This window comes from Methylobacterium sp. Leaf113 (genome assembly GCF_001423325.1).
Lineage (GTDB): Bacteria > Pseudomonadota > Alphaproteobacteria > Rhizobiales > Beijerinckiaceae > Methylobacterium.
In genome coordinates, this window is the sequence record NZ_LMNJ01000007.1 from 1 (window position 1) to 114,188 (window position 114,188).

The window sequence follows — 114,188 nt, forward strand, 5'->3', positions numbered from 1 at the left end:
GCCAGAACAGGTCCGCCATCGCCGCCTCCGTGCTGCAAACGGCGGCTCTGAATCACAAAACCAGAATTCTCGCAACGTCTTGGTTCGGTTCACACCCTAGGACTTCGTGTTACTTGATGGGTGAAGGATTTCTGCTGGCGTCAAGCAGGTTTTGAAGGCGGGTCACAACCCGGATGATAGCTTTCAACCGGCTGGAGATGTAATTCGGAGCGGCGCCGATTTCTCTAATCTCGCCTACTCCCGTGCACGATGGGACGCGCCGCTTGGCTTGCGCTCGTATGATGCAAGCCGTCCGAGTACCGTCGCCGAGACGTATATCGAAGGCATCTTCCACGCCCCGATGTGGCCCTTTTGCGCCGCGACAGGCTTCCCTGCGCAGTGTGTACGCACGCTAGGCTGCTAAGTTATTGTAGGGATTGGCGGCACTTAGCATGCGGGAGCGTCGGATCCTCCACCTTCGGAGGGCAACCCTCTATCCAGCTGAGCTATGGGTGCTGACCGTGTCGCTTTGGTAGCCCATGCGAGGGCTCCGCGCAACGGGGGTGTGGAGGCCTTCGCGCACCATGGGATGGGTGCGAGGGAGCCTCAGGCACAGGTCACGGGGTCGGGCGCGCGGGCGGTGATCGTGAAGCACCGGTGGGATGCTCGGCGGCGGCAGGCCTGGCGGACCTCGCTGGTCGGGTAAGCCTCCATGAACTTCGATACGCACCTTCGAAGATTTTCGACAAGCACCTTCGCCCGCTGAATGGACCCCTCAAGTAGCGGATAGCGTCCGCTTCAAGATGTTCGAAAGCGCTCGAAGGCCAGCTTCGGCACCGGCGCTGTCAATGATCTTTTAAGCGCAGGCATTTAAGCACCCGACGACTATCGCATAGGATACGCCGGTGCCTGGACGTCTCAGAGTTGCAGCAACGATCGTCGGGCTCTGCTCGATCTTGACCATCACCCGGGCGCAGGCCGAGGAGCGCGTTCTGCGGCTCGGCTTCCTCTTCGCCCAGACTTCGCAACTCGGGGCGGGGGCGGAGCGCTTTGCCAAGGACGTCGCCCAGCGCACCGGCGGCACCACCCGCGTCGAGCTGTATCCGAACGGCACCATCGGTGGCGAGGTCGAGATGGCGGAGGAGCTCCGCCTGGGGCACCTCGACATCGCCTTCATCACCAGTGCGCCCTTCTCCAGCATCATCCCCGAATTCGGGATCTTCGACATCCCGTTCCTGTTCCGCGATGCCAGCCATGCCCACGCCGTCTTCGACGGCCCCGTCGGGCAGGATTACCTGAAGAAGTTCCAGCAGAAGGGCATGGTCGCGCTCGCCTGGGGCGAGAACGGCATGCGCCACATCACCAATTCGAAGCATCCGGTCATGAACCCGGAGGACCTGAAGGGCCTCTCGATGCGGGTGCCGCAATCGGACATCATGCTCACGGGCTTTCGCAGCCTCGGGGTGAAGGCGGAGCCGCTGGCCTTCCCGGCACTCTACGGCGCGCTGCAATCCGGGCAGTTCGACGGGCAGGAAAACCCGATCGCGGTCATCTCGGCCTCGCGCTTCGAGAAGGTCCAGAAGCACCTGACCCTCAGTGGTCACGTCTATTCCTGGGCCGTCATCGTCATGTCGAAGACGGCCTGGGACGCCCTCGGCCCTGCCGAGCAGAAGGCCTTCACCGAGGCTGCCCGGGCTGCGGGCCAGGTCTCCCGCGAGGCGGCCGGGCGCGCGGAGCGGGAGGGGGTGGACGAACTGCGCAAGGCCGGGATGAACGTGGTCGCCTCCGTCGATCGCGCCGCCTTCGAACAGAGCCTGCAATCCGCGACCGCCGGATTCAGCGCCAGGTTCGGCGCCGAAACGATCCGCCAGATCAAGTCCGTCCGCTAACGCTTTCGAGGCTCCCGCCCATGTCCCTTCTCCGTCCGGACTCCCTTCTCCGCCTCGACTCCCTCCTCCGCCTCGACCGCCTCTCGGTCTCCCAGCGCATTCTCGCGGGTTTCGGCGTGGTGCTGCTGCTCCTCACCGTGTCCGCGCTCATGACCTTCCGCAGCGTCAGCGTGCTCAACGCCGAAATCGAGGCCACCGGCGCCCGCATGCAGGCGGCCGAGGAGGCGAGCGCGTTCGAGCTGCGCCTCAACGGGGCGCGGCGCCTGGTGCTCAACTACATGCGCACGGAACAGGGCGAGATGTTGAGCGACCTCAAGACCGGTCTCGCCGCCCTCAAGGCGGAGATTGCCGGCCAACAGGCGGACGGCCGGGACGCGGCGGTCCGGAACCGGGCTCTCGACTACGTCACCGGCGCCGATGCCCTGGTGAGCGTGATGCAGAAGCGGAAAGCCGCCCTCGGCGACCTGGTGAAGCTCGGTGCCACGCTCTCGAACGCCGGTTACGCGATGGCGCAGCGCGCCGCGCCAGAGCCGGGTCTTGCCGCCGCGACCTTTCGCGCCGATCGGGCGCTCCAGGCCAGCATGAGCGCCGTCTATCTGTTCCGCTCCAGCAACAACCCGGCGGATGCCAGCACCGCCACGGTCGAGTTCGGGCGCTACACCCGGGAGCTGCAGGCGTTGTCCCAGCTCGACGAGGCCGGACTGCTCCAGACCTCCCTCAAGGTGGCGAATGCAAGGGTCGCAGCCTTCAAGGCAGCTCTGGACGGCGTCCTGCAGGGGGCCAATGACGTCGAGGTCGCTTATCAGGCCCTGAAGCAGACCGGCGACGGGCTGATCGGCCTCGGCCGGGAGACCCGGGAACGGGCAGTCCAGGAGCAGCGCCAGATCATGACGGTGATGACCGAGGATGCGAGCCAGTTGAGCCAGCGGGTGATCGGGATCGGAGCCGTCGCCCTGGTCATCGGGGGGCTGCTCGCCTGGCGCGTCGGCCGCGGCGTGTCCGGGCCGGTGACGGCCATGACCGGCGCGATGCAGCGCCTCGCCGCAGGGGATCACGGCGTGATCGTGCCGGGTGCCCGCCGCGCCGACGAGCTCGGCGCCATGGCGCGGGCGGTGCAGGTCTTCAAGGACGCACTCATCGCCAAGGAGCAGGCCGACGCTGCGGCCGCCGAGGAGGCGGACGCGAAGACGCGGCGTGCCGACCAGCTCGACGCCCTGACGAAGGCGTTCGAATCGAATGTCTCCGTTCTCACGCAGGGTCTGGCCGGCGCCGCCACGGAGATGGAGGCCACGGCCCAGGGCATGGCAGGCACCGCGGAGCAGACGACCCGGCAATCCACCGGCGCGATGCGGGCGGCCGAACAGACCTCGGCGAATGTCCAGACCGTCGCCGCGGCCACCGAGGAGATGTCCGCGTCGATCCAGGAGATCACGCAGCAGGCCGGTCAGTCGGCCCGCATCGCCCAGCAGGCGGCCGACGAGGCGCGCCGGACGGATGGGCTGGTCCGGCAGCTCGCCAGTGCGGCCGAACGGATCGAGACCGTCGTCGCGATGATCAACAAGATCGCCGGACATACGAATCTCCTGGCGCTGAATGCCACCATCGAGGCGGCCCGGGCGGGTGAGGCCGGACGGGGCTTCGCCGTCGTCGCCTCCGAGGTGAAGGAGCTCGCCGGTCAGACCACGCGCGCGACGGAGGAGATCGCCGGGCAGATCGCGTCCATCCAGGCCGTCACGCAGGATTCCGTCGCGGCCATCCAGGCCATCGGCAGCACGATCGGGCAAATGGCGGCGGCCTCCAACGCCATCGCGGCCGCGATGGAGCAGCAGGGGGCGGCGACCCAGGAGATCGCCCGAAACGTGCAGCAGGCGGCCAACGGGACCGGACAGGTCGTCGGCAGCATCGACGACGTGCGCCTCGGCGCCGATTCGACGGGCACGGCGGCGACTCAGGTGCTCGGCGCGGCACAGGCGCTCTCGCACCATTCGGAAAGCCTCCGCCAGGAGGTGGGCACGTTCCTGACGGCGGTGAAGGCTGCCTGAGGCGGCCGGACGGCGTCGAACAGGCGGGAGACCGGGATCGAACCGGTCTCCCCGGCTCGACGAGGGCGTTCCGCATTCCGCGCGCGGCGTCGCCGTCATCGGACGATCACGGCGGGACGTGGTGGCGGCCGAGCGAAGCGCAGCAATGCGGGTTCCGCCATCGCAGCCGGATTAAAGTGCGCTCTGTAACGTGCCTAGATGTCCTGAAATCAAACCTTGAAATCGAGCGTATGCGTAGACGCCGGCCCTTGTGGAGACTTCGCGTTACGGCATAGATTCTGGACAACAATCATTTTCGACGACCCCGATCCGACAGGGCGCATCGTCCTGTGTGAACGGAAGCGCTGGCTGCCGAGGCCATCCTCGAGCCGGCCTTCCGTCAGTACGAACGGGAACGCGCATATCGCCGTGCCATACGCCCGAGAAACGAAGGCGGGGCGCGCAGGGGAGGAACGATGAGCGACGCATCCGACGCCGTGCGGCGGACGAGGTCCGTGGTGCGCGCGCCACAGAGCTTCGTGGCCGGCCTCGGGCTGGTCCTGCTCGGGATGTTCGGCCTCTGGGCCGCGAGCGATCTGCCGCGGGGCACCCTCGGCGCCATGGGACCCGGCATGCTGCCGCATTGGGTGGCGATCGGCGTCGCCGCCTGCGGAAGCGTTCTCGCCGTGACGGGCCTCGCCCGCGAAGGGGCAGGCCTGCAGACCACAGGCCTGCGCGGCCCCCTCACCGTCGTGCTGGCCATCCTGGCCTTCGCGATCACGATCCGGCCCTTCGCCCTCGGCTCCGTTGCCAGTCCGGGCCTCGGTCTCATCGTTGCGGGACCGCTCGCGGTGATCATCGGAGGCTATGCGACTCCCGAGGCGCGCTTTCGCGAACTTCTCATCCTGGCCCTGCTCCTCACCGCCGGATGCATGCTGCTGTTCGGCGACCTGCTCAACCTGCCCATTCCCATCTTCCCCACCGCCCTCATCGAGGCGGCGAGCGGGACGATTCCGTCGCGCGTCATGCTGCGGCTCGCGGCCGGTGCGCTCGCCCTGGCGGGACTGGGCCTGCTCGCCCTGGAGCGCCGCTCCACCCGCCGGAGCCGGACCGACGTCGCCCCGCACGCGATGACGACCTGATCGGGAGCGCGGCACGTGACGGATCTCCTCGCCAATCTCGGCCTCGGTTTCGCCGTCGCGCTGAGCCTTCAGAACGTGACGCTCTGCTTCCTGGGTTGCCTCGTCGGCACGCTGATCGGGGTGCTGCCCGGCGTCGGGCCGATCGCCACCATCGCCATGCTCCTGCCGATCACCTTCGGGCTTGATCCCGTCGGCGCCCTGATCATGCTCGCAGGGATCTATTACGGGGCGCAGTACGGCGGCTCCACCACCGCGATCCTCGTCAACATCCCGGGTGAGGCGACTTCGGTCGTCACCACCCTCGACGGGCACCAGATGGCGCGCCAGGGCCGGGCCGGCGTGGCGCTCGGCATCGCCGCCATCGGCTCGTTCTTCGCCGGCACCGTCGCCACCCTGCTGATCGCGGCCCTCGGCGCACCGCTGACCCGCCTCGCGCTGATCTTCGGACCGGCGGAGTATTTCGCCCTGATGGTGATGGGGCTCGCCTTCGCGGTCGTCCTCGCGCACGGCTCCGTGCTCAAGGCCGTGGCCATGATCCTGGTCGGCATCCTGTTCGCCACGGTGGGCACCGACCTCGAGACCGGCCAGGAGCGGATGACCTTCGGCTTCGGCTTCCTGACCGACGGCGTCGACTTCTCGGTGCTGGCGATGGGCCTGTTCGGGGTCGCCGAAATCCTGCGCAACCTCGACCAGACCGAGACCCGAGAGATCGCCCGGGCGCGGATCGGCCGCCTGCTGCCGAGCTGGGCGGACCTGCGGCAGGCGGCCCCCTCGGCGCTGCGCGGAACTGCGATCGGGTCGATCCTCGGCATCCTGCCCGGCAACGGCGCCGTGCTCGGCCCCTTCGCGGCCTACACGATCGAGAAGCGGCTCGCCCGCGATCCGGGCCGGTTCGGGCGCGGGGCCATCGAGGGCGTCGCCGGCCCGGAGAGCGCCAACAACGCCGGCGCGCAGACGGCCTTCATTCCACTCCTCACGCTGGGCATTCCGCCGAACGCCGTGATGGCGCTGATGGTCGGCGCGATGACGATCCACGGCATCGTTCCGGGTCCCGGCGTGATGACCAAGAACCCCAACCTGTTCTGGGGCATGATCGCGTCGATGTGGATCGGCAACCTCATGCTGCTCGTCATCAACCTGCCGCTCGTCGGCATCTGGGTGCGCCTGCTGAAGGTGCCCTACAGGCTGATGTTCCCCGCGATCCTGATGTTCTGCTCCATCGGCATCTACTCCATCAATGCGCAGCCGACCGACGTGATGCTGATCGCGGCCTTCGGGGTGTTCGGATACGGGCTGATCAAGTTCGGCTTCGAGCCCGCGCCGCTCCTGCTGGGCTTCGTCCTGGGCAAGCTGATGGAGGAATACCTGCGCCGCGCCCTCACCCTGTCGCGCGGCGACGCCCTGGTGTTCCTCGAGCGCCCGGTCAGCGCAGTGCTGTTCCTCGTCACCTTCACCATCCTGGCGGCGGCGCTGCTGCCGTCGCTGCGACGAAGCCGCGACGCGGTGTTCACGGAGGCCTGACGGCGTGGACGCCTCGGCGTCTTGCGGCAACGGGTTCGACAACCAGAAACCAGAAGGATGAGGAACATGAGACGGGCACTCGCCATCGGCCTCCTGTCGGCACTCGCTGCGTTCGGTGCGGCCGCCGACACCTATCCCCAGCGCCCGATCACCATGGTGGTGCCCTTCGCGGCCGGCGGACCGACCGACGTGGTGGCGCGGATCGTCGCCGAACCGATGTCGCGCGCGTTGGGCCAGCAGGTCGTCATCGAGAACGTCACCGGGGCCGGCGGCACCACCGGCATCACCCGCGCCGCGCAGGCCGCGCCCGACGGCTACACCATCATGATGGGCCACATGGGCACGCACGGCGCCGCGCCGGCCCTGTTCAAGGGCTTGAAATACGATCCGGCCAAGAGCTTCGATCCGATCGGCCTCGCCGCCGGCACGCCGATCGTCATCGTCGCCAAGAAGAGCTTCCCGGCCCAGGACCTGAAGGGCTTCATCGAGGTGCTGAAGGCCCGCGGCCCGACGATCAACCAGGCTCATGCGGGCGTCGGCTCCGTCTCGCATTCGACGGGCGTGCTGTTCAACTCCCTCGCCGGCGCCAAGCCCACGCTCGTGGTCTATCGCGGCACGGGGCCTGCGCTGAACGATCTGATGGCGGACCAGGTCGACTTCATGACCGATCAGATCGTCAACGTCGCGCCTCAGATCGCCGGCGGGACGATCAAGGCCTACGCCATCGCCACGCCCGAGCGCTCCCCGAGCCTGCCCGACGTGCCGACGACAAAGGAGGCGGGCCTGCCCGGCTACGAGGTCAGCGCCTGGAACGCCGTGTTCGCGCCGAAGGGCCTGCCGGCGGATGTCAGGGCCAAGCTCACCGCCGCCCTCGACACCGCGCTCAAGGACCCGGCCACGACCAAGCGCATCCTCGATCTCGGCGGAACCGTGCCGAAGGAGGCCGAAGCGGGTCCCGCCGCCCTGCAGGCACTGGTCGAGCGCGAGGTGGCGCGGTGGACGCCCGTGCTCCGCTCCGCCGTCGAAGCCAATCCCTGACACGACTTCGGGGCCGGCCTCCCGTCCGGGGGGCCGGCTCTTTCAACACGTCGGTTGCCCTTCTTCGCACGGGCGTCCAGGACAACGGGCGCCGGCACGGGACACCACCGCTTCACCGGGCCGGAGCATCAGAGGCGCCTGATCGTGGATTCCTACCTTACCTCCTCCTTCCTGCTGTCGCTCCTCCAGATCGTCTGGATCGACATCATCCTGTCGGGCGACAATGCGGTGGTCATCGCCATGGCCTGCCGAGGCCTGCCCGAGCGGCAGCGGCGGATCGGCGTCTTCGCGGGCGCCTTCGCGGCGGCCCTGCTGCGGATCTTCTTCGCCGTCATCATCTCGCAGTTGCTGGCGGTGCCGCTGCTGAAGGTCCTGGGCGGACTCATCCTGCTGCACATCGCCGTCAAGCTGGTGCGCGGCGAGGAAGAGGACGAGAGCGCCGTCAAAGAGCATTCCAGCCTGCCCAAGGCGATCTGGACCATCGTGGTGGCGGATGCCGTGATGAGCTTCGACAACGTCGTGGCGGTGGCGGGCGCAGCCAAGGGGCACGACGAGCTCTTCATCATCGGCCTCGCCTTGTCGGTGCCGCTCCTCGTGGTCGGCGCCAGCCTGATCACCCGGCTGATCGACCGGTTCCCGATCCTGATCTGGTTCGGCGGCGGATTGCTCGGCTGGGTGGCCGGCGAGATGATCGCCACGGATCGGCTCGTTCAGCAGCAGATGGTCGCGGTGCTGCCCGCAGGCCTGCAGGGGGCCGTCCCGCACGCGATGGGCGTCCTCGGGGCCGCGCTGGTGGTCGGCATCGGCCTCCTTCTCAAGCGCAAGTCCGACAGGGCCATCGCGCAGCAGCAGGCCGCAGCGGTGGGCCGGGCAGAGGCGGACGTGCTCGGCAGCTGATCGATCGAGACTTATGTTCCGATCGAGGTTTGCGTTCCGATCAAGACTCGCGCTCCGATCAAGACTCGCGTTGTTTCGGCGGGCCTTGCCCGGCTCGGCGCGGCGACAGGTGACGGGTCAAAAAAAAGCCCCGCCTTCGAGGGGCGGGGCCGATCGGTTCGGTCGCGTGGGTCCGCTGATACGGGCCGGGGGACGGTCCGTCAGGCCGCCAGCTTCACCGCGGAGGCCGGAACGTTGTCGTTCACGATCGCCAGTTCGCCGGCCGAGATGACGGACGCAGTGCTCTTCGGGGTCAACCGATCGGCCACGAAGGCCACGAGCGCGATGTTGGCGGTACCGGCGGCGACGACGAGAAGCAGGGTGAGCATGAAGGTTGTCCCGAGAAGCGATTGCGTTGACGCTGATATGACGCTTCCCGCCCAAGACTGGTATGCCAGATGCGTTATGCCAGATATACCAGTCCTGCATGGATGAGGATACGAACCGGTCAGGTCGAAGTATCTTGCATTATGGTTCTTAGACTTCATGTTCGAGACAGCAATATTATGCCGCGCGCCGTCACCGCGTCATCGGACCTCCGAAGCCTGCCTCAACGGCCGTTCGCGTGCCCGACGAACACGTGATGGGCGAACAGAGCGCGGTATGGCACCCGAGGCGGACCTGACGCGTTTTCCTGCCGGTCTTGGACGAAGGCGGTGCCGTGCCGGATTGGATTGAACACACGATCTGGTGGCAGGTCTTCCCGCTCGGCTTCGTCGGCGCCGAGCCCGAGACCGCAGCGGGTGCTCCCGTCGTGCATCGCCTGGATCACCTGCAGGCCTGGCTCGATTATGCCGTCGAGCTCGGCGCCACGGGACTTGCGCTCGGGCCCGTCTTCGCCGCCTCCACCCACGGCTACGACACGGTCGATCCCTTCCGGGTCGATCCCCGCCTCGGCGACGAGGCCGATCTCGTTGCCCTGATCGAGGCCGCCCATGCGCGGGGCCTGCGCGTGCTCCTCGACGGCGTCTTCAACCATGTCGGACGCGCGCATCCCGCCTTCCAGGAGGTTCTGCAGCAGGGCGAGCAAGCACCCAGGGCCGGGTGGTTCAAGCTGTCCTGGCCGCATGGCGGTCATCCGGGCGCGGAGCCGGACTACGCCTGCTTCGAAGGGCACCGGCAACTCGTGACGCTGAATCACGACGCGCCCCCAGTGGCCGATTACGTCGTCTCCGTCATGACGCACTGGCTCGCCCGCGGCGTGGATGGCTGGCGCCTCGATGCGGCCTACGCCGTGCCGCGGCGATTCTGGGCCGATGTCCTGGGCCGCGTGCGGTCGGCCCACCCGGACGCCTACCTGCTCGGCGAGGTGATCCACGGCGATTACGCCGCCCTCGTGCGCGACACCGGCCTGGATGCGGTGACCCAGTACGAGCTTTGGAAGGCCATCTGGAGCGCGCTCAACGACCGTAACCTGTTCGAACTCGCCCACGCGCTCGACCGCCACAACGCCTTTCTCGATACGTTCGTGCCGCTCACCTTCGTGGGCAACCACGACGTTACGCGGATCGCCAGCCGCCTCGTGGATGAGCGCCACCTTCCCCATGCCCTCGCGATCCTGCTCGTCTGCGGCGGCACGCCTTCGATCTATGCAGGTGACGAGCAGGCCTTCCGCGGCCTGAAGGAAGATCGCATCGGCGGGGACGATGCGATCCGGCCGGTTTTTCCAGACACGCCGGCCGATCTCGCCCCCTTCGGCTGGCCGATCTACCGGCTGCACCAGACGCTGATCGCCCTGCGCCGCCGCCATGCCTGGCTGCACCGCGCCCGCACGCGGACGCTTCACCTGACGAACACCCAGCTCGTGCTGTCGGTCGGCGACGGAACGCGACGCCTTCTCCTCGCCCTGAACCTCGCCGAGGACGCGGCGGTCGTTCCGGCGCCGGACGCCCGCTCGGTGGAAGCCGGAGAGGCTGTCGTGACGGACGCCGGAACACGGGATGCGCGGGCAAGTCTCGGACCCCATCGCTGGGCCGTGCTGGCCGTCTGACACGCTCGCGAACGGCCTGCGCGGGACAGAACGCTCGGCGCGAGACGGCGCGGATGCGTGCGTGGTTTGCGAACCGGCCGCGGTCCCGTATCCACGGTGTCGGTATCGGAACCCCGGGGCGGCTGTGGAAGAGGCGTTTCATCGGTGGATCGCGGCGTCCGGGTCGATCCGATCCAACGTCCTGATGGGGATCGGTCTGGCGTCGGCGCTTCTGCTGACGATCCACGTGCTTCTGCACAAGCGCGAGGTCGGCACGGCCATCGGGTGGATCGGACTGGCTTGGCTCGCGCCCCTCTCCGGGTCCGCGCTGTACCTGCTGTTCGGCATCAACCGCGTCACCCGCCGCGCACGACAGCTCGCGGTGCCCCCCTCGGAGCCGGCGCAGACGGAGCCGCCGCAGGCACCCGCGATCGCCCCGGCCTTTCGGGCGCTCGACCACGCTGTTCGACACATCACGCGCCTGCCGCTGGTGGCGGGCAACGCCGTCCGCCTGCTGCGGAACGGCGACGAGGCCTATCCGGCGATGCTCGACGCCATCGGCCGCGCGCAGCGGTCCGTGGCCCTGTCGAGTTACATCTTTCGCAATGACCGGACCGGTGCGGCCTTCTTCGACGCCCTCGTCGCCGCGAAGGCCCGGGGCGCCGAGGTCCGCGTGCTGATCGACGGCATCGGCGGCGGCTACTTCCGGCACCCGATCTACCGGCGCCTGCGGGGGGCCGGCGTGCCGGCCGCCCTGTTCATGCACTCGGCCCTGCCCTGGCGCATGCCGTTCCTGAACCTGCGGACGCACACCAAGCTCCTCATCGTCGACGGCGCGACCGCCTTCACCGGCGGGATCAACATCGCGGACGAGAACCGCGTCGGCTGGCATCCTCCGAACCCGGTCCGCGACACCCACTTCCGCATCGAAGGGCCGGTCGTCCGGCAGCTCGCGGGCGCCTTCGCCCGAAGCTGGATGTTCGCCGCGGGCGAGGATCTCCACGGCGACCGCTGGCAACCCGCCCCGGCCAGCGACAGCACGGCCTTGGCCGGCGGCACGGCGGCTTTGGCCGGCGGCACGGCGGCTTTGGCCGGCGGCACGATGGCCCGGGTCGTGACCTCCGGGCCGGATGCCGACATCGAGAAGATCGAGCACGTGGTGCTGCATGCCCTCAACGGGGCACAGCGCAGCATCCGGCTCGTCACCCCCTACTTCCTGCCGAGCGAAGTGCTGACGATCGCGCTCCTGCTCGCGGCGACCCGGGGCGTCGGCGTGGACGTCATCATTCCGCGTGCCAGCAACCACCGGTTCGTGGATTGGGCCACCCGTGCCCATGTCGGCCTGCTGCTGGATCACGGCGTCCGGATCTGGCTGAACGATCCGCCCTTCGAGCATTCCAAGATGCTCGTCGTCGACGAAACCTGGTGCTTCGTCGGCAGTGCGAACTGGGACATGCGGAGCTTCCGCCTGAACTTCGAACTCAACCTGGAGCTCTACGACCCGGCTCTGGCAACCGAGCTCGGCCGGTCCATGCAGGCGAAGATGACGACCCGCCTGGAATGCGCCGAGCTGACCGGTCGCAGCCTACCGGTCCGGCTCCGGGACGCGAGCGTGCGGCTGTTGCTGCCCTATCTCTAACCCCCCGATCTCTTATCTCTGCCCCGCCCCGGGATCGGATCGTGTCTGGGGAGCGCGGTTCGACGGCGCACGAATCCGCAGCTCGCCCGGGCAGGGGTGACGTCGAAGCGCGGAATCGGTCGCCCCCGCCGTGCCGCCCGCTCGGGCGGGCATCACGAGGGCTGTGCCGCCGCGTGCTCTGCCAAGGGACGCGCATGGAACCAGGCGCCGCCGAGATGGGGGGCCGACGACACCACGCCGCGGGTGTTGACCAGGTAGGCGAGCTCGGTCCGGTTCTTGGCCTGAAGCTTCTTCATGATGTTGCGCACGTGAACCTTCACTGTGTTGGTGCACATGTTGAGTTCATAGGCGATCACCTTGTTCGGCTTGCCGATCTGCAGGCCGCCGAGCACGGCCGCCTCGCGCTCCGTGAGCCGGACCGCATCGGCTCCGCGCGGCTCCGGTACCTGCGGTGCCGGGATTGCGCACAGGATTTCGGAAGGTACGAAGCGCCCCCCCGCCAGCACGAGCGCGATGGCGCTCTGGGCCACCTTCAGCGAACTCGTCATCGGAATGAAGCCGCGCAAGCCCCGGCGCATCGCCTCGGTGACCTGATGATCGTCCTCGATCTCGGACAACAGAATCACGGGGACGCCCGGGCTGATGATGGCCAGGGTGTCCAACTCGCTCCGCATCTGGGCGACGCGGCGGTGGGTCGCCGCGATGACGATGACGGAGGCGCCCGGATGCGCCGGCGCCACCTGCTGCCAATGCGTGACCGTGCAGACTCCAAGGACGTTCGGCGCGTCGCCCTTCATCTGGATCTGGCAGAGCAGACTTTCCCGGAACAAAATTCGAGGATCGATGATGACGATAGTCGAAGTCTCGACCTTCTCGTGGGGAAGGACGGATTCGATCATGATACCGGACATCATCGGAACTCCCATCGCGATCCTTGAAGGATGCCTTCCGGCGGCATCCCGACGCGGACCGGTGATGAATTCCGCGACAATTTTTTCAGTTATCGCGTTAGAATTTTAATGACAAGCGATTACTTTATAATCATCGCCGGATTGATATTTGATAATGTCATAATACCACTCGGACTGGAGACGAATGAGGATACTCAGTCGATCCGCCGCGACGACGCAAGACCACGGTCCAGTGACGCTCATTCTATTGCCGGGCGGTCCTCTCAAGCACTTTCGCCGGCCTCGCCCGTTGTGCCGGAATCTCCTGTCCGTCGGGCCCCTGCCGAGAGCAAGCGCGCCCCATGACCAGTCGGATGGCGGCTAGACCGGCCGCACGTCCCGCAGCACGAGCCCGCTACGCGGGCGGGCGGGGATGTTCGCGAGGTCGAGGGTCAGGTCCTGCGGTGGGATCGTGTACGTCATCCCGTTGGCCAGTTGATCGGTCAGGGTTTCGACCAGAATCTGGGTGATGCCCTCGCCCGGGCAGCGATGGCCGGTCGCGGCCGAGCCGGCGCCGTGGGAGACGAGGTCGAAGGCGCCGGGCGGCGCGTCGCGGAAGCGCTCGGGATCGAACCGGTCCGGCTCGGGCCACAGGCGGGGATCGTGGTTGGTGCCGTAGAGGTCCATCAGCACCCAGGCTCCGGCCTGGAACGCATGGCCGCGCCAGGTGAACGGCTCCCGCACCCGGCCGCCGATGAACGGGATGAAGGGGTAGACGCGGCGGACCTCGAAGGTGAAGCGCGCCAGGGCGCCCGGATCGGCTCCGCGCAGGGCCTCGCGACAGGCAGGGTTGTCCCGGAGCGCCATGGCGGCGAACACGACGTAGCGGGCATTGGCCACGGTCGGCCGCAGCACGTTGATCAGCTCGACCCCGGCGGTCTTCACGTCGAGGAGGCGGCCCTGGAGGTCGCGATGCTCGGCGATGGTGCGGGCCGCACCCTCCGGCACCGCCCGCCGCCCGTCGCGGATCTCGGCGATGACCCGGCGCGCCCATCGCTCGGTACGGGCGCGGTAGAGATGACCGCGCCAGTTGCGGGGGCCGACCGCCCCCGTGCCGGCGATCATGGCGGCGAACTCGGTCGCCCGGTCGCGGGTCTCGCCCGAATCCAGGGGGAGGCCGACCCATTCGCTGATCGCCGCCGTCAGCACGGCATGCGCCTCGTCGAGGAGGATCACCGCGTCCTGCCGCGCCCAGCGGGCAGCGGCCGCCCGCCAATGCCCCACCGTCAGGTCGGCGAGGCGGCGCAGCGCCTCGGGGCCGACGAGCGAGAGGAACATCGCCTTGCGCCGGCGGTGGGCCTCCCCGTCCATCACCATCACGCTGCCGTGGTCCTGGATCAGCGCGAACGCGGTCGGCGGAAGGGCGTGTCGTCGGGTGAAGCGGTGATCGTCGTAGAAGTGGCGCGCGGCCTCGGCACCGGACATGCAGAGCACCGGGCTCAGCATCAGGCGGGTCGCGAACAGGTCGGTGCCGAGGGCCCGGCAGCGGTTCGGGATGAAGGCGTAGCCCTCGGCCAGCAGCGCCAGGGTGCTGTCGAAGCCGGACGCGCGCGGCAGGGGGGTGGCGTCGCGGCTCTGGTCCAGCATGGCGGGGTTCGCGGTCATCGGGGCTCCCTGGGGTCGAACCGTTCAAGCCCGTCGAACCGTTCGGGGTGGGGTCCAACGTCGACTCTCGGGGTCCAACCCGCGGGCCGCAGGGGATGTTCAGCCGCGCGCCGGGCGGCCCCCTGCGGTCACAGTCGCAGCAGGGGCAGGGCCTTGAGACTGCCAGGCGCGTGGAGATCGAGCCCGTGCTCGGCGATCTCCTCGGGGCTCAGTTCCCGCAGGGTTTCGGCCTGGGCACCCGAGCCCGCCGCCTCGGCGGCCACGAGCGCCGCGTCCTGTTCGTCGCGGGCGACGACGATCACCGGCGCCACGGTCGCTTCCCCCGCACCCGCCGGAATCACCGTCACCTGCACACCATAGGCCTTGTTCATCACGCCTTCTCCGTCCGCCAACGATCCGGCCTCCCCTGCGCGCTACGGGCCGCCGCGTCCCCCCACGGCGCCGAAGACCTGCCCCGTCGAGTAGCTCGCCTCATGGGAGGCGAGGAGGACGTAGATGCCCGCCAGCTCCGCCGGCTGGCCCGGGCGCCCCATCGGCGTATCCTTGCCGAAACCCGGCAGTTTCTCGGGCGGCTGGCCGCCACAGACCTGGAGCGGGGTCCAGAACGGTCCGGGGGCGACGGCATTCACCCGGATGCCGCTCTGCGCCAGCTGCTTGGCGAGCGCCTTGGAGAAGTTCACGATCACCGCCTTGGTGGCGGCGTAGTCGAGCAGGGTCTCGGAGGGCTCGTAGGCGTTCACCGACGCGGTGTTGATGATCGCCGCCCCGAGGCCCAGATGGGCGAGCGCCGCCTTGGTGATCCAGAACATCGCGTAGACGTTGGTCTTGAAGGTCTGGTCGAACTGCTCGGTGGTGATGTCCAGGATCGAAACCTGCGATTTCTGGTACACGGCGTTGTTGACCAGGATGTCGAGGCCGCCGAGGGACCGGGCCGCATCGGCCACGAGGCGTTGGCAGAAGGCTTCGTCGCGGATGTCGCCGGGCAGCGCCACCGCCTTGCGTCCCGCCTGGCCGATGAGCGCCACCACCTCGGCCGCATCCGACTCCTCGGCCGGCAGGTAGTTGATGGCCACATCCGCACCCTCGCGGGCATACGCGATGGCGGCGGCGCGGCCGATTCCGGAATCGCCGCCGGTGATCAGGGCCTTGCGGCCGGCGAGCCGGCCGGAGCCCTTGTAGGTCGTCTCGCCGTGGTCCGGGCGCGGCACCATCCGGCTCGCGAGGCCCGGCCAATCCTGCTGTTGCCGCTCGAAGGGCGGCCGCGGATAGCTCCGGGGCGGATTGGGGGACGTATCGGTCTGGGCCACCTGCTCCTGGGCACCGGCCGCACTCCCGAGGGCGGCCACCATGCCGGCGGAGAGGCCGCCGACGAGGGCACGCCGCGAAGGATCGGTCTTCGTCTCGGTCATGAAGACTTTCGCTGCTCGATGAACGGGGCACCGGCGGAACCGCCGTACCCGTCGGGTCAACCCGAACCAGCCGCGTTCGTTCGCGGCCGGGCGAGAGGCGGACGATCGCCCAGGCCGCTACTGGGTCTGGCTGGCGCCGCTGACCCGCCAGATGGTCTTACCGACATCGTCCGAGACCAGCAGTGCCCCGGTCTTGTCCAGGATGACGCCCACCGGACGCCCCTGCGCCTTCTCGTCGGCATTGAGGAAGCCGGTGAGCACGTCGACCGGCGTCCCGGCGGGCTTGCCGTCCCGGAAGGGCACGTAGATCACCTTGTAGCCGCTCTTCGGCCGGCGGTTCCACGAGCCGTGCTGGGCCACGAACAGACCGGTTTTCCAAGCCTCCGGCAGGCTGCTCTTCGAAGCCTCCGGCAGACCATTTTTCGATGCCTCCGGCAGGCTGCTCGCCTGCGAGAAGGCGAGGCCGAGGGAGGCCGTGTGGGTGCCGACCGCGTAGTCCGGCGCGATCGCCTTGGCGACGAGGTCGGGCTTCTGCGGCTGCACACGCTCATCCACGTGGTTGCCCCAGTAGCTGTAGGGCCAGCCGTAGAACCCGCCCTCGCGCACGGAGGTGATATAGTCCGGCACGAGGTCGCTGCCGATCTCGTCCCGCTCGTTCACGACCGTCCACAGGGTGCCGGTCGTGGGTTCGAAGCCGAGGCCGTTGGGGTTGCGCAGGCCGGTCGCGTATTCACGCATCTGTTTCGTCGCGATCGTGTATTCCCAGATCGCCGCCCGGCCCGTCTCCTTGTCGAGGCCGTTCTCACCGACATTGCTGTTCGAGCCGACGGTGACGTACAGCCGCTGGCCGTCCGGGCTGGCGATGACGTTCTTGGTCCAGTGGTGATTGATGCCGGACGGCAGGTCGACGACCGTCTCGGGAGTCGCGGTGATCTCGGTCTGGCCCGGCTGATAGGGCACCTTCACCAGGGCGTCCGCATTGGCGACGTAGAGATCGTTGCCGACCAGCGCCATGCCGAAGGGCGAGTGCAGGCCTTTCAGGAAGACGTGGCGCTCCTCGGCGACGCCGTCGCCGTTTGCGTCGCGCAGCAGGACGATGCGGTCGGGGCTCTTCACCCCCGCCCCGGCCAGGCTCTTGACCTTGTCGGCCACCCAATCGGCGATCCCGGTCGAGGGATCGTCGGTCTGGGGCTTGTTCGCTTCCGCCACCAGCACGTCGCCGTTGGGCAGCAGGGCCATCCAGCGCGGATGGTCGAACCCTTCCGCATAGGCCGCGACCTGAAGTCCGGCGGCGGCCTGCGGCTTGGCGCCGTTCTCCCAGCGTGCCACGCGGGCGATGTTCACCGTCGGCATCAGGGTCGGGTTGGGGGCGGGCAGGGTCGGGCTCGCCCCCTGCCCCGCCGAGGCTTCGAGCGTCGCCTGTTCGGGGAAGACGATGAAGCGCACGAAGGCAGCGCCGCCGAGGAGGACGACGGCCAGGGCCGCGAGGCCGATTTTCGATCGGGTCCGCATGACATTCACTTCGGTTCGCGTGGGCGAGGTGTCGCGTCGGCGAAGCCTCGCTTGAGGGAGAGGGCGCTCGCCGACAGGGCGTTCGCCGCATGCGGCCCGCCGGATCGCACCGCATAGACGTCAAGCGTGCGAGACCGGTTTTGGCTCCCTTCCGTTCGCCCTCGGCGCAACGGTACCCCAGGGGGTGAGCCGGGTCGTCAGCCCGTCATTGCGCGGGGCGCCGTCACCTCCCGGCCGTAGACCTGAATCTGGTTGCGCCCGTTCGCCTTGGCGCCATAGAGCGCCTGGTCGGCCGCCTCGACGAAGCCCGCGGGGTCGGCGGCACGCGTTTCCGGGATCTGCGCCACGCCGATGCTGACCGTGAGCACGCCGTTCGGACTCCCCGCATGGGGCACCTTCCAGCCCAGAACGGCCTCGCGGATGCGGTTCGCGACGACTTCGGCGCCCGCCGCATCGGTCTCGGGCAGAAGGACGGCGAACTCCTCACCGCCGATCCGGCAGGCCGTGTCCGCCTGGCTGCCGATGCTGGCCTCGATCGAGCGGGCGATCAGCCTCAGGGCCTCGTCGCCCCTCTGGTGGCCGTAGCGATCGTTGAAGCCCTTGAAGTTGTCGGCATCCATCACGAGCAGCGCGAGGGGCACCTGGTTACGAATGGCGCGGCGCCACTCGCGGCCGAGCACGTCGTCGAACCGTCGCCGGTTGGCCAGACCCGTCAGGGCATCGGTGGTGGCGAGCTTCTCCAGTTGGATGTTGAGTTCGTGGGCGGCCCGCTCCGCAGCCCTGCGCTGGCGCAATTCGCGACGGAGGAGGCCCGTGAGCACCACGGTGGTGGCGCACAGGCTGAGGACCACGGCGCCGAGGCCCAGGGCACGGTGCCACCAGTCCGCGTAGACCTGCGCCGGAGTCACGGCGATGCTGAGATGGAGCGGCAGGTCCCCGACCTTCGTGAAGACGAAGTCGCGGGTGCCCTCCCCCACCATCGCAGGTCCGCTGAAGCTGTCCCGGTCCGTATCGAAGAATTTCCGGTAGCTGTCCGTCGCCGAAACGCTCTGGCCGATCACGGTCTCGTCGTACGGCTCGCGCATGATGATGGCGCCGCCCGGTCCGTAGAGGGTCACGGTCCCGGCGTGATCGGCGCCGACGGCCGCGAACAGCTGGCGGAAATAATCGAGGTAGATCGAGCCGAGGACCACGCCCGCGAAGGTGCCGTCCGGGTCCGACAGGCGCCGGCTGATGATCAGCACGCGCCGTCCCGTCAGACGCGAGACCAGGGGCTGGCTGATGTGCAGGCCGTTGCCCGGATGGGTGGCGTGGTACTGGAAATATTCGCGGTCGGCGTAGTTCAGCGGCTCCGGATTGAGAGAGCGCGAGCTGATGATGAGCTTGCCGGTCCGGTCGAACACGAGGGTGTGGCCGAAATTCTCGGCGGTGGCCGCCCGGTCGAACAGGATCATCTGCCGGAGTTCGGGGTCGGCCTGTGCCAGTTCGGGCAACTTGAGGCCGTCGACGACGGAGCGGAGCGAAAGATCGTAGAGTTCGATGTTGCGGGCGATGTCGCGCCCCAGAACCTGGACCAGGCTGCGCGAGGTGACCTCCGAGCGCCGCGCCGCATCGAGGCGCATCTGCCAGAGCATGAAAGCGGACACGGCACAGAGCCCGATCACCGAAAGCAAATTGATCGTACTCAGCCATCGGGCCGAGTGGGTCCACCGAAATCGCCGCGTCAGGATAGGTCGCTTTGGCATCGTCAGGACCCTGACATCCATCGTTGATCCAGCAGGGAGCGCCTTTGACGGAAGAATGACATCCGTCGACAGGGCTCTTTCATCGCTCGACGGCGGTTAATTCTTCCTCCGCCCACCGGGGTGCCATGCGGTTACGAACTTTCGCGGGCCGTTTGCTCCACGGATCAAGCGGCCGCTCGGCCGCGTTGCCCAGTCGACGCAGACCGAGCCGGACGGAAGGACCCTTCATGGCATCTCGACAGAGCCTGCTGCTGCTCCTCGCCCTCGGGTTGGCGACGCCGGCTGCGGGTCAAGCCTCGCCAGCATCCGACCGAGCGCCGGCGGCCTCCAGCCAACCGCCAGCGGCCTCGACCAATGCGGCGCGCGGCGAGGCGGTCTGCGCGACGCAAGCCGACAAGAACGGGCTCACGGGAGCGGGCCGCGACACCTTCCTGCGGGAATGCGTGGCAGGCGAGAGGCTGGATCAGCCGAAACCGGCTGGGGCGAAGCCCTAAGCGTCCCGGCCATGGCGGGCGACGCTCAGAGCACCGCCGTCAGCTTGTCCGCCATGGACTGCACCTTGTCGCGCCGCGACGAGAACGCCATCGTGAAGAAGACCCGCTGGACGCCGAGTTCGCTGAGCCGGGCCTCGCAGGCCTCGATCAGCGCACAGATGTCACCGAGTTCGCCCTCGATATTGGTGCCGTTGGCATGCATCTCCGCCTGAAGGGGACTGGCGTCGATGACCGCCTTGATCTCCTTCACGTAGGGCGAAACCGAGGGGCCGACGCCCATCGGGACGATGCACAGATCCGCGACGACCTTCATGATGTTTCTCCCTGCGCCCGACGGCTCTGCCAGAGGTCGCACGCATCCCGGCCTGTCAATCACATCGCGGGGCCGCCTGCGCACATCGATTCCGCCCCGAATGGGTAAGCCGCGCCTGGGCCGTCGACGTGATGGCGTGCCAGCCCCCGGATCGGCCGCCACCAGGGCAGCAGGCCCGGAACCGGACGCCCAATATCGGAACGGCCGGATCGCAGCGGTCGGGATCAACCCGGTCTCAGATGTGGATCGCGCGCTTGCCCACCGCCAACGCCGCTTCCTTGACCGCCTCGGTCAGGGTCGGATGGGCGTGGCAGGTGCGGGCCACATCCTCGGCGGAGGCGCCGAACTCCATCGCCACCGCGACCTCCGCGATGAGGTTGCCCGCATCGGCGCCGACGATGTGCACGCCGAGAACCCGGTCGGTGGTGGCGTCGGCCAGGATCTTCACGAAGCCGTCCGTGGTGTGGTTGACCTTGGCGCGACCGTTGGCGGTGAAGGGGAATTTTCCGCTGTTGTAGGCGATGCCGTCCTTCTTCAGCTCCTCCTCGGTCTTCCCGACCGAGGCGACCTCCGGATAGGTGTAGACCACGTTCGGGATCACGCCGTAATTCACGTGGCCCGACTGGCCGGCCAGCAGCTCGGCCACCGCCACGCCCTCGTCCTCGGCCTTGTGCGCCAGCATCGGCCCGGCGATGACGTCGCCGATGGCGTAGATGCCCGTGACGTTGGTGGCGTAGTGGCTGTCGGTCTGGATGCGACCCTTGTTGTCGAGGCCGACCCCCACCGTCTCGAGGCCGAGGCCCTCGGTGTAGGGCACGCGGCCGATGGCGACGAGCACCACGTCGGCCTGCAGCGTCTCGGCCTCGCCGCCGGCGGCGGGCTCCACCGTGACGGTGGCGGCCCCGTCCGCGACCGCGACGCCCGTCACCTTCGAGGACAGCTTGAACTGGATGCCCTGCTTGCCGAGGATGCGCTGGAACTGCTTTCCGACCTCGCCGTCCATGCCGGGCAGGATGCGGTCGAGATACTCGACCACGGTGACCTCCGAGCCGAGGCGGCGCCAGACCGAGCCGAGTTCGAGGCCAATGACGCCGGCGCCGATGATCAGCATCTTGCCCGGCACCTTGTCCAGGGCGAGCGCCCCCGTGGAGGTGACCACGACCGTCTCGTCGATGGTGACGCCGGGGAGCTTGGTAACGTCCGAGCCCGTGGCGATGACGACGTTCTTCGTCTCGAGAAGCTGATTGCCGCCGTCCTCGGACAGCACCTCGACGCGACCGGCGCCGGCCAGACGGGCGGTGCCCCGGTAGGCATCGATGCCGTTCTTCTTGAGCAGGAACTCGACACCCTTGGTGTTGCCGTCGACGCCGTCCTGCTTGAACGTCATCATCTTGGCGAGGTCGAGTTCGGGCGTGCTAACCATGACGCCCATGTCGGCGAAGTGCTTGGAGGCCTCTTCGAAGGCCTCCGAAGCGTGCAGCAGCGCCTTCGAGGGGATGCAGCCGACATTGAGGCAGGTGCCGCCGTGGGTGGCCCGCTTCTCGACCACCGCGGTCTTGAGACCGAGCTGGGCCGCCCGGATGGCGCAGACATAGCCGCCGGGGCCGGTGCCGATGACGACGAGATCGTAGGACATGGAGTTCTGACTCGCTGGATTGGGCGGCGGGTCATGCCCCACCATCGATGGACGAAGCGCGCGGAAGCGTCCGGCCGCGCGGGGGCGCGGCCGGCGGACGGCAGCTGCCGGGCCTTAGAGGTCGAGCACGAGGCGTGCCGGATCCTCCAGCGCCTCCTTGACGCGCACGAGGAAGGTCACGGCCTCCTTCCCGTCAACGATGCGGTGATCGTAGGACAGGGCGAGGTACATCATCGGCCGCGCCTCGATTTTTCCGCCCCGCACGACAGGGCGTTCTTCGATGCGGTGCATGCCGAGGATGCCCGATTGCGGCGCGTTGAGGATCGGGGTCGACATCAGCGACCCGTAGATGCCCCCGTTGGTGATCGTGAAGGTGCCGCCCTGCATCTCGTCGATCGAGAGCTTGCCGTCGCGGGCCTTCTTGCCGAAGCCCGCAATGGTCTTCTCGATGCCGGCGATCGACAGGTCGTCGGCGTTGCGCACCACCGGGACCACGAGGCCCTTATCGGTGCCGACGGCGATGCCGATGTGATAGTAGTTCTTGTAGACGAGGTCCTGCCCGTCGATCTCGGCATTGACCGCCGGTACGTCCTTGAGGGCGCCGATCACCGCCTTGGTGAAGAAGCCCATGAAGCCGAGCTTGGTGCCGTGCTTCTTCTCGAAGATGTCCTTGTACTGGCTCCGCATCGCCATCACGGCCGACATGTCGACGTCGTTGAACGTCGTCAGCATCGCGGCGGTGTCCTGCGCGTCCTTGAGACGGCGGGCGATGGTCTGGCGCAGCTTGGTCATGCGCACGCGCTCCTCGCGCGCCGCATCGTCGGGCTTCGAGGGTGCGCGCGGAGCGGCCGGCCTGGCCTCCTTGGCGGGAGCGGCCGCCGGGAGGGCGGAGGGCCCGGCGGAGGGCCCCTTGGCGGTGGCCTCCAGCATGTCGCCCTTGGTCACGCGGCCGTCCTTGCCGGTTCCATTAAGGGTCGACGGATCGATGCCGGATTCGCGCGCCATCTTGGCGACCGCCGGGCCATGATCGCCGGATTCGCGGGCCGCCGGGGGCGCGGCGTCGCCGTGATTGCCGTAGCCGGCGGAAGATTCCTGGGCCGGCGCCTCGGCCTTCTTGCTCTCCTGAGCCGGCGCCTCGGCCTTCTTGGGGGCCGCCTTGGCGCCGCCGGTGGCCTCGACGATCGAGCCGAGGAGCGCGCCGGGCTCCACCGTCTCGCCGTCCTTGGCCAGGATCTCGCCGAGTTCGCCCGCCGCCGGCGCGTTGACCTCGAGGGTGACCTTGTCGGTCTCGAGTTCCACCAGCGGCTCGTCGGCCGCCACGGTGTCGCCCGGCTTCTTGAACCAGCGACCGATGGTGGCCTCGCTCACGGATTCGCCCAGGGTCGGGACGACGATATCGGTTGCCATGGTTCAGTGTCCGTCCGGAGAGTTGGGGCGCCTCGACGCGGCGCCTTCGGATCGAGAAACGGTGCGGGATGCGCCGGCGGTCAGACCGCCAGCGCCTCGTTGAGGAAGGCCTGGAGCTGGGCCTGGTGCTTCGAGAGCAGGCCCACCGCCGTGGAGGCGGAGGCGGGGCGACCGACGTAGCGCGCACGCTTCACCGGCGACTGGGCCTGGCCCAGCACCCATTCGAGGTAGGGTTCGACGAAGGCCCAGGAGCCCATGTTCTTGGGCTCCTCCTGGCACCACACCACCTCGGCGTTGCGGAAGCGCCCCATCTCGCCCGCGAGCGCCTTGAGGGGGAAGGGATAGAGCTGCTCGACCCGCATCAGGTAGACGTCGTTGACGCCGCGCTTCTCACGCTCGTCGTAGAGGTCGTAATAGACCTTGCCCGAGCACAGCACGACGCGCCGGACCTTGTCGTCCTTGACCAGCTTGATGCCGTCCTCGTCGCGCTCGGCATCGTCCCAGAGCACGCGGTGGAAGCTCGATCCGTCCGCCATCGCCTCGATCGGAGAGACCGCCTTCTTGTGCCGCAGCAGCGACTTCGGCGTCATCAGGATCAGCGGCTTGCGGAATTCGCGGTGCAGCTGTCGGCGCAGGATGTGGAAGTAGTTCGACGGCGTGGTGCAGTTGGCGACCTGCATGTTGTCCTCGGCGCACATCTGCAGGAAGCGCTCCAGGCGGGCGGAGGAATGCTCCGGCCCCTGGCCCTCGTAGCCGTGCGGCAGCAGCAGGGTCAGGCCCGACATGCGCAGCCACTTGCGCTCGCCCGACGAGATGAACTGGTCGATCACCACCTGGGCGCCGTTGGCGAAGTCGCCGAACTGCGCCTCCCACAGCACCAGGGCGTTGGGTTCGGCCGCGGAGTAGCCGTATTCGAAGCCGAGCACCGCCTCCTCGGAGAGCATCGAGTTGATGACCTCCAGGCTCGCCTGGCCCTCACGGATCGAGTTCAGCGAGGTGTAGCGCTGCTCGTTCTCCTGGTCGATCACCACGGCGTGGCGCTGCGAGAAGGTGCCGCGCTCGACATCCTGGCCCGACAGGCGGACGCGATGGCCCTCGATGAGCAGCGAGCCGAAGGCCAGGGCCTCGGCGGTCGCCCAATCGATGCCCTTGCCCAACTCGACCGCCTTGGCGCGATTGTCGAAGAAGCGCTGGATCGTGCGGTGCAGGTGGAAGCCGGGCGGCGGCGTGGTGATGCGCTGGGCGATCTCCCGCAGGGTCTCGGCCGGCACGCCGGTCTTGCCGCGACGGGGATCGTCCACGTCCTCGCGCACGGCCTTGAAGCCGGCCCAGCGTCCGTCGAGCCAATCGGCCTTGTTGGCCTTGTAGTTGGTGGCGACCTCAAGCTCGGCGTCCAGGATGGCGCGGAACTCGGCCTTGCGCGTGTCGAGCTGCTCCTGGCTCAGGACGCCCTCGGCCACGAGCTTCTTGCCGTAGGTCTCCAGCGCGGTCGGGTGCTTGCGGATGCGTTGGTACATCTTCGGCTGGGTGAAGGCCGGCTCGTCGCCCTCGTTGTGACCGAAGCGGCGGTAGCACAGCATGTCGATGACGACGGGCTTGCCGAACTTCTGGCGGTACTCGATCGCGATCTTGGCCGCGAAGGTGACGGCCTCCGGGTCGTCGCCGTTGCAGTGGAAGATCGGCGCCTCCACCATCTTGGCGACGTCCGACGGATAGGGCGAGGAGCGCGAGAAGCGCGGATCGGTGGTGAAGCCGATCTGATTGTTGATGATGAAGTGGATCGAGCCGCCGGTGCGATGGCCCTTCAGCCCGGACAGGCCGAGGCACTCGGCCACCACGCCCTGCCCCGCGAAGGCGGCGTCGCCGTGGATCAGAAGCGGCACCACCCGGGTGCGCTCCACCGTGGGCTTGGCCCGCTGGTCCTGCTTCGCCCGCACCTTGCCGAGCACCACCGGATCGACGATCTCGAGGTGCGACGGGTTGGCGGTGAGCGAGAGGTGGACGTTGTTGCCGTCGAAGGCGCGGTCCGACGAGGCACCGAGATGGTACTTCACGTCGCCGGAGCCCTCGACCTCGGCCGGATTGGCCGAGCCGCCCTTGAACTCGTTGAACACCGCCCGGAACGGCTTGGCCATCACGTTGGTGAGCACGTTGAGGCGGCCGCGATGGGCCATGCCCACCACGATCTCCTCGGCGCCGAGGGCGCCGCCGCGCTTGATGATCTGCTCCAAGGCCGGGATCATCGCCTCAGAGCCGTCGAGGCCGAAGCGCTTGGTGCCGGTGTACTTGAGGTCGAGGAACTTCTCGAAGCCTTCCGCCTCGATCAGCTTGTTCAGGATCGCGCGCCGTCCCTCGGGGGTGAAGGTGATCTCCTTGCCCTTGCCCTCGATGCGCTCCTGGATCCACGCCTTCTCCTCCGGGTTGGAGATGTGCATGAATTCGACGCCGAGCGTCTGGCAGTAGGTGCGCTCCAGGATCTCGACGATCTCGCGGATGGTCGAGAATTCGAGGCCGAGCACGTTGTCGAGGAAGATCGGGCGGTCCCAGTCCTTCTCCTCGAAGCCGTAATGCTGCGGGTGAAGCTCCTCGTGGTCGCCGCGCGGCGCGAGGCCGAGGGGATCGAGCTTGGCGTGCAGGTGGCCGCGCATGCGGTAGGCACGGATCAGCATGATCGCGCGCACCGAGTCCTTGGTGGCCTGCTCCACCGAGATGCCGGGAGCGGAGGCGACGACGACGCCCTTCGCGGGGGCCGAGGCGGTGTCGCTCTTGGCGCGGATCTTGTCGCCGATGGCCTTCTCGACGGTGGCCCAGTTGCCGTCCAGCGCCGAGACGATCTCGCCATTGGCGTGGATGGGCCAGTTCGGCCGCTCCCAAGAGGCGCCGGCGGCGTTCTTCTCCGCCAGGCCCTTGTCCTCGTTCAGGGAGCGGAAGAACGCCTGCCACTCGGGATCGACCGAGTTCGGATCACGGGCGTAAGCCGCCTGCAGTTCCTCGATGTAGGCGGCGTTGCCGCCGTAGAGGAACGAGGTTTCGAGCGCGTCCTGGCGTGCCATCGTTCGGGTCATCCTGCCGCTTCGCGGAGCCTGCCGTCGGGGCGAGGCCCTGCCCGATCCGTTCCGCCGGGATCGCGGTCGGGAATCGGAAGTGTGGGGAAAGACGCGGGACCCTGTCCCGCGTCGCTCGTTCCTAGATGGGGTCTCGGACCTGAACGCCGGAGCAATGCAGGCCTGCGATCCCGGAGTGTCAGCCGCGCAGGACGTCGACCAGCGTGCTGCCGAGGCGGGCCGGCGAGGGCGAGACCCGGATGCCGGCCGCTTCCATGGCGGCGATCTTGTCCTCGGCGCCGCCCTTGCCGCCCGAGATGATCGCGCCCGCATGGCCCATGCGGCGGCCCGGAGGCGCCGTGCGGCCGGCGATGAAGCCGACCATGGGCTTCTTGCGGCCGCGCTTGGCCTCGTCGGCCAGGAACTGCGCCGCCTCTTCCTCGGCCGAGCCGCCGATCTCGCCGATCATCACGATCGACTCGGTCTTGTCGTCGGCCAGGAACAGCTCGAGCATGGAGATGAATTCCGTGCCCTTCACCGGGTCGCCGCCGATGCCCACCGCCGTGGTCTGGCCGAGTCCCGCATTGGTGGTCTGGAACACGGCCTCGTAGGTCAGCGTGCCGGAGCGCGAGACGATGCCCACCGAGCCGGGCTTGAAGATGTTGGCCGGCATGATGCCGATCTTGCACTGGCCGGCGGTGACGATGCCGGGGCAGTTCGGGCCGACGAGGCGGGACTTCGAACCTTCCAGGGCGCGCTTGACCCGCACCATGTCGAGCACCGGAATGCCCTCGGTGATGCAGACGATGAGCGGGATCTCGGCCTGGATCGCCTCGCAGATCGCGTCGGCCGCGCCCGGCGGCGGCACGTAGACCACGGAAGCGTCGGCGCCCGTGGCCTCGCGCGCCTCCGCCACGGTGTCGAAGACCGGCAGGTTGAGGTGCTTCGAGCCGCCCTTACCGGGCGAGGTGCCACCGACCATCTTGGTGCCGTAGGCGATGGCCTGCTCGGAGTGGAAGGTCCCGTTCTTGCCGGTGAAGCCCTGGCAGATGACCTTGGTGTTCGCGTCGATCAGGATGGACATGGGTACTCTCAGCCCTTCTTCACGGCGGCGACGATCTTCTGCGCGGCATCGTCCAGGTCGTCGGCGGGGATCACGTTCAGGCCGGAATTCCGGATGATCTCCTTGCCCTTCTCGACGTTGGTGCCCTCCAGGCGCACCACCAGGGGCACCTGCAGGCCGACCGCCTTCACCGCCGCGATCACGCCGTTGGCGATCACGTCGCACTTCATGATCCCGCCGAAGATGTTGACCAGGATGCCCTTCACCTGCGGATCGGCGGTGATGATCTTGAAGGCCGCCGTGACCTTCTCCTCGGACGCGCCGCCGCCGACATCGAGGAAGTTCGCCGGCTCCTCGCCGTAGAGCTTGATGATGTCGAGGGTCGCCATAGCGAGGCCGGCGCCGTTGACCATGCAGCCGATGGTGCCGTCCAGCGCGATGTAGGCCAGATCGTACTTGGAGGCCTCGATCTCCTTGGCGTCCTCCTCGGTCTCGTCGCGCAGGGCCACGATGTCGGGGTGGCGGTAGAGGGCGTTCGAGTCGAAGGAGATCTTGGCATCGAGGCACTTGAGATGGCCGTCGCCGGTGAGCACCAGCGGGTTGATCTCCAGCATGCTCATGTCCTTGGCGGTGAACGCCTCGTAGAGCCGGGTGGTGAGGTCGCCCGCTTCCTTGGCCTGGGCGCCCGAGAGGCCGAGGGTCTTGGCGACGAGGCGGCCGTGATGGGGCATCACGCCGGTGGCCGGGTCGACCGAGAAGGTGACGATCTTCTCGGGCGTGTCGTGGGCGACCGTCTCGATGTCCATGCCGCCTTCCGTCGAGACGACGTACGCGACCTTGCCGGTATCGCGATCCACCAGCATCGAGAGGTAGAACTCCGCCTCGATCTGGGCGCCCTCCTCGATGTAGAGACGGTTGACCTGCTTGCCGGCCTCGCCGGTCTGGATCGTGACGAGGGTCTGGCCCAGCATTTCGCCGGCGAACTGCTTGACCTCGTCGAGGGACTTGGTGACGCGCACGCCGCCCTTCGCGCCGGCGGGAGCGCCCTTGAAGGTCCCCTTGCCGCGGCCGCCCGCGTGGATCTGGGACTTCACCACCCAGACCGGGCCGCCGAGTTCCTTGGCGGCCGCCTCGGCCTCCTCGGGCTTGAAGATCGGCACGCCGCGCGAGACGGGCAGGCCGAATTCCTTCAGCACCGCCTTGGCCTGGTACTCGTGAATGTTCATGGATTCAGACCCTCAACGTCATCCCGGGGCCGCGACGCGGAGCCCGGGATCCAGAAACACAGGTTGCGATCCAGCCTGCCGCGACGGCGGCCCTGGATTCCGGGCGCGCCGGCGGGCGCCCCGGAACGACGGCCGGCGATCAGGCCAGCGCGGGGTTCACGCTCTTGCAGGCCTCGATCAGGGTCTTCACGGCGCCGACCGACTTGTCGAACATCGCCTTCTCGTCATCGTTGAAGGCGACCTCGAGCACGCGCTCGACACCGTTGGCCCCGATCACGATCGGCACGCCGACATACATGTCGGTGATGCCGTACTCGCCGTTGAGATAGGCGGCGCAGGGGAGCACACGGCGCTTGTCGCGCAGGTAGCTCTCGGCCATGGCGATGGCCGACGCCGCGGGGGCGTAGAAGGCCGAGCCGGTCTTGAGCAGGTTGACGATCTCGCCGCCGCCCTTGCGGGTGCGCTCGACCATGGCGTCGAGCTTCTCCTGGCTGGTCCAGCCGAGCTTGACCAGGTCGGGCAGCGGCACGCCGGCCACCGTGGAGTAGCGCACCAGCGGGACCATGTCGTCGCCGTGGCCGCCGAGCACGAAGGCGGTGACGTCCTCCACCGAGACCTTGAACTCGTCGGCGAGGAAGTGGCGGAAGCGGGCGGAATCGAGCACGCCGGCCATGCCCACCACCTTGTGCGTGGGAAGACCCGAGAACTTCTGCAGGGCCCAGACCATGGCGTCGAGGGGATTCGTGATGCAGATCACGAAGGCGTCGGGCGCGTGCTGCTTGATGCCGGTGCCGACCGCTTCCATGACCTTGAGGTTGATGCCGATCAGGTCGTCGCGGCTCATGCCGGGCTTGCGCGGCACGCCGGCGGTGACGATCACCACGTCGGCGCCGGCAATCGCCGCATAATCGCTGGCACCCGTGTAGGTCGCATCGAACCCGTCGACGGGCGCGGACTCGGCGATGTCAAGGCCTTTGCCCTGGGGCACGCCGTCGGCGATGTCGAACAGGACGACGTCGCCGAGTTCCTTCAGGCCCGCCAGGTGCGCGAGGGTTCCACCGATCTGTCCGGCGCCGATGAGCGCGATCTTGCTGCGTGCCATGGGGGAAACCAACCTCCGGTCCTTGAGTCGCGGGTCGCGGCGCGCGGAGGGGTCTCGACCACCGGCGCAGTGCTGCCGCGGTGTGTGGCCGAAAAGGCCCAGGGCTTCAACCGAGGCACGAACGGCAAAGCAGGGTTCGGGCCAGGGCGGCTCTCAGGCGGGCACCGGCCACCGCCGAAAAAGCGCAGATCTCTCAGTCAGTTGGCAGAATAGGCATCGACTTGGTTCGGCGGCGAAGCTCAGGTGACAGATCAAAAACTCTGTCACGGAGGCTCAGAGCGTCCCGGTCCGCAGCACCTTCTGGATCGCCAGAATCACCGCGCCCAGACGGGCTTCGACGAGGTCGCGCGGCAGGTCGGCATCGTGCTGAATCGCCAGCGGATGGGTGAAGCGGTAGCTGGCATCGAAGATGTGCGCGATGGCCCGCTCGCGGTCCCGGGCGACGAAGGCGCCGGCCCCGATGCCCTCCTCCACCACGCGCTCCACGAGACTGCGCAGCCGGACCCGGTGGCGCCGGGCGATGGGGCGCGCGCCCACGGTGGCGTCGAGGTGGACGGCGAACAGGTTCGGCTCATGCACCAGCGTCTCGCGCTGGACGCTCGCCAGGGCGGTGAGCAGGCGCTCGATCTTGTCGTCGGCCGGGTCCGGCGCATCGGCGATGCGGGCGAGTTCCGCCTCGACGTCGCGCAGCCAGCGCCCCGCCACCGCATCGAGGAGCGCGTCCTTCGAGGGGAAGTAGCGGTAGACATTGGCGTGGGTCATGCCCGCCTCGGCGGCGACGGCCACCACGGTCACGCGCTTGGGTCCGAGGCGGCGCAGATGTTCCGTGGCGACGGCGAGCAGGCGCGCATCGACGGCCAATGGCGCGGTCGGCCGGGGCGCCGGACGCCCCAGGCGCGGCACCGTGAGGCGGACACCGATGTCCTTGGCGCCGGCCTCGTTGGCCGCACCCTCCCCCGATGAGTCGAAGTCGCGCGACCCGGAATCGCGTGACCCGGAATCTTCCGACTTGAAATCTTCCGACTTGAAATCTTCCGACTTGAAATCGTGCGACTCGGAATCCTGCGACTCGGAACTCTGGCCGTGTCCGAGGTTGATCGCGTGATCGAAGGCGAAAGGCGGGCCGGGCGGCTGCATCAATGGGACACCGGGGCTCGTGGAAGGGATCGGCAAGCAGGAGATAGGCAGGCAGGAGATAGGCAAGACAGGGGTGCGCAAGGCTCCCATTGGGTCCGTCTTGCCAGAACGGATCTCACCCACCGGAACGTCCAGATGACGGGAACCAATGACAGCACCCGCCCTTCTGTAATGCCCCCTTTAGCGAGTTAGAACCGGTTCTTCCAGGCCCTTAGTGCAGTAAAGACAACCGAGGGCTGGGTTCCGGGGGTCAGACCCACGGCCTGCGCGAGGGCCGCCTCACCGGCGCGCAGGAACGGATTGGTCGCCCGCTCCGCGCCGATCGTGCTCGGAATCAGGAAGCGTCCCTCGGCCTTCGCGCGCTCCGCCTCCGCCGCCCGTTCGGCCAGAACCGCGTTGCCGGGCTCGGCCGCCAGCGCGAAACGCGCGTTCGATAGGACGTAGTCGTGGCCGCTGTAGACCGCCGTCGCATCGGGCAGCGGCAGGAAGCGCGCCAGCGAATGCCACAGGGTGGCGGGCTCGTCCTCCATCACCCGCCCGCAGCCCAGGGTGAACAGGGTGTCGCCCGCGAACACCACGCCGGCCTCGGCAAACCAGTAGGTGACGTGGTCGGCGCAATGCCCCGGCGTTTCCCAGACCTCGGCGGCGAGATCGCCGACCCGGACCCCATCGCCCTCCGCCACGGTGACGTCGACCTCCGGGACGGCGGCGCCCGCCTTGAGGGGCGCCGTCACCCGCGCGCCGGTGCGACGTTTCACCTCCGGGATGCCCTCCACATGGTCGCCGTGCCGATGCGTCACGAGGATGTCGGTGAGGGTCCAGCCGGTCTCCGCCAGGGCGGCCAGGACCGCGTCGGCCTCCGGCACGTCGATGGCCGCGCAGGCGCCGGTGGCGGGGTCGCGGATCAGGACTCCGATGTTGTCGGAGCGGCACAGGAAGGTGTGAATCTCGGGCTTTGCGGCAGTCATGGCAGCGTCCTCGGGGATGGCGGCGTCGAGCAGGACATCGTTGCGTCGAGCAGGACATGGGACCCGCGGACGCCGGGTCCAGGTGGTTTTTCCCCGGTCCCCGCCCCCCTCGGGCCGATCCGGGCTTGTCGGGCGGGGTGCCGGCCCCCATTGATGCCCCTGCACCTGTTTTTTCGCGCCCCGCCCCGTGGCCGCTCGAAACCTGTCCCATGCGCCTCGACGTCACCGATCTGCGCGCCTTCTATGCGAGCCCCCTGGGGGGCGTGACGCACCGCATCGTCGCGCGCGCGATCCACAGCTTTCTGGGCTCGGTGTCGGGCCTGCGCGTGCTCGGGCTCGGCTACGCCACGCCGTATCTCGGCCCCGTCCACGTCATCGCCGAACGGACCCTGGCCTTCATGCCGGCGACCCAGGGGGTGGTGAACTGGCCCGGCAGCGGCCGCTCCTGCTCGGCGCTGGCCGATCCCACGATGATGCCCCTGCCGGAAGCGGCGGTGGACCGGGTGATCCTGGTGCACGCCCTCGAATCGGTCGAGAGCCCGACGGAGCTGCTGCAGGACGTCTGGCGCGTGCTGACACCGGGCGGGCGCATGATCCTGGTGGTGCCGAACCGGCGCGGCGTCTGGGCCCGGCGCGATGCGACCCCGTTCGGTCACGGCCAGCCCTACAGCCGCTCGCAGCTCGCCCGGCTGATGCGCAGCACCCAGTTCTCCCCCGAGGGCTGGGCCGAGACCCTGTACATGCCGCCGGTGGAGAACCGGTTGCTGCTGCGCACCGCGAGCGCCTGGGAGCGCATGGGCACGAGCCTGTCCCTGCCCTTCGCCGGGCTGCACGTGATCGACGCCACCAAGCAGCTCTACCGCCCGGTCGCCGTGCGGCGGGCGCGCAAGGTCGCCCGCCTCGCCCCGGCCCGCGTCCTGGTGCCCGCCCCTTCGCCGGGTTGAGCGCATGCTGAACCTGATCGCGCCGGAGGCCGCGCTCCAGAGCTTCGTGCTCGCCTTCTCGTCCCTGTTCTCCATCGTGAACCCGGTGGGTTCGTCCCTGATCTTCGCGCAGGTGACGGCGCTGAACTCCCACGCCGAGCGCCTGGAGCTGGCCCGGCGCATCGGCTTCTACGCCGCCCTCATCATGCTCTCGACCCTGTGGGCCGGCGCGCCGATCCTCAACTTCTTCGGCGTCTCGCTGGCGGCGCTGCGCATCGCCGGCGGCCTCGTGGTGGCGGCCTCGGCCTGGACGCTGCTGACGGCGCCGGAGGCGCGCGAGGCCCGCAAGCAGGCCGAGGTGACCCGGGACCCCGCCGGAAACCTCGCCGAGATCGCATTCTTTCCCCTGACGCTCCCCTTCACCACCGGGCCCGGCACCATCGCGGTGGCGATCGCGCTGGGCTCCAACCGGCCCGCGCCCGGGCCGGACCGGATCGGCTTCTACGTCGGCATGTCCCTGGCGGCGCTGGCCATCGCCGTGCTGGTGCGCTTCACCTACGGCTCGGCCGACCGGGTGGTGACCTGGATCGGCCCCGTCGGCGCGCGGGTGCTCGGACGGCTCTTCGCCTTCCTGCTGCTCTGCGTCGGCACCCAGATCACCGTGAACGGCGTCACCGACGTGCTCGGGCCGCTGCTGGTGCAGGCGGGGCGCTGAAGTCCCTCCGGGGCGCCGACCCTTGCAAATCTTTGCCGATCCTCGCCGATCCTTGCCGCTGCCCGCCGGAGGCTGTACCGCAGGCGCGAGTTCGACAGGATGACGAGGCCAGGCATGCGGCTCGTGGTGGTGGGCGCCGACGGGCGCATGGGGCGGATGCTGATCCGCGCGGTGGCGGAGACCGAGGGCTGCACGCTGTCGGGCGCCATCGAGCGCGCGGGCTCCGAGGCCCTGGGGCAGGATGCCGGCACGTTGGCGGGTCTTCAGCCCCTCGGCGTCGCGGTCACGGACGACCCGCTGCCGGTCTTCGCGGCGGCCGAGGGTGTCCTCGACTTCACCGCGCCCGCCGCCACCACCTTCTTCGCCGAGCTCGCCGCCCAGGCCCGCATCGTCCACGTGGTCGGCACCACGGGCCTGCAGGAGGCCGACCTCGCCAAGCTCGGAGCGGCCGCCCACCATGCCCGCATCGTGCGCTCGGGCAACATGTCCCTCGGGGTCAACCTCGTCGCCGGCCTCGTGCGCCGGATGGCGGCGGCCCTCGGCGAGGATTTCGATATCGAGGTCGTCGAGATGCATCACCGCATGAAGGTCGATGCGCCCTCGGGGACGGCCCTGCTGCTCGGCGAGGCGGCGGCCGAGGGGCGCGGCGTCGCCCTGGCCGACGCCCGCGTCTCCACCCGCGACGGCCATACCGGGGCGCGCCGGCCCGGCGACATCGGCTTCGCCACCCTGCGCGGCGGCACGGTGGTGGGCGACCACAGCGTGGTCTTCGCCGGCCCCGGCGAGCGCATCACCGTCAGCCATCACGCCGAGGACCGCGCGATCTTCGCGCGCGGGGCCGTGCGGGCGGCGCTCTGGGCCTTCGACAGGCCCCCTGGTCTCTACGGGATGGACGACGTCCTCGGGCTTTAATACGGAAGCCACGTCGGCACGGCGGCCCCGTCATCCGCCGTTCAGATTCGGGCGCCCATGAGCCGCCGAACGCACGTTCGCTGCATTGCACCATCGCCTCGCGAGGGTGTTGTCTCCAAAGACCAAGAGGATCGCCCCCCGATGGATCGCCTTCTCGTCCTCGCTCGCCATGGCCAGAGCGAATGGAACCTCAAGAAGCTCTTCACGGGCTGGCGTGATCCCGAGCTGACGGACCGCGGCGTCGAGGAGGCCCGCAATGCCGGGCGCTGGCTCAAGGAGCAGGGCTACGGCTTCGACGTCGCCTTCACCTCCAACCTGAAGCGGGCCCAGCGCACCTGCGCGCTGATCCTGGAGGAGATGGATCTCGGCGGCATCGAGACAATCCGCAACGAGGCCCTGAACGAGCGCGATTACGGCGACCTGTCCGGACTCAACAAGGACGATGCCCGCGAGCGCTGGGGCGACGCCCAGGTGCATCAGTGGCGCCGGTCCTACGACGTGCCCCCGCCCGGCGGCGAGAGCCTGAAGGACACCGCCGCGCGGGTCCTGCCCTACTACATCCAGGTGATCCTGCCCCGCGTGATGGCGGGCGAGCGCGTTCTGGTGGCCGCTCACGGCAATTCCCTGCGGGCCCTCGTGATGGTGCTCGACGGCATGACCACGAAGACCATCGCCAGCCTCGAGATCGCCACCGGCATCCCGCTCGTCTACCAGCTCAAGGCCGACACCACGGTGGAGAGCAAGACGGTGCTGGAGCACGACATCGACCACAAGGCCTGATCGCGGGCGCATGGCGCCGACCGCACCGGCCGGGATCGTCCTCGCTCCCGGCCTGATCCATGTTCCGGGCTACCTCGATCAGGCCGCGCAGGCGCGCCTGGCCGCCGAACTCGACGCCGTGCTGGCGCACGCGCCCGCCTACATTCCCCGCATGCCGCGCACCGACCAGCCCTTCTCGGTGCGGATGTCGAATTGCGGATCGCTCGGCTGGGTCTCCGACCGGACCGGCTATCGCTACCAGGCGCATCATCCCGAGACGGGGGCGCCCTGGCCGGCCATGCCCGCCACGGCCCTCGCCGCCTGGACGAGGCTGGCCGCTTATCCGGCCCCGCCCGAGGCCTGCCTCGTCAATCTCTACGACGCCGGCGCCCGCATGGGCCTGCACCAGGACCGCGACGAGGACGCCCGCGATGCGCCGGTTCTGTCGCTCTCGCTGGGCGCCACCGCCCTGTTCCGCTACGGCGGCCTGAAGCGCAGCGATCCGACGCGCTCGGTGCGCCTTCGGGCCGGTGACGCGCTCGTGATCGGCGGGCCGGCCCGACTCATCCATCACGGCGTGGACCGGCTGATCCCGGAGGTGCCGGACCTGCTCCAGGGCGCCGCGCCGGCGCCGGTTCCGGCCATCCTGGCGGCAGGCGGCCGCTGCAACCTGACCCTGCGCCGTGTCACGCGGCCGTCAGGCGCTTGACAGCGACGGGGTGTGGGCCGACCCATCGCGTCAGCCTCACCGGCGATCGGCCTCCCGGGGGCTGACCCGGCCGACCTGCCCTGCGAGACCGGGGCCTTGCGGAGAACCGATTTGATGCGTCTGCGTATCCTCGTCCGTCGCGTTTCCATCCTGGCCCTCGCCCTGGGGCTGGCGGGGCCCGCGCTGGCCGCCGACCCGGTCTTTCCGCCGAGCTCGCGCTTCGGCTTCGATCCGCCGTCGGACATGGTCTCCTCGAAGCGCTTCTCCGGCCTGGAGCGGCTCGAAGGCGGCGCGACGGTCTCGGTGGTGGAACTGCCCGCCAACGCCTTCGCCGACCTGGAAACCAATTTCACCGACGAGAACCTGAAGGCCCAGGGCTTCATCGTCTCGAGCCGCCAGGCCATCAAGGTCGCGGGCGACGTCGATGCGGTGCTGTTCACCGGCGAGCAGCCGGCGGTGGAATCGGCCGGGACCCCGGCGATCAAGAAGTGGATGCTGCTGGTCGGCGACCCGACCGTCACCGGCATCATCATCGCGCAGGCGACACCGGATGCCGAGACCGAGGAGACGATGAAGCGTCTTCTGACCGGCATCCACATCCGCCCGGCCCTGAGCCTGCAGCAGCAGGTCGATGCCCTGCCGTTCCGCATCGGCAACGATGCCGGTTTCCGACCGGTGCGGGTGCTGGCCGGCAACTCGGTGCTGCTGACCCAGGGGGCGAAGGACGAGATGCTCGGGCTCGAGCAGCCGATCCTGGTGCTGGCGCAGGCGGTGCAACCGCCGCCGGCCACGGAACAGCGCGAAGCCTTCGCCCGGGCGGCGCTCTACTCGAACCAGACGATGAAGGACTTCGTGATCGAGCGGGCCCAGAGCTACCGCCAGAACGGCGTCGACTGGCACGAGATCGTGGCCCGGGCGGTCGACACCGCCACCGGCACGCCGGTGGTCATTTCGCAGACGATCCGCTTCGCGCCGGACGGCTACCTGCGCGCCGTCGGCGTGGTCAAGGCCGACAAGCGCGAGGGCGTGCTCGCCCGCTTCCGCGAGGTCGTCGACAGCGTGCAGATGCGCTAGGGCGAACCGCTTCCCTCCCCTGCGGGCGGGGGGATCGCAGAGGCGAAGCGGCTTTGGCGAAAGGTTCTGCCGGAAGCCCAGACGCAGCACCGCGTCATCCCGGGGCCGCGCAGCGGAATCCGGGATCCAGAAACGCAAAGCGTGCAGAACCTTACGCCGCCGGCGGATCTGGATTCCGGGCTCGCCTACGGCGCTCCGGAATGACGGCGCGACACCGCCCCCCCGCCCGAACGGCGAGGGTCGGGGTGGCGCTTCGGCCGGCCTTCAGGCGGCGTCGGCCGGGGGCGCGCTCGGCTTCGGACCGCCCTTGGCGACGCCGACCAGCGCCGGGCGCAGGACGCGATCGCCGATGACGTAGCCGGCCTGCATGACCTGGACGACGGTGCCGGTTGGGACCTCGGGGTCGGGCACCTCGAACATCGCCTGGTGGCGGTTGGGATCGAAGCGCTGGCCCTTCGGCTCGACCAGCTTAACGCCGTGGCGCTCCAGGGTCTTGGCGAGGTCGCGCTCGGTGAGCTCGATGCCGTCGATCAGCGCCTTGAACGACCCGTCGGCGCTGGTCCGGTCCGCCTCGGGGATGCTTTCCAGGGCGCGGCGGATGTTGTCGGCGGAGTTGAGAAGGTCGCGCGCGAAGTTCGTCACCGCGTAGACGCGGGCGTCGGCGACCTCGCGCTCGGTCCGCCGGCGCAGGTTCTCCATCTCGGCCAGGGTGCGCAGGACGCGGTCCTTCAGCTCGTCGCGCTCGGCCACCAGCGACGCCAGGGCATCGGGGGCCTCATGGGTGCCCTCAGCCTGCGCGGCCCCCTGGATCTCCTCGACCGACTGGGTCGGGTCGCGCCGCTCGTCATGCATGTCGTTCGCCATCGTTGGATTTCGTCGCAGGAATCGGGTGTCGGGGTTGGCGCTGATATCAGGCGGTGCCGCCCTGAAATCAAGCGCACGGGCGATCGTGCCGGCTCTGCCGTTCAGGCTTCGCGCAGCGGTTCAGGCTTCGCGCGGCGGTTCAGGCTTCGCGCGGCGGCGGCGAGTCGATCAGCGCATCAAGACCTTCGGCGCGCAGGGCCGCCACGTCGCTGGCAAAGACCTCCATCACGGCGGCCCGGATCGCCACCTGCCGGTCGGGCTGCGTCACCCGGGTGCCGGTGAGGTCGGTCACGTAGAACACGTCCACCGCCCGCTCGCCGAAGGTCGCCACATGGGCCGAGGTGATGTTGAGGCTGAGCCGGCTCAGCGCCGTCGTCAGCTCGTAGAGCAGGCCCGGGCGATCGAGGCCGGTGATCTCGATCACGGTCTCGCGGCTCGACAGGGCGTTGTCGATGGCCATGTCGGGCGGCACCAGGAAGGTCGGCGCCCGCCCGCTCGGCGGGTGCCGGTCGGCCACCAGGTCGGCGATGCGAATCTCGCCCCGCAGGGCCTTCTCGATCGCGATGGTGATGCGGCCGGCCCGGCGCATCTCGTCCTCGTCGCGCTCGAAGGCCCGCGAGATGAAGATCGAGTCGAGGGCGAAGCCATCCGTGGTGGTGAAGATCTGGGCGTCGACGATGTTGCCGCCCGAGGCCGCGCAGGCCCCCGTGACGATGGCGAGCAGGCGCGGATGGTCGGGCGAGTAGATCGTCAATTCGGTGACGCCGCGGACCGGATCGGTCTCGGTGGCGGTGGCGACGGTGCGGCCCTCCGCCGTCAGCGCCTTGACGAAGCCCGCATGCTTGTACTGGCGCGTCGTGTCGACCTTGAGCCAGTAGGCCTGATTGTGCCGCGCCGCATAGGCGTCGAAGGTCTCGGATTCCCAGCCGGTGAGCTGCTCGCGCAGGGCCATCTGGATCAGGCGGACGCGATCGGTGCGGGCGATCTCCGAATGCCCGCCGGACAAAACCACCTCGGTCTCGTCGTAGAGGGTGCGGAGCAGCGTGCCCTTCCAGGCGGTCCAGACGCCGGGGCCCACGGCCTTGATGTCGGCGACCGTCAGGATGGTGAGCAGCTTCAGGCGCTCCAGGGTCTGGACGACGCCGGCGAACTTCTCGATGGTCTTGGGGTCCGACAGGTCGCGGCTCTGGGCGGTCATCGACATCAGCAGGTGGTGTTCCACCAGCCAGGCCATCAATTCGGTCTCGGCCGGGGTCAGGCCGAAGCGCGGCCCGAGCTTCTCCGCGATGGCGGCCCCCGCGATGGAATGGTCTTCGGGCCGGCCCTTGGCGATGTCGTGCAGCAGCACCGTGACGTAGAGCGCGCGGCGGTTGCTGATGGTGTCGATCAGCCGGGTGGCGAGGGGATGCTCCTCCTCGGTGCGGCCCGACTCGATCGCCGACAGCACCCCGATGGCGCGGATCAGGTGCTCGTCCACCGTGAAGTGGTGGTACATGTTGAACTGCATCATCGCGACGATGCGGCCGAAATCCGGGATGAAGCGGCCGAGCACGCCGGCCTCGTTCATCAGCCGCAGGATCGTCTCCGGCGAGTTCTTCGAGCTCAAGATGTCGAGGAAGAGCCGGTTGGCCTCCTCGTCGGCCCGCAGGGAATGGCCGATGAGGCGCAGGGAGCGGTTGGCCGCCCGGGTGGCGTCGGGGTGGATCGGCAGGTTGTGGCGGTCGGCGAGCCAGAACAGCCGGATCAGGTTGACGGGATCGCGGCTGAAGGCGTCGGGGTCGCGCAGGTTGATGCGGCCGTGATCGTCGACGAAATCCTCGGCCTCGATGGCGGTGGCGCGGAAGCGGTCGCGGAAGCGGCCGATCCAGCGGTCGAGCACCGGAGTCCGCTTGGCATGGCGCGCCTCCAGGGCCGCGCACACGATGGCGGTGAGGTCGCCGACCTCCTTGGCGATGAGGAAATACGCCTTCATGAAGCGCTCGACGCCCGACAGGCCGCCGCGCGGCTCGTAGCCGAAGCGCTCGGCGATCTTCGGCTGCAGGCCGAAGGACAGGCGCTCCTCGGCCCGGCCGGTGACGAAGTGCATGTGGCAGCGCACCCGCCACAGCAGCTCGTCGCAGCGCTCGAACACCCGGTACTCCTCGGGCGTGAACAGCCCGGCGGCCACCAGCTCGCTCTGGTCGCGGACCCGGTAGGTGTACTTGGCGATCCAGAACAGCGTGTTGAGGTCGCGCAGGCCGCCCTTGCCGTCCTTGACGTTCGGCTCGACGAGGTAGCGCGAGGCGCCCGCCTTCGAGACCCGTGCGTCGCGCTCGCGCAGCTTCGCCTCGACGAATTCGGGCGCGGTCCACATCACCAGTTCGGTGTCGAAGCGGGTGACCAGCTCCTCGAACAGCACGCGGGTGCCGAACAGGTAGCGCGCCTCCAGGAGCGAGGTGCGGATGGTCATGTCGGCCCGGCCCTCGCGCAGGCATTCCTCCACCGAGCGGGTCGCGTGGCCGACCTTCAGCTTCAGGTCCCACAGCACGTAGAGCATCGCCTCGACGACGCTCTCGGACCAGGCGGTCTGCTTGTAGGGCAGCAGGAACAGCAGATCGATGTCCGAGCCCGGCGCCATCGTGCCCCGGCCGTAGCCGCCGGTGGCCACCACGGCGAGCTGCTCGCCGGTGGAGGGATTATCGTTCGGGTAGAGCCGCCAGACCACCGCGTCGTAGATCGTGCGGATCACCGCGTCGGTGAGCTGGCTCAGGCGCTGGGCGCAGGCGATGCCGTCGCGCTCCTCCAGCAGCCGCGCCTCGGCATCGGCCCGCCCGAGCTCGATCACCCGGCGCAATTCCGGCACCAGCACCGCCCGCAGACGCGTCGCCTCGCGGGCATCGCGGTCCAGGTTCTCGAGGATGTCTTTGAGGGCGGCGACGGCGTCGAACATGGCCAACCCCGTTAGCATGTTGGCAGAATGACGCCAGCGGCATCACCGCGCGGGCGAGGCGGCGCGCCCCGCCCGCGCGGTGTTTCAGCGGGTTCCAGCCGGGAAAAATCGGCCGTGGCGCACGAAGCCGCCGTGGATACCCGATGGGTCACGGTTGCGCCGCAAGGCCGCGCTAGCGCTGCGCCGGACCCCGTCCGATCTCCCGTCACGCGCCCCCTAGCATTCACGAAGGCCCCCGATGCGTTCGATCCTGCATCCGATGTTTGTCCGCCTGGCCGGAGCCCTGCTTCTGACGACCGGGCTGCTCCCGGCGCTCGGGAGCCCGGCCCGGGCGGCCTCGTTCGAGTTCGTGCCGGCCCCGCAGATCGATCTCAACCGGGTCTACCGCGTCGACAAGGTCACGGGCGAGGTCACCTCCTGTCAGTACGGCCTGCGCGAGGGCGCCGTCGGCAGCGTCGGCGTAACCGTGTGCTACGGCTCCGGCGAGGGAGCGAGCGCGCAGGCCCCCTCGGAATACGGTCTCGTGGCCTCGCGCCACACCCGCGAGGCGGGGGTGTTCCGGGTCAATTACCGCACCGGCGAGATGAGCATCTGCTACGTGCAGCTGCAGAAGGAGGCCGTGGTCTGCACCGCCCAGGCGAATCCGACCGGTCCGGGCGCGGACGAAGCCCCGGCCACCGGGGCCGCGCCGGGGCGGGCCGGGCCGAGCGCCACGCCGCCCCAGAGCGGACGCCCCTGACGGCAAGCCTCGCGCAGTGGACGGCAAGCCACGCGCAGCGGACGGCAAGCCTCGCGCAGTGACAGCCACGGCGGAGCGAGGCGGCATCGGCGGCACGCCGCGTTGGACCGGCCGGCCCGGCGTGCTAGGGGCACCCGGTCGCATCCTCCCGCGCCACCGGCGCGCTTCGCTCCCCGCCCCTCGCCCGAGCCGTCCCATGCCGCACGCCCGTTCTTCCGAAGTCGCCGGAGCCCCCGCGTGAGCGGGCCGGATCTGCGCCGCGCCGCGGCCGAGGTCGCCGTCGGGTTGGTCACGCCCGGGATGCGCCTTGGAATCGGCACCGGCTCCACCGCCAACGTCTTCGTCGCATTGCTCGGTGAGCGCGTGCGCGCCGGCCTCGACGTCGTCGGCGTGCCCACCTCCGAGGCGACGCGGGTCGCGGCGGAGGCGGCCGGCATCCGCCTCGCCACCCTGGAGGACCTGCCCGAGCTCGATCTGACCATCGACGGCGCCGACGAGATCGACGGCGCGATGCGCCTCGTGAAGGGCGGAGGCGGCGCGCTGCTGCGCGAGAAGATCGTGGCCTTCGCCAGCCGCCGCATGGTGGTGATCGCCGATGCCGCCAAGCGCGTCGAGACCCTCGGGGCCTTCCCCCTGCCGATCGAGGTCAACGCCTTCGGGCTCGGCGCCACCCGGAAGGCCGTCGCGGCGGCCCTGCGGGCGAGCGGCTGCACCGGGGACATCGTCCTTCGGATGCAGGACGGGGCGCCGTTCGTCAGCGACGGCGGCCACCATATCCTCGACGCCCATCTCCAGCGCATCCCCGACCCCGAAACCCTCTCGGGCGCCCTGTGGGCGGTGCCGGGCGTGGTCGAGCACGGCCTGTTCCTCGGTCTCGCCACCGGCGCCATCCTGGCCGAGGCGCGGGACGGACAGGCGGTGGTGACCCGCCTCGGCACCGTCTGAAGGCAAGCTCGCACGCCGTTCCGCTCACGTTCTGCCGCCCAATCTTTCCTGATTTCGAATTCTTCCCGACTTCTGTCCTTCCCGGAGCGTCCGCCATGTCCCGCCGCCTTGCCGCCCTGGCCGCCCTCGTCCTCGCCGGTGCCCCCCTGGCTGCCCTGGCCCAGGCCCCGGCAGCGAAGCCGCCGGCCGCCAACGCCAAGCCCGGCACCAAGCCGCCCGCCCCCGCCGCCGCGGCGCCGAGCACGCCCGCCGCTCAGACGCCCGCCTACTCGGCGAACCACTTGGCGCTCGCCCGGGAGGTGATGCTGAATTCCGGCATCGCCCGCTCGTTCGACTCGATCATCCCCGCCTTCAGCGAGCGGATCCGCCAGGGCGCGGTGACCCGTCCCGAACTGACCAAGGACCTCGATACGGTGCTGGCCTCCCTCGAACCCGAGATGGAGATGCAGAAGCAGACGATGATCGACACGGCCGCGCGCATCTATGCCTCGCGCCTCTCCGAGGCCGAGCTGAACGAGATCGCGACCTTCTTCCGCTCGCCCGCCGGCAAGCGCTACGTCGAGACCCAGCCTCAGGTGCTCGACGAGATGGTGCAGGCCATGCAGAACTGGACCCAGGACGTCTCGGAATACATCATGGTCCGGGTGCGGGCCGAGATGGCCAAGAAGGGCCATCAGCTCCAGTAAGCCCAGCTTGGCGGTTGCGGACCTTGGCGGCTTCTTGACCTTGGCGGTTCCCGCCTTCAGGCGGCGGCCGCCTCGACCCGGTTCCGGCCGGTGCTCTTGGCCCGGTACAGGGCGAGATCGGCGCGCTTGAGCATGTCGGCGGGGCCGGCATCCTCGGCCCGGCGCCAGGCCACCCCGATGGAGACGGTCACCGGCACGGTCCGGGTCTCGCGCTGGATGGCGAAGGGCGCCGCCTCGATCCGCTCGCGGATGCGCTCGGCGATGGCGTAGGCGCCGTCGGCCTCGGCATCGGGCAGGATGATGACGATCTCCTCGCCGCCGTAGCGGGCGACGATGTCGATGCCGCGGGTATGGGTGCGGATGCGCTCCGCGAAGGCCTTGAGCACCTCGTCGCCGGCCTCGTGGCCATAGGTGTCGTTGATCGATTTGAAGCGATCGATGTCGAGCATCAGGGCCGCGACCGGCCGGTTGCGCAGGGCCGCCTCGTTGAACATCGCGCCGAGATGGCTGTCGAGATAGCGCCGGTTGTGCAGCCCCGTCAGGCCGTCGGTGATGGCGAGTTCCATCGAGGCCTGGACGGCGCCCCGCAGGGCGTCCGAGAAGCGGCGGCGGCGCACCTGCGTGCGCACCCGGGCGACGAGTTCGTTCCGGTCCACCGGCCGCATCAGGTAGTCGTGGACGCCGAAATCGAGGCCGCGGATGACCCGGGCGCGGTCATGCTCCTCGGCGATCATCATCACGGGCATCGAGCGGGTGCGGTCGAGGGAGCGCAGCTGGCTGCACAGGCGCAGCCCGTCGAAGCCCTGGATGTCGAGGCTGACGAGAGCGAGGTCGAAGTTGCCCTCCGTGGCCAGCACCAGGGCCCTGTGCGGGTCGGCCTCGACCGTCAGGGTGTGATGCTGGCCCAGCGCCGCGGCGAGGCGGTCGGCCGATCCGGGGCGGTCCTCGACGAGGAGGATCGAGGCGTCGAGCCCGGTCTCGGCGGTCGCGAGGGCGAGCGGATCGCCGATGCCGAAGTCGCGCGAGGCCATGGCGCGGGAGCGCAGCTCGTCCGTCACGGCCTTCAGGCGCACGAGGCTGCGCACCCGGGCGAACAGGGCGGTGTCGTCGATCGGTTTCGTCAGGAAATCGTCGGCGCCCGCATCGAGGCCGCGCAGGCGGTCCGAGGGCTGGTCGAGGGCCGTGACCATGACCACCGGAAGATGGGCGGTGTTGGGGTTGCTCTTGAGCCGGCGGCAGACCTCGAAGCCATCCATGCCGGGCATCATCACGTCGAGCAGCACGAGGTCGCACAGGCCCTTCTCGCAGATCGCGAGGGCATCGGGTCCGTTCATCGCCGCCAGAACGTCGAAATACTCCAGGGAGAGCTTGGTCTCCAGGAGCTTCACGTTCGGGAAGAGATCATCGACGATCAGGATGCGGGCCGACATCGTTCCTCGCGCAAGGTCGTTCGTTCTAGGCCGTCGGGGACGCGGTGTGCGAGGCGATCGGGTCAGGCGGTCCGGGCGTCGCCCAGGTATTGGCGGACGGTGGCGAGGAACTTCGCCACCGAGATCGGTTTCGACAGGTAGGCCTCGCAGCCGCCCTCGCGGATGCGCTCCTCGTCGCCCTTCATGGCGAAGGCCGTGATGGCGATGACGGGGATCCCCTTGAGGTCGTCGTCCTCCTTGAGCCACTTCGTGACTTCGAGGCCGGACACCTCGGGCAACTGGATGTCCATCAGGATCAGGTCGGGGTGGTGGGCGCGGGCGAGCTCGATGGCCTCGATGCCGTTGGCGGTCTTCAACGTGGCGTAGCCATGGCCCTCCAACAGGTCGTTGAAGAGCTTCATGTTGAGTTCGTTGTCCTCGACGATGAGCACCGTCTTCTTCATGGCCCGTTGTCCCCGATGCGTGGACGGCCCATTGTCGTTCGACGCATGCCCCGCCTGAGGAGATTTAGCGGATACATGTTGACGAAACGCAAACCCAATGGCGGAGACGACTCCGCCGAAGGCCTGGCCCTGGCGGCCCTCGCCTGGATGGCCACCGACGACGAGCGCCTGTTTCCGTTCCTGAACGCCACCGGCGTCACCCCCGAGACCTTGCGGGCCAGTGCCCAGGACCCTGGATTCCTGGCCGGCATCCTCGATCATATCATGGGTGACGAGGCGACGCTCATGGCCTGTGCCGAGGCCCTCGACGTCAAGCCGGACCGCATCGCCGCCGCCTGGCGCCGCCTCGGCCCGCCGGACTTCGACGACGGTCTCTAGGCAGCGATCCCCAGCGGAGGCGGGGCGCACGGGTCGCCGCGGCCGATCCGGCGCGCTAGGGTCGGCGTTGCGGGCGCGACGCGCACCCCCTCCGGAGACCAAGCCATGCCTCTCGCCGCCACCATGAGCGCCTGGGCGCCGCGCCTGCTCAGCGTCCTGCGGATCATGTCGGGCCTGCTGTTCCTGGAGCACGGCACCCAGAAGCTGTTCGGTTTCCCCGCCCGGATGGGCGGTGGACCCGCGCCCGACCTGCTCTCCCTGCCAGGCATCGCCGGCGGCCTCGAGCTGGTGGGCGGCACGCTGATCGTCCTCGGCCTGTTCACCCGGCCGGTGGCTTTCCTGCTCTCGGGCCAGATGGCGGTCGCGTATTTCCTGGCGCATGCGCCCAAGAGCCCGTTCCCGGCGCTCAACGGCGGCGATGCCGCGATCCTGTTCTGCTTCGTCTTCCTCTACCTCGTCGCCGCCGGTCCCGGCCCCTGGAGCCTCGACGCCCAGCGTCGCGGCCGGATCTGAACGGCGGTCCCGGGGCCTGTCAGGCGCAGAAGCGCCAGACGCTGCTGCGCTTGATCTCGGCATCCTCCAGGCTCCGGCTCACCGGCACCGTGTAGGTCGCCAGCTCGGTCAGGCGGTCGCGCGGCAGGTAGGACCGGCCGGGATCGCCCACCAGCACGGTGGCGCCGCGCGCATGGAGGCCCGAGAGCCATTCGGTGACGCGGCCCGCGAGGTCCTGCTCGTAGAAGATGTCGGCGGCGAGCACCACGGCGCTGCCGGGGTCCGAGCCGATGAGGTCGCGCGACACCGCCTCGATCCGGCCGGCGACGCCGTTGGCCTCCGCGTTCAGGCCGATGGCCGGGATCGCGAAGGGATCGAGGTCGCTGGCGGTGACGTGGACCGCGCCGGCCTTCGCCGCCGCGATCGCCACGAGGCCCGAGCCCGAGGCGAAATCCAGGACCCGGCGTCCCGCCACGATCCCGGGCGTGTCGAGAAGGTAGCGGGCGAGCGCCTGGCCGCCGGCCCAGGCGAAGGCCCAGAACGGCGGCGGCAGGCCGATCGCCTCCAGCTCGTCCTCGGTCTTCTGCCACAGCTCGGTGGCCTCGTCGGCCACGTGCAGGACGATTTCGGGCGCGTGCGGCACCGGTCGCAGCCGGGTGTTGGCCCGGATGAACGCGAGGGGATCGGCGGACGCGATCATGCGCGGGCGAGGTCTTCGTACAGGGTCCGGGCTGCGGCCCCGAGCCCGTCCGGCCCGACGAGCGCCAGCCCGGTCTCGGCCGGATCGAGCCCCAGGGCGGCGGCATCGGCCGCGGTCTCGCACAGGAACCGGGTGGATCGGGTGGCGAGCGCCCCCCGGACCACGCCGCGGAGCGCCAGGCGCGACAGGCGCCCGGCCGCGTCGGTGCGGGCGCCGAGGGCGGCAAGGTCGTCGGGCTGGTAGATGCGGGCGCCGAGGCCCGCCATGGCGGCGGCCGAGCCGCCGACCACGATGGCGCGCAGGCCGAGGCAGTGGATCAGGTCGGTCTCCAGCGCCCGGAGGATGCCGGCGAGCTGGCCGGCCTCGTAGCCGGCCGCCATCGGGTTGAGACGGGACACCCCCAGGGCGAAGGGGACCACGCGGGCGCCGAGCGCCTCGATCGCGGCGCGATGGTCGACGACCCGCGTCACCACCGTGGGCCTCAACCCCGCCGCCAGGGCCGCCTCGATCAGGACCGGGAAGCGCGCCGCGAAGGTCGCGTCGTCGGGGCTGAGGAGGACGAGGCGTCGGGACGCAGCCGGGGAGGAGGCCGAGGAGGAGGCTGTGGAGGAGGCGGAGGCGGGGTGTTCCATCGGACCGGATGTAGCACGTCGGCGCCCGGAACACGGTATGGCGCGGCCCCGTTGATCGACAACCAGAAACGTCAGGGATGGGTGCCAGCATGGCGACGGCGCGCGACGAAGAGGGCACGGTGGCCGATCCGCGCGACGCGGCCGAGGAAGCCGGCCTGCGCTACGTCGACGACGCGATGCCGGGGCTGACCCGCGTCAAGAGCGGCACCGGCTTCCGCTACCGGGATGCCCAGGGGCGGCCGATGCGGGACGAGACGGTTCTGGCCCGCATCCGCGCGCTCGCCATCCCGCCGGCCTATACCGATGTTTGGATCTGTCCCAAGGCCAACGGCCACATCCAGGCGACCGGACGCGACGCCAAGGGGCGCAAGCAGTACCGCTATCACCCGGATTTCCGTGCGGCCCGGGACCTGACCAAATTCGAGCACGTGATGGCCTTCGCCGACGCGCTGCCGGCCATCCGCGCCCGGGTCGACGCCGATATGGGCCGCAGCGGCCTGCCCCGCGAGAAGGTGCTGGCCACCGTGGTCCACCTCCTGGAGACCACGCTGATCCGGGTCGGCAACGACGATTACGCCCGCACCAACAAGAGCTTCGGCCTCACCACCCTGCGCGACCGCCACGCCCGGATCGAGGGCGCGGACCTCACCTTCCGCTTCAAGGGCAAGAGCGGCAAGACCTGGGACCTCGGCCTCAAGGACCGGCGCGTGGCCCGGATCGTCAAGGCCTGCCAGGACCTGCCGGGCCAGGAGCTGTTCCAGTATCGCGATGCGGACGGCACCGTGCGCGACGTGACCTCGGCGGACGTGAACGCGTATCTGCGCGAGATCACCGGCCGGGACATCACCGCCAAGGACTTCCGGACCTGGGCCGGGACGGTGCTGGCCGCCCTGGCGCTCCAGGAATTCGAGGCCTTCGACAGCGAGGCCAAGGCCAAGAAGAACCTGCGCACCGCCATCGAGGGCGTCGCCGCGCGCCTCGGCAATACGCCGACCATCTGCCGCAAGTGCTACATCCACCCGCAGGTGCTGGATTGTTACCTCGAAGGCGCCCTGCTGCTGCAGATCAAGGACGCGGTGGAGGAGGAGCTGCGCGAGGACCTCGACGGCCTCAGGCCCGAGGAAGCCGCAGTGCTCGGCCTCCTCCAGGCGCGGCTGGCCGAGGTGAAGGACGACACGGGCCGAGACCTCTCGGATCAAGGAGCCGGCAAGGCCGTCGGCAAGGCGACCGGGAAGGCGGCCGGGAAGCAGGCTGGCAAGACAGCCGAGCAGGCCACCGGGAAGGTTACGAGGAAGTCCGTCCGCAAGCGGGTCGCGAAGGCGGTCGATGCCGTCGCCGGCCGGAAGACCACCTCGAAAGCGAAGACCTCCCCGAAAGCGAAGACCTCCCCGAAAGCGAAGACCTCCCCGAAAGCGAAGACCTCCCCGAAAGCGAAGACCTCCCCGAAAGCGAAGACCGCGTCGCAGGCGAAGACCACCTCCAAAGCGAAGACCCCACCGAAGAAAGCGGCGTCCAAGCAGGCTCCGGAAAAGAAGACGGCGGGACAGGAGCCCCGGCGCCCTAAAACCTCCGACGCCGCACGGGAGCACGCAGCCTCGTAGGAAAGACCTGACCCTCGGGGCCCGCGCCGAACGTCCGGGGCGGGTGAATATCTGCCGGCCTGCTTTTACGCCGGAGCTGACTTTGCCGTTTGGCATCTTGGCGCCCCGAGGCAGGGAACCCGGACTGAGCCGGGTCCCTGATCCGAGGGTCAGGCGAAGGCGTCGTCGCTGGGCGTCGACACTTGCCCCCGCGCACCGCCCGCGCTGACCAGGATTTGCCCTTCCGACAGGCCTGCACCGTCCCGCACCTCGTACACTCGCGCATGGCCCGAGGCGCCACCAGCTCCAGCGTCGAGCCCGCGGCAAAGCCCGTGAAGCGGATCACGTGGCCGCTGGTCTGGCCCGCCTCCTGGAAGTCCACGAGCAGGTCGGTGGCGCCCCTGACGGCGATGTCGCCAAGGGCGATGCGGAAAATGTCGTTGCCTGCACCGCCGCCCATTCGGTCAGCCCCGACGACTGCCAGCACGCTGGGTCGGGTCGGGCTCCGCCGGCCCATGCGATGGCCGTATGGGGCGGGGGAGCGGCCCCTCACCCTCCGCCCTGAAGCGGACGTTCCGCCTCCGACCCAACTACGACGAAGAAGCGATTTCGTCGGGGGCCCTGACGCAGACCTAATCCGTGCCTTCGTTGCGGTCTGCTTGCCCAAGCACGATCCGCTGCAACGCGCCGACGGCTGTCTCGATCTGCGTTTCGTTGAGCGACGAGTAGCCGAAGACCAGCATGTCGTCCCGTGCACCCGGATCGAAGTCGTAGGCAGCTCCGCTCGAAAGGGCGTAGACGCCGATGCCCTGCTCTCGCGCCATGATCTGGATCTGCCGAGCGGGCGGAAAGCCGGGCGGGAGGCGCCAGACCAGGTGCAGGCCACTCTCGCCGCCGAGGACGACAGCCCCGTCGAACGTCCTGCGAAGTGCTCCAACCAGACAGTCACGGCGCGCCTTGTAGACCTGCCTCAGGCGGCGCAGGTGCCGGTCGAAGTGCCCCTCGTCGATGAAGGCGGCGAGCGCGGCCTGCTCAAGCCAGGCCTGGCCATTGCTCATCCGTGCTTTCAGCATCCGCGCCTCGTCCCAAAACATGCGCGGGACCGTGGCGAAGCCGATGCGCAGGCCGGCGCCTACCGACTTCGAGAACGTCCCGGCGTAGAAGACGCGCCGGCCTCCGTCGAGACCGGCCAGAGCCGTCAGCGGCGGCCCGTCGTACCGGAAGTCGCTGTCGTAATCGTCCTCGACGATGTAGCTGTCGGTTTCCTCCGCCCATCGCAGCAGGGCCAGGCGCCGCGTCAGCGGCATGGTGGCTCCGGTTGGGAATTGATGCGACGGCGTGACGTAGAGCAGGCTGCCTTTGGCCGTGGGCAGGAGGTCCGTTCGCAGCCCCTCGCCGTCGACCGGAACCGGATGGATCTCCAGACCGGCGTTCCGGAAGATGAGCGAGGCTCCGAGGTAGCAGGGATTCTCGATGCAGAGTTGCCGGGTGTGTCCCTTCAGCAAGTTGAACACGAGGTTGAGCGCGTCCTGCCCACCCGTGGTCACGATGACCTGATCTTCCGTCACCGCCACCGCTCTGGCGCGCCGCAGGTGCGTGCTGATGGCCATGCGCAAATCCGGGAGGCCGGCCGGATCGCAGTAATCGGTGAGGTAGGCCGTCTCCCGCGCCAGAAGCCGCGTCACGATCCGTCGCCAGATGGCCAGCGGGAACCCCGCCGGATCGGACCGCCCGACCCAGAAGTCGAGTTCGGGTCGGTCGCCGCCGCCGCCGGGCGAGCCGGCGAAGCACAGCAGGGGTTCGCTCGATGCGTCCGGCACCGGGCCGTTCGTCAGGGACCGACTGCCCTGTTGGATCAGGAGGAGACTATCCGGCGAGATCGGCTCCACGAACAGGCCCGCCGTGCCGCGCGCCCTCACGTAGCCCTCCGCCGCAAGGCGTTCATAGGCCAGCAACACCGTGTTGCGGGACACGCGGAGGCGCTCCGCCAGCAATCGGCTTGGAGGCAGTGCCATGCCGGCCTTGATCTGCCCATCCAGGATGATCTCCCGAACCTGGTCGAACACCTGTGCCTGGAGCGGCTTCTCGGACTTGGCGTCTAGGGTGAGCGTCAGTTCCACACGTTCCATCCTGCCCGAGGTCGCCTGCTGGCCGTGACGTACCCCGTCCCTGTCGTCACGAACCAAGCCTCAGGCGGACCGCGCCGATCCGCGACAAAACCGTTGGTACCATGGCCCAACACTCATTTGGCCCTTCCACCGGACCAAAATTTGGAATTGTTTGCACTTGAGTGCATTGTGCTGACGCACTGGGCCGGCCCGCCAGAAAAATAAGGCGGGACGCTCGGCCGTGGAGGAAACATGAACGAGATCGTCAAGCCCGACTCCCTGATCGTCGCCGAGGCCGAGAGCCTGACCGAGACCTTCTTCGGCGGCTGCCCGCACGACTGTCCCGACACCTGCTCGATGATCTTCGAGGTCAAGGACGGGGAGCTGCTCGGCGTGCGCGGCAATCCGGATCATCCGATGACCCGCGGCGGTTTGTGCGTGAAGCTGAAGGACTACGAGAAGCGCCATTACCACCCGGACCGGCTGCTCTACCCGATGAAGCGCGTCGGCCCGAAGGGCTCCAAGCAGTTCGAGCGCATCACATGGGACGAGGCCCTCGACACCATCGTGTCGCGCTGGAAGGCGATCATCGACCAGTATGGGCCGCAGGCCATCGCGCCCTACAGCTATCTCGGCAACCAGGGCCTGGTGCATGGGCTGAACGGCGGCGATGCCTTCTTCAACCGCATGGGCGCCACCGTGACCGAGCGCACCTTCTGTGGCGAGGGCTCCTGCACGGCCTGGCTGCTCACCGTCGGCCCGACCGCCGGGCTCGACCCGGACAGCTACATCCACTCCAAGTACATCGTGATCTGGGCCTGCAACTCGGTCAGCACCAACCTGCACCACTGGGCCATCGTGAAGGACGCCCAGAGACAAGGCGCCAAGGTCGTCGTCATCGACACCTACGCGTCGCGCACCGCCAAGGCGGCCGACTGGCACATCGCACCGAAGCCCGGCACGGACGGCGCACTTGCCATGGCGCTGATCAACTCGATCATCGCGCAGGGTCTCGTCGACCAGGACTATGTCGACAACTACACGGTCGGTTTCGAGGAACTGAAGGAGCGGGCCGCTCCGCGTACGCCGGAATGGGCCGCCGCGATCACCGGCGTCCCGGCCGAGGACATCCGCAAGCTCGCCCGCGAGATGGCGACCGAGCAGCCGGTCGGCATCCGCATGGGCGTGGCGCTGGAACGGCATTACGGCGGTGGCCAGACCATCCGGGCGGTGTCGTCCATCCCGGCGCTCACCGGCGCCTGGCGCCACGTCGGCGGCGGCGTCACCCAGTTCGGTGTCTGGGAGCATCCCTACAAGTTCGACGTGATGTGCCGGCCCGACCTGATCCCGGAGGGTACCCGCGTCATCAGCAACCTTCAGATCGGACGCGCGCTCACCGGCGAGCTGAAGCTCGACCCGCCGATCATGTCGATGATGTGCTGGAACTCGAACCCCGTCACGCAGGCGCCCGAGACCGACAAGATCGTCGCCGGGCTGATGCGCGAGGACCTGTTCATGGTCTCGGCCGAGCACTTCATCTCGGACACCGCCTCCTATGCCGACATCGTGCTTCCGGCGACGATGGGCGCGGAGATGGAGGACATGATCCTGTCCTGGGGCCACCTCTACCTGACCTACAACACCAAATGCGCGGATGCGCCCGGCGAGGCGATCCCGAACAACGAGATCTTCCGCCAGCTCGCGGCCCGGCTCGGTTTTGAGGAAGAGAACTTCAAGTGGACCGACACGGAGTGCCTGGAGCACTACGTCGACTGGAACGCCCCGGCCTGCGAGGGCATCGACCTCCAGTACATGCGCGAGCACGGCTTCGCCCGGCTGAAGGTCGGCACGCCGGACGACCGCGCGCCCCACCGCGAGGGCAACTTCCCGACGCCGACCGGCAAGTGCATGTTCATGGTCGAGGGCGCCACGAACTTCGTCGCGCCACCGTTCCGGCAGATGTACGAGGGCTTCCAGCCCGGCGAAGCGCTCGATCCGCTACCCGACTACCTCGGCCCGCGCGAGTCCCACACCAACGACCCGGCACTGGCCAAGCGCTTCCCGCTCAACATCGTCTCGCCCAAGAGCCACTACTTCCTGAACTCCTGCTACGCCAACATGGAGGACAAGCAGAAGGGCCAGGGCGAGCAGTTCGTGATGATCAACCAAGCCGACGCCGACACCCGCGGTATCAGGGACGGCGACAAGGTTCAGGTTGCCAACGACCGCGGCGCCTTCAAAGGCGTGGCGCGCATCACCGACGATGTGAAGGCCGGCATCGTGGTCGCGACGCTCGGCTACTGGCGTCAGCTCAACGAGGGCACGGTCAACAGCATCTCCTCGGGGGCCTTCACCGACATGGGCCACGCCCCGTCCTTCTCGGACAACCTCGTCGAGGTGGCCCGGGCGAACTGAGGTCAACGCTTGGCTGCGCAGCAAACAGGCGTCCTACGGGACGCTTGTTCCTGATCCACGGTTCTTTGGTCAGCCTGCGCCGAGAACGCATTGTGAGAGCCCCCGGGTGTTCGTCGAAAGCACGGCCAGGTGTCCGCTTCTTCCATCCTCACGCCCGAACGCGGACCGGCAAAAATCCATCCGGTTCAGGCGTCGGTCATCCTCCACCGAGCTGCTGCGAAGCGGAGCTTCTTGAGGTCGGTGAAGGGACACAAAGAGACGGAACCGAGTGTCAGGTTCTACCCACGAGAAGCTTTCCGCGATCCCGTGTCGTTTGGGCACGCCGGTCGGAGAGCAACGGCGCTGGCGTGAGACCGTTGGCGCAAGCTGTCATCGGCAGGCTGTCTTGGACAGGCTGTCTTGGGCAAGCTCTCCCGGGTTGAGGATACCAACATCATGACCAAGGTTGCGGTCGTCACCGGTGGAACCGCCGGAATCGGGCTTGCCACCGCCCACCTCTTCGCCCGGCGCGGCTGGGCGGTCGCGGTCATCGCCCGCGATCCGGAGCGCCTGCGGAAGACCGAGGCCGCGCTCGCGGCCTATGGCGGGTCCGTCCTGGCGATCTCGGCGGATGTGGCGGATGCGGCCGCAATCGACGCCGCCGCCGAGCGGATCGAGGGCGAGATCGGGCCGATCCGGGCCTGGGTCAACAACGCGATGGCGACCATCGTGAACCCGGCCGACCGGATCACGCCGGACGAGTACAAGCGGGTCACCGAGACGACCTATCTGAGCCAGGTCTACGGAACGCTCGCGGCCCTGCGCCACATGAAGCCGCGCAACCGGGGCGCCATCATCCAGGTCTCGTCCGGCCTCGGCATCCGCGCGGCGCCGCTCCAGGCGCCCTATTGCGCGGCGAAGTTCGCGGTCTCGGGCTTCACCGACGCCCTGCGCTCCGAACTGATCCACGACGCGGTCGACGTCTCCCTCAGCGTGGTCTACCTGCCGGCCGTCAACACCCCGCAGTTCAACTGGGCCCGCAACCGCACCGGCCACGGGCAGTACGCCCCCGACCCGGTCTACGATCCGCGCCTCTGCGCCGAGGCCATCGTCGCCACGGCCGAGAATCCGAGCCGCGAGGTCTGGGTCGGCCACAGCACGGTGATGATGGCCGCCGCCCAGGCCCTGATGCCGGGCTACGCCGATGCCAAGGCCGCCACGATGTGGTCGGCGCAGCTGACCGATGAACCGGCGCCCGACAAGGCCGGCAACCTCTTCGCGCCGGTGCCGGGCGATGTGGGCATCGACGGGCGCTTTTCGGACCGGACCAAGGCCACCCGCAGCGCCTATTGGACGAGCCGGGATCGCGACCTTCTCGTCGCCGGCCTGACCGGCGTGGTCGCCCTCGGCCTGTTCGGCGTCGCGGCGCTGGCCCGGGCACCGCGGCGGCTGTTGCGGAGGCCCTGAGCGCGGCGGCTCCGTCTCCCCCCCGGGCTGCGACCTGAGCGGCGCCGGTGAACCGGGTGCAGCTTTGGCGTCTTCTACGCTATAGCTGTTCCAAGGTTCCCTGATTCCGGGCACCGCATCGGACGAGGTTTCCTATGGAAGTCGACGCGCTCCTGCTCTCGCGCATCCAGTTCGGCTTCACCATGGCCTTCCACATCATCTTCCCGGCCTTCACCATCGGGCTGGCGAGCTTTCTCGCCCGCCTGGAAGCCCAGTGGCTGTGGACCAAGAACCCGATGTACCGGAACCTGTACCGGTTCTGGGTCAAGGTGTTCGCGGTTTCGTTCGGCCTCGGCGTCGTCTCCGGCATCGTGATGAGCTACCAGCTCGGCACCAACTGGTCGCGCTACTCCGACTTCACCGGCAACGTGCTGGGGCCGCTGATCCAATACGAGGTCATCACCGCCTTCTTCCTCGAGGCGGGCTTCCTCGGGATCATGCTGTTCGGCTGGGATCGGGTCGGCGACCGGCTGCACTTCGTCTCGACCTGCATGGTGGCGCTCGGGACGCTGATCTCGGCCTTCTGGATCCTGTCCGCCAATTCGTGGATGCAGACGCCGGACGGGTTCGTCGTGGAGAACGGCCGGGCCATCGCCACCGACTGGTGGAAGGTGATCTTCAACCCGTCCTTCCCGATCCGCTATGCCCACATGGTGCTGGGCTGCTTCCTCACCACGGCCTTCGCGGTGGCGGGCATGTCGGCCTGGATGATCCTGCGCGGGCGCAAGGAACCGGCCGAGAAGGTGGCGGGCGCCCGGATCTCGCTGTCCATGGCCCTGTGGTTCGCGGTGATCTTCACGCCGATCCAGATCTTCGTCGGCGACAGCCACGGTCTCGCGGTGCTCAAGCTGCAGCCGACCAAGCTCGCGGCGATCGAGGCCAACTGGGACCGGCAGGCGAACATGCCCCTGCTGCTGTTCGCGATTCCCAACATGGAGGCGGAGAAGAACGACTTCGAGATCGGCATCCCGCGGCTCGGCAGCTTCATCCTCACCCACGACTTCTCGGGGGTGGTGCCGGGCCTGAAGGACGTGCCGCGCGACCAGCGCCCGCCGGTCTGGCCCGTGTTCTATGCGTTCCGCATCATGGTGGCGATCGGCATGGCCATGCTGGGCCTGAGCCTGTGGAGTCTCTACCTGCGCTGGCGGGGCACGCTCTACACGAACCGCTGGTTCCTCAGGGCGGCGATGCTGATGACGCCGTCCGGCTTCGGCGCCGTCCTGTTCGGCTGGTTCACCGCCGAGATCGGGCGCCAGCCCTACATCGTCTACGGTCAATTGCGGACGGCGGACGCGCATTCGCCCCTGACGGTCAATGCCGTGACGACCTCCCTGATCGCCTTCCTGATCGCCTACGCGTTCATCTTCGGCTTCGGCAGCTACTACCTCGCCAAGCTGTTGCGCAAAGGCCCCGAGCCCCTCGAGGAGGCCATGCGCGGCGGCGACGTGGCGCAGAAGCCCAAGCGTCCCCTCTCCGCGGTCAACGAAAGTCTCACCCCCGCCTGAGGGGCACCGTGGCCCGGCTCAGAGCCGGGCCACGCACTCGCTCTGGTGCTGGACCCGTCCGCGCTCGCCGCCCGACCGCATGGGGCTGGCCTCGACCACCGGAGCGAGCCCGAGGTGGCGCGCCAGGGCGACGAGGTCTTTCAGGCGACCGGTCTGGGTCTTCCGACGCAGGTTGAGGCGGTGGGTCTCCACCGTGCGCACGCTGAGGTTCAGGCGGCGGGCCACCTCCTTGTTGCTGAAGCCGGCGCTGAGGAAGCGCAGGATCTCGGCCTCACGCGGCGTCAGGCCCTCGCTGGCGGGCAGCACGGCCGGCGCCGGCGTCTCGGCGCCCCGCGCCTCGGATCGGGCGGCCAGGCTCAGGATGGCGCCGCACACGTCCCGCGGCGTCGCGCTGCGGGCCACGAAGGCGTCGGCGCCCGCTTCCACCAATTGGCGCAACAGGTCGGCGCGCAGCAGGTCGAAGCCCACCAGGACGTTTAGGCCCGGCGCGCGCTCCTTGAGAGCCGCGATGTCGGCGGCAATCGAGGCCTCCGGCTGCGATCCGACGAAGACCAGGGCGACGCTCCGCGCCGGTGCGCGCGCGAGATCCGATTCACTTAAAGTCTGCAGACGCGGCTCATGTTCGATCACCGCTCGAAAGGTCGAGGCGAACCCGGATGGCTCATTGACGATCAAGACTCCGACGGCGTCATTCATGCCGCATTACTCCCCGTTGTCCCGCCACGACACACCGCGACGGCCCTTGGGAGAGTCAGATCAATTTCCGTTCCAGAGCTTTATTGACCAAACCTCGGGCGAAACCCCGTCGACCTGCTTCGAAACTCGCCTGAAATCCCGCAAGACTGTGGTGAACGCTGTGCAGATGCCCCACCCTGGTCGCGGGCCTCGTCCCGCACTGGGACAGACGACGCGGCCGGATGGTTGGGAATTCTTCGGGCGCCGGCTCAGCCGGCACGGGCCAGGACGAGATCGGATGCGGCGCTGACGACGCGGTTGCGGCCGGTGGTCTTGGCCTCGTAGAGGGCGATGTCGGCGCGCTTGAGCAGCCCCTCGACGGTGTCGCCCTCCGACCATTCGCTGACGCCGAAGCTGCAGGTGAGGCGGATCGGCACGCGGCCGCCGCGGATGCGCAGGGCCTCCATGGCACGGCGCAGGCGGGTGGCGATGGCCTCGGCCTCGGTACCGGCCCGGTGCGGCAGGACGATCCCGAATTCCTCGCCGCCGAGGCGGCCGATGATTCCGTCCAGCGCCAGTTCGCGGCAGACGGCCTGGATGGCGGCATCGCCGACATCGTGGCCGTACTCATCGTTGATGCGCTTGAAGTGGTCGATGTCGAGCAGGATCGCCGACATCTTGCCATGGTCGCCGACCCGCTCCGCGGCATCGCGCGACTTCTGCAGGAAGGCGCGGCGATTCAGGAGACCCGTGAGCGAGTCGGTCTCGGCCAGGCGGATCAGTTCGCTCTGCATCGTCGTCAGGCGCTCGGCGGCCCGCAGGCGGGCATGAAGCTCCTCCGGTCCCGGCGGTTTCTCGATGAAGTCGTCGGCGCCGCTGTCGAGGGCCTCGGCGAGGTTCCGCGCATTGCGGGCGGACGACATCGTGATGACGTAGAGCGGGCGATTGGCCTCCGCCAACAGACGGGCGGACCAGCACAATTCGAGGCCGCCCAAGGGCCGGACCTCGAGGCTGGTGATCAGCACCCGCACCGATGCGGTGTTCTCGACATAGTCGAGCGCTTCCGCCGAGTCGGTAAAGGCCGTGACGGTGTGGCCGTTGGGTTCCAGCAGGGCCGAGATCATCTTGAGGACGACCCGACTGGTGTCGACGAGGACGATATGCATGGCGTGGCCCGACCACCTTCACGGTTGTTGACGTGAGGATGACAGGAACAGATTAACCGGTTGCCAAAGCGTCCCGAGCCGAAACTTCGTCCGTTCGTGGGCGGACAGCCCTGGCCGAGCCTATCGGTGCGAGACGCGAACCGGGATGACCCGCGCGCCGCCGCTCATCTCGGCTGCGGCGGGCGCAGCCTGGACGGAGGCCGGCCCGGTCTGCCGTGCGGGCTCCGACCAGCGGCCCCGGCGATCGCGGACCACAACCCTGGAGCGGCCCATCGCGGACCGGGACCGGATAGTTCCGCGAGCCTCGGCGCGCGGCGCTTCGATGACATAGACGGTCGGCGTGCCCGGGCGGGTGCTGCGGATACCCGCGACGGTCGGAATCCCGTAGGTGCCGTAGCCCCAGGCGCTCGGCACCAACTCGCTCGGGCGGGGAACCCGCGTCAACGGTGCCCCGACATAGGCGCCCTCGATCAGCGCGCCGCCGTAGCCGTAGCCCTGGTCATGCCCATCCGGGAAGGCCTGGCCGTAGGGCGAGCGGTGGCCATAGCCCGACGTTCCGGCGTACGCGACATCCTGGGCGCAGGCCGCGCCGGTCGCGGCGGCGAGAGCCAGGGCCGCACCGAGGAGGCGGGCGCCGAGGGGCGCCGTCAGGAAGCGAGTAGTCATGGGGGGCCGAACTCCGACGCGCGCCGATCCGGAGGAAAACCACCCCATTCCGCCTGTCGTTCCCGCCCCCTGCGCAACGGACACCGTCGAAGACTGCTTAGGGCGCGAGGCAAGTTAGGGCGCGAGGCAAGACGCGCCGAACGCAGCCCGGAACAGAAGCGGCCCAAGACAAAAGCAGTTCAGCACGAAACAGCAGTTCAAACGAAAAACCCTGCCGGGCGGCAGGGTTTCGGTGTCTCACGTCAAGAATCTCGGCCTCAGGTCTTGAGACTGGAAATTTTCAGCCCACCCCGTGGAGCCAACCCGCCTAACGGCAGGTGGTGACCCGGCGCACGATCCAGCCTTCGCCCTCGATCCACAGGCGTCGACGCGAGCGGCTGCAATTGACCGCCTCGTCCTCGGATTCCGTCACGGCCGCCACCGGTGTAATCGTCGGGCTGGAGCCGGAGGCCTTGGCCGGCCCCTGATCGGCCGCGGGTGCCGCCATGACGACACCACCGGAGACGCCGAATCCCATCAAGAAGAAAGCGCCCGCGAGTGCGGGCATCCGCAGTCGATTTGCCATCATCGGAAAGTCTCGCTCGCACATCCCTCGGTGGACGTGCCCTCAACGTGTCGGGTTTGCGCAACGGCCTGCGTTGCTGCTTGAACAGTTAAGTCGCGAGCGGGCTGAAGGGTTGCAGTCAAGAGACCTGCCGGAGCATAAATCGTTGCTCGGCAACGCCGAAATCTCAGGGCGTCGCCGTGACGGACAATATCGGCAGCGTGATCGCCAATTCGGTGACGGCGGCCCGCGGCATGGCCCGGTCGGACACCACCAGCGCGCCGAGCCCGAGGACGAGACTGAAGGCCAGCAGGGCCGTCTCGATCCCGCGATAGAACCCGTCCATCTCACATCTCCGGCGCTGCGATGCCCGGCCGACCGCGCGGCCCCGCATCGCCCATGATCGCCCCGGGAGTGTGAGGGAACCGTAACCGAAGCGCGGTTCAGGCCCGCCCCAGCACCGCCATGTGGGCGAGGTCCGGTTCGGGCGGCTGCATCAGGGCGGCCGCCAGATGGGCTTCCAGCACGATGAGATCGCAATCCGGATCCGGCTCCCAGCCGCAGCGGCACCCGTTCGGGCCTTCATGAGCCTGAGCCACCTGGCGGTAGAGGGCCCCGACGACGCGGGCCGCCACCTCCAGGGCCGACATCGCCGGCAACGGCGCGCGGTTCAGGCTCTGCCAGAACGCCCGGCGCAGGGCCTCGTCGAGGTGACCCTCGGGCGACGCCGACTCGGCGCAGGCCGGCCTGGCCTGTCCGGCGACCGTCCGGGCGGCATCTCCACCGCTCACGCGCGCTCTCCCAATGCCCAGTTCGCAGGTTCCCAGGTCGCGGGCGCCCGATCGCTCATCCCCCAACCCTCCGCCCGCGTCCGCCAGTGCGCCGGAACCAGCGCCGGGTCCGCCTCCGGCACGCCGGCCAGGGCGTCGATGATGTCGGTCAGGCGATGCAGCCGCAGGTCGAGGGCCGAGCCGTCCCACCAGGCAAGCCGCGCATAGCCGCGCATCCAGTCCAGCGTGCGTTCCATCGTCCTGCTCTCCCGGCGGCTTTTGTTCCGTGGAGGCAAGGTTTGAAAGCTGGCACTCGGCTTGGCAAGCAATTCAGACAAGATTGGAATTGATTGAATCTTGTATCATTCCAATATTCGGTCAGTTTTAATTTGGAGGCATTCCACGCGGGGAGAAAACGGGCCATCTTTCCGGCGCTTGCCCGGACGGACTTTGTCTCCGGCAGACTGTCGGCCCCGAACGATCAGCAGGACGGCCCCGGGCTCGGTCCGGCCGCCGCGCCGTCTCGTGCCGCACGGTACCTGCCACGCAGGCCTCAGGCCGATTCGGCCTTCGTCACAGGATCATCCGCATGATCATGAGGCCGAGGAGCAGACCGGCCAGGCCGAGCACCATCGAGCCCAGGATGTAGATGATCGCCGCACCGACCTCGCCGCGCTCCAGCAGCAGGATGCCGTCGAGCGCGTAGGAGGAGAAGGTGGTGAAGCCGCCGAGCACGCCGGTCGCGAGGAACAGCCGCATCGGCTGGCTGCCGCTGCGCATGGCGTACCACCCGGCGAGCACGCCCATCAGGATCGACCCGAGGATGTTGATGCCCATCGTGCCGTAGGGAAAGCTCGTGCCGAAGCGCAGGGCGGCGAGCCCGACACCGTGGCGGGCCATGCCGCCGAGACCGGCGCCGAGAAAGACGATGAGGAACCCCATGCGGCCGCGATCTCCCTGAAACCGGCAACCGGCCCGGATCGCTCGACAGCATACGCCCAAATTCCGCAGGTGCGTCGTCCGATCCCGGTTTGCCCCCGAGGTCCACAGGGTCGGTCCCGCTTTTTTCGCGTCGGCGGTTCGACGGTGGGAAAGTGGGAGACGGCAAGTGGGAGTTGGTGAGCAAGGGCCGGGAAGCGGGCGTTTTGCGGACAACGCATCGTTTCGGCGACAAGATGCGCTGCGGTTTATCTCGGATTAACCAAGTTGGGGCTGTAGTGGTCCCGTTAAGATTGATGTTTCCTCAACAGGCACCTTCGTCCAATCCTGGTTTCGCTTAACCTTTTCTTCAGGTGTGCGCAGCTGGACCGGTGTCCGTTCGGGACTTGCGTATCCGAGTAGCGCCCGCATGAACGACGCTGTGTATCCGTACGGCCGCCGTCTCCGCCGCCCTCGCCGGCCGCGCGGTCGAGTGCTGCTCCAGACGTCCCTGGTCGCGCTGCTCTGCGGCGTCTTCCCGCGCCTGACCGCGCCGGAGGGGACGGTGCCCGCCGGACCGGGACCGTCCGTCCTGGCGGCGGTCCGCGCCCCCAGCGCCTCCGCGTGGATGCTCGACCCGACCCCGGCGCTCGGGGCGTCCGTGCCCCGGCTGGCGCAGGCTTTGCCGCTCGCCGCCACGCTGGTCCCGGCGGTTGCGCCCGCCACCGTGCTGGCGATGGTGACGCCGCGCGCCTTGCCGGCCACGCCGATGCGGGTATCCCAACCCATGGCGCAACCCATGGCCCAACCGGTGGCCCAGCTCGTTCCCCTGCCGGTCGCGCGTCCGGCCGGGCTCCTGGCCCAGGCTCAGGTCCCGGGTCAGGCCGAGCCGGCCCGCTTCGCCCTTCGGTCCGAGCCGGCCCTGCGCGCCCTGACGACGCGCCGGACCCGGACGGAGCGGGCGCAGGCCAATGCCGAGGCCGAGCGCTCGTTCTTCGACACGGTGTTCGGGACCCGCCCGGCGCCGGACCCGGAACCGCGCACCACCCTCGCCTACGCGTCGGTCGATCCGACCATCGATCCGGGACCGCGCCGGATCATCGAGAGCAATCCGGGGGTGAGCGCCGGCACCGCCGTCTACGACATCACCGCCCGCACCGTGACGCTGCCGAGCGGCGAGCGGCTGGAGGCTCACTCGGGTCTGGGCGAGAGCATGGACAACCCGCGCCACGTCCATCGCCGGATGCGCGGCTCCACCCCGCCCGGCACCTACGACCTCACCGAGCGCGAGGCCCTGTTCCACGGCGTGCGGGCGATCCGGCTCAACCCGGTCGGCGGCAGCGCGGCGATCCACGGCCGCGACGGCATCCTGGCCCATACCTACATGCTGGGCCCGAGCGGGGCTTCCAACGGCTGCGTCTCCTTCCGGGACTACAACCGCTTCCTCCAGTCCTATCTGCGCGGCGAGGTCCGCCGCCTCGTGGTGGTGGCCGGACGCGGCGATGCGGGTCCGAGCTTCGCCGAACGCCTGTTCGGCCGCGCGACGCGCTGAGCGCCGCGCACCGGGGGGCACGCGGCTCTCGATCGTCGGGACGGACGGCGGTTCGCCGTCAGCCGATGATCTTGTCGATGGTGATCGGCAGGTCGCGGATGCGCTTGCCGGTGGCGTGGAACACCGCGTTGGCCACCGCCGCCGCCGTGCCGACGATGCCGATCTCGCCCAGGCCCTTCACGCCCATCGGGTTGGCCCTGTCGTCCTCCTCGACGAAGATCACGTCGATGTCGAAGATGTCGGCATTCACCGGCACGTGATACTCTCCGAGATTGTGGTTCATGAACCGGCCGATGGTGTGGTCGAGCATGGATTCCTCCTCCAGCGCCGAGCCGATGCCCATCACCACGCCGCCGAGGATCTGGCTGCGCGCCGTCTTGGTGTTGAGGATCTTGCCCGCCGCGATCGCCGAGACGACGCGGGTGACGCGCACCACGCCGAGATCCTCGTCAACCTTCACCTCGGCGAAGATGGCCGAGTGGGTGTAGCCGGCGAAGTCCTGGGAATGGTTGGAATCCGGCCCGGCCGAGCCGGTGGCCTCGATCTTGTCCATCCCCGCCTTCGCCATCACCTCCGTGAGGGCGATGCTGCGGGACGGGTCACCCGCCACCGAGATGCGCCCCTCCTTGAACACCGCGCGATCGAAATCGACGTTGGCGAGCGGCGAATCGTCGAGGCCGCGCGCCAGGGTGAAGACCTGGGCGGCGATCTCGCGACAGGCCTTCATCACCGCCGTGCCCGAGGAGGCCGCCGTCCAGGAGCCGCCGGCGATCGGCGCGTTGGCGAGCTTCGAATCGCCGAGCTTCGTCGTCACGTCCGTCATCGGCAGGCCGAGCGCATCGGCGGCGATCTGGGTCAGGATGGTGTAGGTGCCGGTGCCGATGTCGCCGGTCTGGTTGCCGACCACGAGCTTGCCGTCGGCCGTCAGCGTGGCCTGGGCGCTCGATTGCTGCATCAGCGCCTCCCAGATGCCGGTGGCCATGCCCCAGCCCACCAGTTCGCGCCCCTCTTTCATCGAGCGCGGCTCGGGGTTGCGGCCCGACCAGCCAAAGCGCTCGGCCCCCTCCGCATAGGCCGCGCGCAGGGATTTCGAGCTGAACGGCTTGTCCTGGGTGCGGTCCTTCTCGGCGTAGTTCCTGAGGCGCAGGTCGATCGGGTCCTGGCCCGTCGCGTGGGCGAGTTCGTCCATGGCGATTTCGAGGGCGAACACGCCCGTCACCGCACCCGGCGCCCGCATGTCGGAGGGGGTGTAGGTGTCGATCTTGGCCAGACGGTAATCGAGGGCGACGTTCGGGCAATCGTAGAGGATGCCCGACCAGTTCACGACCACCTCCTGGTAATCCTCGAAGCCGGAGGTGCCGGAGATCGCCTCGTGCCGGACGGAGGTCAGCGCCCCGTCGGCCTCGGCCCCGAGAGCGATGGTCTGGCGCACGTCGGGGCGGTAGCCGAAGGTGAACATCTGGTCGCGGGTCAGGGTCACCCGCACCGAACGCTCGAGTTCGCGCGCCGCCATCACGGCGAGGAAGAGCTGGTATTGCGGGCGAAGCCCCGAGCCGAAGCCGCCGCCGAGATAGGGGTTGAGGACGTGGACGTCGTCCTTCTTCATCCCGAACACGCCGGTGATGTAGCCGAGGCTGTTCGAGACGCCCTGGATCTTGTCGTAGACGGTGAGCTTGCCGCCGCCCTCCCAGACCACGGTCGAGGCGTGGGGCTCCATCGGGTTATGGTGCTCCACGGCCATGTGGTAGTGGTTGGTGAGCTGGACCGGCGCGGCCTTGTAGGCGCCGTCCGCATCGCCCCAGGGCGCCGGCGGCGGCTTGATGCCGGAGCGCTTCTTCGGCGGCACGTAGGCCACGTCCTCCAGGCTCCTGAGATCGGTGGTCGGCGCCTCGGCCTCGTAGGTGAGCTTGATCAGCGAGGCGGCGTAACGGGCCGTGCCGAAATCCTCGGCCACCACCAGGGCCACCGGCTGGCCGCTGTAATGGACCTTGTCGTCGTAGAGCGGCCGGAAGGGCGAGCCCGGAGGCGCGACCTGGTCCTGGTAATTGTAGTCGAGCCAGGCGGTGCGCGGCCGGTTCGCGTGGGTGAACACCTTGACGACGCCCGGCACCGCTTCGGCGGCGGCGGTGTCGATGGACAGGATGCGGCCGCGGGCGATGCCGCTCGACACCACGTAGCCGTGGGTCAGGTCGGGGGCGGCGAATTCGCCGGCATACTTCGCCTGGCCGGTGACCTTGGCCGGGCCGTCGACGCGGCTCTGCGCCGTGCCGACATAGGTGTCGGTGCCTGAGGTGCTGATGCTGTGGGCCATGAGGGTTCCTTCAGGCGATGCGCTTGTCGGACTGCGACTGCGGCGTGCCGGCGGCGGCCTGGGCGAGGCCGCGGGCAATGGCACGACGCGCGAGTTCGATCTTGAATGCGTTCTCGGATTGGGGCTGCGCCTCGGCCACCACGATGTCGGCGGCCGCCGCGAAGGTCTCCGCAGTGGCGGGCTTGCCGACCAGGAAGGCCTCGGCCTGCGCGTTGCGCCACGGCTTGTGGGCGACGCCGCCGAGCGCGAAGCGCGCGGACCGGATGGTGTCGCCGTCGCGCTTGATCACGGCCGCCACCGAGACCAGCGCGAAGGCGTAGGAGAGCCGGTCGCGCAGCTTCAGGTAGGTGTGGTGGGCGCCGAACTCCTCGTCGGGCAGATCGACCGCGAGCACGATCTCGTCCGCCGCCAGGGTAGTGTCCCGCTCCGGCGCGTCGCCGGGAAGGCGGTGGAAGTCGGCGAACGGAATGGTGCGCTCGCCCCCCGGACCCGCGACCCGGACCTTGGCTTCGAGCGCGGCGAGCGCCACGCACATGTCGGAGGGGTGGGTGGCGATGCAGGACGGGCTCGTCCCGAAGATGGCGTGGATGCGGTTGACGCCGCCGATGGCGGCGCAGCCGGTGCCCGGCTCGCGCTTGTTGCAGGGCGTGGCGTCGTCATAGAAATAGTAGCAGCGGGTGCGCTGCAGCAGGTTGCCGCCGGTGGTGGCGGCGTTGCGCAGCTGCCCCGAGGCTCCAGCCAGGATCGCGCTCGACAGGAGCGGATAGCGCGCCTGGACCTGCGCGTCGTAGGCCACCGTCGAATTCGTCACCAGGGCGCCGAGGCTGAGGCCGCCGTCGCGCTCCTCGATCCGGTCGAGGGGCAGCCGGGTAATGTCGATGAGGCGCTCGGGCCGCTCGACATTGTACTTCATCAGATCGACGAGGTTGGTGCCGCCGGCGATGAAGCGGCTGTTGGCGCCCGCCGCGATGGCGCGCACCGCCTCGTCCACGGTGGTCGGGCGGACGTAATCGAAGCGGTTCATCGTGCGGCTCCCGCGTGCATCACGTCTTCGATCGCATCGACGATGTTGGTGTAGGCGCCGCAGCGGCAGATGTTGCCGCTCATCGCCTCGCGGATTTCTTCGCGGGAATGGGCGTGGCCTTCCGTCATCATCCCCACCGCCGAGCACAGCTGGCCGGGCGTGCAGTAGCCGCACTGGAAGGCGTCGTGCTCGACGAAGGCCGCCTGGAGCGGATGCAGGCCCTCCGCGCCCGCGACGCCCTCACTCCCAGCAAGGCCTGCACTCCCGGCAAGGCCTGCACTCCCAGCAAGGCCCTCCACGGTGGTGATGCTGGCCCCGTCCTTCATCACCGCCAGGGTCAGGCAGGAATTGATGCGCGTGCCGTTCACCAGCACCGTGCAGGCGCCGCACTGGCCGTGATCGCAGCCCTTCTTGGTGCCGGTGAGGTCGAGGTCCTCGCGCAACAGGTCGAGCAGCGTGGTCCAGGGCGCGACCTGAAGCGAACGGGTCTCGCCGTTGATCGTCAGGGTGATGCCGATGGTGTTCGCCGCATGAGGCGAACCACTTTCGATGAGCATGGCGGTATCCGTGACTTGCGGGCCGGGACAGGCACGGCACCGTTGGATTTCGAGACAGGGTCGCAGGGGCCGCGGCGGGGAAAAATCATCCGCCCCGGGCCGGTCCACTCGATAACAGTTCCAAAAAGCGGGTGTTCCCGCCGAGCGTGCACGGGCCGACACGGCGCACGGCTGACGGATACGTTGCGGTACGGCTCGACGATGCGACGATTGCTTCGGTGGAGCCGGGTTGCTCGGTGCTGCCCGGTTGCTCGGTCCTGCCCGGTTGCTTGCTCCTGCCCGGTTGCTTGATCCTGCCTGGTTGCTTGGCCCGGCTCCCTTGCGCTAACCCGGTTCCGCCGCTCGCCTCCCCGTGAAGGACGCCCGATGACCGCGCTCGCCCCCGTTCTCAACGATATCGACCGCGACCTCGACAACGCCCTGGAGCGGCTCTTCGCCTTCCTGCGGATTCCCTCGATCTCCACGGACCCGGCCTTCGCCCCCCATTGCCGCACGGCGGCGGAGTGGCTGGAGGGCACGCTGACGGCCCTGGGCTTCGAAACGGCCATCCACGAGACGTCCCTGCACCCGGTGGTGCTGGCCCACGCCCCGAAGCCGGGCGCCCCGCATGTGCTGTTCTACGGCCATTACGACGTGCAGCCGGTGGACCCGCTGGCCCTGTGGGAGACGCCGCCCTTCGAGCCGCGCCTCGCGCTGAACGCCAAGGGCGAGAAGAAAATCGTCGGGCGCGGCGCCTCGGACGACAAGGGCCAGGTGATGACCTTCATCGAGGCCTGCCGAGCGCATCTGGCGATGGAGGGCGAGCTGCCCTGCGGCGTCACCATCCTGATCGAAGGCGCCGAAGAGAACGGCTCGCAGGGCCTTCCCGAATGGGTCGCGGCCAATCGCGACAAGCTCGCCGCCGACATCGTGCTGGTGTGCGACACCAGCATGTGGAACCCCACCACGCCGGCCATCACCACCTCGCTGCGCGGCCTCGCCTATTTCGAGGTGACGGTGACCTGCGCCGACCGCGACCTGCATTCGGGCTTCTTCGGAGGCGCGGCGCGCAACCCGATCCATGTCCTGTCGAAGATCATCGCCGACCTGCACGATGTCGACGGAAAGGTCGCGCTGCCGGGCTTCTACGACGGCGTGCGCGAGACGCCGCAGGCGGTGCTCGACCAATGGCGCGGCCTCGACTTCACGCCGGAGACCTTTCTCGGTCCCATCGGCCTGTCGGAGCCGGCCGGCGAGCGCGGCCGCATGCTGATCGAGCTGATCCAGTCGCGCCCCGCCTGCGACGTCAACGGCATCATCGGCGGCTATACCGGCGAGGGCACCAAGACGGTGATCGCCGGTCAGGCCAGCGCCAAGGTCTCGTTCCGCCTCGTGGACGACCAGGACCCTGAACAGCTCGCCCGCACCTTCGAGGCCTTCGTGCGCGAACGCATCCCCGCCGACTGCTCGGTGGAGGTGATCTGCTACAAGGGCAGCCGCGCCATCAGCCTGCCGTTCGACATGCCCGAGCTCGAGACCGCCCGCGCGGCCCTGGCCGAGGAATGGGGCGTGCCCGCCGTGACCATCGGGGCCGGCGGCTCGATCCCGATCGTGGGCGACTTCAAGCGCCTGCTCGACCGCAACACCCTGCTCATCGGCTTCGGCCTCGACGACGACCGCATCCATTCGCCCAACGAGAAGTACGACCTGACGAGCTTTCACAAGGGCACCCGCTCCTGGGCCCGCATCCTGGCGGCTTTCGGCGCGCAGCGGGCCGGCTGAAGCCCCCCCCGCGTCCCCGTGGCGAGCGGTTTCGCACCCTGGAGTTCGGGCCGCCGCCTTCGGGGACGCGCGTGACCGGAATCGCTTGGCGGCCATCGCCGGGCGCGACGGTGCCCCCTCAGAACCCGGCCGGTCCGGGAATCCTTGTGGTGACGAGGCGATCGCAGGGGGGTTCGGATGACCCTCGGCCGACCGACCTCCGCGCAATCACCCGCCCATCACATCCCAAGGCCGCATGACCGCCCCCCCCGACCACCCCGATGTCAGCGAGGCTCGCCTGTTCGCGGCCGGCAACGGCGTGCTGGTCTGCCGCTACCCCGTGGGCACGGACCTGCCGATTCCCCTCGGGATCGCGGGGCCGGCGGGCGTCGGCCTGCTGACCTGGGCCTTCACTGGCTTTGGCGCCGACGCGCGGGACCCGGCCGGACTGCTCGTCCTGGCGGATGCCGGGGCGGCCCTGGCGAAGGGCGGCACCTTGGTGCTGGCGACGCATTTCCGCGAGGTGGCCCTCACATGTCCGAAGCCGCGCCCGGTCGCCGAGCTGACGGCGCCCGCGCGCGCGGCCCTGGCGGGCGCCGTGCTCGCGGCGGTGACGCCGGCCACCCTGGACGCCCTGGCGACGCTGTTCCCGCTCCTGGCCCCCGCCTTCCTGGAAACGCCGGTGCCGGACATGCCGGCGCGGGACATGCCGGCGCGGGACGCGGCGCCCCGCCTCGCCATCGCGCGCGACAGCGACAGCCAGGCCACGCTCTCGGGCTCCGGGGTGCCGAACTATCTCCTGGTCCGGGCCGGGACGACGTGGAGCTGCGCGCGGGTGGTGCGGGCCGACCTGCGCTTCGGGCCTGCGCCCGAGACGCGCCTCGGCCTGGAAACCGTCTGGGGCAATCCCCGGGACCTCGCGGTGGCGCAGGCGCTCCTGCTCGGAACCGGCAGCGTCACTCCGGCCACGATCGGGAAGCCCCGCGGATGAGCCCCCCTGCGATCCTCGTGGTGGCGCCCATGCCGGCCTTCCCGACCAGCGCCGGCAATCGGCGCCGGTTGTTGACCACCTGCCTGTCCCTCCAGCGCGGCGGCTTCGCCATCGACCTCGCGACCTACGCCCACGAGGATCAGATCTACCGGCGCTTCGGGCAGCACCCGCCCACCGACGAGGCCGAGGCGGCGGGACTGTTCCGGCACACCTTCCGGATCGAGCCCCAGGGCACGATCCCGCTCACCACGCGGGCGCGCGGCTTCGGCATCGACGATTGGTGCCCCGACGCGGTCGGCGCCTTCGTGGCCTGGTACGGCCAGGCCTATCCCGAAACCCGCGCGATTCTGGTGAACTACGTGTTCCTGTCGCGGGCGCTCGAAGCGGCGCCCCCGGGCATGCTGAAGCTGATCGACACGCATGACCGCTTCGCCGACCGGCAGCGCCAGTACCGGCCGTTCCGGGCCGAGCCGAACTTCTTCTACACCGACCGGGCCGGCGAGGCGGCCGGCCTCGCCCGCGCCGACATCGTCCTGGCGATCCAATCCGAGGAGGCCGCCTATTTTCGGACCCTCACCGACCGGCGCGTCCACCTCCTGCCGCCCCGCTTCCTGGCCCGACGCCCGTTCGCGGCGCCGACCCGGCTGACGCGCATCGGCTTCCTCGGCCACGGCAACGACCCGAACCTGTTCTCGATCCGGCATTTCGCCGCCGCCTGGAGCGCGGATTGGGTGCCGGGGCGGCCCGAACTCGTGATCGCCGGCGAGATCAGCAACAGCCTCGGCCCGGCCACATCGCCGGGGGTGATCCGCGCCGGCTACGTCCCGCGGCTGGAGGACTTCTACGACGACGTCGACCTCGTGGTCGCCCCGATCCTGATGGGCAGCGGGCTGAAGATGAAGGTCGCCGAAGCCCTGTCCTTCGGCAAACCGGTCATCGGCACCGCTCTCGGCTTCGAGGGCTTCGACCCGGTGGCGCCGGCCCACCGCCTACAGACCGGGCAGGCGGTCAAGGACATGGTCCTGGCGCTGGCCTCGGACGCGACCGGACTCGCCGCGCTGACCCGTGCCTGCGAAGCTCTATTTGCCGGCTACAACAAGGGAGCCGAGCAGGCGGAAACCGATTTGCTGGCCATGCTTCCCGCCTGGGACGCGGACACATCCGGCCCGGACGAGCCGGCGTCGAGCGATCCCGCGCAGCCGGCCACCTTCCTCGTGTCCATGCCCCTCCGGCACGGACGTCTCGCCTGCGAGACCTCGCTGCGGTCGGACCTCCGCGACCATCCCGATCTCGGGCGGCTGATCGCCACCGAGCGCGCCGGACCGCCGGGCGCCGCCCCCTACACCCCCTTGCGCCGGCGCTGGTTTGCCAGGGCCGGTGCCGGATCATCGGGGACCGACCAAGGGATCGACCAGGGGACCAGTCCAGAGACCGGCCAAGAGACCGGCCAAGAGACCGGCCAAGAGACCGGCCAAGAGACCTGCCTTGCCGGGCTCCACCTCGCCCTGTCGCCGGAATGGGTCCGCGAGCGGCGGCTGCCCCCTTCCCTCCGGGCCGAACTCGCGGCCGAGCTGGCGGATGTCGCCGCGGATTGGGAGGCCGAGGCGCGCCTCGTCGGCCTCACCGGAGAGGGGGCGCTGCTCGCCCTGTCGCTCCCGCGCCACCTCGCGTTCGGGACTCACCCCAACGCGGCCTTCCAGATCGGGGCGTCGACGCGGGAGATCACGTTGCAACGCGTCACCTCTTTGAATACCAGCCTGGGTCTTCTGTATACCACGGCCCGTGCGGACCTTCCGGCCGCCCCCGCCGCCCTGACCTTCGCGGGCCTCGAGCCCGTCCACGCGGGTCCGTCTAAGATCCTGTTCCTGCACGACGATCTCATCGGGCGGATCACCATCCTGTCCGAGATCGCCTCGGCAGAGGAACCCCTGCCATGATGGCTGCCCCCGACATCCTCGACGCGCCCTCCGGCCGCAAGGCGGCCCTGGTCGAGGGCGCCCTGATCTGGAACGCCTTGTTCCTCAACGACATACGCCTCGCGTTCCGGCCCGAGGCCGAGCCCCTGGTCTCGGTCGTCATGGTCTCGCGCGGGGCCCGGCACCTGCTGGCCTGGACGCTGGCCAAGCTCGCCGCGCAGCAGGCCTTCGCCGGCCCGGCCTTCGAGGTGATCCTGATCGACAACGCCTCCGATCCGGAAACCCGGGCGCTGTTCGGCCGGATCGACGGGGCGCAGATCCACCTCAACGACGAAAACATCGGTTTCGGCCCGGCCTGCAACCAGGGCGCGGCCAAGGCGCGGGGCCGGTACCTGCTGTTCCTCAATCCCGATGTCGACCTGATGCCCGGCGCCCTGGCGGCCCTGGTGGCGACCTTCTCGGAATCCGACGATATCGGCATCGTCGGCGCCCGGCTGGTGTTCCCTGGCGGCATCCTGCAGGAGGCCGGCGCGGGCTTCCAGGACGATCCGCAGCTCACCCATCCCCATGGGCGGGGCGGTCTCGACCCCTTCGCTCCAGAGGCCTCCTACACCCGCGACGTCGGCTACGTCTCCGGGGCAGTGCTGATGATCAAGGCCGCACTGTTCACCATGCTCGGCGGCTTCGACGACTGGTTCGCGCCGGCCTATTTCGAGGATACCGATCTGTGCCTGCGCTGCCAGCAGGCCGGGCGGCGCGTCGTCTATCAGCCGCGCAGCATCGCGATCCACGTGGAGAGCGCCACCAGCGTCCGGCGCGCCGACGTCGAAGCGTTGCTCGACCGCAACCGCAGCCGCTTCCGCGAGCGGCATCGGGGCTGGCTATTCGGGCAGGGGCCGGCACGCACCGGGTTCGGACCCCGCGACGACGCGCCCTTCGCCCTGCGCATCCTCTATGTCGACGACCGGGCGCCACACCAGGATCTCGGGGCCGGGCTGCCGCGCGCCAACACCATCGTCAACGCGATGGCGGATCTCGGCTACGCGGTGACGGTGTGTTCGGTCTACGGCGAGCGCGAGGAACCGGCGCGGACCTACCGTGACCTTTCCGATCGGATCGAGGTGATCGAGCCCTGTGGGCGGGAGGGTTTCCGACGCCTCGTCAGCGAACGCGCCGGTTTCTACGATGTGCTCTGGGTCAGCCGTCCGCCGCATGTCCGCATGGTCTGCGAGGTCCTGCACGACCTCGGCCTGAGCCCCCGGGATGTCGGGCGCTCCCGCGTGGTGTTCGACTGCGAATCCCTCTACGCCCTGCGCGACTTCGTCATCGCTACCCTCAAGGGCCGACCGGCCCCGGGACCGGCGCTGGCTCGAGCCACGGCACTGGAACTCCGGCCGGTGGCGGCGGCCGACAACGTGGTCTGCGTCTCACCCGCCGATGCGCGGCTGCTCCGGCACGCCGGCATCGCCGATCCTGTGGTGCTCGGCCATCTCCAGGCACCGCATCCAAATCCCCCCGGCTTCGCGGCCCGCGCGGGCTTCGTCTTTATTGGCTCCCTTTCCCGCGAGGGAGAGCCCAACATCGATTCCCTCGACTGGTTCTTTGGAGAGGTCTGGACTCCTCTACGGACGCTCCTGCCGGAGGCGCGCATCACCATCATCGGCACCGTCGCGCCGTCCATTGCCGAGCGGCTGACCCGGCCCGGCGTCACCGTGCTGGGTCGGGTCGACGACATCGGGCCCGCGCTCGATGCCGCCCGCGTCGCCGTGGCGCCGACGCGCTTCGCCGCCGGCATCCCGCACAAGGTGCTGGAGACCGTGACACGTGGCCTGCCGAGCGTCGTCACGCCTATCCTGGCCGGGCAGATGGGTTGGCCGGACGGCACGGGGTACCGGGTCCATGATTGGCACGATCCACCAGGCTTTGCCGAGACGCTGGCGCAGCTGCACCAGACCGAGTCCGCTTGGACCCAGGTTCAGCAGAACGGCCTCGCCCAGCTCGCCCGCGATGACGACGCCGAGACTTTCGGTGCGGTCCTGCGCCGCCTGTGCGAGGCGCCGACCTTCACATGACGATCCCGCTGCCGCCCCGCCTCATCCGCATCGCCACCACTCTGTTCCGCCGGGTGACCCTGGGGCGCGTGCCCCGTCTGTTCGACGCCGGTTACTACCGGACCCAGCATCCGGACGTGGCCCGCTCCGGCATCGACCCGTTTCTGCACTACGTGTGGCGCGGGGCGGCGCAGAACCGCGACCCCAGCGCCGATTTCGACACTGCCTTCTACAAGCACCAGAGCGGCCGCATCCGCCTCGACCCGGTGCGCCACTACCTGCGCTTCGGCGCGAAGGCCGGCCTTGATCCGAACCCGAATTTCAGCACCCTGATGTATGTGGCGCGCTATCCCGATATCGGGGCCGCTGGGGTCAACCCCCTGCTGCATTACCGCCAGGACGGCCGGGCCGAGGGCCGGGTCGCAGCCCCCTCTGCATCGCAGCCAGAGGAATGGGTGCCCTTCCAGGGAGTGCGGGAAGCCCATCGCTGGGTCTATCCGGCGCAGGGTTCGTCGCGTTTCAGCGTGACCCTGCGACGGGACGTGCCGGCCACCGCCTGCCCCACCGCCCTGCCCCGCCTCTGCCTCGTGCTGACCCTGGACGGAGCCGAAATCGACGGGCTGGTGCAGAGCTTCGACGCCTTCGCACATTCGGCGGCCGATGCGATCACGCTGACGGTCGACACCACCCTTCGACCGCATCCACCGCGTCCCACCCTGGTGCTCGCCCTGGAGCATGCCTTCCACGGACCTGGACCGGGCGGGACGATCCAGCTGCGCTACGCTGAGGCACGGATTTGGGACGTGGTGCCAGAACGCCCGCACGTGTTGCGGATCTGCCCAGCCGGCGCGCTGTCGATCCAAGTCCTCTGAAGCGGGAAGCGCCCCCGTCCGTCTTGTCGGGCTCGTTCGATGGCCCTGCGGGTCAGACGAGGTCGGCCAGAGCATCCGGGCAGTCGCCGTCGCGGGCGATGACGATGACCGGGACAGCCTGATGGCGACCCTGATGGCGACGGAGTGCCGCCGCCACGAAATCCGGTGACGTCGGCGCGTTCGGGCTCTCGCAAACGACGATCCCGCGGAGTGGAACCCCGTGGGCGCCTAGGGTTTCGGCGGCCGTGAGGGCGTGGCTGATGGCTCCGAGATAGGACCCCGAGACCATGAGGGCCGGCAGGCGGAGGGCCTTGAGCCAGTCGAGGCCGGTCGCGTCGCCGGTCACCGGACTCATCAGACCGCCGACCCCCTCGATCAGGAGGGTACCGCCGGGCGAGATCCCGGCCATCTCGGTCCGGCACCAGTCGACAAGGTCATCCAGGGCCAGGGTCCGGCCCTCTTGCGCGGCGGCGAGATCGGGGCTGAGCGGCGCGGCGAAGCGCCAGGGCGAGCAGGCTTCTACGGTGCGAAGCGTCACGGGCAGGCCCTGCGCCGCAAGCAGGCGCGCTGTATCACTGTCCGCAAAACCGGGGGTACCGAGCGGCGGAACCCCGCTCGCCAAGGGCTTCAGAGTGCGTACGGTACGGCCCCGGTCGTGCAGACGCCGCGTCAGCGCGGCGGTGACGTAGGTCTTGCCGATCTCGGTCCCGGCACCGGCGATGAAGACGGCGCGGGCTCCGCTCACCTCCCGGTAAGACTCACTTCTCGACAAACGCCTTCTCGATGACGTAGTGGCCGGCCTCGCCGTGATTGCCCTCCTCGTAGCCACCGTCTGTGAGCAGCTGGCGGGTGTCGCGGATCATGTCGGGCGAGCCGCACAGCATGAACCGATCGTTCTCCACCGACATCGGCGGCAGACCGATATCCTCGAACAGCTTGCCGGAGGTCATCAGATCGGTGATGCGGCCGCGGTTGCGGAAGGGCTCGCGGGTCACGGTCGGGTAGTAGATCAAACCGGCGCTGATGACCTCGCCGAGGAATTCGTGGTTCGGCAGGTCCTGCGTGATGGTCTCGCCATAGGCGAGTTCCTGCACTTGGCGGCAGCCGTGGACGAGGACGACCTTCTCGAAGCGATCGTAGGTTTCCGGGTCCTTGATGATCGACATGAAGGGCGCCAGGCCGGTGCCGGTGCCGAGCAGGTAGAGGTTCCTGCCCGGCATCAGGTTGTCGAGCACCAGGGTACCGGTCGGCTTCTTGCCGACGATGATCGGGTCACCGACCTTGAGGTGCTGCAGCTTCGAGGTGAGCGGGCCGTTCGGAACCTTGATCGAGAAGAACTCCAGTTCCTCCTCGTAATTGGCCGACACGACGCTGTAGGCGCGCAAGAGCGGACGGCCCTCGACCTCGAGGCCCATCATCACGAACTCGCCGTTGCGGAAACGGAAGGCGGGATCGCGGGTGGTGCGGAAGGAGAACAGCGTGTCGGTCCAGTGATGGACGCTCAGCACACGCTCCTCGTTGAACTTGCTCATCGACGGTCCGTCTCGAATTTCGCTCGAATCTCGAAGCTTTGCGTGGGGTCTTCTCGCACCTGCGGTGGGCGCGTCAAGGCGGCGCGCGTACGCAGGTGCGCTGGGGGCAATGGTCTGGAATCGTTCTTAATTCTTCGGTTTTGCCTCACAGCGGCTTCAACCCCGTCTCGATCTCTGCACGGCGGCTTTCGAGAAAAGGCGGCAGAGCGAGGCGTTCGCCCAGCGTCTCAAGGGGCTCGTCGGTGGCAAAGCCCGGACCGTCGGTGGCGATCTCGAACAGGATGCCGTTGGGCTCGCGGAAGTAGAGACTGCGGAAGTAGTAGCGATCCACCGGCCCGCTGGAAGGAATCCGTCGCACCCGGAGACGGTCGGCCCAAGCCTGATACTCGGCATCCGGAATCCGGAACGCGACGTGGTGGACGGCGCCCGCGCCTTGATGCGCAGGGCCGAGCTTCGGCTCGGCGAGGAGGTGAAGTTCAGCGGCTGGACCACCGGCTCCCATGCGGTAAACGCGGACCTCGCCTTCGGGCAGCTCATAGTTGCGATCGTGGCTCATGCCGAGGATGTCGGTCAGGACCGCTTCAGTCCGCGCGATCTGTCCCACACTCAAGCGGATCGGCCCGAGTCCGCGGATCTGGTGCTCGGCCGGCACGGGACTTCCGGCCCAGGGATGGGCCTCCCCAACGCCCCCATCATCCACCAGCATCAGGCGCTGTCCCTCACCATCCTCGAAATCGAGGGTGAGGCGACCGTCACGCTCCATCGGCACAGCGTGGGTCACGCCCTGCCGTGCCAAGTGCTCGCGCCACCACGCGATCGCGGCGGCGCCCGAGACTCGCAGGCCGGTGCGGCTGATACTGTTGGTGCCGCGCCGCTCCGGCGGGGCCGGCCAGTCGAAAAAGGTGACGTCGGTGCCGGGCGAGGCACGGCCATCGGCATAGAACAGGTGGTAAGCCGACACGTCGTCCTGGTTCACCGTCTTCTTCACCAGACGCAGGCCGAGCACCCGCGTGTAGAAGGCCAGGTTGTCTGCGGCCTGCGCGGTGATGGCGGTGAGATGGTGAATTCCGGTGAGCTGCATCGGCTGACCCTTGAGCGACGGGCGATGCCGTCAGATAGGTGCGCCGCCCACCGAACACAAAACGGCCCCCTCGCGGGGGCCGTGCGATCGGAGACGTGCAAGGAAGTTGGGCGTAGTGCTCAGAAAGCGCCGGCCAGAAGGCCGAGGCCGGCAACGGCCAGACCAGCGCCGGCGACCCGCACGGCGGCGAGGCTGCGGGCCAGACGCCCGGCGGACAGGCCAAGACCGAGTCCGACCGCGTGCAGGAGCGCAGTCGCACCGAGGAATCCAAGTCCGTAGGCGAGGCCCGAGCCCGTCTCCGGCATCTCGGCACCATGGGCATGCCCGTGGAACACCGCGAACGCGCCAACCAGCACCATGGCGGCAGCAACAGGCAGGGCAGGCCGCAGGGCCAGCGAGGCGCCCAGCACGACCACCGAGAGGGCGATGCCGATTTCCACGAAGGGAAGTCCGATGCCCGCAGCACCCAACGCTCCGCCGACAGCCATCATGCCAAGGAAGGACAGAGGCACCAGGACGAGGGCTCGGCCGCCGATCCGCGCCGCGATGAGGCCAACCGCCACCATGGCGAGGAGATGGTCGAGGCCGCTCAAGGGATGGAGGAAGCCCTGTGCCAACCCGCTGGCCGCCTCATGGCCCGGATGCGCCAGGGCGGGCGTCGCAGCGAGGCCCATCGCTGCCACAAGGGCAAGGCGAACCGGCAGGGAGGCAAGGCGTGAGGTCATCCGGACTGTCCCGAGCTTGAAAGCGAGCGGCGCGGCATCGCCGCCGCTCTGGCAGACACTAGCAACCGCACCCTAGCAACCGCCGTGCCCGCGTACAGTCCCAAGAACCCGGTCCGCAGCGCGGCGGTTCGTCCGCAGCGCCTGGGGAAATCGGTGCCCCGTCAGAAATCGGTGGGTCGCCCGGCGGCCACCACCAGCATCTTCCCATCCGCGAAGGTGCGGGCGCCGGCGCGGCGGATATCGGCCTGGGTCACGTTGGCGACGAGATCGTTGCGGCGGGCGATATAGTCCATGCCGAGGCCTTCGAAGGCGATCTGCACCAGCTGGTGGGCGATCTTGGTCGAGGTATCGAAGCCGAGGGCGTAGGAGCCGGTGAGATAGTCCTTCGCCTTCTGCAACTCCTCGTCGGACGGACCCTCGGTGATGAGGCGGCCGATCTCTTCGCCGATCACCGACAGGGCCTCGCCGACGCGCTCGTTCTTGGTGGCGGTGTAGCCCCAGGTCATCGACGCGGCGCGGTGGCTGACCAGCGACGTGCCCACCGAATAGGCGAGACCGCGCTTCTCGCGCACCTCTTGGAACAAACGGGAGGTGAAGGAGCCGCCGCCGAGGATGTGGTTGAGAACGTAGGCCGGAATGAAGTCGGGGTCGCGCCAGGGCACGCCGTTCATGCCGAAGCGGATCACCGATTGCGGGACGTCGAGGTCGACGACGTGACGCGCGCCGATGTTCTGCATCCGGGTCTGAGGCACGGCCTTGAGGGGGGCGGCCAGAGCGAGCCTGCCGAAGGCCCGGTCGAGGCTTTCCGCCAGCCGTGCGGCGTCGATGGCGCCCACCGCCGCGACCTTCAAACCGCCACGCCCGATGATCTGGCGATGCATCGTCACGAGATCGTCGCGGGTGATCGCCGCGATGCTCTCGGGCGTGCCGGACGACGGGCGGGCGTAGGGATGGCCGGCATAGGCCTCGGCGAAGAAGCGGCGCGAGGCCATCACACCTGGATCGTTCTGCTGGTAGCGCAGGCCAGCCAGGGTCTGAGCCCGCACCCGCTCGATGGCGTCGGGGTCGAGGCGCGGCTTGGCCAGGGCGAGCGCGAGGAGGTCGATGGCTTCGTCCGCATGCTTGATCAGCATCTTGAGCGAGCCGCCAAGGGCATCGGAGCCAGCATGGAACGAGAGTTCGATGGCCCGGGCCGCGAGGCGCTCCTGGAAGGCGTCCGAGGACAGGTCGCCTGCCCCTTCGTCGAGAAGGCGAGCGAGCATCTGGGCCACGCCGGCCTTGCCCTCCGGGTCCTGGGCCGCGCCGCCCTCGAAGGTGAAGGCCAGGGCGATCAGCGGCACCACCGGGGATTCGACGTGCCACGCCTCGATGCCGGGGGCGGTCGCGACGGGAACGGCCTGGGTCGGCGAGGTCGCGGAGCGGGTGGCGGACGTGTCGAGCAGGTCGGTGGTGGCCACGTTCATGGGAACCTCATGCTGTGCGTAGGGCGCGGCGGCAGGGCCGCGGCCTCTCAAAGGGGATCGGCCAGCCGCGGGGTCGGATCGGCCGCGCGGCCTGAAAGGCCTCAGGCTGCTTCGGCGTCGCGAGCCTTGGTCAGGTAACCGGTCACGGAGCGGGACGGCGTCAGGTAGCGCTCGGCCACCGCCGCGAGGCGCGCCTGCGTCACGCCCTCGATGTCGGAGGGCCAGCGCCGGACCTCCTCGATCGACTCGCCGATGGCGAGGGCCGAGCCGTAGATGCGGGCCAGCGAGGACTGGCTGTCGGAGGAGTAAACCGTCTCGGCCACGAGCCGCGTCTTGGCCCGCTCGATTGCTTCCGTGCTCAAGGCCTCGGAGGGAACGCGGCGGAGGACGCGGTCGACCTCCTCCTCCAGCTTCTCCAGGCTGACGCCTTCGGCCGGGATCGCGTAGACCGAGAAGCGGGTGTCGTCGATGGCCGAGCCCATGTACCAGGCGCCGGCATTCACGGCGACGCCGAGTTCCATCACCAGCTTGCGGTAAAGGTAGGAGGTCGAGCCACCGCCCATGACCTCAGCGAGCAGTTCGAGCGCATGGCATTCGCCGTCTCGCGCAGTAATGCAGGACGGGGTCAGGTAGAGGCGCTGCAGGGTCGGCTGCTCGACCTTGGGATCGGCGACCGCGAGGCGGCGGAGCGCCCGCGGCTCCGGCTCCTTGGCGCGGATGCGCAGCGGCCGGGTGCCCTGCGGAGTGACGCGGCCGTAGGTGTCGTCGGCCATGCGGCGAACGTCATCTGGGGTTACGTCGCCGGCAACCACCAGGATGGCATTCTCCGGCGTGTAGAAGCGCTTGTAATAGTCGAGAGCGTGCGTGCGGTTCAGCTGCTCGATCTCGTGCATCCAGCCGATGATCGGCGTGCCGTAGGGATGGTGCACGAAGAGCGAGGCGGCCATCGCCTCGGACAGCTGCGCCGACGGGTCGGTCTCGACCCGCATGCGGCGCTCTTCCAGCACCACGTCGCGCTCGGGCGCCACAACGGCATCGTCGAGGACGAGACCGGTCATGCGGTCGGCCTCGAATTCCATCATCGTTCGCAGGTGATCGCGGGCGACGCGCTGGAAATAGGCGGTGTAATCGTAGGAGGTGAAGGCGTTCTCCTGGCCGCCGAGGCCGGAGACAGCCTTGGAGAAGGCGCCGATCGGGTGCTGTTCGGTCCCCTTGAACATCAGGTGCTCAAGGAAGTGGGCGATGCCTGACTGGCCGAGCGGATCATCGGCCGAGCCGTTGCGGTACCACACCATATGCGTGACGACCGGGGCGCGGTGATCGGGAACGACGACGACATCGAGTCCATTGTCGAGGGCGAAGGCACTGACCTCGGGCCCACCTGCCTCGGAGCGTCCGAAGGGAGCGGCTTCCGCCCGACCGGCGCTGCCGTGCCGGCGCGTCGGTCCGAAGAGGGGCGTGTCCTTCCTGAACAGATGCATCGAAGCTCTTCCTTCCGCGGCTGGCCGCTTGCGAGCGCCATCCGTCATGTTGGCATTGCGCCGGCTCCACGCCACGGGGGTGCGTCGGAGGGGCAGGAAACGGGTTCTCTCGCGACGCCCGCACCCTGCGCGGCGCCGAGACTGACCCGGAGTTCAGTTCGCTGAGCGCGCACGCACATAGGCGCCCGGATCGGATTCTTCGCGCTCGCGGTAGGGATTGTTCACGGGGTCGCCATTGGTCTTGGCAACCTTACGGGGCGGCTTGCGATAGCCATTGGGCGGATCGGTGAGCACGTCGCGATCGGGCTCGACAGCCGACGGCTCAGCGACTTCGGCGGAGCGCAGGCCGAAGGGGTTCGACCAGAACGAGTTCCGGTCATCGTTCTCGCCTTCGGGGCGCCCCGGCTCGGTACGGGTCTGGGCACTGGCGCGGCGCCCGCCACGCATCTCGTCGATCGACAGGGTCATGTTGTTGTCGTTCATCCGGCCCTGTGCACCTCGCGCGATGGGCTTCTTAGCCTCCTCGCGTTCGCGCTCACGCTGGACGATTTCGGGATCCTTCGGCCATTGGGCCGAAGCTTCGGGCTGGCGCGGGGCCGGCAGGGCCTTGCCGTCGAGCTTGGGCGGCATCACGAGAGGGGCCCGCTCGCGATAGGTGATCGCGGGCTTCTCGGGCTCGATGAGGCCGATGTTGCTGAGAGCATCGCGCATGAAGACGCCCTGCTGCGCCTGCGCGCTCCCGGCGGTCAGAACACCCGCTATCACCAACAGCAAACCGCGATGCCCGATCATGCTATCCCCGCTCTCCGCCCGGTTGTGGGTCCCGGTTGCCCGAGCCCGGATGGTCGCCTTGTGTACAGCGATCCTGATCCGACCCTGTCGGCCTGACCTGGGTTTCAGGCGATCGTATGGCGCCTTGACCGCTGCGTACCAGCCTCGGCCGCACAACGATTCCGACTGTGACTTACGGATCACAGGCCGGCTAGAAATGCCGATCCTGTTTCAAAGGCTGGAACCCGTGCGCCGGGGTACCGGCCGCAGGCTGTCGAGGATGAGGCCAACAACGCCCGCGACGATGGCCGCATCGGCGATGTTAAAGACGTACCAGGACCAAGTGCGCCAGTGGAGGTGAACAAAGTCGAACACCGCACCGTAGGCCGTACGGTCGATGGCGTTGCCGATGGCGCCGCCTGCCACGAGCCCGAGGGCGATGGCGAGCAGACGCGTCTCCGCTCGCCGCATCCAGAAGATCAGGCCGAGGGCCGCCAGGCAGGACACCCCCACCAAAACCCAGCGGCCGAGGCCACCCTCCTGCTGAAACATCCCGTAGGACACGCCCCGATTCCAGACGACGAGGAACTCGGCGAAGGGCGTGAGCCGCCAGGGCTGGGTCAGCACCAGATCGGTGCCGAAATAGAGCCAAAGCTTCGAAGCCTGGTCGAGGATCAGGGTCAGGAGAAGGGCACAGAGGCCGAGGCGGAAAGGAGTTACGTGCATGGTTTGGCCCTCCCCCCTGGCTGGGGGAAGGGGTGCTGCGGACGCTGGCTCACGCGGCACTCGTGTGGGCTTGGGCGGCATCCCACTCGCGCAGGGCGCGGGCGTCGCGTGGGGTCACGTCGGGATAGTCCGGGTCGTTGCCGACCTCGGGCGTCACCCGCCAGGACCGGGCGCATTTCCGGCCCTCGGCCAGGGCCGGCACCACCGCAACGCCTCGCACATCGTCGAGGCGGAAGGCCTCCGCCGGGCCTTCCCCGTCCGTGATCCGGATGGCGGACGTGATGCAGATATCGGCGAAGTCGACGCCCTCGACGATCGCCCGGAGCGCCGAGTCCGCGATGAACACGGTAGGCGCCGCCTCGAGGCTTGCGCCGATGCGCTTGGCCGTGCGCTCGATCTCCAAGGCGCCGGTGACGACCCGGCGCACGCGGCGGATGGTCTGCCAGCGCGTCGCCAGAGCGTCGTCCCGCCAAGCGGCCGGCGTCTCCGGAAGGATCTGGAGATGGACCGAGTCGGTTTCGGATGGGTAGCGGTCGAGCCACGCCTCTTCGGCCGTGAAGGCCAGGACAGGGCTCAGCCAGATCGTAACCCGGCGCAAGGTCTCATCGATAACCTGTAGGGCGGCCCGGCGCACCGCAGACGAGGCAGGATCGCAGTAGAGCACGTCCTTGCGGACATCGAAGTAGAAAGCCGAGAGATCGCCGGTCATGAAACCGTTGAGGAGTGCCACCACCCGCTTGGTGTCGAAGGTCGCGTAGGCTTCGCGGATCTCGCCGTCGAGTTCGGAGAGGCGGTGCCGGATCAGCCGCTCCAGTTCGGGCAGGTCCGCATGGGCGATCTCGGTGCCGGGTTCGAAATGTGCCAGCGAGCCAAGCATCCATCGCAGCGAGTTACGCAACTTACGGTATGTCTCAGCAAAGGTCTTGATGATCTCGGGCCCGATGCGTAGGTCATCGGCATAGTCGGAGGCCGCAACCCACAGGCGCAGGATGTCGGCACCGGAATCCTTGATGACATTCTGTGGCGCGACGACGTTGCCCTTGGACTTCGACATCTTCAGGCCCTTGGGGTCGAGTACGAACCCGTGGGTCAGGACGATGTCGTAGGGCGCGCGTCCGCGAGTGCCTGCGGATTCCAGCAATGACGACTGGAACCAGCCGCGATGTTGGTCTGAGCCCTCAAGGTACATCACCGTGTCGGTGCCGCCATCGCGGCGGCGCTTGATGCCGGAGAGACCTGGAAACTGCTCAGGATCATCAAGCACGAAGGCATGTGTCGAGCCGGAATCGAACCAGACGTCGAGGACGTCCGTGACCTTTTCATAGTCCGCCGGATCGTAGTCCGGGGCGAGAAAGCGGGCGCCATCCGCATCGGTGAACCAGGCGTCGGCGCCCTCCGCCTGGAAGGCGGCAGCGATGCGAGCATTCACGCGCTCATCGCGTAGCACCTCGTGAGTACCGCGCTTGACGAAGACCGTGATCGGCACACCCCAGGCGCGCTGGCGCGAGACCACCCAGTCTGGCCGGTTGGCGACCATCCCGTTGATGCGATTCTTGCCCTGCGGCGGTACCCACTGGGTCTCCTCGATCGCCTGGACGGCAACCTCACGCAGGGTTCGGTTGCCGAGAGAATCCACTGGGCGGTCCATCGCGATGAACCATTGCGGGGTGTTGCGGAAGATGACCGGTTTCTTCGATCGCCAGGAATGCGGGTAGCTATGCTTGAGCGTGCCACGCGCCACCAAGGTACCCGCGTCGGTGAGAGCAGCGATGACCGCCTTGTTGGCGTCGCCCTTCTCGCCCTTGTGATTCAAGACGAGTTTTCCCGTGAAACCCGGCGCCTCGTCGGTCAGCATCCCATCGGCATCCACCGTGTAGGGGATGCGGGTGTCAATGCCGCGCTCAGCCAGCATCCGGCCGTTGGCCATCCAGACCTCGAAATCCTCCCGGCCGTGGCTCGGCGCCGTGTGGACGAAGCCGGTACCGGCCTCGTCCGTGACATGTTCGCCATCGAGGAGCGGAACGGCGAAATCGTAACCGGGCACGTGGGCGGCGAGCGGATGGCTTAGGGTCAGGCCGGCGAGTTCGGTCGGCGCGACGTCGCGCAGGCGCTCGAAGGTCTCGACGCGGGCGCTGGCGAAGACGGAAGCGGCGAGCGTGTCCGCAAGGACATAGGCGTCGCCGACCTTGGCCCAGTTGTCGTCGGCGGCTGCCGTGACCCTGTAGAGGCCATAGGCGACCTTCTTAGAATAGGCGACCGCCCGGTTGGCCGGCATGGTCCAGGGCGTGGTGGTCCAGATCACCACCCGTGCCGGTGCAAGCTCCGTCGGAGCGCCGTCAGTGATCCGGAAGGCGGCGAAGATCGCGTCGCTGACGACGTCCTCGTATTCGACTTCGGCTTCGGCCAAAGCTGTCTTCTCGACCACCGACCACATCACCGGCTTCGAGCCGCGGTAGAGCTGGCCCGTCATCGCGAAGGCCATGAGTTCGCGGGCGATGGTGGCCTCGGCGGGGAACGTCATGGTGGCGTAAGGATGATCCCAATCACCGGTGACGCCCAGGCGCTTGAACTCCTCACGCTGCACGTCGAGCCACTGCCCCGCGAAGGCCCGGCACTCCTGGCGGAATTCGAGGACCGGCACCTCGTCCTTGTTGCGGCCCTTGGCGCGGTACTGCTCCTCGATCTTCCATTCGATTGGCAGGCCGTGGCAATCCCATCCCGGCACGTAGTTGGCGTCATAGCCGAGCGCGCCCTGCGCGCGGACGATAACGTCCTTCAGGATCTTGTTCAGCGCCGTGCCGATGTGGATGTTGCCGTTGGCGTAGGGCGGGCCGTCATGCAGCACGAATTTCGGCCGGCCGGCTGCCTGAGCACGAATCTGTCCATAGAGGCCGGTGGCGGCCCATCGCTCGAGAAGCAGAGGTTCGCGTACCGGCAGGCCGGCCCGCATCGGGAACTCGGTCTGAGGCAGGAACAGGGTCTTCGAATAGTCGCGGCCTGGCACGACGGGGGGGGAGGTCTGGTCGCTCATGGGATGTCTGTGAGGTCTTCGGCGCGGGTCGGTGTCGGGCGGTCGGTGGGCGATCTGCCCCCAGGGCCAGCGGAACGGAGGCGAGTGATCGCCCTCCCGGCCTTCGCATCGGGTCCGCCGCGGCGGCCCTCAGGCGCAGGCCGGGCTCATAATTCGAGACCGGGTCGGGTCCGGCACGCCGAACCACCCGCGCGGATCACCATTAACGCACATCTGGCGGCTTCTAGCAGCGGCATCGACCTGAGACTAGCGAGCTTTCCGACCTCCCGCACGTTCGGCCCGAACTTTCGATGCCACCTTTTCCAAGCTCGGCCGTTGTTTCTCACGCGCTCGGGACCTGTCCTGGTTGAAGGATGAGCCGAGACGCAGCGTCATCGGGAGACACCATCATGAGAAAAGCTCTGATCGCCGCCAGCCTCGTCCTGTCCGCCGTCGCCCTGTCGGGCACGGCCGAAGCACAGGGCCTGCCCGGTGGAATGCGCCGGGGAGCCGCCGAGGGCGATCGGGTCGCCGGTCCGGTGGGCGGCATCGTGGGCGGTGCGGTCGGAGGCGCGGTCGGCACGGTGAACGGGGCGCTCGGCATCGATCCCGGCCGCCGCGCCTATCGCACGCGCATGAAGTCGCGCGGCCATTCCCACCATCGCCGTCACCGCTGAGCGGAGCGCCGCTTCTGGGCCAGGAGAGTAGGGCTCGGAGCCGATGACGATGGACGCACCGATCAGTGTCCATCGGTCCGGCACGTCGCCGAAGATCAGGTTACCCAGCACCAACGACCAGAGCAGTTGGATGGACATCAAGGACGCCAGCACGTTTGCGGGCGCTCAGGCGTGGGCGAGCACCAGACGCCAATGCCCCATCGTGCCGAAGAGGCCGAGCGGCGCGGATTCGACCATTCGCCGAGTAGCGGCCCGATGATCAGCGTGCCAATCAGGGGCGCGGCGAACCCGGTCGACGGGGTTTCGGCGAGTTGGAGCTTGCGCAAGGTCCGGAAGCTGAGGGCCGTCGTTCCGAACAGCAGCAGCGCGCGCAGGACCTTGAGACCGAACCGATTCGTCTGGGCCACATCGGGCGCTCACAGCGGGTTCAGGACCAACAAGACCAGGGAGACGTTCACCGCGTAGCGCATGGGGGTCGAGAGCAGTGGGTCGCCTCAGACCAGCCGGTGTCTCGGCCGACGCGTCGAGGCAGGCGAAGAAGGCCCTGCACCGCACGTCAGCGCGATGCCGACCGGGCGCCCTGTCCGGGGCGCGGCGGCCCTCGAATCGATCCCCAAACGGCTCGATCCCAATCTCGGCGCGCAGCTCGGCCAAAGCCGTGGGGCCCAGCGTCAGTCCTGTGACGCGGAGCTTCAGAGCAGAGCCGCATTCCCGCATTCACGCATAGCTGCACCGGGCTGGACCTAGCGTCGCCCATGGCAGCAGGAGTCGAAAGGGAGAACCGGAAGGGATCGATCGCACGGGACGTGAAACCCGATATTCACCCACGTTTGAAATCGGCGCGATTTCGCGCACCACGGCCCCGAAGCCTTAAGAGTGTTGGGTGCAAGCGAGAGGCACGAGTGCCGCCTTCGGAGGGCGATCCATGACGAAGGCCGTGCCGTTACTTGCCACATTTGGGCTGGTCTCCCTGGTGGTTCTCCCGGCTCCCGGGATCTGGGGCCTTGTGATCGGCCTCACCTGCACCATCACCATCCTGATCTGCGGGGTCTTATGGTTGTTCGATCGCGCCGCCACCCACCTGGCGCGCCTGATCGAGCGGAACCGCAACCGCTTCCTGCGGCGCCGACGGGCAGTTCATGCGGGGTCTGGTATGATGCGCAAAGCCAAACCCGAGGCTGTCAACGCCAAGCCGCACCTGTCGGCGTAGGGTCCCTTGCAGCCTTGATGGCCTCGGGTCGTGCAGGAGGTCGGAGAGGCTGTCGTGAGCACACAAGGCCGCTGGGTGGGTACGGCGGTCTCCGACCCATAGGGCGGCCCGTCTACAGGGCTCCCGGAACCACGAGCGAATCCGACTCCTCCTCATCCATCTCGGAATCGCCCTCGACCTCGTGACCGGTGACGCCGGACGCCTCGGCGAGGTTGCGGGCGGCCTTGCGCAGGAGCTTGCGAAGCCGACGCTTCTCCTTGCCGTCGAACCTATCGAGGAGTTCCGCCTCGACATCATCCCACAGCCGCTCGATGGCCGCAGCCTTGGCCATCCCCGTCTCGGTAAGCCGCACGCGCACGATGCGGCCGTCGCCGGCCTCGGCCCGGCGCTCCACGAAGCCGAGGGCAGCGAGCCGCGAAATCGTCTTGGAGGCGGTGGGCGGGCGCACCCGCAGCATCGCGGCGAGATCCCCCATCGTCATGGTCCCGGCGGCGGCCAGCGCCTGCACCACCTGCTCCTGACCGGCGAAGAGGTCGAGGGCAACCAAGCGGTCACCGATACGGGACCGGTGCAGGCGCGCGGCCTGGACCAGGGCCCAACCGACGCTCTTGGCGCCCGGAGGACGGAGGCGCTTGTCGGATTTCGCCATGCTGCGCTCGCCCTCCCGGTCGTTTCCCGCTCCGGGAAGCGACGCCATCGCCGCACGGGTCAGGCCGCCCTCGCCAGGCTCGGCCGTCCCGCGCTCGTCAGCCGCCCACATCGCACGTCCTCTTCTTCGACCCTAGCGCGATGGCTCCTCGCCCGCGCCCATCATTCCGGATGCATCCACGAGCAACCGGGATGATCCTCTCACGCCCGGGCATGACCGGCCCATGTGAAGCTGCGATGACAGGCGCCCCGGGCGAGCCCGCAAGAGACCGGAAAAGCCGGCTCATCGATCGGCCGGCCCCACGCCTGGACGAAGTCCCTCCCCTCGACTAAGCCTTGCGGAAACGCCGCTCCGGCGCCTGTTCCAGGCCCCGCGAAGACCGTTCAGGACCCCATGAAGGCAGTCATCCTCGCAGGCGGTCTCGGTACGCGCCTGTCCGAGGAGACAGTGACGCGGCCCAAGCCCATGCTGGAGATCGGCGGTCGTCCGATCCTCTGGCACATCATGCAGATCTTCGCCGCTCACGGGGTGCGCGAATTCATCATCTGCCTCGGCTACAAGGGCTACGTTATCAAGGAATTCTTCCTGAACTACCGACTGCACCTCTCCGACGTCACCATCGACATCGGACGCGGCGACGTCGACTTTCACCGCAGCGCTGCCGAGGACTGGCGCGTTTCGCTGATCGAGACAGGCGAAACCACCATGACGGGCGGGCGGCTGAAGCGCGTGCGCGCCTATCTGGGGGACGACGACTTCTTCATGACCTACGGCGACGGCGTCGCCGACGTGGACCTCACTGCACTCGCTGCCTTCCACAAGGCGCAGGGCAGGCTCGCCACTCTCACGGCTGTGACACCGCCTGGCCGCTTCGGCGCGCTGGATCTAGAGGCCGGCACGGTCCGCCGCTTCCGCGAGAAGCCGGCGGGGGACGGAGCGACGATCAACGGCGGCTTCTTCGTGCTCTCGCCGCGCGTCTTCGACCGGATCGCGGGGGACGGTACGGTGTGGGAAGCAGAACCCCTGGAGGGCCTTGCCGCCGACGGGCAGCTCGCGGCCTACGTCCACACCGGGTTCTGGCAGGCGATGGATACCCTGCGCGACAAGAACCACCTCGAAGCCCTGTGGGCGAGCGAGGCGCCGCCCTGGAAGTGCTGGTAGTCTCGTCGCCCCCCTGGAGATCGATTTTCAGCGTGCAGCCTTCGCCCTTCCCCCTGCCGCGCACCCGCGACCCAAATCCCGATCCCGCGTTCTGGGCCGGCCGGCGGGTGCTCGTCACTGGTCAGACCGGCTTCAAGGGCGCTTGGCTCTGCCTGTGGCTGGGGCGCCTGGGGGCCCGCGTCAGCGGGCTGGCACTTCCGCCCGAAAGCGCGCCGAACCTGTTCGAGGCGGCTTGTATCGGCGCCGGGATGGACTCGCATCTCGGCGACATCCGCGATGCGGACGCTGTGCGGGCCTGCCTCGCCGCCACCGCCCCCGAGATCGTCATCCACATGGCGGCCCAGGCGCTGGTGCGTGCCTCCTATCGCGATCCGCTCGGCACCTATGCCACCAACGTCATGGGCACCGCCCACGTGCTCGATGCGGTGCGAACGACGCCCTCCGTGCGGGCCGTCGTGGTGGTGACGAGCGACAAGGCCTACGAAAACCGCGAATGGCCCTACGGCTATCGCGAAACGGAGGCGCTGGGCGGCCACGACCCCTACAGCAGTTCCAAGGCCTGTGCCGAATTGGTGGCAGCGGCCTATCGCAACGCCTTCCTTGCCGAGCGCGACTGCCGGATCGCGACCGCGCGGGCGGGCAACGTCCTCGGGGGGGGTGACTGGTCGGAGGATCGGCTGGTGCCCGATATCGTCCGCGCCTTCGCCCGCGGCGAGTCCGTCGAGATCCGGGCGCCTCACGCCACCCGGCCCTGGCAGCACGTGCTCGAACCCCTGAGCGGCTATCTCCGCCTGGCCGAATGCCTAGTGGGCGCGGACGGGCCGCGCTACGCCGAGCCCTGGAACTTCGGGCCGGCTGACGAAGACTGCCGGCCGGTGGCTCACCTCGTCGATGCACTCGCCCAGGCCTGGGGAGCGGATGCCCTGTGGCACCTCTCCCCGGCGATCCACCCGCACGAGGCCACCTTCCTCAAGGTCGATTCCGCCAAGGCCCGTACCTATCTCGCCTGGGACCGGCGTTTGCGCCTCGACGCGGCCCTGGCCTGGACCGCCGCCTGGCATCGCGCCGAGGCCGATGGCGGTTCAGCCCGCGACCTGACTCTGGCGCAGATCGAGGCCTACGAGGCGCTCAGCGGATGACGATGTCGGATATGACGGTTCCGGACATGAATACCTCTGAAACGACCTCTGCGGGCCCGTCACGCACCTGCCGGGCGTGCGGAGCCGCCCTCCAGCGAAGCGTGGCCGATCTCGGCCTGTCGCCGCTGGCCAACGCCTACGTGCCAGCGGACCGGGTGAACCGGGGTGAGATGTTCCACCCGCTCCATGCCTATGTCTGCGATTCCTGCTGGCTCGTGCAGCTCGAGGCCTTCGAGACCCCGGAGGCGATTTTTTCCGATTATGCCTACTTCTCGGGTTTCTCGGCCGGGTGGATCGCCCATGCGGAGGCCTACGTAGCAGCGATGCAGGCGCGCTTCTCGCTCTCGCCTGTCAGCAAGGTCGTGGAGGTGGCGAGCAACGACGGCTATCTGCTGCAAGCGGTCGTCGCCCGCGGCATCCCGGCTCTTGGAATCGAGCCCGCTGCCAACGTGGCGGCAGTGGCCCGTCAGCACGGCATCCCCACCGAAGTCGCATTCTTCGGCGAGGAGACCGGCCGCCGCCTGCTGGCGGACGGTCACGCGGCCGACCTGATGGCGGCGAACAACGTGCTCGCCCATGTGCCCGACATTCACGACTTCGTCGAAGGTTTCCGGATTCTACTGAAATCCGAGGGAGTCGGTACGTTCGAGTTCCCGCACCTCCTCCGGATGATCCAGGAGCGCCAGTTCGACACCATTTATCACGAGCATTTTTCGTATCTTTCCCTCGGCGTCGTCTCGAACATCTTGGCGGCGCACGGCCTGCGGGTGTTCGACGTCGAGCAATGGCCGACGCATGGGGGCTCCCTGCGGGTGTTCTTCTGCCATGCGGCAGCGGCCCATGCGGAGACCGACGCCGTGGCACGGGTGCTGGCGGAGGAGCGGGCGGGCGGGCTGTTCGGTCCGGAAGGCTACGCCGCCTTCGCGGAGGATGTGGTCGCTATCAAGTGCGCCACCCTGACCTTCCTGGCGGATCTGCGGCTGACGCATCGGACCGTCTGCGCCTACGGAGCGGCAGCCAAGGGCAACACCTTCCTCAATTACTGCGGCATCGGCCCCGAACTGGTCGGGGCCGTCGCCGATCGCTCCCCGCACAAGCAGGGCACGCGCCTTCCGGGAAGCCGCATCCCGGTGGTCTCGCCAGAGGCGCTGCTCGCGATGCGGCCAGACTACGTCCTGATCCTGCCCTGGAACCTCAAGGACGAAATCGCCAGCGAAATGGCGACGATCCGTGACTGGGGCGGGCGCTTCGTCACCGCGATCCCGCGCCTCTCGGTGTTTTGAGCGGATGCGCTTCGAGGCCCTGCCGCTGGCTGGCGCGTATCGGGTCGTCCCGGAACCCCATGCCGATGCACGCGGCTTTTTCGCCCGCACCGCCTGCACGGATGATTTCGCCGCCCAGGGTCTGATCGGCGCCTTCGCGCAATCCAGCATCTCCTACAACGCTCGGCGCGGGACCGTGCGGGGCCTGCACTTCTCGGCAGAGCCGCACGCGGAGACCAAACTGGTGCGCTGCACGGCCGGCGCGATCCACGACGTCATCGTCGACCTGCGGCCGGATTCTGCGACCTACCTGCAGGCCTACGGGGTCGAGCTGAACGCCCGGAACCGCCATGCCCTCTACATCCCCACGGGTTTTGGCCATGGGTTCCAAGCCCTCAGCGACGGCACGGAAGTGCTCTATATGATCGATCGGCCCTACGTGGCCGGCAGCGCCCGAGGCCTGCGCTGGAACGATCCGGCCCTGGACGTCGCCTGGCCGGAGCCCATCACGGTGATCGCCGAGCGCGACCTGACCTACCCGGACTGGGTCCGGTGACGGGCCGTGTCCTCATCACCGGCGCCACCGGCTTCGTCGGCCGCCACGCGGTTCCGGCCCTGCAGGCCCTGGGCTTCGAGGTGCACGGTGTCGGCCGCCGTCCGCTCGGCGGCACGGCGATGCACACGGCCGACCTGCTGGTGGAGAACGAGCGCCGCGCATTGATCGCGGACCTTCGCCCAAGCCACCTGCTGCATCTCGCCTGGGACGCGGAGCCGGGCCGGTACTGGACCTCCGCCAGCAATCTCGACTGGGTCGCCGCCACCCTGGACCTCGCCAAAGCCTTCGCAGCGCAGGGCGGACGGCGCTTCGTCGGCGCCGGCACCTGTGCCGAATACGCGTGGGGCGCATCCCGATTCGACGAAGCAACGACCCCGTGCCAGCCCGCAACCCTCTATGGTGCGGCCAAGGACGGGACCCGGCGCATCCTCACGGCCTATGCGGAGAACCATGGCATCCGCCTCGCCTGGGGACGGCTCTTCTTCCTCTACGGTCCTGGCGAGCGGCGCGGACGCCTCGTCTCAGATGCGGTCCACGCACTGATGACCGGGACATCGTTCCCGACCTCGACCGGGCACCAGCGCCGCGACTTCCTGCATGTCGCGGATGCGGCCGCCGCGTTGGCCGCTCTCGTGGCGAGCGACGTTACTGGACCGGTGAATATCGGCTCGGGCACGGCCGTTCCGGTGCGCGCACTTCTCGATGGTCTCGCCGCCCGGATCGGGAATGCGGAGCACCTCGCCTACGGTGCCCGGCTCCTGAACCCGACAGAACCGGCAGCCATCGAAGCGGGCACCCGGATTCTCACTGAAGCCATCGGCTTCCGCCCACGCTTCAGCCTGGAGCGCGGACTCGACGACACGGTCGCGTGGTGGCGTGCGCACAGCAGCCCGACGGCCTGAAGTTCAGCAACCCATCAGCAGGGCAGCAGTCCCTTGAGCTGCGAGAGAATGTCCTCGCCGGTACAGGGTCGGGCGATGAACTTGGCCCCCTTCGGCATCCGCTCGGGGTCGGGCGCGGCGCGGCCCGAGACGATCACGATGGGCAGTTGGGGACGAGCCTCGGACACCGCCGTAGCGAGCTCGAAGCCGTTGGTCTTGCCGGACAGTTCGACATCCGTGACGAGGCCGCAGATGTCGGGGCGGGCCTGGAGGATGCCGAGGGCACGTTCTGCCGAGGCGCATTGCACGGTTTCGTAGCCGCCATTCTCGAGGACGTCGCCGAGGTCCATGATCGTCAGGGCTTCGTCCTCCACCAGTAGGATCACCGGCCGATCGTCGTTCGCGTTCGTCGCCTCATCCACCACGATGCACCCTCCAGCCTGTCTGGCCGCAGGCCCTGCCCGGAACCAGGATCGTCGCGCCCCACCGGGCTTGCACGACGCGGTTCAGAACACAGGGCCAGCGCAACGTAGTCCCAACGAGCGACGCGGGCGCGGGTTGCAAGGCGCGCCGGACCGAACCCGCCGCGATCAGGCGGTGGTCTCCGTCACCACCGCCCGCATGGCCGCGAGGAGTTGCGCCAGATCCTCGGACGCAATGGTAAGTGCGGGCGTGAGATAGACGATGTCGCCGAATGGGCGAACCCAGGTCCCCAGCGCGAGGAACCGGTGCTTAAGATCGGCGAGATCCGGGGCCTGCCGGAACTGGACCACGCCAATCGCCCCAAGAATGCGGATGTCAGCCACCCCGGGCAGGCACCGGAGCGGCTCCAGGCCCTCTGCCAGAGCCACCGCGATGGCAGCGACCTTCTCCAGGCGCGGCTCGCGCTCGAACAGATCGAGGCTGGCATTGGCCGCCGCGCAGGCAAGCGGGTTGGCCATGAAGGTCGGCCCATGCATCAGGGCGGCGGCGGGGTCGTCGGACAGAAAGCTCTCGAACACCGCCCTCGTGGCGATCGTGGCGGCCAACGCCATGGTGCCCCCGGTGAGCGCCTTCGACAGGCACAGGATGTCTGGCACGATCCCGGCCTGCTCGCAGGCGAACAGGGTGCCGGTGCGTCCGAAGCCGGTGAAGATCTCGTCGGCGATGAGCGGCAGCCCATGGCGCTTCGCGAGGCGGGCGACGGTCGCCAGCACGTCCGGAGCGTGCATCCGCATACCGCCGGCGCCCTGAACCAGGGGCTCGATGATGACGGCCGCCAGGGTCTCGCGCTCGGCGGCCATGCGGGCATCCAGTGTGGCGACCTGCACCGCTGTCCTTGGTAGATCGCAAAAAACCTGGGCCGGCAGGTAGGCGCCGAAGCGCCGGTGCATGCCCTCATCGGGATCGCAGACCGACATCGCCCCGAGGGTGTCGCCGTGATAACCCTCGCGAAACGCCAGGATGCGGGTGCGCCCGGCGATCCCCCGGTTGATCCACATCTGCACCGCCATCTTCAGCGCGACTTCGACGGCGACCGAGCCGGAATCGGTGAAGAAGACGTGATCAAGGTCGCCCGGCAACAGGTCAGCGAGGCGGGCCGCCAAACGCTCGGCCGGCGCGTGGGTGAGCCCCCCGAACATCACGTGCGGCATCGCCTCCAGTTGAGCGGCCACGGCGGCGCGGATGTGGGGATGGTTGTAGCCGTGGGCGGCGGTCCACCACGAAGCAATGCCGTCGATCAGTTCGCGTCCGTCGGCGAGGACGATGCGGGAGCCATGCGTCCGCACGGCCTCCAGCGGCGGAGCCGCCGCCTGCATCTGGGTATAGGGCCGCCAGAGATGGTGCGTGCGCGGGTTGGTCATAGCCGGACCGGGATGGGCTCGCGCAACGGAAGGGTCAAGGTCTGGAGGTGGGCCTGACAGCGGCTTGGGACCATCTGGCATTCAGCTTATTTTGCGAAACATATCTACATTTTGAGATATAAGTCAGATTATAATAGACTAATTCCAATATATCACCGATATATTGTCAAATATATAAGACTATCCTACGGAAGATCGAGCCTCAATCTGGAGCGATCATGCCTCATCACGTTCGCCGTCGCCGGCACAGCCGTTCCACAAGCCGCGCAGCCGCGGGAGCGACGAGGTTGCTCTCAGGCGCAGCCCTTCTGCTTCACGCGGGGTCCGCATCTGCGCAGCAGCCGGACTTCTCGGACGTCGCAATGGAAGAGATCCACATCGCCGGCGACAGTCGCGGCGTTCTCGGCTACACCCCCCGGCGAACGAGCTTCGGGGCAGGGTCGGAGACCGCTCTCCTCGATACGCCGGCCAACATCGCAGTCGTGCCGAACGCCGTCCTGCGCGACCAGCGGGTCCTGAGCCTCGACGAGGCCCTGCGCAATGTCAGCAGCGTCGTGCAGACCAACAGTCTCGGCGGCACGCAAGAGGCCGTGATCAGGCGTGGCTTCGGGTCTTCCCGCGACAGCTCGATCCTGCGCGACGGGCGCCGCACCGTCCTACAGCAGAACTTCAACCATTCTATCGAGCGGGTTGAGGTGCTCAAGTGGCCGGCCTCGCTCCTCTACGGCATCTCCGAGCCCGGCGGCCTCATCAATCTCGTCTCGAAGCGACCGGAATTCACCCCGAGCGGGTCTCTTGAGCTGACGGGGACGAGCTTCGGCGGCGGCCTCGTCCAAACCGATCTCACTGGTCCGGTCAAGGACACCAACCTAGCCTACCGCGTGATTGGTGACTTCCAGGACTATGAATACTGGCGCAACTTCGGACAGATCCGCCGACAGGTTGTGGCCCCGTCCGTGACTTGGCGCGGCGACGAGACCAGCGTGACGGTGGGCTACGAGTTCGCGCACTACACCATCCCATTCGATCGAGGCACTACCTTCGATCCGCGCACCGGCCGCCCCCTGCGGGTGCCGCGCGACCGCCGCTTCGACGAGCGCGTGAGCCGGGTCGAGGCTATGAGCCACCTCGCCACGATCGATATCGACCACCGGTTCAACGAGGATTGGAAGCTACATCTCGGCTACAGCTATTCGAACCTCGGTTACGACGACAATCAGATCCGGCCGGTTTCCTACAACGCCAATACGCGTCTTCTGACGCGCCGGGCAGATGCGACGCGCGGAGGCGACTTCAACGCGAACGTTGCGCGCCTCGACCTGATCGGACGCTTCGATACCTTCGGCTTGCGTCACGACCTCCTGGCCGGCGTGATGTATGAACGGATTGATTACTACCGGAAGACCAGTGTGCGCGGGCCGAACGTGAGCGGTTTCGACCCGTTCGATCCCCTCTACGGTCTGCTCGGCGCCTCAGACCGGATCTCGCTCGCGTCCAGCAACAACCGCGATCGTCTCAGCAACACCAGCCTGTACCTGCAAGATTCTCTTCACCTCACCGACCGGCTCATTCTGGTTGGCGGGATGAGTGCCCAGATTTACGACCAGCTCGCGTATGCGGGACGCCCGGCCGTCATCTCGACCGCGATCAACGGTGTGAAGCCGGTGCCGCGCGCCGGTCTCGTCTACAAGCTTGCGCCGAACCTTTCGCTCTATGGCAGCTACACGCAATCCTTCCGCCCGAACGTGACCGATCTCGACGTCACCGGCACGCTGCTGCCGGAAGAGGGCGAAGCCTACGAGGTCGGCGTCAAGGCGGAGGTCGCCGAGGGGCTTCTTATCACGGGCGCGATGTTCGACGCCGAGAAGAGCAACGTGCTGATCACCCAGGTGGTCAACGGCAACCGCTTCGGCTCCACCGCCGGCCGGGTCCGCTCGCGCGGCTTCGAACTCGATTTCGCGGGTCAGATCCGCCCCGACTGGGCCGTGATCGGCAGCTACGGCTTCACCCAGGCCGTCGTCACGGAGGATCCGGTTCTCGTCGCCAAGGAACTTCAGAACACGCCGCGGGTCACGGCCTCGCTGTTCCTGACCCATCAGCTCGGCGCTGTCGCGGAGGCGATGGAATTCGGCTCGAGCCGCCTCGGGCCGGGCTCCCTCGAAGTCGGCTTCGGCACCCGCTACGTCGGGGCGCGGCCCGGCGACGCCGCCAATACCTTCAGCCTGCCGGACTACGTGGTCAGCGATGCCTTCCTGGCCTACCGGACCCAGGTGAACGGCCTGCCGACCACGGTCCAGCTCAACCTGAAGAACCTGTTCGACGAGACCTATTATGCCTCGTCGGGGGCGAGCAACCTGCTGGTCGCGGTGGGCGAACCGTTCCAGGCCCTGGTGACCGCACGGGTGGCCTGGTGAGGCGCCTTCGCGCGATCCTATTCCAGATCCATTGGCTGCTGGGTCTCGGCGCCGGACTGATCCTCGCGGTGGCGGGCGTGACCGGCGCCCTCCTGAGCTACGAAGATGCGATCGGCGCGTTCGTCGACGCCGACTTGATCCGGGTCGCGCCCCGGGCGGAAAACCTGCTCACGCCGGACGCGCTCCTCGCCCGGTTCCACGCCCAGCACCGCGGCACGGTGGTGAACCTCACGCTGTCCGCCGAGCCCGGCACCACCGCGATGATGCGCCTCGGCCGCGACCCCGCCACCGACCAGCGTCCGCCCTCGCTCTATCTCGACCCTTATGACGGGACCGTCCTGGGCGCAGCGCGGACGGAGACGGTGTTCGCTACCATCCGGCGCCTGCACCGCTGGCTCCTTCTTCCGGGAGACGGCAAGGGCTGGGGCCGGACGCTGACGGGCTTAAGCGTGCTGGCTCTCCTCATGCTGTTCTGCACCGGCCTGTACCTGCGCTGGCCGAAGGTGATGTCCTGGCGGATCTGGCTGAAGCCGAACCTCCGCCAATGGGATCGACCGACCTACTGGTCGTTGCATTCGGTGGCCGGCACCTGGGTGCTGCCGATTTATCTAATCATCGCCCTGAGCGGCCTGTGGTGGTCCTTCGACGGGTATCGCAACGTGGTCACCGCCCTGCTGACGCGCGGCGAGACCATCACCCGGATGGCGGATGGCAAGCCGCAGTCTGGCATGGAAAAACCGCGGTCGGTCGGCTCTGAGAGCAAGCCGCCGCCGGGCCGGAAGGAGGAAGCCCTGGGCGCCCCCGGTGCGCCCTCCCTCGACACGGCCTGGGCGGCCTTCCGCGCGGTGCAGGACGGCCATTTCATCCGCGCCACCCTGCTCCTGCCGGCAGGCTTCACGGGTCCCGTGCGCGTCCGCTCGGAGAATCCGAACGGCTGGCGTGACGACACCCGGATCGAGGCGGCCACCGGGCGCATCCTGGTGCGCGAGGTCGGTGGGGAACGGCCGCTCGGCGTCCGGATCGCCGGCAACATGCTCGACGTGCATAGCGGCCGCTTCTTCGGCCCCCTCGGACCGCCGATCTTCCTCATCGCGGCCCTGTTGATGCCGCTCTTCCTGGTGACGGGACTGCTGCTCTATATCGGGCGGCGCAAGGCGAAGGCCCGGCGCCGGTCCTCGGCCCCGCCGATCGCCGCCGCGACCTCCGGGCTCAGGCCACGCGCTTGACCCCCTGGCCGGATTTCGACAGGTTCCGCCGCCACAGCGCCCAATCCGTCTGCTGCAACCGTCGAGATCCGATGTCGTCTGGCGACGAATCCGCCGTCCCGCCCGCCGCATCCGCGCGTGCGCGACCCTTCACAATCTGCCGCGAGGACGAGCCAGTACCGCCCGCCATCGCTGGCGCCATCGCGGCGATCGGCAATTTCGACGGGGTGCATCTCGGCCATCGCGCTCTGATCGCCGCCGTCCGCGAGACGGCGCAGGCAGCAAGTCGCCCAGCGGTGGCGCTCACCTTCGAGCCGCATCCGCGCGCTTATTTTGCGCCGCACCTGCCCATGTTCCGTCTCACCGATGCGTTGGCTAAAGAGATCGTATTCGCGCATCTCGGTCTCGACGGCCTGATCGTACGCCGCTTCGACGCCACCCTGGCGGGCACCGGCGCCCGAGACTTCGTCGAGGAGCTTCTGGTGCGTGACCTCGGAGTGTCAGGGGTCGTCATCGGCCACGACTTCCATTTCGGCCGGGGCCGGGAGGGCACGCCGGCCGTGCTCGCGGACCTCTGTACGCAGGCCGGCCTGACCTGCCGTATCATTTCCCCCGTGGCCCTGAGCGCAGGCGCGGAACCGGTCTCGTCGAGCGCGATCCGGGCGGCCCTGGCCGAGGGCGCGGTGGCGCAGGCCAACGCGCTCCTCGGTTATCGCTGGTTCGTCTCCGGAGAGGTCCGCCACGGCGACAAGCGCGGGCGTACCCTGGGCTATCCCACTGCCAACGTGGCGCTGACGGATTGCGGACTCGCTCACGGCATCTACGCGGTACGGGTGCGCTTGCCGGATGGCCGGGTGACGGACGGAGTCGCCAGTTACGGCCGACGGCCGACCTTCGACGACGGCGCTCCTCTCCTCGAGGTCAATCTGTTCGACTTCTCCGGAGACCTGTACGGCCGGACGATCGCGGTGGAGTTTCTCGACTACATCCGGGGCGAGGTACGCTTCGACGGGGCCGAGGCCCTGATCGTCCAGATGCATTGCGATGCGGCGGAAGCCCGCCGGATCATCGCCGAGAACCCAGTCCCGTCGATGTTGGAGGCTTGACCCTCGATCAATCCGCCTCGTCCTCGGTGTCGGGCGTGCGGTTGGGCCAGGTCACGATCCGATCGAGCAGTTCGTCGGCGGTGAACTCCTCCTCGTTGCCGGAAACCCGGCCCCGCACGGAGATGCCGGCCTCGTGCACGCTGGCGGCGCGTCCGGAGACGAGGGGATGCCAAGCGTAGAGGTCTTGACCGTCGCGGATGAGGCGATAGGCGCAGGTCGGCGGCAGCCACGGGATCGTGCGGACCGCCTCGGGCGTCAGGCGCACGCAATCGGGCACCCGCTTCTGGCGCCTCGGATAGTCGCGGCAGCGGCAGCCATGGCCGTCGAGGAGAGTGCAGCCGACATCCGTGTGATAGACCTCAGCCGTGTCCTCGTCTTCGAGCTTGAGGAGGCAGCAGCGGCCGCAGCCGTCGCACAGGCTCTCCCATTCGGTCGGGGACATCGCCTCCAGGCTCTTGGTGCGCCAGAACGGCTCGTCGACCGAGGCGGAAGGGGATTCGGGGAAGGCCTGCGGCGTCTGGGAACGCGCGGCCGAGCGGTCCCGCATGGGGAACACCTTGGGCTGGGAGCGGCGAAAATCCGGGTGATCCGTTCCTGTGCCGCAACGCCGACCTGCGGGCAAGCGTTGCCGGAGCAAGGCACGACGTCGCAGCGCGGAGTCAAGCCTCCCGATGCCACCGACCCGCCCCAATCCGTCGTCAAGGTTAAGACCAGGTTATCATCCACGACGCCGGGACTCTGCGCCTTGCCGAGGCGTTGTCAGCAACGAAGCCTCGCGGCCGGGCGCAGGTGTTGTTAGGATCGCGTGACCCGGCCTCGTGCCGGCGCCGGGTGCGGAAGGACTGGAACTCAGGTGCGCCTGCCCAAAGCGACCTCGCTGACGACGCGGATCAAGCACGCCGCCCTGGCCTTTGATGCCTGGGTGAACGCGAGCCTGTACGATGGCGGCCGCTCGGCAGGCGAGACCTACGAGCGCTTCCAAGAACGCATGAACGTGTTCGCGGTGCGGGGCTGGAAGCGCGTCACCCTAGACCTGACCAGCGAGGCGGTAACCCTCGGCACCGGCGGGGCCGTGCTGATGCTGGCGCTGGCGCAGCCCGCCTTCAACCTGACCAATGACAACTGGCTCAAGGCCCAGGATCTCGCGGTGACCTTCCTCGACCGCTACGGCACCGAAGTCGGGCGGCGCGGGATCAAGCACGATGATTCGCTCAAGCTCGACGACTTTCCCGACATCATGATCAAGGCCCTGGTCTCGACGGAAGACCGGCGTTTCTACGAGCATTGGGGTATCGACCCCATCGGCACCGCCCGCGCGCTGGTGTCGAACTCGCGCGGCGGGGGCAACACCCAGGGCGGCTCGTCGATCACCCAGCAACTCGCCAAGAACCTGTTCCTCACGAACGAGCGCTCGCTTGAGCGCAAGATCAACGAGGCCTTCCTGGCGCTCTGGCTGGAGAGCCATCTCTCCAAGAACGAGATCCTGAAGCTCTATCTCGACCGCGCCTATATGGGCGGCGGCACCTTCGGCGCCGTGGCGGCGGCGGATTATTATTTCGGCAAGCCGCTCAAGGACATCTCCCTGGCCGAAGCCGCGATGCTGGCCGGCCTATTCAAGGCGCCGACCAAGTACGCCCCCCATGTGAACCTACCGGCGGCCCGCGCCCGTGCCGTCGATGTGCTGCACAACATGGTCGAGGCCGGCTTCCTCACCGAGGGCCAGATCCAGACGGCCTTGCGCAACCCTGCGACGCCCGTAACGCGCACCCGCGACATCACGGCGGACTATTATCTCGACTGGGCCTTCGGCGAGATCAAGCAAATGGCCGACGCTGGCCGCTTCCGCAGCGACCGGGTACTCACCGTCAAGACGCCGCTCGATCTCACCATCCAGCGGCGGGCCGACGAGGTGGTGCAGAACACCCTGCGCCGGCTCGGCGATCAGTACGAGGTCGACGAGGCCGCGATGGTGATCCTCGACCCCGATGGCGCGCTGCGGGCGATGGTCGGCGGCGCCGATTACGGCGAGAGCCAGTTCAACCGCGCCACCGATGCGCTGCGCCAGCCTGGCTCGTCGTTCAAGCCCTATGTCTACGCGGCCGGCCTCGCCGCGGGCCTGTATCGGCCGGATACCCGCGTCGTCGATCGGCCTGTCTGCATTGGCAACTGGTGCCCGCAGAACTACGGACGCTCGTTCTCGGGCGCCACGACTCTGACCGTGGCGGTGGCCAAATCCATCAACACCATCCCGATTCAGGTCTCGATCGCGCTCGGCAAGGCGATGGGCATCTCGCACGAGGCCCGGGCGGCTGCCGCCGGGCGCAAGAAGATCATCGAGACCGCCCACGCTATGGGCATCACCACGCAGCTGACCGATTCCGTCTCCCTGCCCATCGGTTCGGCCGAGGTGAACGTCATCGATCAGGCCGCCGGCTACGCGGTGTTCGCCAATGGCGGTCGCAAGGCCAAGCCCTACGCGGCGATGGAGGTGAAGAACTCGTCCGGCGAGGTGATCTATCGCCATGCCGACGAGCCGATGCGGCAGGTGCTGTCGACCCAGGTGGTCGCCGATATGAACTACATGCTCACCAAGGTGGTGGAGGAAGGCACCGGCAAGCGCGCCGCGCTGGAGGGCATCAAGGTGGCGGGCAAGTCCGGCACCACGAATGCCTATCGCGACGCCTGGTTCGTCGGCTACACCGGCAATTATGTCGGCGCCGTCTGGTTCGGCAACGACGATCACACCTCTACCAACAAGATGACCGGCGGCTCGCTGCCCGCCATGACCTGGCATGACGTCATGGAAGTCGCACACCAGGGCATCGAGCTGAAGCCGATGCCGGGCCTGAAGGATCCGGGCCGCGCGGTGGCCCAGGCCGGCCCGAGCGCGGCACCCGTCAACGCCGCGGCGAGTGCGGCCGGCAAGCTTTCGCGACGGTCCTTCGAGGTTATTGGCAGCATGAACGGCCTGTTCCGCCAAGTGGAGCGAGCGCCCGAGAAGACCTCTGCCCTCCAGCCCGCAAGCGTACCGGGCGCGGTGGCGGAGGGAACCCGCGCTGGCGGCCGCATCGGCACCCCGTAACTGGCGATGATGCGCATGACATTGGCCGAGACGGTGGCGCGATTGCGCCCGGACCAGACCCGCCCGCCCGCTTCCCAGCCAACAAGCACAGGCACCGTTGGCCCGCTGCGGAGCGGAGTTTCCGGACGCCTTGCCGGACCTCTGCGACGCGGCGTGCGCCGGGCCTCGACCGTGACGCTGATGCTCTACGCCCTGGCGCTTGGCGCCGGAATCGGGCTGGCCACCGCCGATTACGCCACGCGGGGCGGCTATCCGTTCGGGGGCGTCCCGGTCGGAGCCTGGACGGCCTGGCCGAAGATTGGCTCTGTGGGCGCGGACCCCTACGCCCGCGCGGTCAACGCCCGGCGGGGCGAGATCCCCCTGGCGATCGGCGAGGGTATGCTGCTGACCGCGGAGCAGGACGAATCCGGGCAGACCCTCGACGCCGCGTGCACCTACCAAGTGGCGGGCGTGACGCCGCCCGCTCGCGCTTGGACGGTGACGGTCGCCGGGCGCGGGCCGCGTGATTCGGAGGCAGCACCGATGCGCGAAGGCTTCACCTCCACGGAGATCCTTCGCGAGACCGACGGGCATTTTGCCATCACGCTTTCGCCCGAGGTGCAGCCCGGCAACTGGCTGCCGATGCCCCGCGCGAAGGGTCCTGTGCGCTTGGCGCTCCGTCTCTACGACACCCCCGTGGCGGCCAGTGCCGGCAACCTGGACCGCTCGGCGGTACCGGCCGTCACCCGAACCGGATGTGCCCCATGACGCCGCGCGGACGCTTTCTGGTCGCCACCCTGTCGGGGCTGGTGATCGCCGGCCTCGTGCATGTGGCCACGGTGCTGCTGATCCCGAGGCTGGCGGAGGGAGATGCCCTCTCCCGGGCACGATCGGGAGAGAGCCTCGACCATCCGATGCCGGTGAACACGGTGGCGACCGGTGACGCGCCGCCCCCCGTTGAGGCATGGCTGCCGATCCCCGATCCTGCGGTCGCGGTCGGCCTGTGCGCCTTCGATTTGACCGAGGGACCGATGCGGGTCTCTGCCCGCACCGGTCCCCTGATGCTGTCCCTGGCGGTGCATGGGCCGCGTGGTGCCTTCTATGCGGTCACCGATCAGGCGGCCGTGCGCGGTGCCCTCGATCTGGTTGTCCTCACGCGGGCCCAGTACGACGAGGCGCTCGCCAATGCCGACGAGGACGAGGTGAGCCACGATGTCCGCATCGTCGCCGCCGACGCCAAGGGCTTCGTGGTGGTGCGGATCATCGCGGCGCTTCCAAGTCAGCGCGCGACCGCGGATGCGGCCGTGCAGGCGGTCTCCTGCACGGTCGACAGCCCAGCCGATGAGAAGACCGGCGGCTAAGGTAGCCCCAGGACCTGCTCAGTACTTGGCGACGATCGGCTTTGCCGCCGCTACCTCGACCGTCACCTCGGGCAGGAGCCCGCATCGCGCCTCGGCCTCCGGGGGCACCAGGGGGTCGAGCAGGGGATTTCGGCCGTTGAGGGCCGCCAGGGCCTGTGCCACGGCCGTGAGCTCCGGACCCGGCGCCTCGATCACCAAATGCTCCAGAGCGTAGCGGTAGCGCCCGGCGCGCCGTCGGGTCTCAAGTCGAACCCAGGCGATCAGGCAGCGGTTCTCGGCCACTCGCATGGCGGCCTGGCGCACATCGCCGTCGTCAAGGCTCTTGGCGAAGGGCAGGCTGCGAAGGCGCAAGGCATCGGCCTCCTTCACCCGAACGGCCAGGGCGACGAATTGCGGAATCAGCCGCGCATCGGCGCCGATATCCTCCGACAGCCGCCGGTAGCGCGAGACCGGTGAGCGGAAGGCCTCCGCCATCAGGATATCGTGGTAGGCCGCGGGATCATCGGTGCGCCAGGACGGGGGCAGCACACGGGTGCGGGTCAGGTTGGCGAGGGCGTCCGTGAAGGCCTCGTGCCCAGCCGCAGGCATCAGGAAGCGCCAGGCACGGTCGCGCAGGGTGCGCTCCTCGTCGGTGAACGGAAAGGTTGAGGCCGGCTCCTCGCGTTCCTGCGCGGCTAGAGTTCCGGTGGTCTCGACCAGACTGTTCCAGGCGCCGGCCTTGGGACGTCCGAAATCGCCCTGCTGCGCGCAACCGGTCAGAAGCACCAGGATCGCGAGGGGCGTCAGATGCCGGGAGCGCGGCCGTCGCGCGAGGAAGCATCCGGTTCGGAACAAAGGCATCCTCCGGGAACGGAGCAGTTCGTGGTCAGGAACGACGACGCAGGCGCGGGGCGGGCGCGTCCGGCTCGGGCATGCGCTCGTAGCGGATGCCGGTGAAGAGCAGGATGGCACCGCGCGGAGTATCCGCGTCCGCACGCCGGAAGCGGCGGGCAGGTCCCGCGAAGGGCACCACCTGGGCTGTCTGGCGCTCGGGATGGCGCTCGGTGCCGCCCGTCTCGGGCGACCGTTTGACGTTCATCCGAGGCGCGTTCATCCGGGGAGAGTTCATCGGCTTGGTTCCGATTCCATTCGATCTCTGAAGCGAGCCGTCATCAGGCCTGCCCTCACCGCATCCGGGCCGTTCCGGCATCGCGGCGGTGCCGGCAGAGATCAGCATGGGGTGGTTAACGGAACCTTGCGATGCTGCCGCCAACACCGTCTTCCCCGACTGGCCATGAGGGGAGCGGACCAGCGTGGCTTCCAGGCAACGGAGCCACTTCGTCCGTATGGCCCGCGACTTGCACCCCCGGGACTGCCCATGGCGGGCATTTCCTCCCTTGTACTCGGCCCTGCTCGCCCGGCGAGCGGGGCTTTTTTTGTTCGGCGGACCATGCGCGGATCTTTAGTAGCCCTGATCGATCCGGGAGCGAACGCACGGAACACGCGGCGGTCGAGGCGCTTGCTAAGGGCGGGTCGCGCCCGATATGCCGTTTCGCTTCCGATCGAACGGTCGTACTTTTCGCGAACGCCCATCACCCCAACGCCATTTCATTTCCGATTGAAGGACACCGCCGGATGCGCGTGGTTATCTCCCGACTCTCAAGCCCGAACCGGGGCCTCAAAGCGGCCCTGAGCCTGGCGCCTTTCGCGCTCCTGATGATGGCTGTCAGCCCGGCCCAGGCCCAGCGCGAGGACCAGGGGCTTCAGCTCGGATGTGCCAACGACTACTTCCGCCTCTGCGCCGGCGTCGATCCCAACAGCCAGGACGCGGAGCGCTGCATGGATCGCAACCGCTCCCGGCTGTCCCCCGAGTGCAAAGCCGCCATCGGCGACTATGACCGCCGTAGCGGTGGAAAATCCCAGAAGTAAGGTGCCGTCCGGCACGCCGCATCACGGTCGGGACGGGCATCGACGGTGTCCGTTCCCAGACAGAGGTTTGACAGCATGACCCTGACCGTCGCGGTGCAGATGGATCCGATCCAGTCGATCCGGATCGCCGGGGACACCACGTTCGCGCTCCTGCTCGAAGCCCAAGCGCGCGGGCACCGGCTCCTGCACTACACGCCGGACCGCCTGTCGATGCAGGGCAATGCCGTGACGGCGCGTGTCGAGGCCCTAACGGTACAGGACGTGGAGGGCGCACACGCGAACCTAGGCGCCCCCGAACGCATCGACCTGTCGAGTGTCGACGTGGTTCTGATGCGCCAGGATCCGCCCTTCGACATGGCCTACATCACCGCCACACACATGCTGGAGCGCATCCATCCACGCACCCTGGTGGTGAACAACCCGGCCGAGGTCCGCAACGCCCCTGAGAAGCTGTTCGTCCTCGACTTCCCCGAGTTGATGCCGCCCACCCTGATCACCCGCGATAAGGCGGAGATCGAGGCGTTCCGGGCCGAACACGGCGCCATCGTGATGAAGCCCCTGCACGGGCATGGCGGCGCGGCGGTGTTCCGGGTCCTGCCCGAGGACGCGAATTTTGGCTCGATGTTCGACCTGTTCTCGGTCACCTTCCGCGAGCAGTGGGTGGTGCAGCGATTCCTGCCACGCATCACCGAGGGCGACAAGCGCATCATCCTGGTCGATGGCGAGCCGATGGGTGCCATCAACCGGGTGCCCGCCCTCAACGATATCCGCTCGAACATGGTGCGGGGTGGGGCGGCGGCGGCCTCCGACCTGACCGAGCGCGAGCGTGCGATCTGCGCTACCATTGGTCCGGAACTGAAGCGCCGAGGCCTGATCCTGGTCGGGATCGACGTCATCGACGGAAACCTGACCGAAATCAATGTGACCTCGCCGACAGGCATCCGGGCGATCAAGCGCCTCGGCGGGCCGGACTTGGCGGTTTCTGTGTGGGACGCAATCGAGGGCCGCGTCGGCACGGTCCTGTCCGCCTGACGGGCGCTCACACTCGGCTATCTTAAACGACACGACCCAGGCAAGCCCGGGTCGTGTGCTTTGTGGTCCTCGGACTCAGACCAGTCCAAGTTTCTGGGCCAAGCCGATGCGTTGGAGCTTGCCGGTAGCACCCTTCGGGATTTCGTCCAGGATCAGGATCTTGGCCGGCACCTTGAAGGCGGCGAGGCGTTCCGAGGCGAAGCCGCGCAGTTCCTTCTCGGCGAGGTGCTGGCCCTCGCGGAGCACGATGGCGGCGCAAACGTCTTCGCCCAGTTTGTCATGTGGCATCGCGAAGGTGACGCATTGCGATACTGCCGGATGGTCCATCAGGATCTCGTCGACTTCGCGCGGGGAGATTTTCTCGCCGCCCCGGTTGATGATTTCCTTGAGGCGCCCGGTGATGGACAGGTAGCCCTCGGGCGTCAGCGATCCCTGGTCGCCGGTGCGGAACCAGCCCTGCTTGGTGAAGGCCTCGGCATTGGCCTTGTCGTTGTTCTCGTAGCCGGACATCACGTTGTCGCCGCGGATGACGATCTCACCGGTCTCGCCCGCGGGCATCGGCTCGCCGTCCTCGTCCACGATCGCGATCTCGGGGCCGGCCGCGAGGCCGACCGAGCCGGCGTAATGCGGACGCGGCGGCAGCGGATTGGAGGCCATCTGGTGGGAGGCCTCGGTCATGCCGTAGGCCTCGATCAGGGGAGCGCCGAACACCTCCTCGATTTCCTTCATCACCTGGGGCGGCATGGAGGATGAGGAGGACCGGATGAAGCGCAAGGGGTTGGCCTCGATGGCCTCCCGGTTGCGTGCGGCCCGGCTAAGGATCGCCTGATGCATGGTCGGCACGGCGGTGTACCAGGTCGGGCGAACCTCGCTCATCCACCCGAAGAACTTGAGGGCGTTGAAGCCCGGCGTGCACGACACCTGACCGCCGGCCGAGAGCGGGGCCAAGATGCCGGCGATCAGCCCGTGGATGTGGAACAGCGGCATGATGTTGAGGCCGCGATCCGCGGCCGTGAAGGCCAGGGTGGTGCGGATGTTGCGGGCCGAAGCACAGACATTCGACTGCTTCAGCGGCACGATCTTCGGGCGCGATGTGGTGCCGGAGGTGTGCAGCACGAGGCCGATATCGTCCGGGTGAGCCGGACCACCCTGCGCGGCCGGCGAAGCCCCGGCCCCCTCGAACGACAGGGTGAAGCTGCCGGCCCCTTCCTCAGGGGTCGGGCGAAGGCGCACCACTGGCACGCCGAGACGGGCAGCGACCGCGATGGCCGGGCTGTCGGAGCCGTCCGCAACCACGAGGAGCTTCGCGTTGAGATCGGAAAGGTAGAACGTGAACTCGTCGGCCTTGTAGCTCGGGTTGAGGGGAGCGGCCGTGGTCCCGGCCCCGATGGCGATGAAGGCGGCCGCCATTTCAGGTCCGTTGTCGAGGACGATGCCGACCCGGTCGTTCCGGCCGAGGCCCTGTGCATTCAGGGCCGCGATGGTCCGGTCCGTGAGGCTGCGGAGCTGGCCGAAGGTCAGGGGCACGCCGCCAGGGCTGGACAGGGCGGTCGCGTCCGCGGCGCCGGCCTGGATCAGGGCGTGCAGGGTGGTGGCGGCGGGATGTGCGTGGGAAGTCTCGGCCATGGCGAAGCGTCCTCGAATGTCTGGGGGTCAGGCCGGCATGATGGAGAGGCGCCCCTGCGCCCGCTCTAGGCTCTGGGAGAGGAGGCGCATCAGGGCGTAGACGGTGCCGATATGCGGGGTCGGGGTGTCGGTAAGGCGCCCGAGTTCGATGATTGAGCCGACCAGGGCCTCGAGTTCGATCGGGCGTCCCGCCTCCACGTCCTGCAGCATCGAGGTCTTGTGGGCGCCAACCTTCTCGGCGCCGGCGATGCGCCGTTCGATGCCGAGCTTGAAGGTGATGCCGAGGCGATTCGCGATCGTCTCCGCCTCGCGCATCATGTCGGCGGCGAGTGCCCGAGTCTCGGGGAACCGGCAGATGTCGACCAGGGTGGCGTGACTGAGCGCCGAGATCGGATTGAAGCTGAGGTTGCCCCAGAGCTTGAGCCAGATCTCCGCCCGGATATCGCTGGTCACCGGCGCACGGAAGCCCGCCTTGATCAGGGTCTGGGCCAGCGATTGCACACGCGGCGACATCGAGCCGTCGAGTTCGCCGAGACCGAAGCGATGGCCTTCGACCACCTGCACCACGCCGGGCTCGGTCAGCACGGCGGCCGGGTAGACGACGGAGCCGATGACGTGCCTGGGATCGAGATGCTTCGCGATGAGGCCGCCCGGATCGGCGGTCTCCAGGTGGGTGCCGGTCAGATCCCCGCCGTGGCCTTGTGAAAAGTACCACCATGGGATGCCGTTCTGCATCGTCACCACCATCGTGTCGGGACCGATGAGGTGATGGAGGTCGGCCGCGATCGGCCCGACCTGATGCGCCTTGACGGTGAGGAGCACGATGTCGTGCTTTCCCGCCTCGGCCATCGACTTCGTGGCCTTGAGGTTCGTCACGTGAATCTCGGAGCCGTTTTCCTCGATCAGCCGCATCCCGTTCTGCTGGATGGCGTCGAGGTTGGCGCCTCGGGCGATGAAGGTGACGTCCTCGCCCGCATGGGCGAGGCGCACACCGAGAAATCCTCCGATGGCGCCGGCGCCGACGATCGCGATGCTCATGTGGGTATCCTTGAAGCCTGTTCGGTTCGCGTCCGGTTCATTGGAGTCGGGTGTCTCACGAAAACCCGTTCGACAGTATGCCGATGCCGTCGATCTCAACCTCGACGGTAGCGCCCTTCGGGATCGGTCCGGCGCCCACCGAGGTCCCACAGGCGATGAGGTCGCCGGGCTCCAGGGTCATGCCCCGGGAGAGTTCGGCCACCAGCTCGGCGGGTCGGCGCATCATGTCGGCCAGCGGATAGCGCTGCCGCTCGCGCCCATTGACCCGCACTGCGACCTTGAGGGCCTCGGGATCGATGTCGGTGGCGATCACCGGGCCGAATGGTCCGAAGCCGTCGTAGCCTTTGGACCGGGTCCAGTGGGTGAAGCTCGGATCGGCCTTCAGGGCTTCAAGAGCGGTCACGTCGTTCACGCAGGTGTAGCCGAAAATGTGAGCCGCCGCCGCCTCCGGCGTGAGGTCGCGGCCGCGCCGGCCGATCACGATTCCAAGCTCGCCCTCGAAGAGCAACCGACCGCCCCCGTCCGGCGCCGTGACGGTCTGCCCGCTGGCCAGATAACAGCTCGCCGGCTTCACGAAGTAGAGCGGCACCTCGGGCCGGGTGAGGCCCTGCTTCTCGGCCGAAGCGTGGAAGTTGTTCCACAGGGCGATGTATTTCGAGGGCCGGCACGGCAGATCGAGAGTGACCTCGGCGAGCTGCAGCGTCGCACCGGTGGGCGCCGGGTCAGCGAAGAGATCGCCCTCGTGGACGGCGATCGTTTCCCCGTCGAGGCGGCCGAAGCCGCTCTCGCCGTCGTGGATGTAGCGGAGCCACCGGGCCATCTGCATCAGCTCCGGGCAATGAACCGGGCGCGCATCGGCTTCAGCACGAAGAGTGCGAGGAAGCCGGCCAGGAAAGCCATGCCGGAGGCGGCGTAGAACACATTCTGCCACGAACCGGTCTTGGCCTGGATCATGAGAAGGATCGGAAGGAGCAGCGCGGCGGTGCCCTTGGCGGTGTAGAGGAGGCCCGCATTGGCGGCCGCGTTCTTGTCGCCGTAGGTGTCGCTGCAGGTGGCGGGGAACAGGGAGTAGATCTCGCCCCAGGCGAAGAACACGAGGCCGGTGAGCAGCACGAAGGCCATCGGGATGTGCGCGAACATGCCCAGTGCCAGGATGCCGGCGCCCTCGATCATGAAGGCGATCACCATGGTGTTCTCGCGGCCGATCTTGTCGGAGACCCAGCCGAAGAACGGCCGCGTCACACCGTTGAGCACCCGATCGATGGTCAGCGCGAAGGTCAGGGCCGGGAGGGTGATGCCGATGAGCGAGACGTTGACGCCCGCAACCTTGAAGTCCTTGGCGATGGGCGCCAGGGACGCCGCCGCCATCAGGCCGCCGGCCGCCATCATGACGAACATGAGGTACAGGAGCCAGAAGACCGGCGTCCGCACCATCTCGGCGGTGGAGTACTGCCGCCGGGTGACGGTGTTCACGGTCGCGGTGCGGCCGGCGAGCATCCGGTCCTTGAAGGCGGTGCTCGGCGAGACAAGAAGCAAAGCCGCCAGCATGACGATGAGGCCCTGGCCGAGGCCGAACACGAAGAAGGTGTGCTGGTAGCCGGAATCGCGGATCATGTTGGCGATCGGGATCACCGTGAGGGCCGAGCCCGCGCCGAAACCGGCAGCGGTGAGGCCGGCAGCGAAGCCGCGCCGATCAGGAAACCATTTCAGGGCATTGCCGACGCAAGTGCCGTAGACTGCGCCCGCTCCGATGCCGCTGATGGCGGCGGCCGCGTACAGCATGGTCAACGTGTCGGCGTAGGAGTTCATCACCCAGCCGAGCGCGCAGAGGGCGCCGCCGAAGATGGTGACGAGGCGCGGGCCGTACTTGTCCACGAACCAGCCTTCGATCGGAACCAGCCAGGTTTCCATCACCACGAAGATCGTGAAAGCCCACTGGATCGCGGTGCGCTCCCAGCCGAACTTTTGCTGGATCGGATCGACGAACAGCGTCCAGCCGTATTGCAGGTTGGCGATCATCGACATGCACAGCACGCCGAGGAACAGCTGTCCCCAGCGGCCCAGTGGCGGCGCATCCACCTTGGTCGATGACCCCACCCGAGCGGCGTGAGCCTCAGCGGGCGTGATCGACGTCGCTCCCTGGGGAGCAGGCGCAGCACTACGCGCGGTCATAGGCGTCTTCCTCGGCTCAACTCTGGTTTATGGTGTTCGGTTTTATCGGCAGTTATTTTGAATTCAAGGATCTATACCTCGCGTAACCCTCGGGCTCGCCTGCAAAATTTTTGGGTTAAGCATCCAAAAAATTTGAGATGCTGGCGGACACTGGCGCAGCCTCCATCCTTCTCTTGCGGCGCATTAATTCTGTTTGCGACGCAGCAGCGGAAGCCTGTTCCATCATTGGAGAAGGGTCTTGCGTGGGCTTCGGGAGAGGCTTCGAGAATCGTTGGGAATGGGATCCGCGCGGAGCGCTCGCGTGCGCCATCCCTTGGCATTCGGCCGATCCCAGCGGCGGCGGCCCGGTGGATGAGGCCCCGTGGATCGGAGGTGAGATCCGTGGCACCCAAGGGTTACGTGGCGGGGTGATCGCCTCGCCGGGGGAATGCCAGGATGCCGATACGCCACTGGGCCGAGTTGACGACGAACGAGATCCGGAACCGTGACATGGGGCAGGCCATCGCGGTGTTGCCCGTCGCGGCGATCGAGCAGCACGGGCCGCACCTGCCGCTCGCCACCGACACCATCATTGCCGAGGGCTATCTGGCCCATCTCGCCGCCCTCCCGGCGGACGAGCTCGACGTACTGCTGCTGCCGGTTCAGGCCATCGGCAAGTCCGACGAGCACGATGGCTTTGCCGGAACCCTGACCCTGGACACCGGCACCGCCCTGGAGGCCTGGACAAGCATCGGCGATGGGGTGCGGCGTGCCGGCTGCGAAAAACTCGTTCTGGTCACCTCTCACGGGGGCAACAGCGGCCTGATCGATCTGGTGGCCGGGACGTTGCGCGGGCGGCACGGCATGGTGGCGGTGACCACGGCCTGGAGCCGCTTCGGCTATCCCGACGGACTGTTTCCCGAGGCGGAGATCCGCCACGGCATCCATGGCGGCGGCATTGAGACCGCCCTGATGCTGGCGCTACGGCCCGACCTGGTCCGGCGAGACCACATCGCCGATTTTACCCCGCGCACCGTGGCGATGGCGGAAACCTTCACGCATCTGCGCGCCGGTCGCCCCGCGGCCTTTGCCTGGAAGGCACAGGACCTCAACCCGGCCGGTGCCATCGGCGATGCCCGCCTCGGTACGGCGGAGGCTGGCGCTCGCGCCCTCGATCATGGAGCCCGTGCCTTCCTCGAACTCCTGCGCGACGTCGACCGCTTTCGTCTTGCCCAGTGAATCTCGGCCATGACCCGGGGCTCGCCCCTGCGGGCGGTAACCGCGCCGGCTCCCGGCGCGAAGAAGCCTGACATGAGAGGCGCGACATCCCGGATCGCGGAGTTCACCCGATGGCCGGATTTCATTCTGTGGCATTTGCAGTCCTGGCCGGACCCGATCGGCCCGATGGCTCCGCATCGCGGGCCGAGGAGAGGTTTGGCTGGACCGAAGCCCGGCGGCGCCCGGCGGAGGATCATAGAATCCCAGAGCGCATGACTCAGGATCGGACGCTCTCGTCCGCCATGGCGGCGGTGCAGGCCGGCGATGCCGAGGCCTATCGCCGCCTGCTGCACGACTGTCTGCCGGTGATCGCCGGCATGGCGCGGGCGCAGGGGGTCCGACCGGAGGCGGTGGACGACGTGGTGCAGGATGTGCTGCTGACGATCCATCGGGCTCGGGCGACCTATGATCCGGCCCGGCCCTTCCTGCCCTGGCTGCGCGCCATCACACAGCGCCGCGCCATCGACGGGATGCGTCGTGCCGGTCGGCGGTCCCGCGAGATCCATGATCCGGTCGCCTACGAGGCCGAGGCCGACAGCGGGCCTGCCCCCGGCCAGGGCCTGGAGGCGCGGGACCGCGCGCGCATCCTGGCCCGGGCGGTTGCGGGACTCCCGGAAGGGCAGCGGCAGGCGGTGGAGCACCTCGCCCTGAAGGAGCGAAGCCTCGACGAGACGGCGCAGCTGACGGGGCGCAGCAAGGGCGCCCTCAAGGTCAACCTGCACCGGGCCCTGAAGGCCCTGCGCCTGGCCCTCGGACCCGACTCCGCCGATCTGGGCCGACCGAAACCGGATCCCGCCGCTCGGGAGCGAGGAACACACGATGTCTGAGCGCGCCCACACCATCCCGCACGACGTCCTGGTGGACAGCCTCGCGCGAGGCCTGACCCCAGTCCGGCCCCTGCCCGCACCCGCATTCCGAGCGTTCACTTGGTGTGCGGCGGCCCTCGCCCTCGGTCTGGCGCTGATGCCGTTCGCGGATCTCGACGCCCTTCGCACGCGCATGGCGGTTCCGGATCTGCGCTATGCTGCACTCGGCGCCGTGCTGACTGCCGTCGCGGCCGCGCTCGCCGCCTTCCAGACCAGCGTGCCGGGGCGGTCATGGGCCTGGGCGACGCTGCCGCTGGCACCGGCGGCCCTCTGGATCGGCGCGAGCGGACTGGGCTGCCTGCGCGCTTGGGTGGCCCCTGGCACGGGTGCTCCGGACCTGCCCGAAGCCAGCGGATGCCTCGTCTTCCTGCTCACCGTCTCGCTCCCGCTCTCCCTCGGGCTCGTGCTGATGCTGCGACGGGCCTGCCCCTTACGCCCCAATCTCACGGCGGCGCTGGCCGGGCTCTCGGCGGCGGCGGCGGCGGCGGCATTGCTGGTGCCGTTCCATCCCCATGACGCCACGGCGACGGACCTCGCCCTGCATCTCGTGGTCGTCGGCCTCGTCATCGGCGCCAACAGCCTCGCCGGGGGGCGCCTGCTGGCGCGCGGCTGAGCGTCAGGTCCAGGCGAGAAGCACCTCCTCGGTGGTCACGGGATGAACCTGCTGGCCGTAGCGGCGGTGATACATCGTCATCAGGGCATCGTGCGCCTCGTCGCAGGAGCTGCACAGGGCGTCGGTGACGATGAGGACCCGGTAGCCGAGGTCGACGGCGCCGAGCACGCTGGCCAGCACGCAGACCTCGGTTTCACCGCCGGTCATCACCAGGGTGTCGATGCCCCGGGCCTGGAGGCGCGCATCGAGATCGGTGCCGAGCCAGGGCGAATAGACCGTCTTGTCGAGGATTTCGGCCGGCGGGACGAGGCGCGCGAGTTCCGGCACGAGGTCGATCAGCCCCGGTGCGAGATGGTCCCGGGTCATCGAGGCCCAGCGCTGCGAGTACCCGGCCCAGGTTCCTCGCCCTTCGCCGGGGTGCCGCGCCGGGATGAAGCGGG

At 68.6% G+C, this 114,188-nt stretch carries 102 protein-coding genes and 1 pseudogene (1 of these 103 running past the window's edge); 48 read left to right on the plus strand and 55 right to left on the minus strand.

Annotated features, from left to right (window positions below; all coding sequences use genetic code 11):
• Window positions 1–884: 884 nt before the first annotated feature.
• The 6 genes from ASF60_RS06645 (at window position 885) to ASF60_RS06670 (ending at window position 8,487) form a co-directional block, all read left to right on the plus strand.
• The gene (locus ASF60_RS06645; protein ID WP_056182328.1) at window positions 885–1,868 is read left to right on the plus strand and encodes a DctP family TRAP transporter solute-binding subunit; all 984 of its coding nucleotides are present in this window, start codon (window positions 885–887) and stop codon (window positions 1,866–1,868) included.
• 20 nt (window positions 1,869–1,888) lie between these two features.
• Entirely contained in the window at window positions 1,889–3,910 is a 2,022-nt protein-coding gene (locus tag ASF60_RS06650) for a methyl-accepting chemotaxis protein (protein ID WP_056182331.1), read from the plus strand.
• Between the two features lie 455 nt (window positions 3,911–4,365).
• Window positions 4,366–5,031, plus strand: coding sequence for a tripartite tricarboxylate transporter TctB family protein (locus tag ASF60_RS06655; RefSeq protein WP_056182336.1), 666 nt, complete (start codon window positions 4,366–4,368; stop codon window positions 5,029–5,031).
• A gap of 15 nt (window positions 5,032–5,046) precedes the next feature.
• Window positions 5,047–6,552 carry a tripartite tricarboxylate transporter permease gene (locus tag ASF60_RS06660; RefSeq protein ID WP_056182339.1) on the plus strand — a complete coding sequence of 502 codons (1,506 nt, stop codon included), beginning with the start codon at window positions 5,047–5,049 and terminating at the stop codon, window positions 6,550–6,552.
• Window positions 6,553–6,618: 66 nt separating this feature from the next.
• Window positions 6,619–7,590 (plus strand): tripartite tricarboxylate transporter substrate-binding protein, encoded by a 972-nt coding sequence (locus tag ASF60_RS06665; RefSeq protein WP_082507796.1) that lies wholly within the window; start codon window positions 6,619–6,621, stop codon window positions 7,588–7,590.
• 144 nt (window positions 7,591–7,734) lie between these two features.
• Window positions 7,735–8,487, plus strand: coding sequence for a TerC family protein (locus ASF60_RS06670; RefSeq protein WP_056182345.1), 753 nt, complete (start codon window positions 7,735–7,737; stop codon window positions 8,485–8,487).
• 200 nt (window positions 8,488–8,687) lie between these two features.
• Here the strand turns inward: ASF60_RS06670 and ASF60_RS25095 are convergent, their stop codons facing one another.
• On the minus strand, window positions 8,688–8,855 hold the full coding sequence (locus ASF60_RS25095; RefSeq protein ID WP_200935886.1) for a hypothetical protein: 168 nt from the start codon (window positions 8,853–8,855) through the stop codon (window positions 8,688–8,690).
• A 332-nt stretch (window positions 8,856–9,187) separates the two neighbouring features.
• Here ASF60_RS25095 and ASF60_RS06675 point away from each other — a divergent pair, with 332 nt between their 5' ends.
• Complete coding sequence (locus tag ASF60_RS06675) at window positions 9,188–10,516, plus strand: alpha-amylase family protein (protein ID WP_056182647.1); 1,329 nt, start codon at window positions 9,188–9,190, stop codon at window positions 10,514–10,516.
• A 124-nt stretch (window positions 10,517–10,640) separates the two neighbouring features.
• On the plus strand, window positions 10,641–12,134 hold the full coding sequence (locus ASF60_RS06680) for a phospholipase D-like domain-containing protein (RefSeq protein ID WP_056182349.1): 1,494 nt from the start codon (window positions 10,641–10,643) through the stop codon (window positions 12,132–12,134).
• 152 nt (window positions 12,135–12,286) lie between these two features.
• Here the strand turns inward: ASF60_RS06680 and ASF60_RS06685 are convergent, their stop codons facing one another.
• The 6 genes from ASF60_RS06685 to ASF60_RS06710 form a co-directional block, all read right to left on the minus strand.
• Window positions 12,287–13,048: a response regulator transcription factor gene (locus ASF60_RS06685; RefSeq protein WP_056182350.1), complete on the minus strand. Its 762-nt coding sequence runs from the start codon at window positions 13,046–13,048 to the stop codon at window positions 12,287–12,289.
• A 357-nt stretch (window positions 13,049–13,405) separates the two neighbouring features.
• Window positions 13,406–14,689: a cytochrome P450 gene (locus ASF60_RS06690; protein ID WP_056182353.1), complete on the minus strand. Its 1,284-nt coding sequence runs from the start codon at window positions 14,687–14,689 to the stop codon at window positions 13,406–13,408.
• Between the two features lie 128 nt (window positions 14,690–14,817).
• Window positions 14,818–15,060 carry a hypothetical protein gene (locus ASF60_RS06695; protein WP_056182356.1) on the minus strand — a complete coding sequence of 81 codons (243 nt, stop codon included), beginning with the start codon at window positions 15,058–15,060 and terminating at the stop codon, window positions 14,818–14,820.
• A gap of 42 nt (window positions 15,061–15,102) precedes the next feature.
• A complete protein-coding gene (locus ASF60_RS06700; protein ID WP_056182359.1) occupies window positions 15,103–16,098 on the minus strand; it encodes an SDR family oxidoreductase in 996 nt (331 codons plus the stop codon).
• Between the two features lie 117 nt (window positions 16,099–16,215).
• On the minus strand, window positions 16,216–17,610 hold the full coding sequence (locus tag ASF60_RS06705; RefSeq protein ID WP_056182362.1) for a PQQ-dependent sugar dehydrogenase: 1,395 nt from the start codon (window positions 17,608–17,610) through the stop codon (window positions 16,216–16,218).
• Between the two features lie 197 nt (window positions 17,611–17,807).
• The gene (locus ASF60_RS06710; RefSeq protein WP_162241298.1) at window positions 17,808–19,256 is read right to left on the minus strand and encodes a sensor domain-containing diguanylate cyclase; all 1,449 of its coding nucleotides are present in this window, start codon (window positions 19,254–19,256) and stop codon (window positions 17,808–17,810) included.
• A gap of 326 nt (window positions 19,257–19,582) precedes the next feature.
• Between ASF60_RS06710 and ASF60_RS06715 the strand changes: the two genes are divergently transcribed.
• Window positions 19,583–19,849 (plus strand): hypothetical protein, encoded by a 267-nt coding sequence (locus ASF60_RS06715; RefSeq protein ID WP_056182368.1) that lies wholly within the window; start codon window positions 19,583–19,585, stop codon window positions 19,847–19,849.
• Between the two features lie 25 nt (window positions 19,850–19,874).
• On the opposite strand, the gene ASF60_RS06720 is transcribed toward ASF60_RS06715, so the two are convergent.
• The 9 genes from ASF60_RS06720 to gloB all read right to left on the minus strand — a co-directional run bounded on the left by ASF60_RS06720 (window position 19,875) and on the right by gloB (window position 31,745).
• A complete protein-coding gene (locus ASF60_RS06720; protein WP_056182372.1) occupies window positions 19,875–20,162 on the minus strand; it encodes an MTH1187 family thiamine-binding protein in 288 nt (95 codons plus the stop codon).
• Window positions 20,163–20,397: 235 nt separating this feature from the next.
• Window positions 20,398–21,798 carry a dihydrolipoyl dehydrogenase gene (gene lpdA / locus ASF60_RS06725; RefSeq protein WP_056182376.1) on the minus strand — a complete coding sequence of 467 codons (1,401 nt, stop codon included), beginning with the start codon at window positions 21,796–21,798 and terminating at the stop codon, window positions 20,398–20,400.
• A 114-nt stretch (window positions 21,799–21,912) separates the two neighbouring features.
• Complete coding sequence (gene odhB / locus ASF60_RS06730; protein WP_056182380.1) at window positions 21,913–23,205, minus strand: 2-oxoglutarate dehydrogenase complex dihydrolipoyllysine-residue succinyltransferase; 1,293 nt, start codon at window positions 23,203–23,205, stop codon at window positions 21,913–21,915.
• 80 nt (window positions 23,206–23,285) lie between these two features.
• Window positions 23,286–26,258, minus strand: a complete 2,973-nt coding sequence (locus ASF60_RS06735; protein ID WP_056182382.1) for a 2-oxoglutarate dehydrogenase E1 component — start codon at window positions 26,256–26,258, stop codon at window positions 23,286–23,288.
• A gap of 190 nt (window positions 26,259–26,448) precedes the next feature.
• Window positions 26,449–27,333 carry a succinate--CoA ligase subunit alpha gene (gene sucD, locus ASF60_RS06740; protein WP_056182387.1) on the minus strand — a complete coding sequence of 295 codons (885 nt, stop codon included), beginning with the start codon at window positions 27,331–27,333 and terminating at the stop codon, window positions 26,449–26,451.
• A gap of 8 nt (window positions 27,334–27,341) precedes the next feature.
• Entirely contained in the window at window positions 27,342–28,538 is a 1,197-nt protein-coding gene (gene sucC, locus ASF60_RS06745; protein ID WP_056182390.1) for an ADP-forming succinate--CoA ligase subunit beta, read from the minus strand.
• Window positions 28,539–28,677: 139 nt separating this feature from the next.
• The gene (mdh, locus tag ASF60_RS06750; protein WP_056182393.1) at window positions 28,678–29,640 is read right to left on the minus strand and encodes a malate dehydrogenase; all 963 of its coding nucleotides are present in this window, start codon (window positions 29,638–29,640) and stop codon (window positions 28,678–28,680) included.
• Between the two features lie 273 nt (window positions 29,641–29,913).
• Window positions 29,914–30,543 carry a TetR family transcriptional regulator gene (locus ASF60_RS06755; RefSeq protein ID WP_338011498.1) on the minus strand — a complete coding sequence of 210 codons (630 nt, stop codon included), beginning with the start codon at window positions 30,541–30,543 and terminating at the stop codon, window positions 29,914–29,916.
• 422 nt (window positions 30,544–30,965) lie between these two features.
• A complete protein-coding gene (gene gloB / locus ASF60_RS06760) occupies window positions 30,966–31,745 on the minus strand; it encodes a hydroxyacylglutathione hydrolase (RefSeq protein WP_056182395.1) in 780 nt (259 codons plus the stop codon).
• 209 nt (window positions 31,746–31,954) lie between these two features.
• Between gloB and ASF60_RS06765 the strand changes: the two genes are divergently transcribed.
• From ASF60_RS06765 to ASF60_RS06790, 6 genes are all read left to right on the plus strand, one after another.
• Window positions 31,955–32,689 carry a class I SAM-dependent methyltransferase gene (locus tag ASF60_RS06765; RefSeq protein ID WP_056182398.1) on the plus strand — a complete coding sequence of 245 codons (735 nt, stop codon included), beginning with the start codon at window positions 31,955–31,957 and terminating at the stop codon, window positions 32,687–32,689.
• A gap of 4 nt (window positions 32,690–32,693) precedes the next feature.
• Window positions 32,694–33,383 (plus strand): MarC family protein, encoded by a 690-nt coding sequence (locus ASF60_RS06770; protein WP_056182400.1) that lies wholly within the window; start codon window positions 32,694–32,696, stop codon window positions 33,381–33,383.
• A gap of 114 nt (window positions 33,384–33,497) precedes the next feature.
• Window positions 33,498–34,295 (plus strand): 4-hydroxy-tetrahydrodipicolinate reductase, encoded by a 798-nt coding sequence (dapB, locus tag ASF60_RS06775; protein WP_056182403.1) that lies wholly within the window; start codon window positions 33,498–33,500, stop codon window positions 34,293–34,295.
• A gap of 141 nt (window positions 34,296–34,436) precedes the next feature.
• The gene (locus ASF60_RS06780) at window positions 34,437–35,075 is read left to right on the plus strand and encodes a 2,3-bisphosphoglycerate-dependent phosphoglycerate mutase (protein ID WP_056182406.1); all 639 of its coding nucleotides are present in this window, start codon (window positions 34,437–34,439) and stop codon (window positions 35,073–35,075) included.
• Between the two features lie 10 nt (window positions 35,076–35,085).
• Complete coding sequence (locus ASF60_RS06785) at window positions 35,086–35,763, plus strand: alpha-ketoglutarate-dependent dioxygenase AlkB (RefSeq protein WP_056182409.1); 678 nt, start codon at window positions 35,086–35,088, stop codon at window positions 35,761–35,763.
• Between the two features lie 114 nt (window positions 35,764–35,877).
• The gene (locus ASF60_RS06790; protein WP_056182412.1) at window positions 35,878–36,837 is read left to right on the plus strand and encodes a hypothetical protein; all 960 of its coding nucleotides are present in this window, start codon (window positions 35,878–35,880) and stop codon (window positions 36,835–36,837) included.
• A gap of 264 nt (window positions 36,838–37,101) precedes the next feature.
• Here ASF60_RS06790 and grpE read toward each other — a convergent pair whose 3' ends face one another.
• Together grpE and ASF60_RS06800 are read right to left on the minus strand one after the other, a co-directional pair.
• Entirely contained in the window at window positions 37,102–37,701 is a 600-nt protein-coding gene (gene grpE, locus ASF60_RS06795) for a nucleotide exchange factor GrpE (protein WP_056182414.1), read from the minus strand.
• A gap of 139 nt (window positions 37,702–37,840) precedes the next feature.
• Window positions 37,841–40,630 (minus strand): [protein-PII] uridylyltransferase, encoded by a 2,790-nt coding sequence (locus tag ASF60_RS06800; RefSeq protein WP_056182653.1) that lies wholly within the window; start codon window positions 40,628–40,630, stop codon window positions 37,841–37,843.
• Between the two features lie 238 nt (window positions 40,631–40,868).
• On the opposite strand from ASF60_RS06800, the gene ASF60_RS06805 reads away from it, so the two are divergent.
• The 3 genes from ASF60_RS06805 (at window position 40,869) to ASF60_RS06815 (ending at window position 43,000) form a co-directional block, all read left to right on the plus strand.
• Window positions 40,869–41,369, plus strand: a complete 501-nt coding sequence (locus tag ASF60_RS06805) for a hypothetical protein (protein ID WP_443136736.1) — start codon at window positions 40,869–40,871, stop codon at window positions 41,367–41,369.
• 237 nt (window positions 41,370–41,606) lie between these two features.
• Window positions 41,607–42,314 (plus strand): ribose-5-phosphate isomerase RpiA, encoded by a 708-nt coding sequence (gene rpiA, locus ASF60_RS06810; RefSeq protein WP_056182418.1) that lies wholly within the window; start codon window positions 41,607–41,609, stop codon window positions 42,312–42,314.
• A 95-nt stretch (window positions 42,315–42,409) separates the two neighbouring features.
• Window positions 42,410–43,000: a DUF2059 domain-containing protein gene (locus ASF60_RS06815; RefSeq protein ID WP_056182422.1), complete on the plus strand. Its 591-nt coding sequence runs from the start codon at window positions 42,410–42,412 to the stop codon at window positions 42,998–43,000.
• A 56-nt stretch (window positions 43,001–43,056) separates the two neighbouring features.
• Here ASF60_RS06815 and ASF60_RS06820 read toward each other — a convergent pair whose 3' ends face one another.
• On the minus strand, window positions 43,057–44,430 hold the full coding sequence (locus ASF60_RS06820) for a PleD family two-component system response regulator (RefSeq protein WP_056182433.1): 1,374 nt from the start codon (window positions 44,428–44,430) through the stop codon (window positions 43,057–43,059).
• 62 nt (window positions 44,431–44,492) lie between these two features.
• On the minus strand, window positions 44,493–44,873 hold the full coding sequence (locus ASF60_RS06825; RefSeq protein ID WP_056182436.1) for a response regulator: 381 nt from the start codon (window positions 44,871–44,873) through the stop codon (window positions 44,493–44,495).
• 75 nt (window positions 44,874–44,948) lie between these two features.
• On the opposite strand from ASF60_RS06825, the gene ASF60_RS06830 reads away from it, so the two are divergent.
• Window positions 44,949–45,251 carry a DUF3572 domain-containing protein gene (locus ASF60_RS06830; protein WP_056182439.1) on the plus strand — a complete coding sequence of 101 codons (303 nt, stop codon included), beginning with the start codon at window positions 44,949–44,951 and terminating at the stop codon, window positions 45,249–45,251.
• Between the two features lie 105 nt (window positions 45,252–45,356).
• Window positions 45,357–45,764, plus strand: coding sequence for a DoxX family protein (locus ASF60_RS06835; protein ID WP_056182442.1), 408 nt, complete (start codon window positions 45,357–45,359; stop codon window positions 45,762–45,764).
• Window positions 45,765–45,783: 19 nt separating this feature from the next.
• Here the strand turns inward: ASF60_RS06835 and ASF60_RS06840 are convergent, their stop codons facing one another.
• Window positions 45,784–46,443: a class I SAM-dependent methyltransferase gene (locus ASF60_RS06840; RefSeq protein WP_056182445.1), complete on the minus strand. Its 660-nt coding sequence runs from the start codon at window positions 46,441–46,443 to the stop codon at window positions 45,784–45,786.
• Window positions 46,440–47,075 (minus strand): hypothetical protein, encoded by a 636-nt coding sequence (locus tag ASF60_RS06845; protein ID WP_056182449.1) that lies wholly within the window; start codon window positions 47,073–47,075, stop codon window positions 46,440–46,442. The genes ASF60_RS06840 and ASF60_RS06845 overlap by 4 nt, the downstream gene beginning before the upstream one ends.
• Window positions 47,076–47,164: 89 nt before the next feature.
• Here ASF60_RS06845 and ASF60_RS06850 point away from each other — a divergent pair.
• Window positions 47,165–48,236 (plus strand): annotated as a pseudogene (locus ASF60_RS06850) (DNA topoisomerase IB); the annotation flags it as partial.
• Between the two features lie 1,051 nt (window positions 48,237–49,287).
• On the opposite strand, the gene pdxR reads toward ASF60_RS06850, so the two are convergent.
• Window positions 49,288–50,775, minus strand: coding sequence for a MocR-like pyridoxine biosynthesis transcription factor PdxR (pdxR, locus tag ASF60_RS06855; protein WP_056182452.1), 1,488 nt, complete (start codon window positions 50,773–50,775; stop codon window positions 49,288–49,290).
• 240 nt (window positions 50,776–51,015) lie between these two features.
• On the opposite strand from pdxR, the gene ASF60_RS06860 reads away from it, so the two are divergent.
• The 3 genes from ASF60_RS06860 to ASF60_RS06870 all read left to right on the plus strand — a co-directional run bounded on the left by ASF60_RS06860 (window position 51,016) and on the right by ASF60_RS06870 (window position 56,168).
• Window positions 51,016–53,178 carry a molybdopterin-containing oxidoreductase family protein gene (locus ASF60_RS06860; protein ID WP_056182454.1) on the plus strand — a complete coding sequence of 721 codons (2,163 nt, stop codon included), beginning with the start codon at window positions 51,016–51,018 and terminating at the stop codon, window positions 53,176–53,178.
• Window positions 53,179–53,613: 435 nt separating this feature from the next.
• Window positions 53,614–54,624: an SDR family oxidoreductase gene (locus tag ASF60_RS06865; protein WP_056182658.1), complete on the plus strand. Its 1,011-nt coding sequence runs from the start codon at window positions 53,614–53,616 to the stop codon at window positions 54,622–54,624.
• Window positions 54,625–54,758: 134 nt separating this feature from the next.
• Entirely contained in the window at window positions 54,759–56,168 is a 1,410-nt protein-coding gene (locus ASF60_RS06870; RefSeq protein ID WP_056182457.1) for a cytochrome ubiquinol oxidase subunit I, read from the plus strand.
• An 18-nt stretch (window positions 56,169–56,186) separates the two neighbouring features.
• Here ASF60_RS06870 and ASF60_RS06875 read toward each other — a convergent pair whose 3' ends face one another.
• From ASF60_RS06875 to crcB, 8 genes are all read right to left on the minus strand, one after another.
• Complete coding sequence (locus ASF60_RS06875; protein ID WP_056182461.1) at window positions 56,187–56,864, minus strand: response regulator transcription factor; 678 nt, start codon at window positions 56,862–56,864, stop codon at window positions 56,187–56,189.
• Window positions 56,865–57,112: 248 nt separating this feature from the next.
• Window positions 57,113–58,009 (minus strand): diguanylate cyclase domain-containing protein, encoded by an 897-nt coding sequence (locus ASF60_RS06880; RefSeq protein ID WP_056182465.1) that lies wholly within the window; start codon window positions 58,007–58,009, stop codon window positions 57,113–57,115.
• A 120-nt stretch (window positions 58,010–58,129) separates the two neighbouring features.
• On the minus strand, window positions 58,130–58,675 hold the full coding sequence (locus ASF60_RS06885; protein WP_056182467.1) for a hypothetical protein: 546 nt from the start codon (window positions 58,673–58,675) through the stop codon (window positions 58,130–58,132).
• A gap of 307 nt (window positions 58,676–58,982) precedes the next feature.
• Window positions 58,983–59,162: a hypothetical protein gene (locus ASF60_RS06890; RefSeq protein WP_244478351.1), complete on the minus strand. Its 180-nt coding sequence runs from the start codon at window positions 59,160–59,162 to the stop codon at window positions 58,983–58,985.
• 244 nt (window positions 59,163–59,406) lie between these two features.
• Window positions 59,407–59,565 carry a hypothetical protein gene (locus ASF60_RS25100; RefSeq protein WP_200940919.1) on the minus strand — a complete coding sequence of 53 codons (159 nt, stop codon included), beginning with the start codon at window positions 59,563–59,565 and terminating at the stop codon, window positions 59,407–59,409.
• Window positions 59,566–59,662: 97 nt separating this feature from the next.
• A complete protein-coding gene (locus tag ASF60_RS06895; protein ID WP_056182471.1) occupies window positions 59,663–60,010 on the minus strand; it encodes a hypothetical protein in 348 nt (115 codons plus the stop codon).
• Entirely contained in the window at window positions 60,007–60,246 is a 240-nt protein-coding gene (locus tag ASF60_RS06900; RefSeq protein ID WP_056182475.1) for a hypothetical protein, read from the minus strand. The genes ASF60_RS06895 and ASF60_RS06900 overlap by 4 nt, the downstream gene beginning before the upstream one ends.
• 316 nt (window positions 60,247–60,562) lie before the next feature.
• Entirely contained in the window at window positions 60,563–60,931 is a 369-nt protein-coding gene (gene crcB / locus ASF60_RS06905) for a fluoride efflux transporter CrcB (RefSeq protein ID WP_056182479.1), read from the minus strand.
• 406 nt (window positions 60,932–61,337) lie between these two features.
• Here crcB and ASF60_RS06910 point away from each other — a divergent pair, with 406 nt between their 5' ends.
• Window positions 61,338–62,459, plus strand: a complete 1,122-nt coding sequence (locus ASF60_RS06910) for a tlde1 domain-containing protein (protein WP_056182483.1) — start codon at window positions 61,338–61,340, stop codon at window positions 62,457–62,459.
• 58 nt (window positions 62,460–62,517) lie between these two features.
• Here the strand turns inward: ASF60_RS06910 and ASF60_RS06915 are convergent, their stop codons facing one another.
• Genes ASF60_RS06915 through ASF60_RS06925 form a run of 3 tightly spaced genes read right to left on the minus strand, consistent with a single transcriptional unit; the run spans window position 62,518 to window position 66,351 of the window.
• The gene (locus ASF60_RS06915; protein ID WP_056182486.1) at window positions 62,518–64,770 is read right to left on the minus strand and encodes a xanthine dehydrogenase family protein molybdopterin-binding subunit; all 2,253 of its coding nucleotides are present in this window, start codon (window positions 64,768–64,770) and stop codon (window positions 62,518–62,520) included.
• Between the two features lie 10 nt (window positions 64,771–64,780).
• Window positions 64,781–65,794 carry an FAD binding domain-containing protein gene (locus tag ASF60_RS06920; RefSeq protein ID WP_056182489.1) on the minus strand — a complete coding sequence of 338 codons (1,014 nt, stop codon included), beginning with the start codon at window positions 65,792–65,794 and terminating at the stop codon, window positions 64,781–64,783.
• Window positions 65,791–66,351 (minus strand): (2Fe-2S)-binding protein, encoded by a 561-nt coding sequence (locus ASF60_RS06925; RefSeq protein WP_056182491.1) that lies wholly within the window; start codon window positions 66,349–66,351, stop codon window positions 65,791–65,793. Before ASF60_RS06925 ends, ASF60_RS06920 begins: the two co-directional genes overlap by 4 nt.
• Before the next feature lie 366 nt (window positions 66,352–66,717).
• On the opposite strand from ASF60_RS06925, the gene ASF60_RS06930 reads away from it, so the two are divergent.
• The 5 genes from ASF60_RS06930 (at window position 66,718) to ASF60_RS06950 (ending at window position 73,921) form a co-directional block, all read left to right on the plus strand.
• The gene (locus ASF60_RS06930) at window positions 66,718–68,112 is read left to right on the plus strand and encodes a M20/M25/M40 family metallo-hydrolase (RefSeq protein ID WP_056182495.1); all 1,395 of its coding nucleotides are present in this window, start codon (window positions 66,718–66,720) and stop codon (window positions 68,110–68,112) included.
• 235 nt (window positions 68,113–68,347) lie between these two features.
• Window positions 68,348–69,082 (plus strand): hypothetical protein, encoded by a 735-nt coding sequence (locus ASF60_RS06935; protein WP_056182499.1) that lies wholly within the window; start codon window positions 68,348–68,350, stop codon window positions 69,080–69,082.
• A complete protein-coding gene (locus tag ASF60_RS06940) occupies window positions 69,079–71,019 on the plus strand; it encodes a glycosyltransferase (protein ID WP_056182503.1) in 1,941 nt (646 codons plus the stop codon). The genes ASF60_RS06935 and ASF60_RS06940 overlap by 4 nt, the downstream gene beginning before the upstream one ends.
• On the plus strand, window positions 71,016–73,070 hold the full coding sequence (locus tag ASF60_RS06945; protein WP_056182506.1) for a glycosyltransferase: 2,055 nt from the start codon (window positions 71,016–71,018) through the stop codon (window positions 73,068–73,070). The genes ASF60_RS06940 and ASF60_RS06945 overlap by 4 nt, the downstream gene beginning before the upstream one ends.
• Window positions 73,067–73,921 carry a hypothetical protein gene (locus ASF60_RS06950; RefSeq protein WP_056182510.1) on the plus strand — a complete coding sequence of 285 codons (855 nt, stop codon included), beginning with the start codon at window positions 73,067–73,069 and terminating at the stop codon, window positions 73,919–73,921. The genes ASF60_RS06945 and ASF60_RS06950 overlap by 4 nt, the downstream gene beginning before the upstream one ends.
• Window positions 73,922–73,973: 52 nt before the next feature.
• Here the strand turns inward: ASF60_RS06950 and bioD are convergent, their stop codons facing one another.
• The 9 genes from bioD to ileS all read right to left on the minus strand — a co-directional run bounded on the left by bioD (window position 73,974) and on the right by ileS (window position 84,731).
• Window positions 73,974–74,666, minus strand: a complete 693-nt coding sequence (bioD, locus tag ASF60_RS06955) for a dethiobiotin synthase (RefSeq protein WP_056182512.1) — start codon at window positions 74,664–74,666, stop codon at window positions 73,974–73,976.
• A 13-nt stretch (window positions 74,667–74,679) separates the two neighbouring features.
• Complete coding sequence (locus tag ASF60_RS06960) at window positions 74,680–75,453, minus strand: ferredoxin--NADP reductase (RefSeq protein WP_056182515.1); 774 nt, start codon at window positions 75,451–75,453, stop codon at window positions 74,680–74,682.
• Window positions 75,454–75,598: 145 nt separating this feature from the next.
• Window positions 75,599–76,534 carry a ring-cleaving dioxygenase gene (locus ASF60_RS06965; protein WP_056182519.1) on the minus strand — a complete coding sequence of 312 codons (936 nt, stop codon included), beginning with the start codon at window positions 76,532–76,534 and terminating at the stop codon, window positions 75,599–75,601.
• Window positions 76,535–76,653: 119 nt separating this feature from the next.
• Window positions 76,654–77,259, minus strand: a complete 606-nt coding sequence (locus ASF60_RS06970; protein ID WP_056182522.1) for a HupE/UreJ family protein — start codon at window positions 77,257–77,259, stop codon at window positions 76,654–76,656.
• A gap of 161 nt (window positions 77,260–77,420) precedes the next feature.
• The gene (locus ASF60_RS06975) at window positions 77,421–78,722 is read right to left on the minus strand and encodes a M16 family metallopeptidase (RefSeq protein ID WP_056182524.1); all 1,302 of its coding nucleotides are present in this window, start codon (window positions 78,720–78,722) and stop codon (window positions 77,421–77,423) included.
• Between the two features lie 101 nt (window positions 78,723–78,823).
• A complete protein-coding gene (locus tag ASF60_RS06980; RefSeq protein WP_056182527.1) occupies window positions 78,824–80,203 on the minus strand; it encodes a M16 family metallopeptidase in 1,380 nt (459 codons plus the stop codon).
• Window positions 80,204–80,356: 153 nt separating this feature from the next.
• On the minus strand, window positions 80,357–80,995 hold the full coding sequence (locus ASF60_RS06985; RefSeq protein WP_056182530.1) for a hypothetical protein: 639 nt from the start codon (window positions 80,993–80,995) through the stop codon (window positions 80,357–80,359).
• 210 nt (window positions 80,996–81,205) lie between these two features.
• Window positions 81,206–81,700 carry a signal peptidase II gene (gene lspA / locus ASF60_RS06990; protein WP_056182534.1) on the minus strand — a complete coding sequence of 165 codons (495 nt, stop codon included), beginning with the start codon at window positions 81,698–81,700 and terminating at the stop codon, window positions 81,206–81,208.
• A 49-nt stretch (window positions 81,701–81,749) separates the two neighbouring features.
• Complete coding sequence (gene ileS, locus ASF60_RS06995; RefSeq protein WP_056182537.1) at window positions 81,750–84,731, minus strand: isoleucine--tRNA ligase; 2,982 nt, start codon at window positions 84,729–84,731, stop codon at window positions 81,750–81,752.
• Between the two features lie 389 nt (window positions 84,732–85,120).
• On the opposite strand from ileS, the gene ASF60_RS07000 reads away from it, so the two are divergent.
• Window positions 85,121–85,387, plus strand: coding sequence for a hypothetical protein (locus ASF60_RS07000; protein WP_056182540.1), 267 nt, complete (start codon window positions 85,121–85,123; stop codon window positions 85,385–85,387).
• Window positions 85,388–85,524: 137 nt separating this feature from the next.
• Here the strand turns inward: ASF60_RS07000 and ASF60_RS25105 are convergent, their stop codons facing one another.
• Complete coding sequence (locus ASF60_RS25105) at window positions 85,525–85,794, minus strand: hypothetical protein (RefSeq protein ID WP_056182543.1); 270 nt, start codon at window positions 85,792–85,794, stop codon at window positions 85,525–85,527.
• 518 nt (window positions 85,795–86,312) lie between these two features.
• Between ASF60_RS25105 and ASF60_RS07010 the strand changes: the two genes are divergently transcribed.
• Window positions 86,313–86,597, plus strand: a complete 285-nt coding sequence (locus tag ASF60_RS07010) for a hypothetical protein (RefSeq protein WP_056182546.1) — start codon at window positions 86,313–86,315, stop codon at window positions 86,595–86,597.
• Window positions 86,598–86,709: 112 nt separating this feature from the next.
• Here ASF60_RS07010 and ASF60_RS07015 read toward each other — a convergent pair whose 3' ends face one another.
• Entirely contained in the window at window positions 86,710–87,294 is a 585-nt protein-coding gene (locus ASF60_RS07015) for a MarR family winged helix-turn-helix transcriptional regulator (RefSeq protein WP_056182664.1), read from the minus strand.
• A gap of 345 nt (window positions 87,295–87,639) precedes the next feature.
• Here ASF60_RS07015 and rfbF point away from each other — a divergent pair, with 345 nt between their 5' ends.
• Genes rfbF through ASF60_RS07040 form a run of 5 tightly spaced genes read left to right on the plus strand, consistent with a single transcriptional unit; the run spans window position 87,640 to window position 92,266 of the window.
• Entirely contained in the window at window positions 87,640–88,407 is a 768-nt protein-coding gene (gene rfbF / locus ASF60_RS07020; protein ID WP_056182549.1) for a glucose-1-phosphate cytidylyltransferase, read from the plus strand.
• Window positions 88,408–88,439: 32 nt separating this feature from the next.
• Window positions 88,440–89,546 (plus strand): CDP-glucose 4,6-dehydratase, encoded by a 1,107-nt coding sequence (gene rfbG / locus ASF60_RS07025; RefSeq protein ID WP_244478352.1) that lies wholly within the window; start codon window positions 88,440–88,442, stop codon window positions 89,544–89,546.
• 26 nt (window positions 89,547–89,572) lie between these two features.
• A complete protein-coding gene (locus ASF60_RS07030; RefSeq protein WP_056182670.1) occupies window positions 89,573–90,829 on the plus strand; it encodes a class I SAM-dependent methyltransferase in 1,257 nt (418 codons plus the stop codon).
• Window positions 90,830–90,833: 4 nt separating this feature from the next.
• The gene (locus ASF60_RS07035; RefSeq protein WP_056182551.1) at window positions 90,834–91,364 is read left to right on the plus strand and encodes a dTDP-4-dehydrorhamnose 3,5-epimerase family protein; all 531 of its coding nucleotides are present in this window, start codon (window positions 90,834–90,836) and stop codon (window positions 91,362–91,364) included.
• A complete protein-coding gene (locus tag ASF60_RS07040) occupies window positions 91,361–92,266 on the plus strand; it encodes an NAD-dependent epimerase/dehydratase family protein (RefSeq protein ID WP_056182556.1) in 906 nt (301 codons plus the stop codon). The genes ASF60_RS07035 and ASF60_RS07040 overlap by 4 nt, the downstream gene beginning before the upstream one ends.
• Window positions 92,267–92,280: 14 nt before the next feature.
• Here ASF60_RS07040 and ASF60_RS07045 read toward each other — a convergent pair whose 3' ends face one another.
• Entirely contained in the window at window positions 92,281–92,670 is a 390-nt protein-coding gene (locus ASF60_RS07045; RefSeq protein WP_244476991.1) for a response regulator, read from the minus strand.
• Between the two features lie 165 nt (window positions 92,671–92,835).
• Window positions 92,836–94,089: an adenosylmethionine--8-amino-7-oxononanoate transaminase gene (locus ASF60_RS07050; RefSeq protein ID WP_056182561.1), complete on the minus strand. Its 1,254-nt coding sequence runs from the start codon at window positions 94,087–94,089 to the stop codon at window positions 92,836–92,838.
• 362 nt (window positions 94,090–94,451) lie between these two features.
• Between ASF60_RS07050 and ASF60_RS07055 the strand changes: the two genes are divergently transcribed.
• The 3 genes from ASF60_RS07055 (at window position 94,452) to ASF60_RS07065 (ending at window position 98,814) form a co-directional block, all read left to right on the plus strand.
• Window positions 94,452–96,503, plus strand: coding sequence for a TonB-dependent siderophore receptor (locus ASF60_RS07055; protein WP_244478354.1), 2,052 nt, complete (start codon window positions 94,452–94,454; stop codon window positions 96,501–96,503).
• Window positions 96,500–97,729 (plus strand): PepSY-associated TM helix domain-containing protein, encoded by a 1,230-nt coding sequence (locus ASF60_RS07060; protein ID WP_056182566.1) that lies wholly within the window; start codon window positions 96,500–96,502, stop codon window positions 97,727–97,729. Before ASF60_RS07055 ends, ASF60_RS07060 begins: the two co-directional genes overlap by 4 nt.
• Window positions 97,730–97,800: 71 nt before the next feature.
• Complete coding sequence (locus tag ASF60_RS07065) at window positions 97,801–98,814, plus strand: bifunctional riboflavin kinase/FAD synthetase (RefSeq protein WP_056182570.1); 1,014 nt, start codon at window positions 97,801–97,803, stop codon at window positions 98,812–98,814.
• Between the two features lie 7 nt (window positions 98,815–98,821).
• On the opposite strand, the gene ASF60_RS07070 is transcribed toward ASF60_RS07065, so the two are convergent.
• Entirely contained in the window at window positions 98,822–99,361 is a 540-nt protein-coding gene (locus ASF60_RS07070; protein WP_082504095.1) for a YcgN family cysteine cluster protein, read from the minus strand.
• A 306-nt stretch (window positions 99,362–99,667) separates the two neighbouring features.
• Between ASF60_RS07070 and ASF60_RS07075 the strand changes: the two genes are divergently transcribed.
• From ASF60_RS07075 to ASF60_RS07085, 3 genes are read left to right on the plus strand one after another with little or no spacing between them, the layout of a single operon-like run.
• Window positions 99,668–101,896, plus strand: a complete 2,229-nt coding sequence (locus tag ASF60_RS07075; RefSeq protein WP_056182574.1) for a transglycosylase domain-containing protein — start codon at window positions 99,668–99,670, stop codon at window positions 101,894–101,896.
• 6 nt (window positions 101,897–101,902) lie between these two features.
• The gene (locus ASF60_RS07080) at window positions 101,903–102,643 is read left to right on the plus strand and encodes a DUF1214 domain-containing protein (protein ID WP_443136737.1); all 741 of its coding nucleotides are present in this window, start codon (window positions 101,903–101,905) and stop codon (window positions 102,641–102,643) included.
• On the plus strand, window positions 102,640–103,236 hold the full coding sequence (locus ASF60_RS07085) for a DUF1254 domain-containing protein (RefSeq protein WP_056182577.1): 597 nt from the start codon (window positions 102,640–102,642) through the stop codon (window positions 103,234–103,236). The genes ASF60_RS07080 and ASF60_RS07085 overlap by 4 nt, the downstream gene beginning before the upstream one ends.
• Before the next feature lie 18 nt (window positions 103,237–103,254).
• Here ASF60_RS07085 and ASF60_RS07090 read toward each other — a convergent pair whose 3' ends face one another.
• Window positions 103,255–104,076, minus strand: coding sequence for a hypothetical protein (locus ASF60_RS07090; protein WP_443136738.1), 822 nt, complete (start codon window positions 104,074–104,076; stop codon window positions 103,255–103,257).
• Between the two features lie 25 nt (window positions 104,077–104,101).
• Window positions 104,102–104,314 carry a hypothetical protein gene (locus ASF60_RS07095; RefSeq protein WP_056182578.1) on the minus strand — a complete coding sequence of 71 codons (213 nt, stop codon included), beginning with the start codon at window positions 104,312–104,314 and terminating at the stop codon, window positions 104,102–104,104.
• 536 nt (window positions 104,315–104,850) lie between these two features.
• Here ASF60_RS07095 and ASF60_RS07100 point away from each other — a divergent pair.
• A complete protein-coding gene (locus ASF60_RS07100) occupies window positions 104,851–105,144 on the plus strand; it encodes a hypothetical protein (RefSeq protein WP_056182581.1) in 294 nt (97 codons plus the stop codon).
• 75 nt (window positions 105,145–105,219) lie between these two features.
• On the plus strand, window positions 105,220–106,176 hold the full coding sequence (gene gshB / locus ASF60_RS07105; RefSeq protein WP_056182585.1) for a glutathione synthase: 957 nt from the start codon (window positions 105,220–105,222) through the stop codon (window positions 106,174–106,176).
• Between the two features lie 75 nt (window positions 106,177–106,251).
• Here gshB and ASF60_RS07110 read toward each other — a convergent pair whose 3' ends face one another.
• From ASF60_RS07110 to oxlT, 4 genes are read right to left on the minus strand one after another with little or no spacing between them, the layout of a single operon-like run.
• The gene (locus ASF60_RS07110) at window positions 106,252–107,802 is read right to left on the minus strand and encodes an acyl--CoA ligase (protein WP_056182588.1); all 1,551 of its coding nucleotides are present in this window, start codon (window positions 107,800–107,802) and stop codon (window positions 106,252–106,254) included.
• Window positions 107,803–107,829: 27 nt separating this feature from the next.
• On the minus strand, window positions 107,830–108,840 hold the full coding sequence (locus ASF60_RS07115) for a ketopantoate reductase family protein (RefSeq protein ID WP_056182593.1): 1,011 nt from the start codon (window positions 108,838–108,840) through the stop codon (window positions 107,830–107,832).
• Between the two features lie 55 nt (window positions 108,841–108,895).
• A complete protein-coding gene (locus ASF60_RS07120) occupies window positions 108,896–109,660 on the minus strand; it encodes a fumarylacetoacetate hydrolase family protein (protein WP_056182681.1) in 765 nt (254 codons plus the stop codon).
• A 5-nt stretch (window positions 109,661–109,665) separates the two neighbouring features.
• Window positions 109,666–111,012 (minus strand): oxalate/formate MFS antiporter, encoded by a 1,347-nt coding sequence (oxlT, locus tag ASF60_RS07125; protein ID WP_082507802.1) that lies wholly within the window; start codon window positions 111,010–111,012, stop codon window positions 109,666–109,668.
• Between the two features lie 435 nt (window positions 111,013–111,447).
• On the opposite strand from oxlT, the gene ASF60_RS07130 reads away from it, so the two are divergent.
• The 3 genes from ASF60_RS07130 to ASF60_RS07140 all read left to right on the plus strand — a co-directional run bounded on the left by ASF60_RS07130 (window position 111,448) and on the right by ASF60_RS07140 (window position 113,748).
• A complete protein-coding gene (locus tag ASF60_RS07130; protein ID WP_056182599.1) occupies window positions 111,448–112,230 on the plus strand; it encodes a creatininase family protein in 783 nt (260 codons plus the stop codon).
• Between the two features lie 251 nt (window positions 112,231–112,481).
• Complete coding sequence (locus tag ASF60_RS07135; protein ID WP_056182602.1) at window positions 112,482–113,096, plus strand: RNA polymerase sigma factor; 615 nt, start codon at window positions 112,482–112,484, stop codon at window positions 113,094–113,096.
• Window positions 113,089–113,748 (plus strand): NrsF family protein, encoded by a 660-nt coding sequence (locus ASF60_RS07140; protein ID WP_056182605.1) that lies wholly within the window; start codon window positions 113,089–113,091, stop codon window positions 113,746–113,748. Before ASF60_RS07135 ends, ASF60_RS07140 begins: the two co-directional genes overlap by 8 nt.
• Window positions 113,749–113,751: 3 nt before the next feature.
• Here the strand turns inward: ASF60_RS07140 and ASF60_RS07145 are convergent, their stop codons facing one another.
• A protein-coding gene (locus ASF60_RS07145; RefSeq protein ID WP_443136739.1) for a cysteine hydrolase family protein crosses the window boundary here: on the minus strand, window positions 113,752–114,188 show its 3' portion. Its footprint extends 175 nt past the window's final position; 437 of the gene's 612 nt are visible here — the last part of the coding sequence; its start codon lies beyond the right edge, outside the window; it ends in the stop codon at window positions 113,752–113,754.

Coding starts and splice junctions, on each gene's coding strand:
- ASF60_RS06735 (WP_056182382.1), bottom strand. CDS start 26,258: ATGGCACGCCAGGACGCGCTCGAAACCTCGTTCCTCTACGGCGGCAAC.
- ASF60_RS06965 (WP_056182519.1), bottom strand. CDS start 76,534: ATGCAGCTCACCGGAATTCACCATCTCACCGCCATCACCGCGCAGGCC.
- ASF60_RS06780 (WP_056182406.1), top strand. CDS start 34,437: ATGGATCGCCTTCTCGTCCTCGCTCGCCATGGCCAGAGCGAATGGAAC.
- ASF60_RS06845 (WP_056182449.1), bottom strand. CDS start 47,075: ATGGAACACCCCGCCTCCGCCTCCTCCACAGCCTCCTCCTCGGCCTCC.
- ASF60_RS06770 (WP_056182400.1), top strand. CDS start 32,694: ATGCTGAACCTGATCGCGCCGGAGGCCGCGCTCCAGAGCTTCGTGCTC.
- ASF60_RS06885 (WP_056182467.1), bottom strand. CDS start 58,675: ATGACTACTCGCTTCCTGACGGCGCCCCTCGGCGCCCGCCTCCTCGGT.
- ASF60_RS06940 (WP_056182503.1), top strand. CDS start 69,079: ATGAGCCCCCCTGCGATCCTCGTGGTGGCGCCCATGCCGGCCTTCCCG.
- ASF60_RS06830 (WP_056182439.1), top strand. CDS start 44,949: ATGTTGACGAAACGCAAACCCAATGGCGGAGACGACTCCGCCGAAGGC.
- ASF60_RS07140 (WP_056182605.1), top strand. CDS start 113,089: ATGTCTGAGCGCGCCCACACCATCCCGCACGACGTCCTGGTGGACAGC.
- ASF60_RS06665 (WP_082507796.1), top strand. CDS start 6,619: ATGAGACGGGCACTCGCCATCGGCCTCCTGTCGGCACTCGCTGCGTTC.
- ASF60_RS06805 (WP_443136736.1), top strand. CDS start 40,869: ATGCGTTCGATCCTGCATCCGATGTTTGTCCGCCTGGCCGGAGCCCTG.
- ASF60_RS06790 (WP_056182412.1), top strand. CDS start 35,878: ATGCGTCTGCGTATCCTCGTCCGTCGCGTTTCCATCCTGGCCCTCGCC.
- ASF60_RS07065 (WP_056182570.1), top strand. CDS start 97,801: ATGTCGTCTGGCGACGAATCCGCCGTCCCGCCCGCCGCATCCGCGCGT.
- ASF60_RS06985 (WP_056182530.1), bottom strand. CDS start 80,995: ATGATCGGGCATCGCGGTTTGCTGTTGGTGATAGCGGGTGTTCTGACC.
- ASF60_RS07095 (WP_056182578.1), bottom strand. CDS start 104,314: ATGAACGTCAAACGGTCGCCCGAGACGGGCGGCACCGAGCGCCATCCC.
- ASF60_RS06865 (WP_056182658.1), top strand. CDS start 53,614: ATGACCAAGGTTGCGGTCGTCACCGGTGGAACCGCCGGAATCGGGCTT.
- lpdA (WP_056182376.1), bottom strand. CDS start 21,798: ATGTCCTACGATCTCGTCGTCATCGGCACCGGCCCCGGCGGCTATGTC.
- sucC (WP_056182390.1), bottom strand. CDS start 28,538: ATGAACATTCACGAGTACCAGGCCAAGGCGGTGCTGAAGGAATTCGGC.
- ASF60_RS06890 (WP_244478351.1), bottom strand. CDS start 59,162: ATGGCGGCACCCGCGGCCGATCAGGGGCCGGCCAAGGCCTCCGGCTCC.
- ASF60_RS06920 (WP_056182489.1), bottom strand. CDS start 65,794: ATGAACCGCTTCGATTACGTCCGCCCGACCACCGTGGACGAGGCGGTG.
- dapB (WP_056182403.1), top strand. CDS start 33,498: ATGCGGCTCGTGGTGGTGGGCGCCGACGGGCGCATGGGGCGGATGCTG.
- ASF60_RS06835 (WP_056182442.1), top strand. CDS start 45,357: ATGCCTCTCGCCGCCACCATGAGCGCCTGGGCGCCGCGCCTGCTCAGC.
- ASF60_RS07135 (WP_056182602.1), top strand. CDS start 112,482: ATGACTCAGGATCGGACGCTCTCGTCCGCCATGGCGGCGGTGCAGGCC.
- ASF60_RS07050 (WP_056182561.1), bottom strand. CDS start 94,089: ATGACCAACCCGCGCACGCACCATCTCTGGCGGCCCTATACCCAGATG.
- ASF60_RS07110 (WP_056182588.1), bottom strand. CDS start 107,802: ATGGCCGAGACTTCCCACGCACATCCCGCCGCCACCACCCTGCACGCC.
- oxlT (WP_082507802.1), bottom strand. CDS start 111,012: ATGACCGCGCGTAGTGCTGCGCCTGCTCCCCAGGGAGCGACGTCGATC.
- ASF60_RS06980 (WP_056182527.1), bottom strand. CDS start 80,203: ATGCATCTGTTCAGGAAGGACACGCCCCTCTTCGGACCGACGCGCCGG.
- ASF60_RS06765 (WP_056182398.1), top strand. CDS start 31,955: ATGCGCCTCGACGTCACCGATCTGCGCGCCTTCTATGCGAGCCCCCTG.
- ASF60_RS07085 (WP_056182577.1), top strand. CDS start 102,640: ATGACGCCGCGCGGACGCTTTCTGGTCGCCACCCTGTCGGGGCTGGTG.
- ASF60_RS06915 (WP_056182486.1), bottom strand. CDS start 64,770: ATGGCCCACAGCATCAGCACCTCAGGCACCGACACCTATGTCGGCACG.
- ASF60_RS06935 (WP_056182499.1), top strand. CDS start 68,348: ATGACCGCCCCCCCCGACCACCCCGATGTCAGCGAGGCTCGCCTGTTC.
- ASF60_RS06860 (WP_056182454.1), top strand. CDS start 51,016: ATGAACGAGATCGTCAAGCCCGACTCCCTGATCGTCGCCGAGGCCGAG.
- ASF60_RS25100 (WP_200940919.1), bottom strand. CDS start 59,565: ATGGACGGGTTCTATCGCGGGATCGAGACGGCCCTGCTGGCCTTCAGT.
- ASF60_RS07070 (WP_082504095.1), bottom strand. CDS start 99,361: ATGCGGGACCGCTCGGCCGCGCGTTCCCAGACGCCGCAGGCCTTCCCC.
- ileS (WP_056182537.1), bottom strand. CDS start 84,731: ATGAGCGACCAGACCTCCCCCCCCGTCGTGCCAGGCCGCGACTATTCG.
- rfbF (WP_056182549.1), top strand. CDS start 87,640: ATGAAGGCAGTCATCCTCGCAGGCGGTCTCGGTACGCGCCTGTCCGAG.
- ASF60_RS07030 (WP_056182670.1), top strand. CDS start 89,573: ATGAATACCTCTGAAACGACCTCTGCGGGCCCGTCACGCACCTGCCGG.
- ASF60_RS06875 (WP_056182461.1), bottom strand. CDS start 56,864: ATGAATGACGCCGTCGGAGTCTTGATCGTCAATGAGCCATCCGGGTTC.
- ASF60_RS06930 (WP_056182495.1), top strand. CDS start 66,718: ATGACCGCGCTCGCCCCCGTTCTCAACGATATCGACCGCGACCTCGAC.
- ASF60_RS06815 (WP_056182422.1), top strand. CDS start 42,410: ATGTCCCGCCGCCTTGCCGCCCTGGCCGCCCTCGTCCTCGCCGGTGCC.
- ASF60_RS06715 (WP_056182368.1), top strand. CDS start 19,583: ATGGCATCTCGACAGAGCCTGCTGCTGCTCCTCGCCCTCGGGTTGGCG.
- ASF60_RS06840 (WP_056182445.1), bottom strand. CDS start 46,443: ATGATCGCGTCCGCCGATCCCCTCGCGTTCATCCGGGCCAACACCCGG.
- ASF60_RS06785 (WP_056182409.1), top strand. CDS start 35,086: ATGGCGCCGACCGCACCGGCCGGGATCGTCCTCGCTCCCGGCCTGATC.
- ASF60_RS06970 (WP_056182522.1), bottom strand. CDS start 77,259: ATGACCTCACGCCTTGCCTCCCTGCCGGTTCGCCTTGCCCTTGTGGCA.
- ASF60_RS06655 (WP_056182336.1), top strand. CDS start 4,366: ATGAGCGACGCATCCGACGCCGTGCGGCGGACGAGGTCCGTGGTGCGC.
- ASF60_RS07055 (WP_244478354.1), top strand. CDS start 94,452: ATGGAAGAGATCCACATCGCCGGCGACAGTCGCGGCGTTCTCGGCTAC.
- ASF60_RS06800 (WP_056182653.1), bottom strand. CDS start 40,630: ATGTTCGACGCCGTCGCCGCCCTCAAAGACATCCTCGAGAACCTGGAC.
- grpE (WP_056182414.1), bottom strand. CDS start 37,701: ATGGCGAACGACATGCATGACGAGCGGCGCGACCCGACCCAGTCGGTC.
- ASF60_RS07130 (WP_056182599.1), top strand. CDS start 111,448: ATGCCGATACGCCACTGGGCCGAGTTGACGACGAACGAGATCCGGAAC.
- ASF60_RS07010 (WP_056182546.1), top strand. CDS start 86,313: ATGACGAAGGCCGTGCCGTTACTTGCCACATTTGGGCTGGTCTCCCTG.
- ASF60_RS06820 (WP_056182433.1), bottom strand. CDS start 44,430: ATGTCGGCCCGCATCCTGATCGTCGATGATCTCTTCCCGAACGTGAAG.
- odhB (WP_056182380.1), bottom strand. CDS start 23,205: ATGGCAACCGATATCGTCGTCCCGACCCTGGGCGAATCCGTGAGCGAG.
- ASF60_RS07000 (WP_056182540.1), top strand. CDS start 85,121: ATGAGAAAAGCTCTGATCGCCGCCAGCCTCGTCCTGTCCGCCGTCGCC.
- ASF60_RS06705 (WP_056182362.1), bottom strand. CDS start 17,610: ATGCGGACCCGATCGAAAATCGGCCTCGCGGCCCTGGCCGTCGTCCTC.
- lspA (WP_056182534.1), bottom strand. CDS start 81,700: ATGCACGTAACTCCTTTCCGCCTCGGCCTCTGTGCCCTTCTCCTGACC.
- ASF60_RS07015 (WP_056182664.1), bottom strand. CDS start 87,294: ATGGCGTCGCTTCCCGGAGCGGGAAACGACCGGGAGGGCGAGCGCAGC.
- gshB (WP_056182585.1), top strand. CDS start 105,220: ATGACCCTGACCGTCGCGGTGCAGATGGATCCGATCCAGTCGATCCGG.
- ASF60_RS06910 (WP_056182483.1), top strand. CDS start 61,338: ATGAACGACGCTGTGTATCCGTACGGCCGCCGTCTCCGCCGCCCTCGC.
- sucD (WP_056182387.1), bottom strand. CDS start 27,333: ATGTCCATCCTGATCGACGCGAACACCAAGGTCATCTGCCAGGGCTTC.
- ASF60_RS06960 (WP_056182515.1), bottom strand. CDS start 75,453: ATGAGCAAGTTCAACGAGGAGCGTGTGCTGAGCGTCCATCACTGGACC.
- ASF60_RS06700 (WP_056182359.1), bottom strand. CDS start 16,098: ATGACCGAGACGAAGACCGATCCTTCGCGGCGTGCCCTCGTCGGCGGC.
- ASF60_RS25095 (WP_200935886.1), bottom strand. CDS start 8,855: ATGCTCACCCTGCTTCTCGTCGTCGCCGCCGGTACCGCCAACATCGCG.
- ASF60_RS06690 (WP_056182353.1), bottom strand. CDS start 14,689: ATGACCGCGAACCCCGCCATGCTGGACCAGAGCCGCGACGCCACCCCC.
- ASF60_RS07035 (WP_056182551.1), top strand. CDS start 90,834: ATGCGCTTCGAGGCCCTGCCGCTGGCTGGCGCGTATCGGGTCGTCCCG.
- mdh (WP_056182393.1), bottom strand. CDS start 29,640: ATGGCACGCAGCAAGATCGCGCTCATCGGCGCCGGACAGATCGGTGGA.
- ASF60_RS06975 (WP_056182524.1), bottom strand. CDS start 78,722: ATGAACGTGGCCACCACCGACCTGCTCGACACGTCCGCCACCCGCTCC.
- ASF60_RS06825 (WP_056182436.1), bottom strand. CDS start 44,873: ATGAAGAAGACGGTGCTCATCGTCGAGGACAACGAACTCAACATGAAG.
- ASF60_RS06880 (WP_056182465.1), bottom strand. CDS start 58,009: ATGCATATCGTCCTCGTCGACACCAGTCGGGTCGTCCTCAAGATGATC.
- ASF60_RS07100 (WP_056182581.1), top strand. CDS start 104,851: ATGCGCGTGGTTATCTCCCGACTCTCAAGCCCGAACCGGGGCCTCAAA.
- ASF60_RS06695 (WP_056182356.1), bottom strand. CDS start 15,060: ATGAACAAGGCCTATGGTGTGCAGGTGACGGTGATTCCGGCGGGTGCG.
- ASF60_RS07090 (WP_443136738.1), bottom strand. CDS start 104,076: ATGCCTTTGTTCCGAACCGGATGCTTCCTCGCGCGACGGCCGCGCTCC.
- ASF60_RS06870 (WP_056182457.1), top strand. CDS start 54,759: ATGGAAGTCGACGCGCTCCTGCTCTCGCGCATCCAGTTCGGCTTCACC.
- ASF60_RS06945 (WP_056182506.1), top strand. CDS start 71,016: ATGATGGCTGCCCCCGACATCCTCGACGCGCCCTCCGGCCGCAAGGCG.
- ASF60_RS07120 (WP_056182681.1), bottom strand. CDS start 109,660: ATGGCCCGGTGGCTCCGCTACATCCACGACGGCGAGAGCGGCTTCGGC.
- ASF60_RS06950 (WP_056182510.1), top strand. CDS start 73,067: ATGACGATCCCGCTGCCGCCCCGCCTCATCCGCATCGCCACCACTCTG.
- ASF60_RS07080 (WP_443136737.1), top strand. CDS start 101,903: ATGATGCGCATGACATTGGCCGAGACGGTGGCGCGATTGCGCCCGGAC.
- ASF60_RS06685 (WP_056182350.1), bottom strand. CDS start 13,048: ATGATGTCCGGTATCATGATCGAATCCGTCCTTCCCCACGAGAAGGTC.
- crcB (WP_056182479.1), bottom strand. CDS start 60,931: ATGGGGTTCCTCATCGTCTTTCTCGGCGCCGGTCTCGGCGGCATGGCC.
- gloB (WP_056182395.1), bottom strand. CDS start 31,745: ATGACTGCCGCAAAGCCCGAGATTCACACCTTCCTGTGCCGCTCCGAC.
- ASF60_RS06720 (WP_056182372.1), bottom strand. CDS start 20,162: ATGAAGGTCGTCGCGGATCTGTGCATCGTCCCGATGGGCGTCGGCCCC.
- ASF60_RS06900 (WP_056182475.1), bottom strand. CDS start 60,246: ATGGAACGCACGCTGGACTGGATGCGCGGCTATGCGCGGCTTGCCTGG.
- ASF60_RS06925 (WP_056182491.1), bottom strand. CDS start 66,351: ATGCTCATCGAAAGTGGTTCGCCTCATGCGGCGAACACCATCGGCATC.
- ASF60_RS06650 (WP_056182331.1), top strand. CDS start 1,889: ATGTCCCTTCTCCGTCCGGACTCCCTTCTCCGCCTCGACTCCCTCCTC.
- ASF60_RS07115 (WP_056182593.1), bottom strand. CDS start 108,840: ATGAGCATCGCGATCGTCGGCGCCGGCGCCATCGGAGGATTTCTCGGT.